General features: G+C 65.6%; 84 protein-coding genes (1 of these 84 only partly in view). 21 read left to right on the top strand and 63 right to left on the bottom strand.

The features are described from left to right. The 3 genes from ACUTR7_RS24815 to ACUTR7_RS24805 all read right to left on the bottom strand — a co-directional run. The coding region (locus ACUTR7_RS24815) for a hypothetical protein (protein ID WP_445610045.1) at nt 1–1,890 on the bottom strand (1,890 nt) is incomplete at its 3' end. A 104-nt stretch (nt 1,891–1,994) separates the two neighbouring features. Beyond that, nucleotides 1,995–2,678 (bottom strand): hypothetical protein, encoded by a 684-nt coding sequence (locus ACUTR7_RS24810; protein ID WP_445610044.1) that lies wholly within the window; start codon nt 2,676–2,678, stop codon nt 1,995–1,997. A 257-nt stretch (nt 2,679–2,935) separates the two neighbouring features. Then, entirely contained in the window at nt 2,936–7,408 is a 4,473-nt protein-coding gene (locus ACUTR7_RS24805) for an IPTL-CTERM sorting domain-containing protein (protein ID WP_445610043.1), read from the bottom strand. A 359-nt stretch (nt 7,409–7,767) separates the two neighbouring features. Between ACUTR7_RS24805 and ACUTR7_RS24800 the strand changes: the two genes are divergently transcribed. Next, complete coding sequence (locus ACUTR7_RS24800; protein ID WP_013800805.1) at nt 7,768–8,919, top strand: S1C family serine protease; 1,152 nt, start codon at nt 7,768–7,770, stop codon at nt 8,917–8,919. A gap of 70 nt (nt 8,920–8,989) precedes the next feature. Here the strand turns inward: ACUTR7_RS24800 and ACUTR7_RS24795 are convergent, their stop codons facing one another. Then, nucleotides 8,990–9,892, bottom strand: coding sequence for a D-hexose-6-phosphate mutarotase (locus tag ACUTR7_RS24795; protein WP_445610042.1), 903 nt, complete (start codon nt 9,890–9,892; stop codon nt 8,990–8,992). A gap of 85 nt (nt 9,893–9,977) precedes the next feature. Between ACUTR7_RS24795 and ACUTR7_RS24790 the strand changes: the two genes are divergently transcribed. Then, nucleotides 9,978–11,168, top strand: a complete 1,191-nt coding sequence (locus tag ACUTR7_RS24790; RefSeq protein ID WP_445610041.1) for a spherulation-specific family 4 protein — start codon at nt 9,978–9,980, stop codon at nt 11,166–11,168. Between the two features lie 85 nt (nt 11,169–11,253). Here ACUTR7_RS24790 and hisA read toward each other — a convergent pair whose 3' ends face one another. The 29 genes from hisA to ACUTR7_RS24645 form a co-directional block, all read right to left on the bottom strand. Beyond that, the gene (gene hisA / locus ACUTR7_RS24785) at nt 11,254–11,994 is read right to left on the bottom strand and encodes a 1-(5-phosphoribosyl)-5-[(5-phosphoribosylamino)methylideneamino]imidazole-4-carboxamide isomerase (RefSeq protein WP_088163843.1); all 741 of its coding nucleotides are present in this window, start codon (nt 11,992–11,994) and stop codon (nt 11,254–11,256) included. A gap of 61 nt (nt 11,995–12,055) precedes the next feature. Then, on the bottom strand, nt 12,056–12,724 hold the full coding sequence (gene hisH, locus ACUTR7_RS24780) for an imidazole glycerol phosphate synthase subunit HisH (RefSeq protein WP_013800802.1): 669 nt from the start codon (nt 12,722–12,724) through the stop codon (nt 12,056–12,058). 81 nt (nt 12,725–12,805) lie between these two features. After that, nucleotides 12,806–13,411 (bottom strand): imidazoleglycerol-phosphate dehydratase HisB, encoded by a 606-nt coding sequence (gene hisB, locus ACUTR7_RS24775; RefSeq protein WP_012207318.1) that lies wholly within the window; start codon nt 13,409–13,411, stop codon nt 12,806–12,808. Continuing rightward, nucleotides 13,408–14,532, bottom strand: coding sequence for a histidinol-phosphate transaminase (gene hisC, locus ACUTR7_RS24770; RefSeq protein ID WP_445610040.1), 1,125 nt, complete (start codon nt 14,530–14,532; stop codon nt 13,408–13,410). Before hisC ends, hisB begins: the two co-directional genes overlap by 4 nt. 53 nt (nt 14,533–14,585) lie before the next feature. Then, entirely contained in the window at nt 14,586–15,023 is a 438-nt protein-coding gene (locus ACUTR7_RS24765; RefSeq protein WP_445610039.1) for a PIN domain-containing protein, read from the bottom strand. Then, entirely contained in the window at nt 15,020–15,268 is a 249-nt protein-coding gene (locus ACUTR7_RS24760; RefSeq protein WP_017405472.1) for a DUF6364 family protein, read from the bottom strand. Before ACUTR7_RS24760 ends, ACUTR7_RS24765 begins: the two co-directional genes overlap by 4 nt. A 134-nt stretch (nt 15,269–15,402) precedes the next feature. After that, the gene (gene hisD, locus ACUTR7_RS24755; protein ID WP_013800800.1) at nt 15,403–16,719 is read right to left on the bottom strand and encodes a histidinol dehydrogenase; all 1,317 of its coding nucleotides are present in this window, start codon (nt 16,717–16,719) and stop codon (nt 15,403–15,405) included. Between the two features lie 17 nt (nt 16,720–16,736). Beyond that, nucleotides 16,737–17,408 (bottom strand): DUF6348 family protein, encoded by a 672-nt coding sequence (locus tag ACUTR7_RS24750; RefSeq protein WP_239972280.1) that lies wholly within the window; start codon nt 17,406–17,408, stop codon nt 16,737–16,739. After that, nucleotides 17,392–18,042 carry an ATP phosphoribosyltransferase gene (gene hisG, locus ACUTR7_RS24745; RefSeq protein ID WP_012207324.1) on the bottom strand — a complete coding sequence of 217 codons (651 nt, stop codon included), beginning with the start codon at nt 18,040–18,042 and terminating at the stop codon, nt 17,392–17,394. The genes ACUTR7_RS24750 and hisG overlap by 17 nt, the downstream gene beginning before the upstream one ends. After that, complete coding sequence (murA, locus tag ACUTR7_RS24740; RefSeq protein WP_445610038.1) at nt 18,039–19,307, bottom strand: UDP-N-acetylglucosamine 1-carboxyvinyltransferase; 1,269 nt, start codon at nt 19,305–19,307, stop codon at nt 18,039–18,041. The genes hisG and murA overlap by 4 nt, the downstream gene beginning before the upstream one ends. Nucleotides 19,308–19,403: 96 nt before the next feature. Continuing rightward, nucleotides 19,404–19,652, bottom strand: a complete 249-nt coding sequence (locus tag ACUTR7_RS24735) for a BolA family protein (RefSeq protein ID WP_012207326.1) — start codon at nt 19,650–19,652, stop codon at nt 19,404–19,406. A 128-nt stretch (nt 19,653–19,780) separates the two neighbouring features. Then, the gene (locus ACUTR7_RS24730; RefSeq protein ID WP_012207327.1) at nt 19,781–20,536 is read right to left on the bottom strand and encodes an ABC transporter permease; all 756 of its coding nucleotides are present in this window, start codon (nt 20,534–20,536) and stop codon (nt 19,781–19,783) included. Continuing rightward, nucleotides 20,533–21,462, bottom strand: a complete 930-nt coding sequence (locus ACUTR7_RS24725; RefSeq protein ID WP_017405469.1) for an ABC transporter ATP-binding protein — start codon at nt 21,460–21,462, stop codon at nt 20,533–20,535. The genes ACUTR7_RS24730 and ACUTR7_RS24725 overlap by 4 nt, the downstream gene beginning before the upstream one ends. A gap of 73 nt (nt 21,463–21,535) precedes the next feature. Next, on the bottom strand, nt 21,536–21,817 hold the full coding sequence (locus tag ACUTR7_RS24720; RefSeq protein ID WP_012207329.1) for an STAS domain-containing protein: 282 nt from the start codon (nt 21,815–21,817) through the stop codon (nt 21,536–21,538). A gap of 18 nt (nt 21,818–21,835) precedes the next feature. Next, a complete protein-coding gene (locus ACUTR7_RS24715; RefSeq protein ID WP_012207330.1) occupies nt 21,836–22,477 on the bottom strand; it encodes an MlaC/ttg2D family ABC transporter substrate-binding protein in 642 nt (213 codons plus the stop codon). 116 nt (nt 22,478–22,593) lie between these two features. After that, a complete protein-coding gene (locus ACUTR7_RS24710) occupies nt 22,594–23,397 on the bottom strand; it encodes an MlaA family lipoprotein (protein WP_445610037.1) in 804 nt (267 codons plus the stop codon). Continuing rightward, nucleotides 23,394–23,879: an outer membrane lipid asymmetry maintenance protein MlaD gene (gene mlaD / locus ACUTR7_RS24705; protein ID WP_012207332.1), complete on the bottom strand. Its 486-nt coding sequence runs from the start codon at nt 23,877–23,879 to the stop codon at nt 23,394–23,396. Before mlaD ends, ACUTR7_RS24710 begins: the two co-directional genes overlap by 4 nt. Before the next feature lie 44 nt (nt 23,880–23,923). Next, the gene (gene mlaE / locus ACUTR7_RS24700) at nt 23,924–24,706 is read right to left on the bottom strand and encodes a lipid asymmetry maintenance ABC transporter permease subunit MlaE (protein WP_012207333.1); all 783 of its coding nucleotides are present in this window, start codon (nt 24,704–24,706) and stop codon (nt 23,924–23,926) included. Beyond that, complete coding sequence (locus tag ACUTR7_RS24695; RefSeq protein WP_013800794.1) at nt 24,703–25,542, bottom strand: ABC transporter ATP-binding protein; 840 nt, start codon at nt 25,540–25,542, stop codon at nt 24,703–24,705. The genes mlaE and ACUTR7_RS24695 overlap by 4 nt, the downstream gene beginning before the upstream one ends. A 218-nt stretch (nt 25,543–25,760) precedes the next feature. Next, nucleotides 25,761–26,528, bottom strand: coding sequence for an amino acid ABC transporter ATP-binding protein (locus tag ACUTR7_RS24690; RefSeq protein WP_445610036.1), 768 nt, complete (start codon nt 26,526–26,528; stop codon nt 25,761–25,763). A gap of 161 nt (nt 26,529–26,689) precedes the next feature. Further along, nucleotides 26,690–27,343, bottom strand: coding sequence for an amino acid ABC transporter permease (locus ACUTR7_RS24685; protein ID WP_012207336.1), 654 nt, complete (start codon nt 27,341–27,343; stop codon nt 26,690–26,692). A 131-nt stretch (nt 27,344–27,474) separates the two neighbouring features. Beyond that, nucleotides 27,475–28,281, bottom strand: coding sequence for an amino acid ABC transporter substrate-binding protein (locus ACUTR7_RS24680; protein ID WP_445610035.1), 807 nt, complete (start codon nt 28,279–28,281; stop codon nt 27,475–27,477). A gap of 208 nt (nt 28,282–28,489) precedes the next feature. Next, complete coding sequence (gene pelG / locus ACUTR7_RS24675) at nt 28,490–29,863, bottom strand: exopolysaccharide Pel transporter PelG (RefSeq protein ID WP_012207338.1); 1,374 nt, start codon at nt 29,861–29,863, stop codon at nt 28,490–28,492. Beyond that, nucleotides 29,863–31,419: a GT4 family glycosyltransferase PelF gene (gene pelF, locus ACUTR7_RS24670; protein ID WP_445610034.1), complete on the bottom strand. Its 1,557-nt coding sequence runs from the start codon at nt 31,417–31,419 to the stop codon at nt 29,863–29,865. Before pelF ends, pelG begins: the two co-directional genes overlap by 1 nt. Further along, nucleotides 31,416–32,438, bottom strand: coding sequence for a hypothetical protein (locus ACUTR7_RS24665; RefSeq protein WP_034396971.1), 1,023 nt, complete (start codon nt 32,436–32,438; stop codon nt 31,416–31,418). The genes pelF and ACUTR7_RS24665 overlap by 4 nt, the downstream gene beginning before the upstream one ends. Further along, on the bottom strand, nt 32,431–33,810 hold the full coding sequence (locus ACUTR7_RS24660; protein WP_445610033.1) for a PelD GGDEF domain-containing protein: 1,380 nt from the start codon (nt 33,808–33,810) through the stop codon (nt 32,431–32,433). Before ACUTR7_RS24660 ends, ACUTR7_RS24665 begins: the two co-directional genes overlap by 8 nt. Before the next feature lie 23 nt (nt 33,811–33,833). Continuing rightward, nucleotides 33,834–34,385 (bottom strand): transporter, encoded by a 552-nt coding sequence (locus ACUTR7_RS24655; protein ID WP_043822266.1) that lies wholly within the window; start codon nt 34,383–34,385, stop codon nt 33,834–33,836. Between the two features lie 25 nt (nt 34,386–34,410). Then, nucleotides 34,411–38,250, bottom strand: coding sequence for a tetratricopeptide repeat protein (locus tag ACUTR7_RS24650; RefSeq protein WP_445610032.1), 3,840 nt, complete (start codon nt 38,248–38,250; stop codon nt 34,411–34,413). Then, the gene (locus tag ACUTR7_RS24645) at nt 38,216–41,053 is read right to left on the bottom strand and encodes a bifunctional glycoside hydrolase 114/ polysaccharide deacetylase family protein (protein WP_445610031.1); all 2,838 of its coding nucleotides are present in this window, start codon (nt 41,051–41,053) and stop codon (nt 38,216–38,218) included. The genes ACUTR7_RS24650 and ACUTR7_RS24645 overlap by 35 nt, the downstream gene beginning before the upstream one ends. A gap of 235 nt (nt 41,054–41,288) precedes the next feature. Here ACUTR7_RS24645 and galE point away from each other — a divergent pair, with 235 nt between their 5' ends. The 10 genes from galE to tatC all read left to right on the top strand — a co-directional run bounded on the left by galE (nt 41,289) and on the right by tatC (nt 48,003). Continuing rightward, a complete protein-coding gene (gene galE / locus ACUTR7_RS24640) occupies nt 41,289–42,299 on the top strand; it encodes a UDP-glucose 4-epimerase GalE (protein ID WP_099732863.1) in 1,011 nt (336 codons plus the stop codon). 76 nt (nt 42,300–42,375) lie between these two features. Beyond that, on the top strand, nt 42,376–43,176 hold the full coding sequence (hisF, locus tag ACUTR7_RS24635) for an imidazole glycerol phosphate synthase subunit HisF (RefSeq protein WP_016450993.1): 801 nt from the start codon (nt 42,376–42,378) through the stop codon (nt 43,174–43,176). A gap of 244 nt (nt 43,177–43,420) precedes the next feature. Further along, nucleotides 43,421–43,819: a phosphoribosyl-AMP cyclohydrolase gene (gene hisI / locus ACUTR7_RS24630; RefSeq protein ID WP_013800785.1), complete on the top strand. Its 399-nt coding sequence runs from the start codon at nt 43,421–43,423 to the stop codon at nt 43,817–43,819. Next, nucleotides 43,816–44,229 (top strand): phosphoribosyl-ATP diphosphatase, encoded by a 414-nt coding sequence (locus tag ACUTR7_RS24625; protein ID WP_445610030.1) that lies wholly within the window; start codon nt 43,816–43,818, stop codon nt 44,227–44,229. The genes hisI and ACUTR7_RS24625 overlap by 4 nt, the downstream gene beginning before the upstream one ends. Further along, on the top strand, nt 44,226–44,618 hold the full coding sequence (locus tag ACUTR7_RS24620) for a DUF4870 family protein (protein WP_013800783.1): 393 nt from the start codon (nt 44,226–44,228) through the stop codon (nt 44,616–44,618). Before ACUTR7_RS24625 ends, ACUTR7_RS24620 begins: the two co-directional genes overlap by 4 nt. A 19-nt stretch (nt 44,619–44,637) precedes the next feature. Continuing rightward, nucleotides 44,638–45,669 carry a patatin-like phospholipase family protein gene (locus tag ACUTR7_RS24615; RefSeq protein WP_445610029.1) on the top strand — a complete coding sequence of 344 codons (1,032 nt, stop codon included), beginning with the start codon at nt 44,638–44,640 and terminating at the stop codon, nt 45,667–45,669. 41 nt (nt 45,670–45,710) lie between these two features. Then, nucleotides 45,711–46,073: a histidine triad nucleotide-binding protein gene (locus tag ACUTR7_RS24610; RefSeq protein WP_012207351.1), complete on the top strand. Its 363-nt coding sequence runs from the start codon at nt 45,711–45,713 to the stop codon at nt 46,071–46,073. Between the two features lie 193 nt (nt 46,074–46,266). Further along, entirely contained in the window at nt 46,267–46,506 is a 240-nt protein-coding gene (gene tatA / locus ACUTR7_RS24605; RefSeq protein ID WP_013800780.1) for a Sec-independent protein translocase subunit TatA, read from the top strand. A 21-nt stretch (nt 46,507–46,527) separates the two neighbouring features. After that, nucleotides 46,528–47,025 (top strand): Sec-independent protein translocase protein TatB, encoded by a 498-nt coding sequence (gene tatB, locus ACUTR7_RS24600; RefSeq protein WP_012207353.1) that lies wholly within the window; start codon nt 46,528–46,530, stop codon nt 47,023–47,025. A gap of 150 nt (nt 47,026–47,175) precedes the next feature. Continuing rightward, nucleotides 47,176–48,003 carry a twin-arginine translocase subunit TatC gene (gene tatC / locus ACUTR7_RS24595; RefSeq protein ID WP_445610028.1) on the top strand — a complete coding sequence of 276 codons (828 nt, stop codon included), beginning with the start codon at nt 47,176–47,178 and terminating at the stop codon, nt 48,001–48,003. A 232-nt stretch (nt 48,004–48,235) separates the two neighbouring features. Here tatC and ACUTR7_RS24590 read toward each other — a convergent pair whose 3' ends face one another. The 4 genes from ACUTR7_RS24590 to ACUTR7_RS24575 all read right to left on the bottom strand — a co-directional run bounded on the left by ACUTR7_RS24590 (nt 48,236) and on the right by ACUTR7_RS24575 (nt 56,305). Further along, a complete protein-coding gene (locus ACUTR7_RS24590) occupies nt 48,236–49,711 on the bottom strand; it encodes a glutamate synthase subunit beta (RefSeq protein WP_043822251.1) in 1,476 nt (491 codons plus the stop codon). A gap of 69 nt (nt 49,712–49,780) precedes the next feature. Beyond that, on the bottom strand, nt 49,781–54,511 hold the full coding sequence (locus tag ACUTR7_RS24585) for a glutamate synthase-related protein (protein ID WP_013800777.1): 4,731 nt from the start codon (nt 54,509–54,511) through the stop codon (nt 49,781–49,783). A 188-nt stretch (nt 54,512–54,699) separates the two neighbouring features. Then, nucleotides 54,700–55,410, bottom strand: coding sequence for a transposase (locus ACUTR7_RS24580; protein ID WP_013800776.1), 711 nt, complete (start codon nt 55,408–55,410; stop codon nt 54,700–54,702). A gap of 55 nt (nt 55,411–55,465) precedes the next feature. Then, complete coding sequence (locus tag ACUTR7_RS24575; RefSeq protein ID WP_043822246.1) at nt 55,466–56,305, bottom strand: IclR family transcriptional regulator domain-containing protein; 840 nt, start codon at nt 56,303–56,305, stop codon at nt 55,466–55,468. An 86-nt stretch (nt 56,306–56,391) separates the two neighbouring features. On the opposite strand from ACUTR7_RS24575, the gene ACUTR7_RS24570 reads away from it, so the two are divergent. The 5 genes from ACUTR7_RS24570 to ACUTR7_RS24550 all read left to right on the top strand — a co-directional run bounded on the left by ACUTR7_RS24570 (nt 56,392) and on the right by ACUTR7_RS24550 (nt 60,994). After that, a complete protein-coding gene (locus tag ACUTR7_RS24570; protein ID WP_012207359.1) occupies nt 56,392–57,093 on the top strand; it encodes a 3-oxoacid CoA-transferase subunit A in 702 nt (233 codons plus the stop codon). A gap of 26 nt (nt 57,094–57,119) precedes the next feature. Continuing rightward, complete coding sequence (locus tag ACUTR7_RS24565) at nt 57,120–57,779, top strand: 3-oxoacid CoA-transferase subunit B (RefSeq protein WP_026062883.1); 660 nt, start codon at nt 57,120–57,122, stop codon at nt 57,777–57,779. 72 nt (nt 57,780–57,851) lie between these two features. After that, nucleotides 57,852–59,063: a 3-oxoadipyl-CoA thiolase gene (gene pcaF, locus ACUTR7_RS24560; RefSeq protein WP_445610027.1), complete on the top strand. Its 1,212-nt coding sequence runs from the start codon at nt 57,852–57,854 to the stop codon at nt 59,061–59,063. A gap of 7 nt (nt 59,064–59,070) precedes the next feature. Continuing rightward, nucleotides 59,071–59,811 (top strand): SDR family NAD(P)-dependent oxidoreductase, encoded by a 741-nt coding sequence (locus tag ACUTR7_RS24555; protein WP_445610026.1) that lies wholly within the window; start codon nt 59,071–59,073, stop codon nt 59,809–59,811. A gap of 175 nt (nt 59,812–59,986) precedes the next feature. Next, the gene (locus ACUTR7_RS24550; protein ID WP_012207363.1) at nt 59,987–60,994 is read left to right on the top strand and encodes a Bug family tripartite tricarboxylate transporter substrate binding protein; all 1,008 of its coding nucleotides are present in this window, start codon (nt 59,987–59,989) and stop codon (nt 60,992–60,994) included. Nucleotides 60,995–61,183: 189 nt separating this feature from the next. Here ACUTR7_RS24550 and ACUTR7_RS24545 read toward each other — a convergent pair whose 3' ends face one another. The 3 genes from ACUTR7_RS24545 to ACUTR7_RS24535 all read right to left on the bottom strand — a co-directional run bounded on the left by ACUTR7_RS24545 (nt 61,184) and on the right by ACUTR7_RS24535 (nt 65,045). Further along, the gene (locus tag ACUTR7_RS24545) at nt 61,184–61,981 is read right to left on the bottom strand and encodes a hypothetical protein (RefSeq protein WP_445610025.1); all 798 of its coding nucleotides are present in this window, start codon (nt 61,979–61,981) and stop codon (nt 61,184–61,186) included. 95 nt (nt 61,982–62,076) lie between these two features. After that, nucleotides 62,077–63,594, bottom strand: a complete 1,518-nt coding sequence (locus ACUTR7_RS24540; RefSeq protein WP_034398945.1) for an alkaline phosphatase — start codon at nt 63,592–63,594, stop codon at nt 62,077–62,079. 38 nt (nt 63,595–63,632) lie between these two features. Further along, nucleotides 63,633–65,045 (bottom strand): alkaline phosphatase, encoded by a 1,413-nt coding sequence (locus ACUTR7_RS24535; RefSeq protein ID WP_445610024.1) that lies wholly within the window; start codon nt 65,043–65,045, stop codon nt 63,633–63,635. 192 nt (nt 65,046–65,237) lie between these two features. Here ACUTR7_RS24535 and ACUTR7_RS24530 point away from each other — a divergent pair, with 192 nt between their 5' ends. After that, on the top strand, nt 65,238–66,335 hold the full coding sequence (locus tag ACUTR7_RS24530) for an MBL fold metallo-hydrolase (RefSeq protein ID WP_192368465.1): 1,098 nt from the start codon (nt 65,238–65,240) through the stop codon (nt 66,333–66,335). 19 nt (nt 66,336–66,354) lie between these two features. Here ACUTR7_RS24530 and ACUTR7_RS24525 read toward each other — a convergent pair whose 3' ends face one another. The 11 genes from ACUTR7_RS24525 to ACUTR7_RS24475 all read right to left on the bottom strand — a co-directional run bounded on the left by ACUTR7_RS24525 (nt 66,355) and on the right by ACUTR7_RS24475 (nt 77,727). Beyond that, entirely contained in the window at nt 66,355–67,236 is an 882-nt protein-coding gene (locus ACUTR7_RS24525) for a class I SAM-dependent methyltransferase (RefSeq protein ID WP_445610023.1), read from the bottom strand. Continuing rightward, nucleotides 67,233–67,853 carry a DUF1415 domain-containing protein gene (locus ACUTR7_RS24520; RefSeq protein WP_096913955.1) on the bottom strand — a complete coding sequence of 207 codons (621 nt, stop codon included), beginning with the start codon at nt 67,851–67,853 and terminating at the stop codon, nt 67,233–67,235. The genes ACUTR7_RS24525 and ACUTR7_RS24520 overlap by 4 nt, the downstream gene beginning before the upstream one ends. 138 nt (nt 67,854–67,991) lie before the next feature. Continuing rightward, complete coding sequence (locus ACUTR7_RS24515; RefSeq protein ID WP_096913956.1) at nt 67,992–69,170, bottom strand: deoxyguanosinetriphosphate triphosphohydrolase; 1,179 nt, start codon at nt 69,168–69,170, stop codon at nt 67,992–67,994. A gap of 64 nt (nt 69,171–69,234) precedes the next feature. Then, nucleotides 69,235–70,353 carry a 3-dehydroquinate synthase gene (gene aroB, locus ACUTR7_RS24510; RefSeq protein ID WP_445610022.1) on the bottom strand — a complete coding sequence of 373 codons (1,119 nt, stop codon included), beginning with the start codon at nt 70,351–70,353 and terminating at the stop codon, nt 69,235–69,237. Between the two features lie 129 nt (nt 70,354–70,482). Continuing rightward, nucleotides 70,483–71,028 (bottom strand): shikimate kinase, encoded by a 546-nt coding sequence (locus tag ACUTR7_RS24505; protein WP_174549378.1) that lies wholly within the window; start codon nt 71,026–71,028, stop codon nt 70,483–70,485. Between the two features lie 8 nt (nt 71,029–71,036). Then, nucleotides 71,037–72,647 carry a hypothetical protein gene (locus ACUTR7_RS24500; RefSeq protein WP_445610021.1) on the bottom strand — a complete coding sequence of 537 codons (1,611 nt, stop codon included), beginning with the start codon at nt 72,645–72,647 and terminating at the stop codon, nt 71,037–71,039. 23 nt (nt 72,648–72,670) lie between these two features. Then, on the bottom strand, nt 72,671–74,818 hold the full coding sequence (gene pilQ / locus ACUTR7_RS24495; RefSeq protein ID WP_445610020.1) for a type IV pilus secretin PilQ: 2,148 nt from the start codon (nt 74,816–74,818) through the stop codon (nt 72,671–72,673). Beyond that, entirely contained in the window at nt 74,815–75,363 is a 549-nt protein-coding gene (locus ACUTR7_RS24490; protein ID WP_445610019.1) for a pilus assembly protein PilP, read from the bottom strand. The genes pilQ and ACUTR7_RS24490 overlap by 4 nt, the downstream gene beginning before the upstream one ends. Beyond that, nucleotides 75,363–76,040: a type IV pilus inner membrane component PilO gene (locus ACUTR7_RS24485; RefSeq protein WP_013800761.1), complete on the bottom strand. Its 678-nt coding sequence runs from the start codon at nt 76,038–76,040 to the stop codon at nt 75,363–75,365. The genes ACUTR7_RS24490 and ACUTR7_RS24485 overlap by 1 nt, the downstream gene beginning before the upstream one ends. After that, the gene (locus tag ACUTR7_RS24480) at nt 76,040–76,651 is read right to left on the bottom strand and encodes a PilN domain-containing protein (RefSeq protein WP_445610018.1); all 612 of its coding nucleotides are present in this window, start codon (nt 76,649–76,651) and stop codon (nt 76,040–76,042) included. The genes ACUTR7_RS24485 and ACUTR7_RS24480 overlap by 1 nt, the downstream gene beginning before the upstream one ends. Beyond that, nucleotides 76,648–77,727 carry a pilus assembly protein PilM gene (locus ACUTR7_RS24475; RefSeq protein WP_043795715.1) on the bottom strand — a complete coding sequence of 360 codons (1,080 nt, stop codon included), beginning with the start codon at nt 77,725–77,727 and terminating at the stop codon, nt 76,648–76,650. The genes ACUTR7_RS24480 and ACUTR7_RS24475 overlap by 4 nt, the downstream gene beginning before the upstream one ends. A 371-nt stretch (nt 77,728–78,098) precedes the next feature. Between ACUTR7_RS24475 and ACUTR7_RS24470 the strand changes: the two genes are divergently transcribed. Then, a complete protein-coding gene (locus ACUTR7_RS24470) occupies nt 78,099–80,423 on the top strand; it encodes a penicillin-binding protein 1A (protein WP_013800758.1) in 2,325 nt (774 codons plus the stop codon). Between the two features lie 79 nt (nt 80,424–80,502). On the opposite strand, the gene cyaY is transcribed toward ACUTR7_RS24470, so the two are convergent. Then, the gene (gene cyaY / locus ACUTR7_RS24465) at nt 80,503–80,841 is read right to left on the bottom strand and encodes an iron donor protein CyaY (RefSeq protein WP_012207381.1); all 339 of its coding nucleotides are present in this window, start codon (nt 80,839–80,841) and stop codon (nt 80,503–80,505) included. 12 nt (nt 80,842–80,853) lie between these two features. Between cyaY and lptM the strand changes: the two genes are divergently transcribed. Beyond that, nucleotides 80,854–81,135: an LPS translocon maturation chaperone LptM gene (lptM, locus tag ACUTR7_RS24460; protein ID WP_445610017.1), complete on the top strand. Its 282-nt coding sequence runs from the start codon at nt 80,854–80,856 to the stop codon at nt 81,133–81,135. A gap of 91 nt (nt 81,136–81,226) precedes the next feature. Then, complete coding sequence (locus ACUTR7_RS24455; protein WP_445610016.1) at nt 81,227–82,054, top strand: MBL fold metallo-hydrolase; 828 nt, start codon at nt 81,227–81,229, stop codon at nt 82,052–82,054. Here the strand turns inward: ACUTR7_RS24455 and ACUTR7_RS24450 are convergent. From ACUTR7_RS24450 to ACUTR7_RS24400, 11 genes are all read right to left on the bottom strand, one after another. Beyond that, complete coding sequence (locus ACUTR7_RS24450) at nt 82,051–82,671, bottom strand: sulfite oxidase heme-binding subunit YedZ (RefSeq protein ID WP_445610046.1); 621 nt, start codon at nt 82,669–82,671, stop codon at nt 82,051–82,053. The two genes, ACUTR7_RS24455 and ACUTR7_RS24450, sit on opposite strands and share 4 nt — an antisense overlap. Nucleotides 82,672–82,684: 13 nt before the next feature. Next, nucleotides 82,685–83,665, bottom strand: coding sequence for a protein-methionine-sulfoxide reductase catalytic subunit MsrP (gene msrP, locus ACUTR7_RS24445; protein WP_063328279.1), 981 nt, complete (start codon nt 83,663–83,665; stop codon nt 82,685–82,687). A 182-nt stretch (nt 83,666–83,847) separates the two neighbouring features. Continuing rightward, nucleotides 83,848–85,188: a c-type cytochrome biogenesis protein CcsB gene (ccsB, locus tag ACUTR7_RS24440; RefSeq protein WP_012207385.1), complete on the bottom strand. Its 1,341-nt coding sequence runs from the start codon at nt 85,186–85,188 to the stop codon at nt 83,848–83,850. Next, on the bottom strand, nt 85,185–87,368 hold the full coding sequence (locus tag ACUTR7_RS24435; protein ID WP_445610015.1) for a cytochrome c biogenesis protein ResB: 2,184 nt from the start codon (nt 87,366–87,368) through the stop codon (nt 85,185–85,187). Before ACUTR7_RS24435 ends, ccsB begins: the two co-directional genes overlap by 4 nt. Before the next feature lie 139 nt (nt 87,369–87,507). Then, complete coding sequence (locus tag ACUTR7_RS24430; protein ID WP_065345545.1) at nt 87,508–88,158, bottom strand: c-type cytochrome; 651 nt, start codon at nt 88,156–88,158, stop codon at nt 87,508–87,510. 276 nt (nt 88,159–88,434) lie between these two features. Next, nucleotides 88,435–89,367 carry an AraC family transcriptional regulator gene (locus ACUTR7_RS24425; protein ID WP_012207388.1) on the bottom strand — a complete coding sequence of 311 codons (933 nt, stop codon included), beginning with the start codon at nt 89,365–89,367 and terminating at the stop codon, nt 88,435–88,437. A gap of 54 nt (nt 89,368–89,421) precedes the next feature. After that, a complete protein-coding gene (locus ACUTR7_RS24420; RefSeq protein ID WP_202759588.1) occupies nt 89,422–90,366 on the bottom strand; it encodes a carbohydrate kinase family protein in 945 nt (314 codons plus the stop codon). Nucleotides 90,367–90,371: 5 nt separating this feature from the next. Continuing rightward, a complete protein-coding gene (gene dalD / locus ACUTR7_RS24415) occupies nt 90,372–91,796 on the bottom strand; it encodes a D-arabinitol 4-dehydrogenase (protein WP_445610014.1) in 1,425 nt (474 codons plus the stop codon). Between the two features lie 64 nt (nt 91,797–91,860). After that, on the bottom strand, nt 91,861–92,919 hold the full coding sequence (locus tag ACUTR7_RS24410; RefSeq protein WP_034397011.1) for an ABC transporter ATP-binding protein: 1,059 nt from the start codon (nt 92,917–92,919) through the stop codon (nt 91,861–91,863). A gap of 45 nt (nt 92,920–92,964) precedes the next feature. Then, nucleotides 92,965–93,783 (bottom strand): carbohydrate ABC transporter permease, encoded by an 819-nt coding sequence (locus tag ACUTR7_RS24405; RefSeq protein WP_012207392.1) that lies wholly within the window; start codon nt 93,781–93,783, stop codon nt 92,965–92,967. A gap of 7 nt (nt 93,784–93,790) precedes the next feature. Next, nucleotides 93,791–94,236 carry the final stretch of a carbohydrate ABC transporter permease gene (locus ACUTR7_RS24400; RefSeq protein ID WP_051940972.1) on the bottom strand. 448 nt of this gene lie beyond the right edge of the window, so only the last 446 of its 894 coding nucleotides appear in the window; its start codon lies beyond the right edge, outside the window; its stop codon occupies nt 93,791–93,793.

The following is a 94,236-nucleotide window of genomic DNA, read 5'->3' as shown; positions in this document are numbered from 1 at the left end:
GCCATTGATCAGGCGCTCCACATACAACTCGCTGCTGTAGCTGTACAGCCCCTTGCCTACGATCAGCTTGTCGCCGCCATACCTCGTCAGCCTCAGTGCAAATTTCGCTCTCACATTCACCTTCAACGCCTTGGCAATCAGCCCCGCAGACGTTATGTCCAGCGCTGTCTCTCCCACGGCCAGCGCTTTCACGGTGATCGGCGTCGTCCCATAGATCTGCCCCTGCGGAATGAAAACCTCGGCGGGCGTCACGCTGGCCACCGCAGGATCTCTGCTGGCCACCGACACCGTGACACCACCCTGCGGCGCCGCCTTGCTCAACTGCACACGCAAGACCCTGCTCAGCTCCTCATTCATCACCAGATCGGCGGAGGGATCGGTGTTGAGGCTGATGGCGTCCACGCGCAACGCGGCCTGCGCCGGCTGATAGCCGGCAGCAGTGGCTGTGATGCGGGTCGTGCCCAGGGTCTGGCCTGCCACCGTGAAGGCTGCCTTGCTCTGCCCCGCAGGGATCTGCACGGACGCAGGCACCTGCGCCAACCCTGACTGCTCCACTACGAGGCTGACGACCAGCCCTGCCGAGGGAGCCGGCTCCGTGGTTTCGATGGTCACGCTGGCCTGCGCACCAGGCGCCACGATGACGCTGGCCGGCAGCACCAGTGCCTTGCCACGCACGGAGACCGTGGCCAGCGCACTGGCATGGCCTTCGGCCTGGGCTGTCAGCCGGCTGCTGCCATCAGCAAGGCCCGTCACTTCGAAGCTGGCGCCTTGTTGCCCGGCCGGGACCAGCACGGACGATGGGACAGAGAGCACGTCGGCATCGGAGTTGCCCAACTGCACGCTTACACCACCGATGGGTGCCGGCGCAGGCAACGACACGGTCATGGGATACGGCCGGTTGACACCGACCGTGGGGCTGCCGGGGACAAGGCCCAGCGAAGGCAGATTGACGACTTCGATCTGCGTTTCGGCAAAGCCCAGCGTGGCGTGGCTTGCGGTGATGCGGGTCACGCCCAGGGTACTGGCCTGCACCCCCACATCGGCACTGGTCTGTCCCGGTGCCACGGTGACTCGCGACACGGCCGAAGCCACCGAGGGCACGCTGCTGGTGATGTCCACGACCACGCCTTGCGCAGGTGCAGGTGCGTTGAGCGAGACCCTCAGCATGGCGACCACGCCGGGACTGAGCCGGAGCCTGGCGGGCTCGATGGACAAAGGCGCCTGGCCTATCTGGATGAGGCCCTGCTGCACCAGGTAGGGAATGCCGACCATGCCCCAGATGACCTGAGAGCGGATGGTGCCCGAAGGGACTGCAATGGCGTTCAGCGAGTTGCCCTTTGCCGAGTTGCCCTTGCCGGCCGGCGAGGACGCAAGATCAACGCCGATGGCCGGGCCGCTGTGGTGATTGAAGGCCGTGTTGTTGATGGAAGGGGCAGCGTTCTCGATGACCACGCCGCTGCCGTATTCGATGGTGACGTGGTCCAGCAGCGTCTGGGCGCTGCGCGTGCCGGCCGTCATGCGCCATTGGCGCCAGTCCCCGGGCGCCGGGGTTGCGGCCGCCGAGGTGATGAGGATGGGCTTGTCCGGCGTGCCCACGGCTTGCAGCGCACCTTTCCTGAGCAGGAAACTGGCGCCAGGGGCCATGCGCAGGGTCACACCCGGCTCGATGGTGAGCGTTGCATCGCCATCGAGCACCACGTCGCCCTGCATCAGGTAAGGCGACTGGCTGGCACGCAATATCGTTGGGCTGGAGATGGTGCCGCTCAACGTGGTCTGGGCCCAGGCGGGAGAGACCAGCAGCAATGCCAGCGCAAGACAGGCAGCCAGCCATGCCTTCACCACGCCTGCCATGCGGGCCAGCGCGGTCACGGCCAGGACCTGCCAACGCACAGGATTCGCGCTTCTACACACACCCACAGACCCATCCGTTCGCTCGCTGTACTGCATCACCACTTCCCCCCTCAATCCTTGGCTCGTTCAATCGTTGTGCTTGCTCAAAACCGCCCGCAGGCCGCCTGCAGCCGGTGGCCTGCCGTTGTTCCGATGGCCTGCATGCTCGCCACCTGGGCCTGATAGGCCTGCCACCCGCCCAGCAGCCAGTACACGGGCACTGCGTCAGGCCGCTCACCCAAAGAGGCCCGTTGCGCGGTCAATCGGGCACGCAGCTCAGGCTCCGTCGAAGCGTCGGCTATGACCACCAAAGCCCGGGATGCGGGGCCTCCTGGCTGGTCGCTTCGTGCCTTGCCGCCGGCCATGGCGTTCAGTTGGATGGCCAGATCGTGCGTGGCGACCAGCCGGTGCGTTTGTTGTTCGTCAACGGGTGACTGCACCGCCGGCGCCGCATCCAGGGCCTTGCTGAGGGAAAGCACCGTCCATTCAATGCCTTGTCCCAGGCTGGCGATCCAGTCGCTGGCAGACAGGTCCTGCAGCCTGGCCGATGCCGTGGGATGCAGGGCCACCGCCGCGCCGCCCAGCAAAGCCTTCACACGGCCAAAGCCCTGGCTGCGCAATTGCCGGCATGCCGCGTCAAGGTCCGCATGGTCCAGCCCGGTGCCCAGCAGGATGACTTCCTCCTGCATCAGAAAGCGCTTGCCTTGCAGCTGCGGCAAATCCATCTGCAGGGCCTGCGCGACGGGGGTAGCGCGCCTGTGCTGCGCCGGCCGAACGTCAACGAGCATGGCCGCCTGTGCGCCAGGGGAAACAAGGCGCTGCCGCCACTCGGCCGGACTCATCCAGCAGGAAGGGGTCAACGCCAGAGGCGGCACCTGACGGGGCCACGTCACAGGGGACTCGGCGGCCCTTGCGTCCCGTACGGCATGCGCGTCTGCCCGACAGGACTGCGGCTCGGCATCGGTCTGCGCCCGCAATGGTGCAGCCACCAGGACGGCTGCGCACACCGCCACTGCATGCGCCAGGCCACAAAAACGACGCAGGCTCATGCATCCATCCCCGCGCCTGCACGTGCGGCGCGTCGGCGCCTGTGCTGCAGGCCGGCGCCCAAGGCAATGAGGGCGGACAACAGGGCCAGGCCCGCCGCCTCCAGGCCAGGCACCGCCGTCAACTGATCCTCAGGCAGCGGCCCGGACTGTATGACGGGGCCGCCCGGGTCCTTGATGACGCCATTGGCCTGCAGGTCATCGTCGCCCAACTGGCCATCGGTGATGGTGTAGCTGATGCGGTTGCCGCTGATCGACAGGTTCCTGGGCGCGTACCAGATGCTGCGGCCCTTCGAATAGGGCGTGGGTCCGAACTTCAGGTAGCTGCTGATGCCGAACAGGTTGGGCCACTCGGTGGTGACGGTGACCGTGCTTCCGACGTCGCAGCCGGTGAGTTCGTAGTCGAACACGCCATGCGGGAAGAGCAGCACGTTGAACAGCGGCAGCCAGCCCTCGGGCTTGCGTACGGCCGTCTTGTCCGGGTTGAAGCGGCAGTTGGCGCCGCCGCCCGCCACCGAGGCTTTCAGCGTGCCGGAGCCGCTGGGTGTGGGCAGGGCCACGTCCTTGCCGCCCACAGGCGCGGCCTGGTTTTGCAGGGACACGCGCAAGGCTTCGCTCACACCGGCTGCCGTCACGCGCATCTCGAATGCGCCCGCCAGTCCATTGGCACGAAGCCCGGGCGAAGCGGCAACGCCGGCCGCATCGGTGACGGCCTGCGCTGCGAGCGTGCCGCCGTCAAACACGGCGCTCGCTCCGCTGTCCGGCAGCGCAAAGACCACGGCGTGGCCGGACACGGCAGCGCCCTTCGCATCGGTGACCTTGACACGTACGGGTGCCGCATAGGCGGCTCCCACGGTGGCCGTCTGCCCATCCCCTGTCAACTTGACAATGCGCAGCACGGGCGCCGTGCCATCCAGGTTGCCCAGCGTGAAGCGCACGCCGCCGGGCAAGGCCTCGACGCCGGCGGATACGGTGAAGCTGCCCGCAGCGCCCGTGGCTGTCATGACCGGGCTGCGTGCCAGGCCCTGTGCGTCGGTGAGCACGCGCGCCTGGCGGCTGCCGCCGGCAAAGCGCGCGGAGGCCCCGCTGGCAGGCGCGTCGAACGTGACCTCCTGCCCTGCCACCGGGTTGCCACCAGCCGTCTGCAGGCGCACCTGCAGCGGCAGCGCAAACGGCTGCTCCAGCCTGGCGGACTGCAGGTCGCCGGACACGATGGAAAGCGTCCAATCCCGCGCGGGCTCCTCCTGCCACTGGGCGGCGACGAGGCCTATCCACTGAGCCAGAGATTGCAGGGCCACATTCCGGGTGCCGTGGGCTGGTAGCGCCCTCAACAGGGGCTGGGCCTGCACCAGGGCCGAGAGGGCCTGGGCCGGCTTTTGCTGCTCCATGGCGACCCGAGCCTGGCCCAGCAATGCCTCGACGGCCTGCCGCTGGTCTACCGTGGCCTGCGCCAGCGCAGCCACTGCTGCCCGGGTGTTAGCGGCGGCTTGAGGTTCTGCGATGACGGTGACCGGCTGCGACCAGCTGTCCACCAGCGACTTGTCGCCGGCCTTGCGCAACTGCGTCTCGACCGTGGTGGCCAGCGAGGTGCCGGGCAGGTCCAGCCAGGCCTGCACCTGCAATTCGGCCTGGGAGGCGGGCTCCAGGGTCCACCTGACCCGATCACCGTCGACAACGGCCTGCGGCGAGGAGGAGCGCAGCTTCATGCCACTGGCCAGGGTCATGGCCTGCTCCAGCGCAATGGCTTGTGTGCTTCGGTTGGCGATGCTGGTTCTGACGCGCAAGGCAGATTGCGCCAGCATGGGCTCGGACACAGGCGGAACCAGGGCAGTGAAGCGCGTCTTGGTCCAGTCTTTCCACGAAGCCGCAACCGCGCCTTGCGCCAGGGCATCGAAGCCGATCACCAGCACCTGGCCCTTGCCGTGGGCCACGCCCAACGCAGCAGTCTGCCCTGTGCCATAGCGGGCCAGTTCCGAGCCTGCACCCTCGTTCTGCAACGCCCACGCCTGGCCTTGCAGCGCCAGCGCCGCATCGCCCAAGCCTGCATCGCCCAGGTGCACAGAGACGCCCGCAGGCAGCGGCTGGCCTGAACGGCTGCCGCCCCAGACGTCGGCCAAGGTGTCCGGCAACGCGCCCGGTGCGCCATCGATGACCAGCGAGGCACCGCGGTAGACGGCGGCCCGCACTTCCTCCATCTGGGAAGCGGCCAGGTCGTCCACCGATCCATGGAGCCAGAGCGCGCTGAAGTCGCCGGCACGCAAGGCCTTGCGGAGCTCACCTGGCGTGACCGCCAACTGCACCGAGCCATCGGCCTGCGCCAGCAGATCCTGCAAGGCCTGGCGCTTGCCGTCCGTGCAAGCGGTATCGGCGCCGCATGCGGCATAGGCCAGCACACGCAGGCCCTGGTCCAGGGTCTGCGAAGCGGCCACGGAGGCCTCCTGCTCGCGCCTGAGCAGGGTACTGGCCGCGTTGTTGCCGGTGACGGGGTCGCGGGTGGCCGCGCCGATGCGCGCGGCCAGCAGGAATTCCCTGGCCGTGGAGCCTGCTGCAGGACGCACCTGCAGCACCAGGGTGGGGGCGGAGTCCTTGGCCATGTCGCCCAGGGTCCAGCGGCCCTGCGAATAGCTGCCCGCCGATGCCGACTGGCTGGCGATCTCCAGCCCCTGGGGCAGGTCCACATGGACGACGGTGGCCGCTGCAATGGCCGGCCCGGCATTGCGTGCCGTGATGGTGACCGTGGAGCCACCGTCGCGCGCCATGGTGGCCGGTGCCGCCGTCACGCTGATGCCAGTGTCCGCTTCCGGTTCGGGATCTGGCCCGGTCGCCTTGGCGGAGCGCTTTGCAAACAGATAGCCCGCAGCCGCCGTACCGGTGGCCAGATCAATGCCCGATATGCGCCCCGGCGCGGACTGGCCGCCCGCCGTGCCCGCAAGCGCAGCGCCATCGACCAGCCCCTCGCTGACGGCAGCCGACAGCGCATAGCTGCCCTGCAGCAGTCCATCGAATCGGAATTGGCCCTGGGCATCGGTGTGGGCAGTGGCCAGCACCGACTCCCCGGTGCCTGCCCGCGTACCGGTGAGCTTGATTTCGAGCACGGGGATGGCGGGCTCGCCTGCATCGCGCAATCCGTTGGCATTGCGGTCCTCGAAGGCCGCGCCGGCAATGCTGGCCTGTGCCTCGCCAGCGACCAGCCCGATGGTGTAGCGGCCCGTGGTGTTCACGTCGAACAGGTTCAGGTAATAGCTCCAGCTCAGGTCCTCGTTGCGCTGCCTGGACAGCCAGACGTTTTCGCCAGGGACGACGTAGCCGTCGGAGCGGACCACCTGCCGGGGAAGACGGGTGCCCCTGGAGGGATCGGGCACGCGCGCATAGGCCATGCCATTGGCCACGGGATTGAACTGCAGGCTGGCGGTAGCACCGGAGGGCACGAATTGCGCGGATCGGCTTTGATCGCTGACCTCGGTATCCACGCCATCGGATTCATAGACGCGGTAGACATCGCCATCCAGGGCCAGAAAATCGCGGACCTTGTCGCGTCCTGGAAGATCGACACGCACATCCTGGACCAATTGATGGGTATTGACGGTCTTGATCAGGGACGTCAGGGCACCGCCCAGCGAATCCGCATGGGTGAATCCGGCCGTGAATTCGACAAATTTGCCGGCCAGGCTGGACACCATGTTCCAGCGCCCATGCAGGGACGATCCCGGCGTGATGTCGCCAAAGTCGAGCAGCAGGCTTTTGCCTGCTGGCGCATCGTTGACATAGCCGCTCAGAATCTGGAAATTGACAAGCAGCCCTTGCCGGTTTTCGACAATGCGGGGCTGGGCGGTATCGATCTTGGTCTTGTACGAAGTGCCGCCACCACTGTTCTTGATGCGCACGCCCAGCGTGAAGGGGTCGGAAGGCTCGACCTCGGGGGTGAAGGCATCGTCACCCGGAACGTCACGGGGCAGGAAGTAGTCAAGCACCAGTTCAGGCTGGGGCCGCACGACGATGGACTCTGGTGCCACCTCCACGGTGTCGGTCTTGCCATCCAGCGTGTAGGTGACCTTGGCGCCTATGTAGTAGACCGCACCCTGGGGATCGCGGCCGCCCGTGCCGGCTGCGGGAATGATCAGCCATCGGACATTGGCGACGGCCTTGGGAGCAATCGTGCCGCCCTGCAGGGAAGTGATGCCCTCGACCCCATCCGTACGGTAGAAAAAGCGGGCTCCGGAGGCTGCGGAATCCGTGGTGGCGATCACCGTCTGGTTGTTCGCATCCAGGAACTGCAGCGTGATGCTGACGTTCTCCAGCTTTTGGTCCGCCAGGCCATTGGTGATCACCATCCTGGCGTCAAATGCCTGGCGCTCAAGCGAGAGTTTTTGCTCTATGACAATCTTGACTTCGGCACATACCGCATCGGCGGCCTGTGCAAAGGCAATGCCGATGGTTCCTGCAATGGCAAACACCGCGCCAACCAATAGCATCAGCCATCTGGGCGCAATCCTCCCCGAGTCTTTCCACTCCATAGCCCCTCCGTCCCCGCTCTATTCATTGGGCCGCGATTGTATTGAAATTCCTCATCCGTATCAAATCGTGACTTGAAAAAATAATTAGCAAGCCAATTTAAATAAGACTTGTCCCATTTCAAATGGCGCAACAAAAAAATTGACACGCCCTTTAGCGCTTCAGAAAAAAGCAAAATCGGCACATCCCGATATAGCAATGTCGGTTGTCCGGTGATTCATCGATCACCCAGCGCCCCAGCGAACGCGCCCACCACCGCCCTGTGTACGACATGCCTCACAATGAGGCCCTTGTACTCCCGCACAGAACACCACACTTCATGAAACGCACTTGGCTGCTGTTTTCGCAGGTGGTCACCATCCTGGTGGCTGCCTACTTTGTCGTCGCCACCCTGCAGCCGGACTGGCTGCGCCGTGGAGCCGTGCGCAGCAATGCCGGCATTGCGTTGCTGGAGGCGCCGGCCACGCCCGTCGGAGAAGTCAGCCCCGGCAGCTTTGCACCGGCCGCCAAGAAGGCAGCGCCGGCCGTGGTGAGCATCAACACCAGCAAGGCGGTGCGCCATCCGCGCAGCAACGATCCGTGGTTCCAGTTCTTCTTCGGCGACCAGGGCACGCAGGAGCAGGCAGGCCTGGGCAGCGGCGTGATCATCAGCACCGACGGCTACATCCTGACCAACAACCACGTGGTCGAGGGTGCGGACGACATCGAGGTCACGCTGACCGACAGCCGCCAGGCCAAGGCCCAGGTGATCGGCACCGATCCCGAGACCGACCTGGCCGTGCTCAAGATCGCCCTGGACAAGCTGCCAGTCATCGTTCTGGGCAATTCCGACCAGATCGACGTGGGCGACCGCGTGCTGGCCATCGGCAACCCCTTCGGCGTGGGCCAGACGGTGACCAGCGGCATCGTCAGTGCCCTGGGCCGCAGCCAGCTGGGCATCAATACCTTCGAGAACTTCATCCAGACCGATGCGGCCATCAACCCCGGCAATTCGGGCGGCGCGCTGGTGGATGCCAGCGGCAATCTGCTGGGCATCAATACCGCCATCTATTCGCGCTCGGGCGGCAGCATGGGCATCGGCTTTGCGATTCCCGTGTCCACGGCCAAGCTGGTGCTGGACGGCATCGTCAAGGACGGCCGCGTGGTGCGCGGCTGGATCGGCGTGGAGCCCAATGAGCTGTCGCCGGAGCTGGCAGAGACCTTTGGCGTGAAGGCCGACTCCGGCGTGATCATCACCGGCGTGCTGCAGGCAGGCCCCGCTGCCCAGGCCGGCATGCGCCCGGGCGATGTGATCGTGCAGGTGGGCGACAAGCCCATCCGCAATGTGTCCGAGCTGCTGACCGCCGTGGCCGCGCTCAAGCCCGGCGAGGCCGCGAAATTCGATGTGCGCCGGGGCGAAGGCCCCGTGGAGCTGCAGATCACCCCGGGCCTGCGCCCTGCGCAGTCGGCACAACGCATGCAGCGCCGCTGACCCGGCTCTCGAACCCATGGAAAAGGCGCCTGTTCACAGGCGCTTTTTTCGTTCAAGAGCGGGTGCCGGACTACCGCTTGTGCAAACGCTGCGCCGCGCGCCAATGCGCGCCGGGCGCCACATGCACGGGCGCATCGATGGCGGCGGCCTCCACGCACAGCATCTGCCGCCACCCTTGTGGCGGCATGTCGGCCAGGCGGGCACACAGCGCGGGGCCGGGGTTCCAGACCACGGTCTCGCTCCAGGCAGCATCCTGCGAGATGCGCAAGCCTCCGGCAGGAGCGGCCAGTTCCATGGTCTTCCCGGGCCGGGGGTAGACGCGATCGAGCTCTTCGCCAAAGCGCACGTCGCCTTGCTGCGTGGGATGGGTGTCGGCCACGGCATCCCAGTAGGGCAGGCCGTCAAGGCCTTGCAGCCGGCATTGCTCCACGTCCGCCACGCGCAGGTAGCTGTGCAAGGCGGCAGTGAAGGCCAAAGGCGTGTCTCCCCGGTTGTGCACCACCAGCTCCACGTCGAGTCGGCCGGGCAACAGCGTGACCTCCAGCCAGGTCTCGAAGGAGTGCGGCCAGACGGCGCGCGTCTGCGGCGTGTCGGCGAGCTTGAGCCGCAGGAACAAGCCATCGCCGGCAAGAACCTCGGCCTGTGCTGCATCAGCCTGCCACGGCAGGGTGCGCGCAAAGCCGTGCTTGACCAGTGGGCCGCGTTGGTTGAATTGGGGAAAGCAGACCGGAATGCCGCCGCGTATGGGTGTGTGGCCGTCATGGGCGGCATGAGGGCTCAGGAACAGTTGCTCCTCGCCACCTGCCTGCCAGGACAGCAGCTGCGCCCCCTGCAAGGCCACCAGGGCGGTATCGCCGCAGGCCAGGCGCAGGCGGATGGCGGGCAGGCCCTGCCATGCATCAGCGCAGGCGCCGGGACTTTGCGCGGCCGCAGGTAAAGCTGTTACTGCGGGAAAGGAAGATGTAACTTTCATGCTTGAATATAGCCTTTCCCCCGCTCAGCCCTCCTCTGTCATGCAACGCTCCCACGCTCCCTCTCCTCTTGTCCTGCGACTCGGCATGCTCGCCCTGGCCGCCTCGGTGGCCTCCTGCGGCGGAGGCGGCGGTGGTGACAGCAACGCTGGCGGTGGCAATGGCGGTAATGGGGGTGACGGCGGCACCGGCCAGCCCGGAGTGACCTCGGTCACCGTGCAATGGACGGCCCCTGCCGCCAGGGATGTGGTGACTGCAGGCTCGGCACTGACCCTGCGCGCAGGTGTTCTGGCCGATGGCGTGAATGCCGCCGATGGAACCGTGGTGAGCTTCAGCGCAGCCACAGGCGTCAGCACCTCGGCGCTGACCAGCTCCGGCGTGGCGACGGCTTCGCTGACCGGCGCCACGCCGGGCCGCCAGCAGGTACAGGCCAGCGCCACCGTGGCAGGCCGCACGGGCAGCGCTTCCCAGACCTTCTATCTGCGTCCTGCACCTGCACCGCTGCGGGTGCTGGTGCCCACGTATTTCTATCCCACGGGCTCTGGAGCCACGGCCTGGAATGCGCTGACGGCCAGCGCACAGGCGAATCCGACCGTGCAGATGACGGCCATCCTGAATCCGGCCAATGGCATTTTCAGTGGCCCGGACGCGAACATCACGCGCGCCGCCACCGCTTTTGCCAACGCGGGCGGGCAGCTGGTGGGCTATGTGAGCTCCAGCTATGGCACGGGCACGCGATCGCTGGCCAGCATCCAGGCCAATATCGACAACTATTTCACGCACTACGGCGCGGGCCTGGTCAAGGGTTTCTTCATTGACGAGATGGCGGCCACCACCAACCGGCTGGACTTCTACCGCAGCATCTACCAGTACATCAAGGCCAAGAATCCCAACCTGATCGTGATCGGCAACCCGGGCCTCGTGCCCGTGGCCGGTTATGCCGATGTGGCCGATGTGCTGACCACGTTCGAGGGCAAGGGCTCCACCTACGCCACCTACGATCCGCGCACGACGAGTTTTGACTGGCTGTACGGGCTGCCCAACAGCCACCAGGCCTCGCTGGTGCACAACGTGTCGGGCTGCGCGGCCATGCAGACGGCCGTGCAGTCGGCCGCCTCGGCCCGCTACCAGGCGGGATGGATCTATGTGACCCAGCTGGAGTTCGAGCCCAGCACCGGCGTGGGCAACCCCTGGGCCGGGCTGCCGAATTACTGGGATGCCTTTGTGCAGACCGTGCGCGCCGCCAATGCCGGGCAGGCCATGCCCGCCTGCTCGTAAAGAAAGCCTGAAGCCCTGGCGCTGAATGCAGCGCGGGCGCCTGTGAAGCACAGGCGCCCGCGGATACAGGGAAGGCGCAGGCCGTTCAGGCCCTGAGCTCGTCGGCGCGGGCCTGCGCCGCGGCGAAGTCAAGGTCGCCCGAGTAGATGGCGCGGCCGCAGATCACGCCTTCGATGCCTTCGTCCTCGACCTTGCACAGCGCTTCGATGTCGGCCATGCCCGCCAGGCCGCCCGAGGCGATGACGGGAATCTTCAGCGATTGCGCGAGATTGACGGTGGCGTCGATGTTGATGCCCGTGAGCATGCCGTCGCGGCCGATGTCGGTGTAGATGATGGACTCCACGCCCCAGTCCTCGAAGCGCTTGGCCACCGAGTGCACGTCCTGCCCCGTGAGCTTGCTCCAGCCGTCGATGGCCACCTTGCCGTCCTTGGCATCGAGCCCGACGATCACATGGCCGCCAAAGGCGCTGCAGGCGTCCTGCAGAAAGCCCGGGTTCTTCACGGCGGCGGTGCCGATGATCACGTAGCTGATGCCGGCATCTATGTATTTCTCGATGGTGTCCAGGTCACGGATGCCGCCGCCGAGCTGCACCGGAATCCGGCCATCCACCTCTTTGAGGATGGCCTTGATGGCCAACAGGTTCTTGGGCTGGCCCGCAAACGCGCCATTGAGGTCCACCAGGTGCAGGCGGCGTGCGCCGGCGTCGAGCCAGCGGCGGGCGATGATGGCCGGGTCTTCGCCGAACGTGGTCGACTGGTCCATATCACCCTGGATGAGGCGTACGCAGTGGCCGTCCTTGAGGTCGATGGCAGGAATGAGCAGCATGATGGTTTGCGAGCAATGAAGGCCTGGGATGCAGCGGCCGGTGCGGGGAGGGAAAGAGGGTTCAGGGCTTCCAGCCCAGAAAGTTGCGGAACAGGGCCAGGCCCTGGTCCGCGCTCTTTTCGGGGTGAAACTGGGTGGCGAAAATATTATCGCGTGCGATGGCGCAGGCAAAGCGCCCGCCGTAGTCGGCCTCTGCAGCGCAATGCTGGGGCTGCTGCACCACGGCGTAGAAACTGTGCACGAAGTAGTAGAAGCTGTCTTCGGGAATTCCACGCCACAGCGGGTGGGACTGCCCGGCATTGTGCTTGCGGTGCACGCGGTTCCAGCCCATTTGCGGCACCTTGAAGCGGCTGCCGTCGGCCTGGACGCGGCCCGCCAGATCGAACTTGCGCACATTGCCGGGGATCAGGCCCAGGCCAGGCACATCGCCTTCGTCGCTGTGGTCCAGCAGCATCTGCATGCCCACGCAGACGCCGAACAGGGGCTTGTTGGCAGCGGCGTGCAGCACGGCGTCCTGCAGGCCGGATTCGCGCAGTTCGCGCATGCAGTCGGGCATGGCACCCTGGCCCGGCAGCACGACCCGGTTGGCGGCCAGCACCACCTCGGGATCGGCGGTGACCACGACCTGCCAGCCGGAGTCGGCGGCGGCCGTGCGCACGGCCTGGGAAACCGAGCGCAGATTGCCCATGCCGTAATCGACGACGGCGACGGTGTTGTCAGTCAAACTCATAGCGTGTGGCGCGTGTTCGGTCGGATTTTCGGCTGGATTGCCCGGTCAGAGCAAGCTCTGACCGGAGTCAATCGCTTCTCTTTACAGAGCGCCCTTGGTCGAGGGGATGACGCCGGCCATGCGCTCGTCATGCTCCAGCGCAAAGCGCAGGGCGCGTGCAAAGGCCTTGAAGATGGTCTCGCACTGGTGGTGGGCGTTGAAGCCCTTGAGATTGTCGATGTGCATGGTCACGCCCGCATGGTTGACGAAGCCCTGGAAGAATTCGTAGACCAGTTGGGTGTCAAGCTGGCCGATGCTGCCGGCCGTGAATTTCACATCCATGTGCAGGCCCGGGCGGCCCGAGAAATCGATGACCACGCGGCTCAGTGCTTCGTCCAGCGGCACATAGGCATGGCCGTAGCGGCGGATGCCCTTCTTGTCGCCCACGGCCTTGGCAAAGGCCTGGCCCAGGGTGATGCCGATGTCCTCCACCGTGTGGTGGCCGTCGATGTGCAGGTCGCCCTCGCAGTCGATATCGAGGTCGATCAGGCCATGGCGCGCGATCTGGTCGAGCATGTGGTCCAGAAAACCGATGCCCGAGCGCAGGCTGGCCTTGCCCGTGCCGTCCAGGTTGATGGCGACCTTGATCCGGGTCTCGGCGGTATTGCGCTGCACTTCGGCGGTGCGTGCGGGAGCTGCATTGCTCATAGGGATTCCTTCAGGGCCGCCAGCATCTGGGCGTTTTCTTCGTGGGTGCCCACGGTCAGTCGCAGGCAGTTGGCCAGCAGCGGGTGCATGGCAGAGACATTCTTCACCAGCACGCCCCGGGCCTTCATCTCGGCCTGGGCGCGCGCGGCATCGCGCACGCGCAGCAAGACCATGTTGGCCTCGGATGGCCAGATCTTTTCCACACCCGGCAGCGTGGCCAGCGCATCGATCAGCGGCTGGCGCTCGGCGCGGATGGCCACGGCCTGCTGCGCATACAGCGCCTCGTGCTCCAGCGCGAAGATGGCCGTCTCGCAGTTGAGCACGCTGATGTTGTAGGGCGGGCGCACCTTATCGATCTCGCCGACGATGGCGGCCGGGCCGATCAGGTAGCCCAGGCGCGCACCGGCCAGGCCGAACTTGCTGAGCGTGCGCATCAGCAGCACATGGGCGTTGCGGGCCGGGTCGGCGCGCATGTTCTCTGCCCAGCTGCGGCGGGCGAAGGGCTGGTAGGCCTCGTCCATGACGACCAAGCCGCCAATGGCGCCGACCGCGTCGATCACGGCCTGCACATCGGCCTCGGCCCAGAGCGTGGCCGTGGGATTGTTGGGATAGGCGATATAGGTGATGGCGGGGCGGTGCTCGGCAATGGCGGCGCGCATGGCGGGCACGTCCAGCTCGAAGTCGGCCGTCAGGTTGACGCCCACAAAGTCCAGGCCCTGCAGCCTGGCGCTCATGGGGTACATGACGAAGCCCGGCATGGGCGCCAGCATGGTGGCGCGGCCCTCGGCGTGGGGCTGGGCACAGGCCAGTGCCAGCAGCGTGATGATCTCGTCCGAGCCATTGCCCAGCAGCACGGCGCTGCCGGCCGGCGCCTGCGCGTAGCGGGCCAGCATGTCCTTGAGCACTTCCTGGCGCTCGCCAGGGTAGCGGTTGATCTCCAGCCGGCCCAGGCGCTCGCCCAGCGCGGCCTGCAGCTCGGGCGGCAGGCGGAAGGGGTTCTCCATCGTGTCCATCTTGAGCAGGCCTTGCGAGGGCTGCACATGGTAGGCATGCATGGAGCGGACATCGGCGCGGATGCGCTCCAGGGCCAGGGCCTGAACCGGCGGAATGGAAGCTGTCATGGCATGCACACTTTCACGAGTCAGTGGGGGAAGAAATCCATCAGCGAAGCCGCTCAGGCCTGCTGCTGCGGCGGCGCCTGGTGCAGCGGGTGCACCATGGCGACGCCGCCAAACTGGGTGCCGTGCGGCAGGTGCAGGGTCAGCATCTGCTCGCAGCCGCTGTGCTGGGCGCAGGCCACGGCCAGGCAGTCGCCAAAGGCCAGTTGGTGGCGCGATTGCACGGCCCAGGCGGTTTCCAGCGTGGCGGCATCGGTCTTCCAGGGCGTCCAGGTCTGGTAGCGGCGGATGGCGGCGCGCGCATCGCCCTGCGGCAAAGGCTGGGCGGACGTGGTGACCTGTTCATAGAACTCGCACAGCGACTGGCTGCCGGTGCGCCCGCTGCGCGTGCGCCACAGCAGGTCCAGCCACTGCAGCACGGCGGCATGCAAGGCGCCCTGCCCCGTGTCTTCGGCAGCGACCAGCACGGAGGTATCGACGAAGACGGTGTTCATGCCTGGCCCTCGCGGCGCAGCGCGGCACTGCGCTGGGCGGGCTGCGTGGATGACGGCTGGCCGCCGTCCCAGCCGCGTTCGTCGGTGCGCCAGGCCAGGTAGGCGCGCTCGTAGGCGTCCTCGCGGCGCTGCATCTCGGCCATGAAGTCGCCCACCATGCGCGAGACGCTGGTGCCGCGGCGCGCGGCCTCGATGCGTGCCCATTCGAGCACGCTGTCTTCGACGGTGATGGTGAGGTTCTTCACAGGGCGCAAGTCTACACGAAATTCGTGCTCCACTGATTTCGTGTCAATTCTTGACACGCTTGCTCCAGCGTTCAGGCAGCAAAAAGCGCCGCCCCTTTCGGTGACGGCGCCTTCGTCCAACAGGAAGCGAGCGTCTACTTCAAACGCATTTCGGCCGCACGCGCATGGCCTTGCAGGCCTTCGCCATGCGCCAGCACCGAGGCGATGCGGCCCAGGGTCTGGGCACCCTGCTCGCTGACCTCGATGAGGCTGGATCGCTTCTGGAAGTCATAGACCCCCAGCGGCGAGGAAAAGCGCGCCGTGCCGCTGGTGGGCAGCACATGGTTGGGGCCGGCGCAGTAGTCGCCCAGGCTCTCGCTGGTGTAGGCCCCCAGGAAGATGGCGCCTGCATGGCGCAGCAGCGGCTCCCACTGGTGGGGATCGTTGCTGGAGACTTCCAGGTGCTCGGGCGCGATGCGGTTGCTGATGGCGCAGGCCTCCTGCATGTCGCGCGTGAGGATGAGGGCACCCCGGTCGCTCAGGCTCTTGGCGATGATGGCGCGCCGCGGCATCTCGGGCAGCAGGCGGTCGATCTCGCGCTGGACAGCGGCGATGTAGTCGGCATCAGGGCACAGCAGGATGCTTTGCGCCAGCTCGTCATGCTCGGCCTGGCTGAACAGGTCCATGGCCACCCAGTCGGGCGGCGTGCTGCCGTCGGCCAGCACCAGGATTTCACTGGGGCCGGCAATCATGTCGATGCCCACGGTGCCGAACACCCGCTTCTTAGCGCTGGCCACATAGGCGTTGCCGGGGCCGGTGATCTTGTCCACCTTCGGGATGGTGGCCGTGCCGTAAGCCAGGGCCGCCACGGCCTGGGCACCGCCGATGGTGAAGCCGCGCGTGACGCCCGCCACATAGGCGGCAGCCAGCACCAGGGCGTTCTTCTCGCCGCGTGGCGTGGGCACGACCATGATGATTTCCTGCACGCCAGCCACGTGGGCGGGAATGGCATTCATCAGCACGCTGGACGGATAGGCGGCCTTGCCACCGGGCACATAAATGCCCACGCGATCCAGCGGCGTGACCTTCTGGCCCAGCAGGGTGCCATCGGCGTCGCGGTAGCTCCAGCTCTCGCCGCTGGCGCGCTTTTGTGCCTCGTGGTAGGTGCGCACGCGCTGGGCGGCGGCCGTCAGCGCATCGCGCTGCTCGTCGCCCAGGCTGTCGAAGGCGGCCTTGAGCTCGGCCTGCGTCAGCTCCAGCGCTGCCATGCCGTCCACCTGCAATCCGTCGAAGCGCGCCGTGTACTCCAGCACGGCCGCATCGCCGCGCTTTTGCACATCGGCCAGGATGTCGGCCACGCGCTGCTCGATGGCCGCGTCCGTGTCTGCCGACCAATGCAGGCGCTGCGCAAAATCGTGTTCGAAGTTGGCATCCGCAGTCGACAGGCGGGCAGGGGCAGCTACATATTCCATTGTGGTTTCCTTGGGGTCTAGCAGGCCGTCTCGCAGCCGTGCTTCAGTATCAAGAACAGGCGCGCGCCGTAGTAGCCGTCGCGCAGGGGCCAGTCCTGGTCGCGCAGCAGGGCTTCAGCGCTGGGCCACTTCTGATTGTCCTTGAGCGCTTCAATGGTGAAATCACCATTGTTCTGCCCGACAAAGAAGCGGAACCAGTGCAGGTCCTCGTCCTTGTCCAGCGCCTCGGCCTCGATCAAGGCCCGCAGGCGCTCAGTGATGCCTTCGGGCAGCGGGGCATCGTTGCGAAGATGCCAGGGGCCCGGATAGGCCTGCCAGTGCCTGCCCTGGACCTGCCAGGCCTCGGCTGGCACGGCATCCTCATCGCGCGCCGTCCACAGGGCGGAGAGCATCACATGCAGGTCGCTGACAGCGAAGTAGCCGAATGCGTCGTGCATTCCCTGCAGTCCTTCGCCCAGGCCCGTGAAATTCTCGATGATCTCGCGCCGGTCCGGCAGGCGAACCACCACGGCCAGGGAGCCGACCAGGGGATGGCCGAGGTAGGCACCGCGCCAATCAGCCAGCACGCCTGGCGCCTGGCCGCCAGGCAGCAGCCAGCCGTTGTATTCCTCGCAGGGCAGGCCATGCGCGGCGAAACACAGCGCAAGCGCCTCCTTCGCCGGATCGCCGGGCTCAGCCCCTGGGGCCATTTACCGCCTCGGCGAAGGCATCGATGATGTGGCGCAGCGGCTCGCGCTTGAGTTTGAGCGCCGCCTGGTTGACCACCAGGCGCGAGCTGATCTCCATGATGGGCTCGACCTCGACCAAGTCATTGGCCTTGAGCGTGTTGCCGGTGGACACCAAGTCGACGATGGCGTCGGCCATGCCGGTCAGCGGGGCCAGCTCCATGGAGCCGTAGAGCTTGACCATGTCCACGTGCACGCCCTTGGTGGCGAAGAAGTTGCGCGCGATTTCGGGGTACTTGGTGGCGATGCGCAGGCGGGCACCTTGCTTGACGGCCAGCGCATAGTCGAAGCCGTTACGCACAGCCACGCTGACGCGGCAGCGCGCGATCTTCAGGTCCAGGGGCTGGTACAGGCCCTGGGCGCCATGCTCGATCAGCGAGTCCAGGCCGGCCACGCCGAGATCGGCGCCGCCGTACTGCACATAGACCGGCACGTCGGAGGCGCGCACCAGCACCACGCGCACGTCGCTCTTGTTGGTCTCGAAGATCAGCTTGCGCGACTTTTCAATGTCTTCGCTGACCGAGATGCCGGCAGCGGCCAGCAGCGGCACGGTTTCGTCGTAGATACGGCCCTTGGACAGGGCAATCGTGATGGTCATTGGGAAACTCTTTCGATGTCGGCACCCAGGCCGCGCAGCTTGTCTTCCATGCGATCGTAGCCGCGGTCCAGATGATAGATGCGATCGACCAGGGTCTCGCCCTTGGCCACGAGGCCGGCGATGACCAGGCTGGCCGAAGCGCGCAGGTCGGTGGCCATGACGGCCGCGCCCGACAGCGACTGGCTGCCGGTGATGGTGGCAACGCGCCCGTCGGTGGTGATCTGCGCGCCCAGGCGCAGCATTTCGTCCACGTGCATGAAGCGGTTCTCGAAGATGGTCTCGGTGACCATGCTGCAGCCTTCGGCCACCAGGTTCAGCGCCATGAACTGCGCCTGCATGTCGGTGGGAAAGCCCGGGTATTCGGTGGTGCGAAAACTCTGGGCCTTGAGCTTGCCGGCCGCGCGCACGCGGATGCCGCCGTCCTCTGCGGACACCTCGGCGCCCGCATCCTTGAGCTTGTCGATGACGGCGCCCAGATGGTCGGCGCGGCCATTGCGCAGCAGCGCATTGCCGCCCGTTGCGGCCACGGCGCACAGAAAGGTGCCGGCCTCGATGCGGTCGGCCACCACCTGGTGCTCGCAGCCGCTCAGGCGCTCCACGCCCTGGATGACGATGCGGCCGGTGCCATGGCCTTCGATCTTTGCGCCCATCTTGATGAGCATTTCGGCCAGGTCGCCGATCTCTGGCTCCATGGCGGCGTTTTCCAGCACGGTCTCGCCTTCGGCCAGCACGGCGGCCATCAGGAAGTTCTCGGTGCCCGTGACGGTCACCATGTCGGTGGTGATGCGGGCGCCCTGCAGGCGCTTGAGATGCCCGGGCAGGCACGCGTTCATGTAGCCGTTCTCGACAACGATCTCGGCGCCCATGGCCTGCAGACCCTTGATGTGCTGGTCCACGGGGCGCGAACCGATGGCGCAGCCGCCGGGCAGCGACACGCGGGCCTGGCCGAATCGTGCCAGCAGCGGGCCCAGGGCCAGGACCGAGGCGCGCATGGTCTTGACCAGTTCGTAGGGTGCCTCGGGGTTGGACAGAGAGCCGGCGTTGATGCGCACGGTGCCGGTGTCATCGTGCTCGGCGCTGACACCCATGTTGCGGATGAGCTTGAGCATGGTGGCCACGTCCTGCAGGCGCGGCACATTGCGCAGGGTGACGGGCTCGGACGACAGCAGCGCGGCGCACAGCTCGGGCAAGGCGGCATTCTTGGCGCCGGAGACCGTCACCTCGCCATGCAGCGCTCGGCCACCGCGAATCAGGAGTTTGTCCATGGCTGACAGCCTTGAATCTGGAAATCGGGGAAAAGAAGATGCTGCACGGCCCGTGGCGACCGGTGCAGCAGGAGTCTGAAGTGCCTGACCGCCGGCTCAGGCCTGGCCGGCCTGGGCAGCCCACTCGGCGGGCGTATAGGTCTTCATGGACAGGGCATGGACCTCGTCGGTGTGCATGCGCTGGCCCAGCGTGGCGTAGACCAGGCGCTGGCGCTGCAGCAGTCGCTGGCCCTCGAATTGGGCCGAGACGATGGTGGCAAACCAGTGCCGTCCATCACCTTCCAGCGCAATGTGTTCGCAAGGCAGGCCGGTGGCGATCAGTTCCTTGAGTTGGTCTGCAGTCATGGGGGGAAGCTTTCCTGCCATGCATCGTGGCATGGCCTTGGTTGGCGGTGGCGCCGGGCGCCGGCCGCCTGTTCATGGGTGGATTCAACAATGCGGGCACAGCGCACGCCGCAGCCTGTGGAAAAACCTCAGCCGCGGATCTTGTAGCCGATGCGCAGCAGGTGCACGGCCAGGGCGCTCACCGCCAGCCAAGCCGAGCCGACGATGGCCAGGCTGACCCAGGGCGACACGTCGCTCTGGCCGAAGAAGCCGTAGCGAAAGCCGTCAATCATGTAGAAAAACGGGTTCAGATGGCTGACTTTTTGCCAAAAAGGCGGCAGCGACTGGATGGAATAGAACACGCCCGACAGGAACGTCATGGGCATGATCAGGAAGTTCTGGAAGGCCGCCATCTGGTCGAACTTGTCCGCCCACAGGCCGGCGATCACGCCCAGCGTGCCCAGCAGCGCCGCGCCCAGCAGGCCGAAGACCAGAATCCACAGCGGCGCAGTGAATTCGGGAATGGCGAAGTACAGCGTGACGATGAAAACGCCCACGCCCACCAGCAGCCCGCGCAGCACCGAAGCGCCCACGTAGGCGCCAAACCACGCCCAGTGCGACAGCGGCGTGAGCAGCACGAAGACCATGGAGCCCATGATCTTGCTCTGCACCAGGCTGGAAGAGCTGTTGGCGAAGGCGTTCTGCAGCACGCTCATCATCACCAGGCCGGGAATCAGGAAAGCCGTATAGCTGATGCGGTCGTAGACCAGCACCCGGCCTTCAAGCACATGGCCGAAGATCAGCAGATAGAGCACGGCCGTAAGCACGGGTGCGGCCACGGTCTGGAAGCTGACCTTCCAGAAACGCAGCACTTCTTTCTTGAGCAGGGTCTGCCAGCCGTTCATGCCGAGGCTCCCTGCGAGGTCTGGCCTTGCTCGTTCATCACGTGGATGAAGACATCCTCCAGATCGGCACGGCGGATTTCCACGTCCTCGGGGACGACGGAGCCCTCGCGCAGCGCGGCGAGCAGGCGCTCCACATCGCTGGCGTCGTTGGCGGGTATCTGCACGATGCGGCCGGTCACCCGTGCCCGCGCGGCCAGGGCCGGCGGCAAGGCGGTATCGGTCTTGAACTGCAGCACGTTGGAGGAGGCGGACTTGAGCAGATCCGACATGGTCGAGAGCTTGACGATGTTGCCCTGCTTGAGCATGGCCACGCGGCTGCACAGCGCCTCGGCCTCTTCCAGGTAATGGGTGGTGAGCAGCACGGTATGGCCTTCGCGGTTCAGGCGCGCGATGAAATGCCACAGCGTCTGGCGCAACTCCACGTCCACGCCGGCCGTGGGCTCGTCCAGCACGATGATGGGCGGCTTGTGCACCAGGGCCTGGGCCACCAGCACGCGGCGCTTCATGCCGCCGGACAGCTGGCGCATGTTGGAGTTGGCCTTGTCGGTCAGCCCCAGGCTGTGCAGCAGCTCGTCGATCCAGTCGTCATTGTTCTTGACGCCGAAATAGCCGGACTGAAAGCGCAGCGCCTCGCGCACGTTGAAGAAGGGATCGAAGACCAGCTCCTGCGGCACGATGCCCAGCTTGCGCCGGGCAGCCGAGTAGTCGGCATGCACGTCGCTGCCCTGGACCAGCACGCGGCCGCTGGTGGCGCGCGACAGGCCGGCCAGGATGCTGATCATCGTGGTCTTGCCAGCGCCATTGGGACCGAGCAGGCCGAAGAACTCGCCCTCCTCGATGTCCAGACTCACGTGGTTGAGCGCCTGGAAGGCCCCCTTGGGGGTCTGGTAGGTCTTGGAGATGGATTGGAATGAGACGGCAGACATGCGAGGCGCGATTCTAGGCCCTTGCAGCCAAACCTGCCTTGCAGGGCTCTTTGCAGCGGCGCGCTGCGCCGGCTCAGGAGGGGGAGGATGCGTCGGTCAGCAGCCCATCAACGCCGTACAGCGCCGCCATGGACTGCAGGCCCTGCGGCAGGCCCACGACCACCAATTGCTTGTCGGCCGCCTTCGCGGTGCGGCGGCAGGCCAGCAGCACGGCCAGGGCGGCCGAGTCGAAGACCTCGACGCCGCTGGCATCAACGCGCACCTGGGCGCCATCGAAGGCCTGCACCTGGGGCCGCAGCTGCACAAGGCAGCTGCGCGCCTGGCGGTAGGTCAGTTCACGGGGGAGCTGCAGCATGGCGCGCGTCAATGGCCGTCAGCCCTTGGAGGCCGGCGTGGCAGGCATCTTGCCGCGCGTGGCAAGGGTCTCGATCAGGCCGTCAATGCCGCGGGCATTGATTTCCTGGCTGAACTGGTTGCGGTAGGTTTCCACCAGCCACACGCCCAGCACGTTCAGGTTGTAGATCTTCCAGCCGTCGCCGGACTTTTCAAGGCGGTAGTCCAGCTGCACGGGCTCGCCGCGGCCCAGCACTTCGGTGCGTACCAGCACATCGATGTCGCCGGGCGCAGCGCGCACCGGCTTGACATTGATGGTCTGGTTGCTGACCTGGGTCAGCGCGCCGGAGTAGGTGCGGATCAGCAGGGCCTTGAACTCGGTCTCCAGCTTCTCGCGCTGTGCAGGCGTGGCCTGGCGCCAGGCCGGGCCCACCGAAGCCGAGGTCATGCGGCGGAAATTCACATAGGGCATGACCTTGTCATTGACCAGCGCATTGACCTTGGAGACATCGCCCTCGCGCAGCGAGGGGTCCTTCTTGATGGTTTCCAGCACGTCGGTGGAGACACGCTTGATCAGCGCATCAGGGGTTTCATCGGCCGCGTGGACGGGCAGCGCAGCGCCCCAGGTTCCCATGGCCAGCACGGCTGCCGCGGCAGCGCTCCAGGCACGTCGATTGATCATCACTCTTCCTTTCCCAGCAGGGCCTCAATGCCCCGGACCGGGTTGATATTGCACATTTTTCCGGCCGCGCCGTGTCAGGCGCGGACCGTTTTTCATCTCGGGATGTTACGAACTGCTTACTTTGCGCCGTCTTCGGGAGGCAGTTTGCCGGCATCTTCGTCGTAGTCCTCGATGCGGCCGTCATCGCCGGACTTGCCACGCCGCAGGTTCAGGTAGACGTCACGCGTCAGGCTATAGCGGTCAAGGGCGACGGAGTCCAGCGTGTCCGAGGCATTGAGCAGGCGTGCACGCGTATCCACCAGTCGCAGCACATACAGGCTGTTGCGCACCGGGATGTCGCTGATCGCCGTCAGGGGGTTGCCCCAGGCATCCACAGGCAGAGCCGCCGTGTCACGCACCGTGGACGGGCCGAGCAGCGGCAGCACCAGGTACGGTCCCGTGGGCACGCCCCAGCGGCCCAGCGTCTGGCCGAAGTCCTGCTTTTGGCGCTCGATGCCGGCCTCGCTGGCGATGTCGAGCAGGCCTCCCAGGCCGAAGACCGTGTTCACCGAGAAGCGCACCATGGAGTTGTAGGCACCCTCGGCCTGGCCCTGCAGCGCGTTGTTCACGAACGACCAGGCATCGCTCAGGTTGGAGAAGAAGTTGCTCACCCCATCGCGCGCCAGGCGCGGCGTGACATCGCGGTAGGCCGTGGCCACCGGCTTCAGGACGGCGCGGTCCAGCCCGTCATTGAACGAGTACATGCTGCGGTTGAACGGCTCGAACGGATCCTGGGGGTTGCGTGCCTCGCCCGGGGCGGTGGCGCAGCCGGCGAGCAGCGAAGCGGCGGCCAGCGTGCCGAGCATGGCGGCGCGCTGCCAGGAGGCTGCCTGGGCGGCAGGGCGACCCGCGGTCGCCTGTTCATGGTGGTTGGTTGTCATTCTTTGCCTCCTGCACCGGAGCTGCCACCCTGCTCGGCCTTGCCGTAGAGGAACTGTCCGATCAGATTTTCCAGCACAACGGCCGACTGGGTTGCGACGACGCGGTCGCCATCCTTGAGATTGTGGTCATCTGCACCGGCTTCGATGCCGATGTATTGGTCGCCGAGCAGGCCGCTGGTCAGGATCTTCAGGGAGCTGTCCTTGGGAAAGGCGTAGCGGTTTTCCAGGGCCATGGTCACGCTGGCCTGAAAGACCTTGTCGTCGAAGGTGATGGATTCCACGCGGCCCACGACAACGCCCGCGCTGCGCACGGCTGCCTTGGGCTTGAGTCCGCCGATGTTGTCGAAGCGCGCGGTCAGCGTATAGGTCTTCTGGAAGTTCAGGCTCAGCAGGTTGGCCGACTGCAGCGCCAGGAACACCAGCGCCGCAGCGCCGATCAGCACGAACAGTCCGACCCAGACATCACTCTTGGATTGCTGCATGGTTTGTTTTTCCTTGATTTGCGAGAGGTGGCACCGGTGCCGGGTCAAAGGCTGAACATCGTGGCCGTGAGCAGGAAGTCCAGCCCCAGCACGGCCAGCGAGGCCATCACCACCGTGCGCGTGGTCGCGCGGGACACGCCTTCGGGCGTGGGCTTGGCTGCATAGCCCTGCAGCAGCGCGATGAAGGTCACCGCCACGCCGAACACCAGGCTCTTGAGAACGCCGTTGCCCAGGTCATACCACCAGTCCACGCCGTTTTGCATCTGGCCCCAGAAGGCGCCGCCATCGACGCCGATCATGACCACGCCCACCAGCCAGCCGCCGATCACGCCGACGGCACTGAAAACGGCCGCCAGCAGCGGCATGGCGATCAGGCCCGCCACGAAGCGCGGCGCCAGGATGCGGCGCACCGGGTCCACGGCCATCATCTCCATGGCCGACAACTGCTCGCCGGCCTTCATCAGGCCGATCTCGGCCGTCAGCGCCGTGCCGGCACGGCCGGCAAACAGCAGCGCCGTGACGACGGGGCCGAGTTCGCGCACCAGCGACAGCGCCACCAGAAGGCCCAGCGCCTCGGCCGAGCCATAGCGCTGCAGCGTGTAGTAGCCCTGCAGGCCCAGCACGAAACCGACGAACAGGCCGGACACGCCAATGATGGCCAGCGAATAGTTGCCCAGGAAATGGATCTGGTCGCCGATCAGCCGCGGGCGGCCCAGCGCAGGCCCCATGAGGGCGAGCAGGCGGCCGAACAGGCGCGTGCCCATGCCCAGCTGCGTCAGCTGTTGGCGTACCGCCGCGCCAATGCGTGCGGGATGCAGCCGGTTCATGCGTGCCTCCTGCCGTTGCTCTTGCCGGAGCTTGCGGGGTTGCCGAAATCTTCCTCGGCGCTCACGCCGGGGTAGTGGAAAGGCACGGGGCCGGTGGCCCGTGCGTGGATGAACTGCTGCACCAGCGGGTCGGGATTGGCCCGCACCTCATCTGGCGAGCCCTGGGCGGCGACGCCGCCGTTGCCCAGGATGACCACATGGTCGGCCACGTGGAAGGTTTCCTCCACGTCATGGGACACCAGGATGGAGGTCAGTCCCATGGCGTCGTTGAGCTCGCGGATCAGCTGGGCGGCCGTGCCCAGGGAGATGGGGTCCAGCCCGGCGAAGGGCTCGTCGTACATGATCAGTTCGGGGTCCAGCGCAATGGCCCGCGCCAGCGCCACGCGGCGGGCCATGCCGCCAGAGATCTCGCTGGGCATGAGGTCGCGCGCACCGCGCAGGCCCACGGCATGCAGCTTCATGAGCACGATGTCGCGAACCAGTTCGTCGGGGAGATCGGTGTGCTCGCGCAGCGGGAAGGCAACGTTATCGAACACGCTCATGTCGGTGAACAGCGCGCCGAACTGGAACAGCATGCCCATGCGCCGGCGCGCGGCGTACAGGCCTGCGGCGTCCATGGTGGTGACGTCCTTGCCATCGAACAGCACCTGCCCCTGCTGGGCATGCTGCTGGCCGCCGATCAGGCGAAGCACGGTGGTCTTGCCGCCGCCCGACGCCCCCATCAGGGCCGTGACCTTGCCGCGCGGCACCTGCAGCGACAGGTCGCGCAGGATCACACGTTCGCCATAGCCGAAGGTGACGTTGCGCAACTCCACGAAAGAGGCGGTTGGGATCATGCTGTGGTGCGGTCGATAAATGTTCGCAGGCAAGCCCGCTATTGTGCAGACAGGTGCCGATGCCTGCTCATCACCCCCTGAGATAAACATACATCCGTGTATGTTTCTCAAAAAGTCATGGCAGAAAACGCCATAAAAAAAAGAGCATGCTTCGCTTGCTACACAAGCGTTGCACGCTCTCTGGACCTGGGGAAAGTCCGGACTGGATAGATGTTTTTTTACAACATGTTCTGCAGAAATGCCTGGGTCCGGGCGTGCTGCGGCGCTGCAAAAAAGGCTTCCGCCGGGCCTTGCTCGACGATCTCGCCCTTGTCCATGAAGATCACGCGATTGGCCACTTCGCGGGCAAAGCCCATCTCGTGGGTCACGACCAGCATGGTCATGCGCTCCTGGGCCAGCTCGCGCATGGTGCGCAGCACTTCGCCGGTCAGCTCCGGGTCCAGCGCGGAGGTGGGCTCGTCGAACAGCAGGATGTCCGGCTCCATGGCCAGAGCCCGGGCGATGGCCACGCGCTGCTTTTGCCCGCCCGACAGCCGGTTGGGATAGGCATCGCGCTTTTCCAGCAGGCCCACCTTGTGGAGCAGCGCCTCGGCCTTGGGCACGATCTGCTCGCGCTTGAGGCCCTTGACGACGATCGGCGCCTCGATGATGTTCTCCAGCACCGTGAGGTGCGGGAACAGGTTGAAGGACTGGAACACCATGCCCATCTTGCGGCCGATCTGGCGGATCTGCGCCTCCGGCACGTAGTGGGCACGGCCGTCCGCGCCGCTGTCCACCAGCACCTCGCCCTCGACGGCGACACGGCCGCTGTCAATGGTTTCCAGGTGGTTGAGGCAGCGCAGGAACGTGCTCTTGCCCGATCCCGAAGGACCGATGACGGCCACCACCTCGCCACGCGCCAGCTCCAGCGAAACGCCGCGCAGCACCGGCACGCCGCCAAAGCCCTTGCAGATGTTCTGCGCACTGATCATTGTTTCGGTATTCATTTCAATCATCCAGAGCGCGGCGCACTACACGCTGTCCTTGAAAACGGGCGTGACCCCATACAGAAACACCGAGCAAGGGCCGCCCCGCCGCGAGGGTGTTGTCCCCCTCCCGCGTAGCGAGAGAGGGGGAAGGCGCGAAGCGACTCAGGGGGTGCCGCGTGTCACGCGTCATACTTTGCATGGCGTTTTTCTAGGTATTGAAAGATCCAGGTCAGCACCAGCGTCATGACCAGATAGAAGCCTGCGGCCACCACGAAGGGCGTGATGGTGAAGTCGCGCTGCACGATGCCGCGCGCGGCGCGCAGCAGGTCATTCAGGGCCAGCACGTAGATGAGCGAGGTGTCCTTGACCAGGGTGATGGTCTCGTTGCTCACAGGCGGGATGATGCGCGCCCACATCTGCGGCAGGATGATGCGGCGCATGGTCTGGCCGTAGCTCATGCCCAGCACCTTGGCACCCTCGTACTGGCCGCGGTCCACGGACTGGATGCCCGCGCGGAAGATTTCGGCGAAGTAGGCGGCGTAGTTCAGCGCGAAGGCGACGACGGCGGCGGGGAAATCGGGCAGGCGCACGCCGATCACGGGCACGAAGGGCAGCGCGAAGTAGATGAACAGCATCTGCAGCATCAGCGGCGTGCCGCGCATCAGCCAGATGTAGCCGCCTACCAGCCGGCTCAGGGCGGGAAAGCGGGAGATGCGCATCAGCGCCAGCGACAGTCCCAGGGGGATGGACAGCGCCAGGGTGATGACGAAGAGCTTGAGGGTGACCAGGGCGCCGGCGGACAGCGGCCCCATGAGCGAGATTACATATTCCATCGAATGGCCTCAGTGCGGTGCGCGGCCCCGCCGGCATCGGCAGGATCCGGGCAGCCACGGGCGCGTGCGTCCCAGAACGCAAAAGACCGGCAATGCCAGGCTGGCCTTGCCGGTCGCATGGTGTGCCGGATTTACTTGATGATGTCCTTGCCGAACCACTTGGAGGCGATTTCGGCGGCCTTGCCGTCCTTCTTCATCTCGGCCAGCGCGGCTTCGAGCTTGCCCAGAACTTCGGTGTCTTCCTTGCGCAGGCCCACGCCATAGTCCTCGGTGCCGAAGTTGTCCTCGAGCACCAGGTACTCGCCAGCCTTCTTGGCCACGTGGAAACGCCCCACGACCTCGTCGACCACGACGGCGTCCAGGCGGCCGGCCGACAGGTCCATCAGCGCGGTGATGTTGTCGCCGAAGGTCTTCAGGTCCTTGAAGCTGTCAGCCACGGCGGCGTCCTTCTTGATGGCGTCCACGGCCGAGCTGCCATCCTGCGCGCCCACGACCTTGCCTGCCAGGCCGGCCTTGTCCTTGATGTCGGAGTTGGCGCGCACGATGATGATCTGGTGGTTCTCCATGTAGGGCGCGGTGAAGGCGATGTTCTTCTTGCGCTCTTCGGTGATGGTCAGGCCGTTCCACAGCGCGTCGACGCGCTTGCCGACCAGCTCGGCCTCCTTGGCGCTCCAGTCGATGGGCTTGAAGTCCACTTCCACGTTCATGCGCTTGGCGGCTTCACGCGCCATGTCGATGTCGAAGCCGACGATCTCGTTCTTGTCGTCACGAAAGCCCATGGGCGGGAAGTTGTCGTCCAGGCCGATCACCAACTTGGTCATGGCTGCCGGCACGGGGGCGGCAACCGGCGCGGCGGCGGTCGATGCGGACTCGTTCTTGCCGCAGGCTGCCAGCAGTGCAGACAGGGCCACCATGGCCAAGAGGGTGCGTTTTTTCATGGCTTAAAGCTTTGGAGTGGAAAAAGCGAAAGGCGGCGGCCGCAGCACGCAAGGTGCGCAATCGTTGTAATGAATGGTTCCTTGGCGGAACCTTTGTCTCGGTTGGGTGCCGGCGCCGAATCCCGTATTGTCGCGCAGACCGGCGCCCCCCGCCAACACGCTGGATCAAGACCGTGCAAATCGGCAAATGGCGAGAGATGCCTGCCGGTCACTGCAGCATGAAGGTCTTGTATTCGAGCCGGTTGAGCTCGCGCGAGAGCAGGTACAGCCCCACGCACAGCGTCACCAGCATGGCCAGGCAAAAGCCGTAGCCATAGAACGCGGCGCCCAGCGCCAGCGAGATGCCCGTGAAGGCAATGTTCAGCGCCACCAGCAGCAGGCAGAGCATGAACACGATGCGCCGCTCGTCCAGGTAGAAGAACACGTTGAGCACGGCCATCACACCCACCTGCAAACCGGCACCCACCACCTGCACGTGCAGCAGCGGCAGGTACAGCTGGGAGATGCCCAGCAACTGCAGGATGGCCGGCCCGGCCACCAGGGTGACGAGGACGGCCAGCGTCTGCACCTTGGCGATCTCGCCCAAGCCCGCCTGGATGGCGTAGACCATCTCGTTGCGCATGGACTCGATGTATTCCAGCGATCCGCCGCCGCGCACGGCGTCGAAGAACTTGTCGTAGTACTCGACGAAGTCGGTCTCGATGCGCACCAGGAAGACCGCCATGCCCGGAATGATGGACAGGTAAGACAGGAACACCGGCAGGTCGTAGATCAGCGAGGCCCTGAGTCCGCCGATGATCTGCTGCGAGGTCGGCGGGTAGTACCAGAACATGAACTTGTCGATCCAGATGCCCAGGTTGTAGAGCACGCCGATGCCGATCAGCGCCGGAAAGATCAGCGAGCGCTGCGTGAAGTCAAAGGCGATCCAGCGCTGCTGCAGCGGAAAGCTGCGCAGCACGATCATCCACATGCCGGCCAGCAGCAGCACGTGGCCGATCACGAAGCTGGCCAGCAGCCCTTCCAGCCCCCAGTAGCGCAGCGGCAGCGCCAGCAGCACGATGAGCAGGTAGGTGGCGCCGAACAGCCCGGCAATGGCCCGGTAGTGCTTGAGGCCCGACAGCAGCACGGTCATGACCCAGACCACGCACATCAGCGTGAAGCCGGCCAGCATCAGCACGCGGTACAGCAGGCCCTGGCCCGGCAGCACCACGAACAGCGCCAGCGTGCCCAGCGCGCTGGCCGTGGCCACGACCACCAGCAGCAGGCCATGCAGGTTGGGCAGGATGCTCTCGTCCTTCTTGAGGAACAGCTGGTCCGACACAAAGCGCGTAAAGGCCAGCTGCGCCGCCCCGGTCAGGATCAGGCTGCTGGCCACCAGATAGGTCACCGAGGTCTGGAACTGCGTGACCAGCAGCGGCGGCGCCACCACGCTGACGCTGAACACCCCCACCAGCAGGATGCCGATGATGGAAAACACCCACGGCCCCGAGCCGATGACGCCCGCATAGGCGTAGGCCTGGAGCACGCTGGTCAGCGTGTTCTTGCGCAGCAGGTGGCGCAGTTCGAATCCAATGCCGGCCATCAGTGTTTTTCCTCGGACTGTTGCAGCGCCCTGTCGTAGACCTGCCTGTAGCGCTCGAACAGCAGCCGGTCGGAGTAGTAGCGCTCCACGCGCGCAATCCCGGCCGCGCTGGCGGCCTGCCATTGCGCGGGCGAGCTCAGCAGCTCCAGGCAGGCGTCGGCCAGCGCCTCGGGGTTGGCAATGCCGACCACGCGCCCGCACGAGCCCAGGGCCTGGTCTTGCGGCTCCAGCCCGTCGATGAGCTGGCGGCAGGAGCCCACGTCGGTGCTGACCACGGGCACGCCTGCGGCCTGGGCTTCGAGAATCACCAGGGGCAGCGCCTCGCTGATGGAAGACAGCACGACCACGCCCACCTTGGGCAGCAGCTCCTCCACCTTCTGCATGCCCAGAAATCGGACGTTGGCCTGCAGGCCCAGGCTGTCCACGAGGTTCTGGCATTCCTCGGCATAGGCCGGGTCCTCGGCCGTGGGGCCGGCCACCCAGGCCTGGGCCTGGGGCATCCGGTTGACCACGCGGCGCATGGCGCGGATGAAGGTCTTGATGTCCTTGATGGGCACCACGCGGCCGATCAGGCACAGCACGGGCGGCACCTCGGCGGGCCGCTGGGTGCGCAGCGGCGCAAAGCGCTCTATGCGGATGCCGTTGGGGATGCTGACCGTGCGCTCGGCGGCCGCGCCATCGGCCACCTGGCGCAGGCGGTTGTTCTCGTACAGCGCAATGATGGGATCGGCCGCGCCATAGCAAAAGCGCCCCATCCAGTCGAAAAACCGTATCCACATCTGCCGGAAGAACGACACCTCCATGGGGTCGCGCTGGAAGATGTTGCGGTTGTCGCGGATCCAGGAGCTTTGCAGCAGGTCGATCTGGCGCTCTTTCGTGTAGATGCCATGCTCGGACAGCACCAGCGGCAGGCCGCGCGCATGGTGCAGCAGGCCGCCCAGAAATCCCGCGTAGCCCGTGGAGACTGTATGCAGCACGCGCACCGGGATCAGCCCGTGGGCGATGCGCGCCATCAGCCACAGCGGCTGCAGCATGATGCGCACGGTCCAGAAGAAGTCCACGAACGATGGATCGGTGCAGTGGCGCCGGTAGCTGTCGCGGATCAGGTCCCAGGCGAATTCGCTGTGCAGGAAATCCTCCAGCGGCAGGCTGCCGCCGGGCTGCAGCTCCAGCGCAATGGAGCGCATGGCCGCCAGCACCTTGGCCCGGCTTTCGGCACTGCCGTCATGCGCCTCCAGCGCACCCAGGAATTCCTGGGCCTTGGCCAGGGCTTCGGGATGGCCGCGCGAAGGGGCGGGCTGGATATTGGAGTGCAGCGCGTCAAACAGGTAGTGCTGCTCGAAGTGCACCACGTTGGGCGGCAGTGCGTAGCGGAAATCGCCATAGTCCTCGCGCCGGCTGCCCAGGAAGACGATGGCAAAGCGGTGCTCGGGATAGGCCTGCAGGATCTGGTTGACCCAGCTGGACACACCACCGCTGACATAGGGGAAAGTGCCTTCCAGCAGCAGTGCGATGTCCGCATCGGCCGCCGTGGGGAACTGGCTCGCACGGCTCATGAGGCACTCCAGTAGCGGATGCTGGGCTTCAGGCGCGGCAGGGCTTGCTCGATGTCCAGCGAACGCATCAGGGCCTGCGCCTTGGCGAATTCGCGCCGATCGAACAGCAGCTCGGCCTGGTAGGGCACGACGCGTGCCGGCTCCATGCCCAGCGCCAGCGAGCGCTCATAGCAGGCCAGCGACTCCACCGCCCTGCCCTGCATGTGCAGCAGCCGGCCACGGCGCAGCAGCAGCAAGGCGTTGTCGGGCCGCTGAGCGAGCACCAGGTCGCAGTAGTGCAGGGATTGCTTGATGGCGTGGTCGCGCACATCGCCCTGCGCCACGCCCTGGTAGACCAGCTCCGCGTAGAGGTCGGTCAGCGCCCGCGCCGCCTGCAGGCCACGCGGCCCGTAGGGCGCATCGCCCTCAGACTGGCGGGCATGCTCGAACAGCTGCAGCTCCTGGTGGATGGTCTTGCTGATCTCGCGCTCCTTGGCGTCCAGCATGCTGTAGGCCAGCAGGCGCAGGTCTTCGCTGGAATCGCCCAGCGCCGTGCGCAGCATGGGCGAGGCAATGCGCCCCGGCACGCTGCCCAGCGCCACCATCGCCCGCATGCGCGAGGCGACCGGCACATTGGGATTGGCCAGGAAGGACTGCAGGCCCGCCTGGCGGCGGCTGGTGCTGGCCTGCTGGTGCGGGTCGAAATCGGGCAGGGGCATCACCGGAAAACGCGGGCCGCCACGCGGGCCGCGCTGGGTGTGCAGCGCAATGGTGGCGACCACGGCGCCCAAAATGCCGGCCACCGGCACGGCATAGGCAAACAGCCCCATCAGCGCCACCAGGGCCAGGCGCTGGCGCACCGACTTGGCCGAGGTGGCCAGGAAGGGCGCCAGGCACAGCGCCAGCAGGCCGCTGGCCAGCCCGTGGGCCGTGAGATAGCCCAGCAGGGCCGCGTCCGACTGGCTGCGCAGCAGCCACAGGCTGCTCCAGGAAGCGATTTCCGCGGCCAGCGCGCCCAAGGCCAGCTTGAGGTTAAGCATGGCCCTGCCCCATCTGATGGAGCCGCTCCAGCACGCTGCTGGCCGAGCAGCGGTCCAGCAAGATGGTGCGCGGGAAGATGCCCGCATCGGCCAGCGAGGCCACGCCGCGCTGGGCCAGCCAGCCCTCGATGCGGTTCAGGTAGCCCTCGGCCGTGGCGTTGGTGCCCAGCGGCATGAAGATGGCCAGCAGTTGCCGGCCATCGCTTTCCTGCAGCCAGGAGCGGTCCAGCATGCGCTCCAGCCGCATGATCTGCTGGGCCATCTGGGCCTGCACAGCCGAGGGCGACAGCTCCAGCGCCACCACCACGCTGCTCAGGCGCGCGCTGCGGTTCACATGCTCCATGCGCTGCAGTTCGAACGCGAAATGCGGCGGGCAATCGGGATAGGCCTGCAGCAGCGGCGCAGCCAGGCTGTTGGCGGCCACGCTGTCCGTGTAGTAGCCCAGCAGCAGGTTGATGGTCTGCAACGCCTCTTCCTGCAATGCGAAGAAAGGCATTTCCTCGACCAGCAGCAGGCCGTAGATCTCGCCCTCCAGGTCCAGCATGGGCGCCACGACGATGTACTGCGTCTGCTGGCCCTCCGCCATGCTTTGCGAGACATGGCACAGCACATGGCTGTCCAGCGCCTGGCGCACCAGCGGATCGTGGACATGGATGGGCCGCTCGTCCCCCAGCTGGGCAATGGGCGTGGGGTCCAGCACCTCATTGCGCACGGGCACCAGGCTGGCCACGCTGATCTGGCTGAAGCGCGACAGCAGGTTGAGCAGGCTTTGCGCATCGCCCTCGGCGCCACTGAGGCCGCTGAGCACGTTGATGGCATCGCGCATGGACACGGGGCGGCCTATGAGCTCCTGCTCCAGCCGGTCATGCGACAGGCGCAGCAGGTAATGCTGGCGGATCAGCTGCTCGGTGCGCTGGTCCATGTAGTTCTGCGCCGTGCGCGCGCGGCGTATGCGTGCGCGCCAGAGGCTGGAGATCTCGCCCACGACCATGACCAGGATCAGGCCGCCCAGAAAGTACTGTTCCGGGAACAGCGACAGATCGCGCTGGTTGACGCCCAGCCAGGCCAGCAGCAGCACGCCGGCCGCCGACAGGCCGGCCACCGGCCCGTAGCGCAGGGCCACCACCACGGGCGCCAGCCAGGCCCAGGGGAACTCGGACTCCACCCACAGGGGATTGTCCGGGTTGGCCCACATGCCGATCAAAAGGGCCAGCACCGGCAGCAGCAGCGTCTCGCCCACCACCACCCAGGGCTTGGCGCTCGTCTGCACGAGCAGGCCCAGCGGCGAGCCTCTGAATTCCGCGGCAATGCCGGCGCGGCGCGGTGCGGCGGAATGCGGTGCCGCCTTGGGCGTGCTGGCTTGGTCTGGCATGAAGAGTCGTTCCCTGGATTCGCTTATCGGGCGTTGGCCAGGCCTGTGCCCAGCAGGTTGCGGATCAGCTTCTGGCCCACGGCGGCCAGGGCCTCGCGGCTCCAGCCGCTTTGCGCGCCCGCGCCGCTCCACACGGTGGCGCCGGTGCCCACGTCCACGATCTCCAAGGTCACGCCCACGGCCGGCTCGCCATCCACGCCCACCTTGTAGCGCCATTCGTCCACCGCGCCCGTCAGCGCATAGCGCACGCCTTCGCCGCGCGCCCAGGCCAGGGCGTCATCGCGGCGCTTGGCTTCGCGGCCGTCGAACAGGGTTTCCTGCAGTGCATCGCCCGTGTAGCGCTTGACCTGGCCCACGCCACGCGCATTGATCAGCGCCGTGGCAATGGCGGCGGCGCGGTTGCCGGCCATGGGCGTTTCGGTGTGGTTCTCGAAGGGCAGCACCGCCCAGCTGGCATTCGTCTCCAGCGCGGGCGCCGTGCCCCGGTCGATGGTCGAGCAGGCAGACAGCAGGCCGACAAGGGCAATACCCGTGAGCACGCGAAGGCGGGAGGCGAAAGTGGTGCGGTGTGTCATGGAGAGGCTCCTTGAAGTCTTCGGATCAGTAGTGGAGGCGGTAGGTCAGCAACAGCTCGCGGGTATTGCCCACGGTGTTGATGCCCGACTTGGACAGATTCAGGCCCAGCGCGAGGTGGTCCGCGCCGAACAGGCTGGTGGCCAGGCCCATGCCCAGCTCGTAGCCCGCGCCGTTGACGCTGTGGTGCGTCAGGGCCAGGCTGGCGTAGGGCCGCAGCGCGCGCGTGTACTGCTGCTCGTAGCCCGTGTTGAACATCATCTGCAGGCCCGAGAAGCGGAAACTGCGCGGCAGCAGATAGTCGATGGTGGGATCGTTGAACGGCGGCAGGTAACCCAGGATGGCCGCATCCCGGCCCTGCAGCAGCGCCGGGTCGTTGCGGCTGTAGCGGTGCCAGGAGGTGAAGGCGCCGAACTGCAGGGTGGGCGCCTCGCTGCGGTAGGTGTGCAGGTATTGCAGCGTCGCATGGTTGCCGGAGCCCACGCGTGCGCCGCTTTGCACGCGGTAGCGCTCCGATGCCAGCTCCAGCGTGATCTGGTCCAGGCGCGAGAGCTGGTAGCTGCTGCCCAGCGACACGCGGTCCTTCATGCCGCCCATACGCATGGCCAGCGTTTCCTGCGTGGCCAGGTGCCGGCCCAGTGATGCCTGCAGGCTCCAGCGGCTGTCCACGTTGTAGGTCTGCGTGAACTGCATGGGCGTGTAGCTCTCCAGGCTTTCGCGCCGGCCCAGCATGAATTCGCTGGACGCCGACTGCGTCTTGCGCGTCAGGCGCAGGCCGATGCCCCGCTCCTGCGAGGGGCCGCGCACCAGGGTGTTTTTGTTGACCGTGCGGCGCACGTCCTCGGCATCCAGGTCCAGCGCCCAGCGGGGGTTCAGGCCCACATGCCAGCGCAGCCGGGAGACCTGCTCGTCGATGGCGTCCATGCGGCGGTTGCGCAGTTGCAGGCCGCCGTAGTCGCTGAAGGCCAGCAGCTGCTCGGTCAGCGCCAGGTGCAGGGGATCGTCGTCGGGCTGGTCGGCCATGTTCTCGAAAGCCGCCGTCTGCGCCAGCCGCACATCGCCGACCATGGCTGCCGCGTTGATGCGGTCATAGCGCGGCAGCGCCTCGTCATGGCGCTGCAGCAGCTGCCCGGCCTGGGCCACATCCTTTTCCGCCAGGGCCACCGTGATCTCGGCCCACAGCGGCGAGCTGGTGCTCTTGCTGCGGCTGCGCGCGTACTGCTGCCACAGGTAGCCACGCTCGGCCTGGTACTCGCCGCGCTCCTGCAGCCAGGCAATGGCCAGCTCGGCCGCAGCGGCGGAATGCTCGCGGCGCCCGCCTTCCAGGTCCATGCGCAGCAGCTCGCGCATCAGGGCGAATTCGGCATCGCCCTGCGTGTGAAAGAGCATGAGCCGGCTGCGGGCCTGGCGCTGAACCTCGTCCAGCCCCTCGGCCGTCAGCCATTTGCGGGCGGCCAGGGCCGCTGCGCCGTCCTTGGCGCGTGCCCGCACCTTCTCGCGCGTCCACAGCTGCTGCCTCAGGCTCCAGGCCCGATCGGCCTGCTGGTTCTGCTCCAGCGCGTCGGCGTACTGCATCATCCACAGGAAGTCGTCGGCATGCTCGGCGCGGTGCGGCTTCAGATAGCGTTCCAGCGCAACGGCCGGGCGCGACAGCGTCATGTAGGCCGCCGCCAGGGCGCCGTGCATGTCGGCATCGCGCGCCCAGACAGGCTCGGCCGCCGCCAGCAGCAGCTTGAGGGCCGCCGCGTTCTGCGTGTCGATCAGCAGCCACATCAGGCCCTGGCGCAGCGGCGTGGAGCCGGGGTCCAGCGCCAGGCCCTTCTCGAAGGCCTCCATGGCTTTTTTCGATTGCGCCGTGCGCTGGTAGTAGGCGCCCAGTATCTGGAAGAAGGTGGGCTGGCCCTGCAGGCGCTTGACCAGGGCCGGGTCGGCCAAGATGCGTTCGACCTGGCTGCCGATCTGCGTCCAGTCCTCCAGGTCCTCCAGCAGGTAGAAGGCCTGCGTCAGATGGCGCACGTCATGGAACTGCTCCCAGGCGTGCAGGGACATCCGGGCCGCCTCGCGCCGGTCGGCGCGCTGCAGCAGGCGTATCACCTCGTCGTAGTCGCTGATGCCGGCGTGCGGCGTCTGCAGCAGGCGGCGGTAGGCCTTCAGCGTCAGTGCTTCCTGGCGCTGGTCCTGGGCCAGGTCGCCCAGCAGGCGCCAGTACTCGCCCTCGTCCTGCATGCCGGCGGGAATGCGCGTCTGCGCATCCTCCAGCCAGCGCAGGCCCAGCGCCGGCTCGCCCTGCAGCAGCGCGAGCACGGCGGCGGGCATGGCATGGGCCGGCGTGCGCTGCTCGGGATCGGCAAGCACACGCTTCCAGGCCTGCAGCGCCAGTTGCGACCGGCCTGCGCGTTCGGCCAGCTGGGCCAGCAGGATCTGCGACTGCGGCGTGCTGCCGTGCTTTTGCAGATAGTCGATGGCCTCGCCGGGCTCGGCCTGGCGCTCGTAGGCCTGGACCAGCGCCTGCTGCAGCGCGGCATCCTGGGGACGGCGGCTCAACTGGTGGCGCAGGCCGGCAATCAGGGCACGGTCGTCGAACAGGCCCGGCGCCAGGCGCATCACAGTCTTCCAGGCATCCTCGCGCCCCGTGTTCTGCGCAATGACCAGCCAGCTGTCCAGGGCCTGCTGCTGCTGTCCCATCCATTCGGACACCTGGGCCAGGCGTTCGCGCCAGGCCATGTCCTGCGGCGCCTGGCGCACGGCGGCCGTGGCCACGCGCCAGGCATCTTCCAGGTTGCGGTTTTCGAGGAATACCTCGTAGCCCAGCAGGTAGGTCTTGTCGTCAAAGGGCAGGCCCGGCGGCGGCTTGCGCACGGGATCGGCCGTGCGCAGCATGCGCCAGCCCGGCGCGGTCCAGGCCACGGGCTGCAGCGCCCAGGCGCCGTCGTCGGCAACCGGGTCCGGACCGGCGCCCGAAGCCCCGGCCACCTGCGTCTGCCACTGCTGCAGCAGGGACAGCTGCAGCAGCCGCTTGGCATAGCGCTCGGCCTCGGCCCGGTTGCCTGCCGCGCGCGCCAGGCCGATGAGCTTTCGCAGCGTCTCGGGGTCGCTGCCCAGCAGTTCTTCCTGCTGGCGCGCCAGCGCCAGCGCTTCGTTGGCACGGTTGCCGGACTGCAGCACCTGCAGGGCCTGCCAGAGGTAGGCGCGCGACTGCTGGACGTCTTCGGTCGTGGCGCTTGCCTGGCGCAGCAGCCGGGCCGATTCCTCGTACAGGGACATGCCCAGCGCCTGCCGCGCTGCGGATTCATAGACCTGCGCCTTGCGCGCGGGATCGGCCTGGCGGCCTGCCACGTCGTCGTAGATGCCCAGGGCCAGCGGTGCGTCCTTGAGCACCAGCGCCGACGAGGCCAGGTACAGCGCCTGCTCCTGGGTCAGCCCCTGCAGCGGCACGTCCTTCAACGCCTGCATCACCTGCGGCGCCAGCGCCTCGGCCTGGCCGCCCGCGCGGTGGTCCTGCTTTTGCGCCTCCAGATAGCCCTGGTAGGCGGCCTGCCAGTGGTCCCAGGCCTGGACGGCTGCGCTGGGCAGCGCCTGCTTGGCCGCCTCTTCCCGCGCCAGCTTGATGGCCTGCAGGCGCTCTTCCTTGGCCTTGAGCAGGGCGCGCAGGTTCTCGTTGCCGGGATCGCTCTTGAGCAGGTTGCTCAGGTAGTTGTAGGACAGCTCGGAGTCATCTCCGGTGACAGAGAGCCGGCGCTCCAGATCCTGCTTGGGAAACAGCATCCACAGGGCGCCACCGATCAGTACCGCCAGCAGCGCGATCAGCCAGAAGGGAACCGTGATGGGGCGCTCAGAGCCCCCGGCATTGCGCTTGGAGTTCGACACTGTTTTGGGTACTTCTGAAGGAACGGAGGTTGGCGTTGCCGGTATCGGCACCCGCCACGGCAAGGAGGGGCGTGGCGGCGTTCGAGGAACTCAGCGAACAGCCGGCAGGCAGGTACATGCGCAGCTCCAGCGGCACATGGCCCTGCAGGGCGAAGCGCACGCCGCCGTCGGCCTGGGGCTGCCATTGCGTGAGCCGGGCATTGGCATCCACCAGATAGGGGCGCGCCGCGTGGGCGGCCGCGCCTGCGGCGTCCTGTTGCGTCTGTTGCGCCTGTTGCACCAGGTATCCGGCGCTGCCGGCCAGGTGCAGGTAGCTGCCGTCTGCCCCCTTGGCATAGCCGGCAATGCCGCTGCTGGCAGCCATGGAAGGCAGGGCCATGCCGGGCGGCATGCGCAGCGTGCGCAGCTGGCCCGGACCCCGCAAGCGCCAGCCCTGCGCGTCGCGGCCGATGGCGAATTCGTAGAAATCCTGCACCTTGCGGATGTACTCGGAGCTGTAGACCGGGTTCAGCCGCTGCGCCAGCGCCCACTGGTAGATCCTGTGCAACGCCTTGATGCTGGCCTGCTTGCTGGCGGAGTAGGAGTGGTAGTAGATGTCCACGGCCTTCAGGCGCCGGGGAGCCTCGGTCATCTCGAAGGTCTCGATGACGCGCTCGAAGCCGTAGAACGGCCCGTGCCAGAGGTTGGTGTAGATGTTCTCGTTGGTGACGGGCGCATAGATCTGCAGGTGGCCGCCCTTGCGCAGACCCCAGCTGCGCACCTCGGTCAGCGAAGGATTGCTGCGCGTGATGGCCGTGTCGCCACCATTCATGTTGAGCAGTCCCGCCGCGTCGGAGATGGCCAGGGCCTCGGCGCTGGGCGCCGTGTTGCCGGTCCACAGGAACACGTCCACCGGCTTGCCGGGCGGCGCCAGGCGCTTGCGGATATAGTCGACCGAACCATTGATCTCCCGGTTCATGTCCATCTGGTAGCCGGGGATGTGGAGGTTGAGGTTCACCTCCTTGCTGTCATCCCCGTCGGGCGCTGCCCCGGGCTCCCAGAAGAAGGGATGGGAATAGGAATGGCTGGCGATCTCGACATGGGGCATGGCGAAGATGCGCTTGGCAATGCCCTCCAGCTGGTCGGCCCACTGCGGATACAGGCCCTGCGGCGAGACTTCGGCCTCGATGACCGAGATGGTGTGCGGAATCCTGTAGCGCTCCAGAATCTCGCGGCGCAGCACTTCGCCCGCAAAGGGCGTGCCCGGCAGCTCGGCCCTGGAGGGAAAGCCGTCGCCATCCACATGGGCCAGCAACAGGCGGCGGCCGTTCTCGGTGGAGACATCGGGCGCGGGGAAATCCTTCAGGCGCAGCGCCTCGCGCAGCAGCGCGAAGGGATCGATCACCCAGCGCGACTGGTCGGTGCCCGGCATGCTCACCACCACATAGGGCATGAGCGCAAAGCCGCCCCAGGGCGTGATGGCGGCCGACACGAATCGGCGCCCCCGCTTGTCGTCGAAGGACAGCAGCTCGCGGCTGCCCCTGGCCATCTGCGGCGTGAACTCCCAGCCTTCGTAATCGTGCGCTGGCTCGGCCGGCTGTATCTCGAAACCCATGACCGACGCCTTTTCGGCGCGCCGCAGCGGGAACACGGGTGCCGCTTCCGTGCTGCGCGTGCCCAGGGCGGCCGACATGGTGCGGTCCTGTGATAGGCCCAGCGTATTGAGCACCAGCAGCGGCATGCCCTGCTGCACCTGGTTGGCCAGCCACTGCCGCACGCTTTTGGCCCGCATCTCGGGCACCGCGCCGCCGAACCAGCTCACCACGCCGGCATAGCGGTCGCGCGCCACGCCTTCGGGCAGGGGCTCGCGCACATCGGCGTAGTCGGCAACGTAGCCCATGTAGTTGATGGGCATTTCCAGGAAGCGGTGCGCCGATGCGCCGTTGATGGACGGATAGTCGGCACCGTTGTAGAGAATCAACACCCTGCGCGCCACCGCCTCCACCTGGCCTATGCCCAGGGTCTGCAGCCCGGCATCGGAAACCCACGGAATGATGCCCAACTGCGCAATGCGGCGGGCCGTCTCGCGCGTGGCGTCGCGGTCATGCGGGGCCACGTAGTCGATGGACAGCACCGGCAGGCGGTCGCGCTCACGGATGGTCTGCAGTTGCTGCAGCAGCCATTCGCGGTCTTTCTCGGGCACGTTCACATAGCGCTTGAGGCTGGCATCCCAGCCCCGCAACAGCGACTCCGCCGCCACCATCTGTACCTTGTCCCTCACACGCGGCACGATCTCGAAACCCCGGTTCAGGATCAGGCGGATGCCGGGATAGCGCTGGTGCAGCGTCTCGATGACGCGCACCAGGCCGTCCTGCTGGGCCTTTTCGTCGAAATTCGCGGCCAGGCGGTAGGAGTCCAGCGTGTCCAGGAAGAAGCCCCGAAAACCCTGCTTCCACAGCGGTGCGATCACCTCGTCGGCAAAGAAGGCGGGCCACTGCGCAGGCGTCTGGTCCAGGACGATGGACTGCCAGGCGCCGTTGCGCGCCATCTTCCAGGCCTCGGGAATCTTGCTGAAGTAGGCGCGCTCGGGCAGCACCTCGGCCACGGAGGCATATGCGTAGAGCTCGCTGCCCGGAGCCTGCTTGCGGAATTGAACGGGGTCGTAGCCGTGGCCCGGCTCCACGACGGCAATGTCGTAGAGGCTCAGTTCACTGAGCGAGGCCTTGTTCCCGTAATAGACGGCAACCGCTGGCTCGGCGGCCTGCACCGCCCAGCCGCACAACAGCCCCCAGCAAAACAGGCAGGTTCGCAGGAAAGCGTTCACGGCCTTCTCCTCGGGGTGCGGCCACGCACGGTCAATTCATAGTTTTTGTACATCAAATTTCTAGTCGATTTGATAAAAGCTATCGTCAGTCCGACGAAATGCGGGCGCGAGCATACCGGTTTTTGTCTGCAAACGTGTCTTCTCCCTACTTTTGTGCTCGGCGCCCTTGAAGCACGGGGGAAGCTGGGTTATGGCGATACTAGGCAGGCAGAAAAATCACCAATGAAAGGTATTCATGATTCTGGTCACAGGCGGCGCCGGCTTCATCGGCTCGCATACCTGCGTGGAACTCGCCGCTGCGGGCGAGCCCTACCTGATCTACGACAACTTCAGCAACAGCAGCCCCGATGTGCTCGACCGCATGGAACGCATCACGGGCCGGCGCCCGCTGTGCGTCGAGGGCGACGTGCGCGACCGCGCCGCGCTGGAGCGGCTGTTTGCCGAGCACTCCATCCGCGAGGTGATCCACTTCGCCGCGCTCAAGGCCGTGGGCGAGTCCGTGGCCCAGCCGCTGCGCTACTACGAACACAACGTGGGCGGAACGGTGGCCCTGCTGCAGGCCATGCGGACGGCGGGCGTGCGCAGCCTGGTGTTCTCCTCCTCGGCCACGGTCTACGGCGATCCGGCCAGCCTGCCGATCCGCGAAGACTTTCCGCTGTCCGCCACCAACCCCTACGGCCGCAGCAAGCTGTGGATCGAGGAAATGCTGGCCGACCTGGACCGCGCCGAGCCCGGCCAGTGGAGCCTGGCACGGCTGCGCTACTTCAACCCCGTGGGCGCCCATGAAAGCGGCCTGATCGGCGAGGACCCGCGCGACATCCCCAACAACCTCATGCCCTATGTGTCGCAGGTCGCCATCGGCCAGCGCCAGCAGCTCAGTGTCTATGGCGATGACTATGCGACGCCGGACGGCACGGGCGTGCGCGACTACATCCACGTCACCGACCTGGCGCGCGGCCACCTGGCAGCGCTGCGCTATCTGCGCGAGCAGCAGGGCCTGCTGACCGTGAACCTGGGCACGGGGCGCCCGGTCTCGGTGCTGGAGATGGTCAAGGCCTTCGAGCGCGCCAGCGGCCGCCCCGTGCCCTACCAGATCGTGGCGCGCCGTCCCGGCGACGTGGCCCAGTGCTGGGCCGACCCCGCCGAGGCCGAGCGCCTGCTGGGCTGGAAGGCTGCGCTGGATATCGATCGCATGTGCGAAGACGCATGGCGCTGGCAAAGCCAGGCCGCAGGCCTCAAGCGCTGAACCCCGCAGCGCCTGCGGGCGCCGAGGGCGTGGTATCTTTTCGCCCTTGTTTCACGCCCTAGCCACGAGTCTGCCCATGCTTGCCAAACGCATCATCCCCTGTCTTGACGTCACGGGAGGGCGCGTCGTCAAAGGCGTGAACTTCGTGGAACTGCGCGATGCGGGCGACCCGGTGGAGATCGCCGCGCGCTACAACGCCCAGGGCGCGGACGAGCTGACCTTCCTGGACATCACGGCCACCAGCGACGGGCGCGACCTGATCCTGCCCATCATCGAATCCGTGGCCAGCCAGGTCTTCATTCCCCTGACCGTCGGCGGCGGTGTGCGCACCGTCGAGGACGTGCGCCGCCTGCTCAACGCGGGCGCCGACAAGACCAGCTTCAACTCGGCCGCCATCGCCAACCCCGATGTGATCAATGCCGCCTCCGACAAGTACGGCGCGCAATGCATCGTCGTGGCCATCGATGCCAAGCGGCGCACCGCCGAGGACGAGCAGCGCATGGGCGCCGATGGCCGCGCTGCCGGCCCCGGCTGGGACGTGTACAGCCACGGCGGACGCAAGAACACCGGCCTGGATGCCGTGCAGTGGGCCGCCGAAATGGCGCGCCGCGGCGCGGGCGAGATCCTGCTGACCAGCATGGACCGCGACGGCACCAAGTCCGGGTTCGACCTGAAGCTCACGCGCGCCGTCAGCGACGCCGTGCCCGTGCCCGTGATCGCCTCGGGCGGCGTGGGCTCACTGGACGACCTGGCCGATGGCGTGACCCTGGGCGGCGCCGACGCCGTGCTGGCCGCCAGCATCTTCCACTACGGCGAATTCACCGTGGGCCAGGCCAAGCAGCGCATGGCCGAGCGCGGCGTGCCCGTGCGCCTCTGATACGGCGCGTCGGCGGACTCCTTCATTTCAGTTTTCCATGGCGCTCGCGCCGCCCACAACCCATGAAACCGGCGCGGCCCAAGGGACCAGGGACAGCGAGCAAGGGCCGCCCCGCAGCAAGGCTGTCGTCTCCCTCCCGCGCAGCGAGAGAGGGGGAAGGCGCGAAGCGACTCAGGGGGTGTATTTTCAATCCAGGCAATTCCTGACAATCCTGTCACAGGGATGCCCACCCAGGATATTCACAATGCAGGCAATGAACTGGCTAGATCAAGTCAAATGGGATGCGCAGGGCCTGGTGCCCGTGATCGCGCAGGAAAAGGACACGGGCGACGTGATGATGTTCGCCTGGATGAACCGCGAGGCCCTGGCCAAGACGGCCGAGCTGGGTCGCGCAGTCTACTTCAGCCGCTCGCGCAACAAGCTGTGGTTCAAGGGCGAGGAATCGGGCCACGTGCAGACCGTGCACGAGGTGCGCATCGACTGCGACAACGACGTGGTTCTGCTCAAGATCACCCAGACCGGCCACGAGCCCGGCATTGCCTGCCACACGGGGCGCCACAGCTGCTTTTACAGCGTGCTGCAGAACGGCCAGTGGCAGGCCGTCGATCCGGTCTTGAAAGACCCCGAATCGATCTACAAATGAATTCCACGAACATGAACGACACCGCAAGCACTTCCTCGCTGGACGCCCTGGCGCGCCTGGCCGCCGTCATCGAAAGCCGCAAGCCCGCCAACGGCGGCGACCCCGACAAGAGCTACGTCGCCCGCCTGCTGCACAAGGGCCCGGATGCCTTTCTGAAGAAGATCGGCGAAGAGGCCACCGAAGTGGTCATGGCCGCCAAGGACGCAGACCATGGCGCAGACACCGGCAAAATCCTCTACGAAGTGGCCGATCTGTGGTTCCATAGCATGATCGCCCTGGCCCACTATGGCCTGACGCCCGCCCAGGTCGTTGCCGAACTGGAACGCCGCGAAGGCACCAGCGGCATCGAGGAAAAGGCGCTGCGCAAGGCCCAGGAACGTGATGTGAACGAGAAAGGACCGCTGCCATGAATGACGATTACATCGAAGTCCGTGCCCTGGACCAGTCCCGCATCGAAGGCCTCAAGGCCTGGGGCTGGGTCAGCTACCTGCTGCACCTGGTGGTGGCCGTGGCCGCCGTCGTGCCGGGCGCACAGCCCAGCATTGCGCTGCTGGTGATCGCCCTGATCATCGATCTGGTCAAGCGCGGCGACGCCGAAGGCAGCTGGATGGCCAACCACTTCTCGTGGCGCATCCGCAGCGTGATCTGGGCCGGCATCCTGTACCTGGTCACGGCGCCGCTGTGGCTGCTGTTCTTCGTGCCCGGCTGGATCGCCTGGACCGTCATCTCCATCTGGTTCCTCTACCGCATCGTGCGCGGCATGGTCGCCATGAACCGCAACCAGGCCGTGGACCGCTGAAGGTCCCGGGCAAACCGCCATGACTCCGACCCCGACCTGCAAGATCAACCTCGCCCTGCAGGGCGGGGGCTCGCACGGCGCCTTGACCTGGGGCGTGCTCGATGCGCTGCTGGAAGACGGCAGCTTTGTCTTCGACGGCATCAGCGGCACCAGCGCCGGTGCCATGAATGCAGTGGCCCTGGCCCAGGGCTTTGCCAAGGCTGCACGCCAGGAAAGCGATCCGGTGGCCGCCCAGGAGCTGGGGGCCGAGCTGGCCCGCGCCACGCTGACCGAACTGTGGGAAGGCGTGGGCACCATGGGCAGCCTGATGTGGGGCGCGCCCCTGCCGGGCAGCCCCTTCATGGGCGTGCTCAACCAGTTCTTCTCGCCCTACCAGACCAACCCGTTGGACATCAACCCGCTGCGCAAGCTGCTCGAACGGGTCGTGGATTTCGAGGCGCTGACGCATCCGCCCGTGGAAGGCGTGGTGCCCAAGGTCTTTGTCTGCGCCACCAATGTGCGCACAGGCCGGGGAAGCATCTTTTCGGGCAGAAAACTCAGTGCCGACGCGGTCATGGCCTCGGCCTGCCTGCCTCAGCTGTTCAAGGCTGTGGAAATCGATGGCGAGCCCTACTGGGATGGCGGCTTTTCGGGCAACCCGGCGCTGTACCCGCTGATCTACGGCACGGCGTCCAGCGACATCCTGCTGGTGCAGATCAACCCCATCGAGCACACCGATCTGCCCAACACGGCGGCCGACATCATGGACCGCATGAACGAGGTCACCTTCAACGCCGGCCTGCTGGCCGAGTTGCGCGCCATCGAGTTCGTCAAGCGCCTGCTCGAGCAGGGCAAGCTGGACCCGACACGCTACAAAAAGGTGCTGCTGCACCGCGTGGACGGCGGCTCCGTGCTCAAGGGCTATGGCGCCTCGACCAAGACGCGCTCCGACATGCGCTTCGTGCGCGAGCTGTTCGAGCTCGGACGCGAGCAGGGCCAGCAGTGGCTCCAGCAGCACCGCAGCGACATCGGCGTGCGCCAGACGCTGCGCATCAACGACAATCCGGCCTGATTTCCAACCTACCGCCAGCTTCCCAGGATTCCTGTAGCGCCATGCACGACCACGACCCGAACTGCCTGTTTTGCCGCATCACCAAAGGCGAGATCCCTTCCCGCAAGGTCTATGAGGACGAAGACGTCTTCGCCTTCCACGACATCCATCCCGGCGCGCCCATCCACTTCCTGATGGTGCCCAAGAAGCACATCCCCTCCATGGCCCAGGTCCAGGCCGAGGACGCCCCGCTGCTGGGCCGCCTGATGGCGCTGGCACCCCGCCTGGCCGCCGAGCAAGGCTGCAACCCGTATCCCGACGGGGGCTTTCGCCTGGTGGTCAACACCGGCACCGAAGGCGGCCAGGAAGTCCACCACCTGCATATCCACGTCATGGGCGGCCCCCGCCCCTGGCTCAAGGGCTGAAACTCAAGGGCTGAAAACGCCGCAGCGGCCACGCTGCCTGCGGCAGACGGCTGCCGCCCGGCACAAGGTGGCCCGTCTCTTGCTTGAGGCACCCCCTGTTTCTTGCGTCGGCCAAACGGCTTTTGTGGGGCCTTGCGAACTGCCGCCATGGCCCGGCGTCTAAAATGACCTGCAATTCTTAGGAGAGATTCTCATGGGCTCGTTTTCCATCTGGCATTGGCTGATCGTCCTGGCCATCGTGGTTCTGGTGTTTGGCACCAAGAAGCTGAAGAACATCGGTTCCGACCTCGGCGGCGCCGTCAAGGGCTTCAAGGACGGCGTGAAGGACGGTTCGACCTCCACCGACACTCCCGCAGCCGCTCCCGGCCAGGTCGCCGGCCAGACGGCTGCCGACAAGACCACCATCGACGTCGAAGCCAAGCAAAAGAGCTGATGGCCCGCACGCCAAGCTTCCATGTTTGATATTGGCCTTTCCAAGATGGCGCTCATCGGTGCCGTGGCCCTCGTGGTCATCGGTCCCGAGAAGCTGCCGCGCGTGGCGCGTACCGTAGGCACCCTGCTGGGCAAGGCCCAGCGCTATGTCTCCGATGTGAAGGCCGAGGTCAACCGTTCGATGGAACTCGACGAGTTGCGCAAGATGAAGGACACCGTGGAGGGCGCGGCGCGAGACGTCGAGCAATCCATCCACACTTCGGCCGCCAACTTCGAGAAGGACTGGAACGAGTCCACGGCATCGCTCAACGGCACGTCTTCCTCGTACGACTCCTCTTCCTACGGCTCCGACAGCGATACGTACAGCGCCGTGGCGCCGGCCTACCGCCACCCGGGCAAGAACTGGCGCCTCAAGCGTGCCGCCGTGCCCCAGTGGTACAAGGCCCGTGCCGGTGTGCGCACCAAGGCGCAGTCGGGCGCGGCGCGCGTGGCGCGCTTTCGCCCCCAGAAGTCCCGCTGAAGATGCCGGCGCGCCGCGGGCCACGAGGCAACCAGCCCAGCCTCTGCCACCCGGGCACCCGCCATTGCCGAATCCTGCCCGATCCGTCGGGCTTTCTGCTTTTCACCCCAGGTCCGTGGATGCCCTTGCGGCCCGCCGCGGTTTCGCACCATGTCCGACATTCCACCTAAAGACGACGAGCTGGCAGGCACCGAGCAGCCTTTCGTCCAGCACCTGATGGAGCTGCGCGACCGCCTGCTCTATTGCATCTACGGCATCGGTCTGGCGATCGCCGTGCTGGCCGTGTGGCCCGGCCCCAACGGGCTGATCGACTTCATCGCCCATCCGATCAAGGCCCACATGCCGCCCGATGCCAAGCTCATCGCGGTGGGCGTGTTCACGCCCTTCTTCGTACCGCTCAAGGTGCTGATGATGGTGGGCGTGCTGGCCGTGCTGCCCTGGATCATGTACCAGATGTGGGCCTTCGTGGCTCCCGGCCTGTACAGCCATGAAAAGCGCTTTGCGCTGCCGCTGATCATCTTCGGCAGCCTGCTGGCCTATATCGGCATCGCCTTCGTGCAGTTCTTCGTGCTCGACAAGATGTTCGCCTTCATCCAGGGCTTCACCCCGGACAGCGTGGCGGCCACGCCGGACATCGCCTCGTATGTGGAGGCCATCCTGTCGCTGTACCTGGCCTTTGGCCTGGCCTTCCAGGTGCCCATCGTGGTCATGCTGCTGGTGCGCTTCGGCCTGGTGGACATCGCCAAGCTCAAGTCCTTCCGCGGCTACTTCATCGTGGTGGCCTTCATCATTGCCGCCGTGGTCACGCCGCCCGACGTGATCTCCCAACTGGCCCTGGCCATTCCGATGTGCATTCTTTACGAAATAGGCATCCTGGGCGCCGGCTGGTTCAGCCGCGTCTCCAAGGCACCGGAAGAAGAAGAAGCCGAGTCCGGCACTGCAGTGGACAAGCCGGCAGACGACAAGCCGGCGCAATAGTCCCCGCAGCACGAAAAGCAAAAAGCCCTTGGTTCATCACCAAGGGCTTTTTTTTTAGCCACCGTACTCTCTCATATCAGTCCGGAGCATTCGAAACTGGCGCACTTCAAACCCAGGGACAGCGAGCAAGGGCCGCCCCGCAGCAAGGCTGTCGTCCCCCTCCCTCGCGCAGCGAGTAGAGAGGCGTCGTGCCACGGGGGGAAGGCGCGAAGCGACTCAGGGGGTGCCTACCTCACCGAGGCAGGTCGGACGCGCCCATCAAGAATTCATCGATGGAGCGAGCGGCCTGGCGGCCTTCGCGGATGGCCCAGACCACCAGGGACTGGCCGCGGCGCACGTCGCCGGCGGCGAAGAGCTTGGGCACGCTGGTGGCGTAGCCACCCGTGAAGTCGGTGGTTGCCTTGGCGTTGCCGCGGGTGTCCTTGTCCACGCCAAAGGCGTCGAGCACGGCCTGCACAGGGCTGACGAAGCCCATGGCCAGCAGCACCAGGTCGGCCTTGAGCACCTGCTCGCTGCCGGGCACCTCGACCATCTTGCCGTCCTTCATTTCGATGCGCACGGTCTTGACGGCCGTGACCTGGCCCTTCTCGCCGATGAATTCCTTGGTGGCGATGGCGAACTCGCGCTCGCAGCCTTCCTCGTGGCTGGAGCTGGTGCGCAGCTTGATCGGCCAGTAGGGCCAGACCAGGGGCTTGTTCTCCTGCTCGGGCGGCATGGGCATCAGCTCGAACTGGGTCACGCTGACGGCGCCGTGGCGGTTGCTGGTGCCCACGCAGTCGGAGCCGGTGTCGCCGCCACCGATGACGATGACGTGCTTGCCATCGGCCCGCAGCTGGCCCTTGAGCTTGTCGCCGGCGTTGACCTTGTTTTGCTGCGGCAGGAACTCCATGGCGAAATGGATGCCCTTGAGTTCGCGCCCCGGCACGGGCAGGTCGCGCGACTGCTCGGCACCGCCGGTCAGCAGCACGGCGTCGAACTCGGCCATGAGCTGCTCGGGGCTGACGGTTTCCTTGGCCCAGTTGGTGACCTTGGAGTCTTCGCCCAGGCCGTCCTTGCCCGCCACCAGCACGCCGGTACGGATCTTGACGCCTTCGGCCACGAGCTGCTCGACGCGGCGGTCGATGTGCGACTTCTCCATCTTGAAGTCGGGAATGCCGTAGCGCAGCAGGCCGCCCACGCGGTCGTTCTTCTCGAACAGCGTGACATCGTGGCCGGCGCGGGCCAGCTGCTGCGATGCGGCCAGGCCTGCGGGGCCTGCGCCGACCACGGCGACCTTCTTGCCGGTCTTGCGGCTGCTGGGCAGGGGCTTGACCCAGCCTTCGGCCCAGGCACGGTCGATGATGGCGTGCTCGATGGACTTGATGCCCACGGCGTCGTCGTTGATGTTCAGGGTGCAGGCGGCCTCGCAGGGTGCGGGACAGATGCGGCCCGTGAACTCGGGGAAGTTGTTGGTGCTGTGCAGCACGGCGCTGGCGCTCTTCCAGCCGCCGTGGAAGACCAGGTCGTTGAAATCCGGAATGATGTTGTTGACCGGGCAGCCGCTGTTGCAGAACGGCGTGCCGCAGTCCATGCAGCGCGCGCCCTGGATCTTGGCCTGGCTGTCATCGAGGCCGATGACGAATTCCTTGTAGTGCTTCACGCGCTCGACGACGGGCGCGTAGCCCTCCTCGAGGCGTTCATATTCCATGAAGCCGGTGGTCTTTCCCATGATTCGTTGTCCTGATGTGTGGGGTGCAGGGATGGATGCGGGCTGCTGCCCGCATCCTTCGCTTCCTTGTTATTTGGCGGCCACGGCTTCCTTGGCGTGTTCCTCGACCTCGGGCGTGGCGGGCTCTTCCATCACCTGGCGCTCGTACATCTCGGACAGGGCACGCTTGTACTCGCTGGGGAAGACCTTGACGAACTTGGAGCGGGCCGCCGCCCAGTTGTCCAGCAGGTCGCGGGCGCGCTTGGAGCCGGTCCAGCGGCTGTGCGCCTCGATCAGTGCACGCAGCTGGCGTTCGTCGGTTTCGCGGCGGTGCCAGACGGCGGGCGAGACCTGGGCCAGGTGCTCGTCATGGGGCAGCACCTGGTCCAGCGAGACGGACGCCTTGTTGCAGCGCTCGGCGAAGCGGCCATCCTCGTCATACACATAGGCCACGCCGCCGCTCATGCCGGCCGCGAAGTTGCGGCCCGTCTTGCCCAGCACCACCACGGTGCCGCCGGTCATGTATTCGCAGCCGTGGTCGCCCACGCCTTCGACCACGGCCGTGGCGCCCGACAGGCGGACCGCGAAACGCTCGCCGGCCACGCCGCCGAAGAAGGCCTCGCCGCTGGTGGCACCGAACATCACGGTGTTGCCGACGATGGTGTTGGTCGTCGTGTCGCCGCGGAATTCATGGCTGGCATGCACCACCACGCGGCCGCCGGACAGGCCCTTGCCCGTGTAGTCGTTGGCATCGCCGCGCAGGTTCAGCGTGATGCCGTTGCACAGGAAGGCGCCGAAGGACTGGCCGCCGGTTCCCTCGAAGTGGATGCGGATGGTGTCATCCGGCAGGCCTTCGGGATGCACGCGCGTCACGGCACCGGAGAGCATGGCGCCCACGGAGCGGTTCACGTTGCGCGCCACTTCCATGATGCGCACGCGCTCGCCGTTCTCGATGGCGGGCTTGCAGCGCTCGATGAGCTTCACGTCCAGCGCCTTGTCCAGCAGGTGGTCCTGCTTTTCGACATGGAAGCGCGCCACGTCGGCGGGCACTTCGGGCTGGGCGAACAGGCGCGAGAAGTCCAGGCCCTGGGCCTTCCAGTGCTGCAGGCCCTTGCGGGTGTCCAGCAGGTCGGCACGGCCGATCAGGTCGTCGAACTTGGCCACGCCCAGCTGGGCCATGATCTGGCGCACTTCCTCGGCGATGAAGAAGAAGTAGTTCACCACATGCTCGGGCTTGCCCGAGAACTTGGCGCGCAGCACCGGGTCCTGCGTGGCCACGCCCACGGGGCAGGTGTTCAGGTGGCACTTGCGCATCATGATGCAGCCCTCGACGACCAGGGGCGCGGTGGCGAAGCCGAACTCGTCGGCGCCCAGCAGCGCGCCGATGACGACGTCGCGGCCGGTCTTCATCTGGCCGTCGGCCTGAACGCGGATACGGCCGCGCAGGCGGTTGAGCACCAGGGTCTGCTGGGTCTCGGCCAGGCCGATTTCCCAGGGCGAGCCCGCATGCTTGATGGACGACCAGGGCGATGCGCCCGTGCCGCCGTCATGGCCTGCGATGACCACGTGGTCGCTCTTGCACTTGGCCACGCCGGCCGCGATGGTGCCCACACCCACTTCGGACACGAGCTTGACCGAGATGTCGGCGTGCGGTGCCACGTTCTTCAGGTCGTGGATCAGCTGGGCCAGATCCTCGATGGAGTAGATGTCGTGGTGGGGCGGGGGCGAGATCAGGCCGACGCCGGGCACGGAGTGGCGCAGCTTGCCGATGTAGTCGGACACCTTGCCGCCGGGCAGCTGGCCGCCTTCGCCGGGCTTGGCGCCCTGGGCCATCTTGATCTGCACCTGGTCCGAGGACGACAGGTACTCGGCCGTGACGCCGAAGCGGCCCGATGCCACCTGCTTGATCCTGGAGCGCAGCGAGTCGCCGTCCTGCAGCTCGATGTCGGCTTCGACCTTGTCGGCGCCGATGATGGAGCCCAGGGTCTCGCCCTTCTTGATCGGGATGCCCTTGAGCTCGTTGCGGTAGCGCTGGGGATCTTCCCCGCCTTCGCCGGTGTTGCTCTTGCCGCCGATGCGGTTCATGGCCACGGCCAGCGTGGCATGGGCCTCGGTGCTGATCGAGCCCAGCGACATGGCGCCCGTGGCAAAGCGCTTGACGATGTCCTTGGCCGATTCGACCTGGTCCAGCGCAATGGCCTTGGCCGGGTCGAACTTGAACTCGAACAGGCCGCGCAGCGTCATGTGGCGCTTGCTCTGGTCGTTGATCAGCTGGGCGTATTCCTTGTACGTGCTCCAGTTGTTGGAGCGCGTGGAATGCTGCAGCTTGGCGATGGCGTCGGGCGACCACATGTGCTCTTCGCCACGGGCGCGCCAGGCGTATTCGCCGCCGGCGTCCAGCATGGTCTCCAGCACGGGATCGTCACCGAAGGCCGCGCGGTGGTTGCGGATGGTTTCCTCGGCGATCTCGAAGACGCCGATGCCCTCGACGCGGCTGGCCGTGCCGGTGAAGTACTTGTCCACGGTGTCGCTGTTCAGGCCGATCACCTCGAACAGTTGGGCGCCGCAATAGGACATGTAGGTGGACACGCCCATCTTGGACATGATCTTGGACAGGCCCTTGCCGATGGCCTTGACGTAGTTGTAGATGGCCTTGTCGGCCGAAAGGTCGCCGCCCAGCTCCTTGTGCATGTCGGCCAAGGTTTCCATGGCCAGGTAGGGATGCACGGCCTCGGCACCGTAGCCCGCCAGCACGGCGAAGTGATGCACTTCGCGCGCCGTGCCCGTTTCCACGACCAGGCCGGCCGTGGTGCGCAGGCCCTCGCGCACCAGGTGCTGGTGGATGGCCGACAGCGCCAGCAGCGCGGGGATGGCCACCTGGGTGGCGCTCACATGGCGGTCACTGATGATCAGGATGTTGGCGCCACCCTTGATGGCGTCCACGGCCTGCGCGCACAGCGATGCCAGCTTGGCTTCCACGCCCTGCTTGCCCCAGGACAGCGGGTAGGTGATGTCGATCGTTGCGCTCTTGAACTTGCCCTGGGTGTGGCGTTCGATGTCGCGCAGCTTGGCCATGTCGGCGAAGTCCAGCACCGGCTGGTGCACTTCGAGGCGCATGGGCGGGTTGACCTGGTTGATGTCCAGCAGGTTGGGCTTGGGTCCGATGAAGGACACCAGCGACATCACGATGGCTTCGCGGATGGGGTCGATCGGCGGGTTGGTCACCTGCGCGAACATCTGGCGGAAGTAGTTGTACAGCGGCTTGTTCTTGTCCGACAGCACGGCCAGCGGGCTGTCGTTGCCCATGGAGCCGATGCCTTCCTCGCCGTTCTTGGCCATGGGGGCCAGCAGGAACTTGATGTCTTCCTGCGTGAAGCCGAAGGCCTGCTGGCGCTCGAGCAGCGGCAGGCTGGCGGCCTCGGGGCCGGCATGGGTGTCACCGCCCACGCTGCCCAGCTTGATGCGCAGGTTCTCGATCCACTGCTTGTAGGGCTTGGTGTTGACGATGTTGGCCTTGAGCTCGTCGTCCTCAATCAGGCGGCCCTGCTCCAGGTCGATCAGCAGCATCTTGCCGGGCTGCAGGCGCCACTTGCGCACGATGGAGCTGTCGGGCACGGGCAGCACGCCGGCTTCGGACGCCAGGATGACCAAGTCGTCATCGGTGATCACGTAGCGCGAGGGGCGCAGGCCGTTGCGGTCCAGCGTGGCGCCGATCTGGCGACCGTCGGTGAACACGATGGAGGCCGGGCCGTCCCAGGGCTCCATCATGGCGGCGTGGTATTCATAGAAGGCGCGGCGGCGCTCGTCCATGGACTCGTGCTGCTCCCAGGGCTCGGGAATCATCATCATCACGGCCTGGCTGATGGGGTAGCCGGCCATGGTCAGCAGTTCCAGGCAGTTGTCGAAAGTTGCCGTGTCGGACTGGCCTGCGAAGCTGATGGGATAGAGCTTCTTGAGGTCTTCGGCCAGCACGGGCGAGGCCATCACGCCCTCACGCGCCAGCATCCAGTTGTAGTTGCCGCGCACGGTGTTGATTTCACCGTTGTGGGCCACGTAGCGGTAGGGGTGGGCCAGCGGCCACTCGGGGAAGGTGTTGGTCGAAAAGCGCTGGTGCACCAGGCCGATGGCCGAGACGCAGCGCTCGTCGGACAGGTCGTTGTAGTACACGCCCACCTGGTCGGCCAGCAGCAGGCCCTTGTAGACCACGGTGCGGCTGCTCATGCTGGGAACGTAGTATTCCTTGCTGTGCTTGAGCTTGAGGTTCTGGATGGCGGCGCTGGCCGTCTTGCGGATCACGTACAGCTTGCGCTCCAGCGCGTCCTGCACGATCACGTCGGCGCCGCGGCCGATGAAGACCTGGCGCAGGATGGGTTCCTTTTCCTGGACCGTGGGCGACATGGGCATGTCGCGGTTCACGGGCACATCGCGCCAGCCCAGCAGGACCTGGCCTTCGGCCTTGATGGCGCGTTCCATCTCCTGCTCGCAAGCCAGGCGCGAGGCGTGTTCCTTGGGCAGGAAGATCATGCCCACGCCGTACTCGCCCGCGGGCGGCAGGGCCACGCCCTGCTTTGCCATCTCTTCGCGGTAGAGCTGGTCGGGAATCTGGATCAGAATGCCCGCGCCATCGCCCATGAGCTTGTCGGCGCCCACGGCGCCGCGATGGTCGATGTTTTCGAGGATCTTGAGCGCGCCGGTGACGATGTCATGGCGCTTGACGCCCTTGATATGTGCAACAAAGCCGAGGCCGCAGGCGTCGTGCTCGTTGCTCTTGGAGTACAGACCGTGGTCTTGGAGATGCTTGATCTCGGCAGCCGTCGTCATGGCGGAATCCTCAAATTTTTCGCAGGGAACGCAAGATTAAGGCAAGGCATCACCTCATGCAATAAATTTATATAAGGGTCAGATCCCAATTAATTCCAGAACAAAAAAATCGGAAATTAATAAGGGACACATTTATTTCACAAAGGCCTGTAGTGAGGAATCAAGCACTTGCAGGCTATCAGTGGGTACTAACGCACTGTTGTGGTGCGCTCATTGGTCCGTCCGGGCGGACGACCGGCACGTTGGCGGGTCACACGGCGCTCGGTGCGCTGTTGTAAATCGGCAATGAATTGCTCATCGCCCAGCGCCCAGCCCCGCAGCGCCGACTGGCTGATGCGCTCGGCGTCGTCGGCGCCAACCCCCTCTTCCACGGCTTCCACATAGGCCGCATCCCGCGCAAACGGGGTGTTGCCCAGCTCCCAGAACACGGCATGCGGCTGGATCAGCGCGTCGCTGCGCAGGCCGGCGTTGTGCGCGTAGCTGGACCAGGGCCAGTCGGCCGGCCGCTGGACCAGGCCGGCGCGCACAGGGCTGTCGTCCATGAAGACCATGGTGGGCAGCAGCCAGCTGGGCTGCAGCACCGTGCCGCGATAGCGGCCTTCCCACAGCGTGCCGCTGCGGCCGTGGCGGTCGTTGAAGTAGCGCACATAGCGCCGGCCCACGGCCTGCATGAACTTGGGCAGGCCATCGCCGGTGCGGGGCGTGGCCAGCAGGTGGAACTGGCTGGGCAGCAGCACGTAGGCATGCACGGCCAGCTCGCAGCTGCGCGCCATCTCGCGCAGCAGCCCCAGCATGGTCTCCCGGTCCTGGGCATCGATGAAGATGTCCCCGCCGTTGTTGCCGAGCTGGATGATGTGGTGCGGCAGATCCGCAAGAGTGAGTCGGGGCAGGCGGGCCATGGTGCGAGTGCGGGGCGTGGATCGGCAATTATGGAGCGCTGCGCCGCCCGCCGCCCTACAGGGAAAGCCGCGATGAGGCCCGCAGCAGCTGGCTCACCAGTTGCGTGGCGGCCAGCAGCCGGGGCAGCAGTTGCCCGCGCATCATCTCAGCGCTGTTGCGGTTGGCCTGGCCACTGATGTTGAGCGCGGCCACGGTGCGCCCGGCCGCGTTCTTCACGGGCGCCGCGATGGAGATCAGGCCTTCGGCCAGTTCCTGGTCCACCAGGGCCCAGCCCTGGGCGCGCACCTCCAGAATGCGCTGGCGCAGGCGGTCATCATCCTGCTCGGTCAGGGCCGTGAACTGCCGGCGCTCGCGCGCATCCAGCAGGGCCTGCAGGGATTCATCGCTCTCGCCGGCCAGCAGCACGCGACCCATCGAGGTCCAGCAGGCCGGCAGGCGCGAGCCAACGCCGAGGTTGGTGCTCATGATCTTGTGGGTGTGCACGCGCAGCACATAGACGATGTCGCCCCCATCGAGCACGGCGGCCGAGCAGGACTCCTTGACCTCGTCGACCAGGTTTTCCATCACGGGCTCGGCCAGGTTCCAGACCGGGGTGGAGCTGAGGTAGGCAAAGCCCAGTTCCATGATGCGCGGCGTGAGTTGGAACAGCTTGCCGTCGCTCTTCACATAGCCCAGCGTCTGCAGCGTCAGCAGGATGCGCCGGGCCCCGGCACGCGTGAGCCCCGTGCGCGCCGCCACCTCGCTGAGCGTCTGCGCAGGCGCCTCGGCGCTGAACGAGCGGATCACGCCCAGGCCGCGCGCAAAGGACTGCACATAGCTGTCGCCGGGGCGCGGCGTGCCGCCCTCTTCTTCAACCCCACCTGTGGAAATTACGGAAGCGGCATTTTTTTCCATGGCTCTATAATTCTTTCTGCGAACTTTTGTTCTACATACGAACATTTTAGCGCAGCGCCAGCGGCCTGCATACCGGAGACAAGCAAGTGATCAACAAAATCACCGACACCATCGCCGAGGCGTTGTCGGGCGTCCAGGACGGCTCCACCGTGCTGATCGGGGGCTTCGGCACCTCGGGCAATCCCACCGAACTCATCGACGGCCTGATCGCCCAGGGCGCACGCGAGCTGACCGTGGTCAACAACAACGCGGGCAACGGAGACCAGGGCCTGGCCGCCCTGCTCAAGAGCGGCCAGGTGCGCAAGATCATCTGCAGCTTCCCCCGCCAGGTGGACAGCTGGGTGTTCGACGACCTGTACCGCAGCGGCAAGATCGAGCTGGAACTCGTGCCCCAGGGCAACTTGGCCGAGCGCCTGCGCGCCGCCGGCGCCGGCATCGGCGGCTTCTTCTGCCCCACGGCCTATGGCACGGAGCTGGCCAACGGCAAGGAAACGCGCGAGATCAACGGCAAGCACTATGTGCTGGAGCATCCCATCCACGGCGACGTGGCACTGGTCAAGGCCGAGAAGGGCGACCGCTGGGGCAACCTGACCTACCGCATGTCGGCCCGCAACTTCGGGCCGGTGATGGCCACGGCGGCCAAGCACACGATCGCCACCGTGCACGAGATCGTGGAGCTGGGCGCGCTGGACCCCGAGGCCGTGGTCACGCCCGGCATCTACGTGAGCCAGATCGTGAAGATCGACCGCGTGGCCACCCAGGCCGGCGGCTTCAAGAAAACCGCATGAGCGCCCCAACCGCCGAAAGCAAGAGCATGAGCAGCTACCAGAAACGCAGCAAGCAAGAGCTGGCCCGGCGCGTGGCCGAAGACATCTTCGACGGCGCCTATGTCAACCTGGGCATCGGCATGCCCACCCAGGTGGCCAACCACATCCCGGCCGGCCGAGAGGTCATCCTGCAAAGCGAGAACGGCATCCTGGGCATGGGCCCGGCGCCCGCCGAAGGCCAGGAGGACTATGACCTGACCAATGCCGGCAAGCAGCCCGTCACCCTGCTGCCGGGCGGCTGCTACTTCCACCATGCCGACAGCTTCGCCATGATGCGCGGCGGCCACCTGGACATCTGCGTGCTGGGCGCCTTCCAGGTTTCGGCCACGGGCGACCTGGCCAACTGGAGCACGGGCGAGGCCGGTGCCATTCCCGCCGTGGGCGGCGCCATGGACCTGGCCGTGGGTGCACGCCAGACCTGGGTGATGATGGACCTGCTGACCAAGACCGGCGAATGCAAGGTCGTCGAGGCCTGCAGCTATCCGCTCACGGGCCTGTCCTGCGTCAAGCGCATCTACACCGACCTGTGCACGCTGGAATGCACGCCCGAGGGCCTGCGCCTGATCGACACCGTGCCCGGCCTCTCGCACGCCGAGCTGCAGTCCATCGTGGGCCTGCCCATCAAGGACGCGACGGCCACGGCCTGATCCCTCCGCTCCCCCCAGTGGGTGCGCTGCGGCGCACCCAGGCACCTCTTCATTCTTTTCCCAGGAGACACCATGAGCCAGTCCAACCAGGCCTTCATCTGCGACGCCATCCGCACCCCCTTCGGCCGCTACGGTGGCGCCCTGTCCCCGGTGCGTGCCGATGACCTCGGCGCCGTGCCGATCAAGGCGCTGATGGAGCGCAACCCCGGCGTGGACTGGACAGCCGTGGCCGACGTGCTCTACGGCTGCGCCAACCAGGCCGGCGAAGACAACCGCAACGTGGCACGCATGTCCGCCCTGCTGGCCGGCCTGCCCATCGATGTGCCGGGCGCCACCATCAACCGCCTGTGCGGTTCGGGCCTGGACGCCGTGGGCACGGCCGCGCGCGCCATCAAGGCGGGCGAGGCCCGCCTGATGATCGCGGGCGGCGTGGAAAGCATGAGCCGTGCGCCCTTCGTCATGCCCAAGGCAGAAAGCGCCTTCAGCCGCAGCAACGCCGTGTACGACACCACCATCGGCTGGCGCTTCGTCAACAAGCTGATGAAGCAGCAGTACGGCGTGGACTCCATGCCCGAGACGGCCGAGAACGTGGCCGACGACTTCAAGATCGAGCGCGAAGCCCAGGACCGCATGGCCCTGGCCAGCCAGCAAAAGGCCGCCGCCGCCATCGCGGCCGGCTACCTGGCCAAGGAAATCGTGTCCGTGTCCATTGCCCAGAAAAAGGGCGACGCCATCGTGGTGGGCCAGGACGAACATCCGCGCGCCACCACCATCGAGGCGCTGGCCAAGCTCAAGGGCGTGGTGCGCCCGGATGGCACGGTGACGGCCGGCAATGCCAGCGGCGTGAACGACGGCGCCTGCGCCCTGCTGCTGGCCAACGAGGAAGCCGCCAGGCAATACAACCTGGTGCCCCGCGCCCGCGTGGTCGGCATGGCCGTGGCCGGCGTAGCCCCGCGCATCATGGGCTTCGGCCCCGCGCCCGCCGTGCGCAAGGTGCTGGCCCTGACCGGCCTGACGCTGGAGCAGATGGACGTGATCGAGTTGAACGAAGCCTTCGCCGCACAGGGCCTGGCCGTGCTGCGCGATCTGGGCATTGCCGACGACGACCGCCGCGTCAACCAATGGGGCGGCGCCATTGCGCTGGGCCATCCGCTGGGTGCCTCCGGTGCCCGCCTGGCCACCACGGCCGTGAACCAGCTGCACACGCTGGGCGGCCGCTACGCGCTGTGCACCATGTGCATCGGCGTGGGCCAGGGCATTGCCGTGATCCTGGAAAAGGTCTGAGACTGCGATGAGCACCGTGGATAACAAGACACCCGTCACCGTGGTCAGCGGCGCCAGCAACGGCATCGGCCGCGCCATCGCCGAGGCCCTGCTGGCCCACGGCCGCGCCGTGGTCAACCTCGACTACGTGCTGCCCGATTGGAGCCATCCGCTGCTGGTGAGCTACCAGGCCGACCTGACCAGCGAGCAGGCCACCGCCGAGGCGGCGGCCCGCATTGCCGCCGCGCACAACGTGGTGGCCCTGGTCAACAACGCGGGCGCCACACGCCCCGGCACCATCGACAACGCCAGCACCCGGCATCTCGACGACGTGGTGGGACTGCACCTGCGCGCGCCCATGCTGCTGGTGCAGGCCTTCCTGCCCACGCTGCGTGCCTGCGGCGAGGGGCGCATCGTGAACATGTCCTCGCGCGCCGCGCTGGGCAAGCCTGACCGCATCGTCTACTCGGCGACCAAGGCCGGCCTGATCGGCCTGACACGCACCCTGGCCATGGAACTGGGCCGCGACCGCATCACGGTCAACGCCCTGGGCCCCGGCCCCATCGCCACCGAGCTGTTCACCAAGAGCAACCCCGAAGGCGCGCCGCAGACCCAGCGCATCCTCAACAGCATTGCCGTGGGCCGCATGGGCACACCGGAAGACGTGGCCCGTGCTGCGCTGTTCTTCCTGTCGCCCGACAACGGCTTCGTCACCGGCCAGGTGCTCTACATCTGCGGCGGCACCACGCTGGGCGTGGCGCCCGTCTGATCGAACGTCGGACCGACCGTCTGACCGAACGCCTTTCCAGGCACAACACCCTTCAAGAAGAACCACTGGAAGCGCCCGCCTGCACAGGCGGGCGCCACACAGGGCCCTGCCCTGGCCCAGCCCGACCTTGCCGGGCCCGGCCATCCACCTTATTGCCGAATCAGGAGACCTCTCGATGTCCGATCAAACCACCCACTTCACCCGCCGCCGTGGCCTGCAGGCACTGGCCGCCGCATCCCTGACCGCCCTCGGCGCCCTGTCCGGCACCGCCGCCCTGGCCCAGGACGGCTTCCCCAGCAAGCCCATCACCATCCTCGTGCCCTTCGCCGCTGGCGGCACCACCGACATCCTGGCGCGCATCGTCGCCCAGGCGCTGCAGCAGGAACTGGGCCAGACCGTGATCGTGGACAACAAGCCCGGCGCGGGCGGCAACATCGGCGCCGTGGCCGCCGCGCGTGCGCCGGCCGACGGCTACACGCTGTTCATGGGCACCGTGGGCACGCATGCCATCAATGCAGCGCTCTACGCCAAGCCCGGCTTCGACCCCATCAAGGACTTCTCGCCCCTGACGCGCGTGGCCAACGTGCCCAACCTGCTGGTGGCCCACCCCAGCCAGCCGTTCAAGACCGTCAAGGAAATGATCGCCTACGCGCGCGCCAATCCCGGCAAGCTGAACTACGGCTCCTCGGGCAGCGGCAGCTCCATCCACCTGTCGGGCGAGCTGTTCCGCTCCATGACCGGCCTGGACATGGTGCACGTGCCCTACAAGGGCAGCGCCCCGGCCATCACCGACCTGCTGGGCAACCAGATCGCCATCATGTTCGACAACATGCCCTCGGCCATCCAGCACGTGCGCTCGGGCAAGCTGCGTCCCATCGCCGTGACCACGGCCAAGCGCTCGCCCGAACTGCCCGATGTGCCCACCGTGGCCGAAGCCGGCGTGCCCGGCTACGAGGCCACTTCGTGGTTCGGCCTCTGGACCCAGGCCAAGACACCCGCCGCCGTGCAGCAGCGCCTGTACACGGCCATTGCCAAGGTGCTCAAGGACCCGGCCGTGGTCAAGAAGATCAACGACCAGGGCGGTGATGTCGTGATCGACACGCCGGCCGAATTCCTCGCCTACATCAAGGCCGAATCGACGAAGTGGAGCAAGGTCGTAAAAGACTCTGGAGCGCAGGTGTAACTGGCCTCCCCCTGAGCCGCTGCGCGGCTTCCCCCTGAAGGGGGACGGCGCCATCGCCGCGAGGCGGCTCTTGCTCGGCGCCCCTGGTGTCAGGCTGCGCCGGTTTCCAGCGCCATGCGTTTGAGCATTGAAATGGGGAATAAAAAAGAGCTGCCTCCGGGCAGCTCTTTGCATTGGGGTGTCAGGTGCTCAATCCAGCAGATCGGAGTAGTCGCCCTTGTCGTAGCCTTCGATGGCCTTCCAGGGCTGGGCCAGCGGTGCGGGCAGCTTGGTGGCGGTGACGACGATGCGCTCGGTGCCATGGGAGTCGCTGCGCTCCACGCGGCGGGCGAACTGGTTGGCCACGTCCCAGTCGATGACGGTGGTTTGTTCGCCTGCCGTGCCGCGGTAGCGCTGCACGCCGTTGTGCGGCTTGCCCACGCGTTCCATGCCTTGCAGCGCGGTGGGCGGCACGATCCAGTAGACGTTGTCGAAGGAGCCGCCGTAGCCGACGTTGCCGTGGTGAGCCAGGTCCACGCTGATGACGCGGCGCAGCTTGGCCAGGATGACTTCCACGCCCACCTTGCCGTCATCGGCGCGGCGGATGGACAGGGGTGCGGCGCGGGCCTCGTCATGGGCGTGGCCGGCGTGCGGGCCGTGGGCATGGTCGTGGCCGTGGTCCTGGCTCTGGCGCAGGGCGGCGGGCATTTCGCGCTCTATCCACAGCTGGGCCTTGCGGCGGTAGACACGGTTGGTATAGACGCTGCTGCGCTGCACGCCATCGCTGCCCACGCTCATGGCTTCGTAGGTGATGCGCAGGTCGGCCTCGGGCGTGGCCTGCACGGCGGCCGTGGTGCGCGCCACGGAATCAGCAGGGACTGCGGCCGTGGGTACGGGTGCCGCCGCCTTGGCCGGCTCGGCGGCCCATGCTGCGGAGACGGAACAGGCCAGCAGCGCGGCCGCGTAGATGTGACGCGCCGCGCGCGGCGCCGGAAGGGAAAGCGTCATGGAATCCAGCCAATGCGAAAAAACCGGGGCCGGGCACACGCATGTACCACGGCTCCGGCCAGGGGTTGGCAAGCAGCCAACGAAGGAAGAAACAATTACAGGCCAGCGGCTTCGCGGACCTTGGAGAACACCTTGGTGTTGTCCATCGTGCCCTTGAAGATCTTGGCGCCCGCGCCGCCGGCGAACAGCATCACGTCGCCGCCGCCATGGGTCTCGGAGCCCGGCGTGCCCAGGTTCAGGCCGACTTCCTGCAGGTAGTTGTCGTCCGTGGTGTCCACGGCCGTCACGTCGTCGCGCGAGGCGCCGCGCGTGGGAGCGATCCAGGGCTTGTTGCCATCTTCGGCATTGACCTGGCTGGAGGCCGTGGCGTTGGGACGGCCACCGTTGCCGAAGGCCAGCGTGGTGTAGGGCTTGCCGTCCTGGGCCTTGGCCATCTGGCCGGTCTGGTAGTCCTGCACCTTGCCCAGGATCGGGTTGCCGATCTTGGAGTAGCCGTTGAACACCATGTTGTGGTCGTGATCGGCCGTGACGACGATCAGCGTGTTCTTCAGGCCCGGGTCCTTCTTTTCCATGTAGGCCATGGCGGTTTCGATGGCGCGGTCGAAGGCCAGCGTGTCTTCCAGCGCGCGCTTGGCATTGGTGCCATGCAGTGCGTGGTCGATGCGGCCGCCTTCCACCATCAGGAAGAAGCCCTTGTCATTGCGGCTGAGCACGTCCAGCGCCTTGCCGGTCATGTCGGCCAGGCTGGGCTCATCCAGCTTTTGCTTGACGCGGTCCAGCTCGTAGGCCATTTCGCTTTGCGTGAACAGGCCCAGCAGCTTGGGGGCCTTGGTCGCGTCCAGGGCCGACAGCTCGCTGCCCTTGGCGACATAGGCGTAGCCCTTGGCCTTCATCATGTCCACGAGGTTGGCCGTGTCCGTGCGCTTGCTGCTGGGGTTGACCGACTTGGGCAGGTAGTTGCGCTGGCCGCCGCCCATGAGCACGTCGATGCCGTCGCCCAGCCTGGCGTTGTAGTTGGCATGGCCGGGCACGGACTGCTCGGCAATGCTGTTGTAGCCATTGCGGTTGCAGATGTGGGCGTAGGTGGCCGCAGGCGTCGCATGGCCCACGCGCGTGGTGGAGATGGCGCCCACGGCACGGCCCTTGGCCTTGGACAACTCCAGCAGGGTCTGCGCGGGCTGGCCGTTGCCGGCCGGGCAGGTGGTGTCCTCGCCGTTGATGTATTGCTGGCCGTTGGCCGCGTAGGCCATGGTCTCGGCCGACATGGAGATGACTTCGTTGTTCATCTTCACGCCGGTCATGTAGGCCGCCATCGAAGGCGCGCTGTCCGTGGTCTGGCCATCGCGCGAGAAGGTCTTGACGCGGCTGGCGTAAGGCAGGGACTGCATGGTCAGCGTGGCGCGCTCGCTGCTGGTCAGTGCCGTGGGATTGGCAGCCAGCTGCTTCTCACCCTTGTAGATGCGCGCGGCGGTCACGGTGACCGGACCCATGCCGTCGCCGAGGAAGAAGATGACGTTCTTGGCCTCGCCAGCCGCATGGGCGGCAGGTGCCAGCAGCGCCAGCGCGCCGGCCGCAGCCAGGGCGAGGGAGGTCTTTTGGAGGATCGGATGCATGTGGAATTCCTTGAGTGCCTTGATTGCAGCGTGCGGCATCACAAGCCGATGCTCTTCTTGATCAGCGCGAAGACGGTGGTGTTGTCGATCACGCCCGAGAACGTATCGGCACCCATGCCTTGCGCGCCCAGGAACACGTCGCCGCCGCCGTGGGTTTCGGAGGCCAGGGGCACCACGGCCTCCTGCAGGTAGTCGGGGCTTTCCAGCGAGGCCGCGTCGATGGGACCCCGCGTGGCCAGGCGCTTGGGACCGTTGCCGAAGCCCAGGATGGTGTAGGGATTGCCATCCACATCGGTGGAGGCCTTGCCGTCCACGTAGTTCTTGACCAGGCCCAGCACGCCGGGCTTGCCGGCCTCGGTCTTGCCGGTGCGCGCGGCATAGCCGTTCAGGTGCAGCGTGTGGTCATGGTCGGCGGTGACGACGATCAGCGTGTTCTTCAGGCCCGGGTCGAGCTTGGCCATCTTGTCCAGCGCGGTCTGGATGGCGTTGTCGAAGGCCACGGTGTCCTGCAGCGCGCGGCGCGCGTTGGTGGCGTGCAGCGCATGGTCGATGCGGCCGCCTTCCACCATCAGGAAGAAGCCCTTCTTCTTGGCCGACAGTGCGTCGATGGCCTTGCCCGTCATCTCGGCCAGGCTCGGTTCCTTGGTCGCATCGCGGTCCAGGTCATAGGCCATGTGGTCCTTGGTGAACAGGCCGGCGATCTTGCTGCCGTCCACGGGCAGCTTGTCGAACTCGCTCTTGTTGGCGGCGTAGCTGTACTTTTGCGTCTTGAACTCGGCGATCAGGTTGCGGCTGTCGTTGCGGCGGCCGCCGTCGGCCTTGGGCGTGAAGTAGTAGGAGCCGCCACCCAGGATCACGTCCACGCCGTCACCGAGCTTGCTGTTGTAGCCGGAGCCGCCGGGCACCAGGGCCGCGGCGATGGTGTTTTCCGCATCGCGGTGGCAGACGTGCGAGTAGGTGGTTGCCGGCGTGGCATGCGTGATGCGCGCGGTGGAGACCACGCCCGTGCCGTAGCCGGCGGACTTCATCTGCTCGAGCAGCGTGGGAACGGCCTGGCCGTTGCCGCTGGGGCAGGTGCTGTCGTAGTTGGTGTGATAGGCCTTGCCCGCAGCGTCCGTGGCCTTGGTGTCGGGCGTCATGGAGATGACTTCGTTGTTCATCTTCACGCCGGTCATGTAGGCGGCCATCGAGGGCGCGCTGTCCGTCACCTGGGCGTCGTTCGAGAAGGTGTGGACAAAGGCCGTCTCGGGCAGCTTGTCCATGGTCAGCTCACCGTCTTCGCCCACGCTGTAGATGCGTGCGGCCGTCATGGTGGTGATGCCCATGCCATCGCCCAGGAAGAACAGCACGTTCTTGGTCGGAGCGGCTGCGGACGAACCGTCGCTACCGCCACAGGCGCTCAACAGCAGCGAGGCACCAGCCAGCGCGCTGCACAACATCTTCAATTTCATGCGGATATCCCTCTGTAGGCAGGGGACCCCGCAGCACGGCCGCGCCCTCCCCCTGTTGATTGACCCGTGCACTGTAGGAGCGACCTGTGACGAGCCCGTGACAGCAAGGCAGCAGCGGCAGGCGTATCGTTGCGGGGATGCGCTGCCAGCCGGGGAGCCCCCGGCCACCCCCGCGACTGAACAAGGAACCCCATGGACCAGAAAGCCCAAGCCCCGAACGCCTCGCACGCCACGGATGCGCCGCCCAAGCCGGTGCTCGACTACCCGTTCGAGGCGCCACCGCAGCGCGGGCAGACGCTGGAGGTCGCACCCGGCGTGCTCTGGATACGCATGCCCCTGCCCTATGCGCTGGATCACATCAATCTCTGGGCCATCGATGACGGCGAGGGCTGGGCCATCGTCGATACCGGTGCGCGCACCGACGAAGGCGTGGCCACCTGGCGCGCGCTGTTCTCCCAATCCACCGATGGCCGCTCGCTGACGCGCGTGCTGGTCACCCACATGCACCCCGACCATGTGGGCCTGGCCGGCTGGCTGACGCGCAAGTTCCATGTGCCGCTGTACATGACGCGCCTGGAATATCTGAACTGCCGCGTCGTGGTCTCGGACTGCAGCCGCGAGGCGCCGCCCGACGCCATCGCCTTCTACCGCCGCGCAGGCTGGAGCGACAGCGCGCTGGAGTCCTACCGCGCCCGCTTCGGCAACTTCGGCAAGCACATCCACGCCCTGCCCGACAGCTACCGCCGCCTGCACGACGGCGAGGAACTGCGCATAGGAAAGCACCTGTGGCGCGTGGTGGTCGGCAGCGGCCACTCGCCCGAGCACGCCAGCCTCTACTGCCCCGATCTCAAGCTGTTGATCTCGGGCGACCAGGTGCTGCCGCGCATCTCGTCCAACGTCTCGGTCCATGCCATGGAGCCAGACGCCAACCCCATGGCCGACTGGATGGATTCTCTGGAAAAGGTCAGGCGCGAAGTGCCCGACGATGTGCTCGTCCTGCCCGCGCATGGCGATTGCTTTCGCGGCCTGCATGCACGCATCGATTCACTGGCGGCAGGCCAGGAGCGCGCCAACGCCCGCTTGCTGGCCGCACTGGCCGAACCGCGTCGCGCCGTCGATGTCTTCGGCGCCCTGTTCTCACGCCCCATCAGTGAATCCAGCCCCGCCCTGCTGGGTATGGCCACGGGCGAGAGCCTGGCCTGCCTCAACCACCTGATGCATGCAGGGCAGGTGGAGCGCAGCATCGATGCCGATGGCATCGCCTGGTACCACGCCGTGGCGGGGGTCTGAGACTGAAGCGGCAGCCGGCTCAGGCTGCCTGCAGCAGCGGATAGCGCTGTGCCATCGCATCCTGCAGGCCGAACTCCGCCAGGATGGCGCGCATGCGCTCGACCGCACTGCGCTTTTTCTGCCCCGTGTAACGTGCAATGATCAGCTCGTTCTTCATGCTGTGCTCCCAGCCCACCAGCTCGGTCACGGTGACCTGGTAGCCACAGGCCTCCAGGTACAGGCAGCGCAGCACGTTGGTGAGCTGGCTGCCCATTTCGCGGGTGTGTATGGGATGGCGCCACAGTTCTGCCAGCGGCGTGCGCGTCAGGCTCAGCGCCTTGGTCTGGCGCAGGCAGGCAGCGACCTCGGCCTGGCAGCAGGGCACCAGCACCATGGCCTTGGCTTTCTTTTCCAGGCCGAAGGCGATGGCATCGTCGGTGGCGGTGTCGCAGGCATGCAGGGCCGTGACCACGTCGAATTGCGCAGGCATGAAGTCGGCATGCGTGGATTCGGCCACCGACATGTTCAGGAAGCCCATGCGGTCGAAGCCCAGCTCGGTGGCCAGCTTCTGCGACGCCTCCACCAGCGGCGCGCGCGTCTCTATGCCGTAGATGTGGCCGCGCCCCAGCGGTTTGAAATACAGGTCGTAGAGGATGAAGCCCAGGTAGGACTTGCCGGCACCGTGGTCGGCCAGGGTGACCGCATGGTCGTCGGCCGACAGTTCTTCGAGGATGGGGGCGATGAACTGGTACAGGTGGTAGACCTGCTTGAGCTTGCGCCGCGAGTCCTGGTTGATCTTGCCTTCGCGCGTGAGGATGTGCAGCGCCTTGAGCAGTTCGATGGACTGGCCGGGCTTGAGGCCCAGTTGCTCGGTCACATCCTGCTCGGGTTTCGCGGCAGGCTTGCCTTGGCGCGCCTTCATTCGGCTGCGCCCGGCTTGGCTGCATGCACCACGGGGCAGCGCGCGCCCACGCCCATGTCCAGCCAGCCTTCGATGCCGATCTTCTCCAGCGTCTCCATGTTGCGCTCGTAGATGGACTCCGCCTCGGGGAATGCTTCGACCGCCTTGTCTATGCTGTCCTCGCGCAGCAGGTGCAGCGTGGGATAGGGCGAGCGGTTGGTGCAGTTGGTGACGTCGTCCGCTTCGGTGCCCTCGAACTGGAACTGCGGATGGAACGAGGCCACCTGCAGGATGCCTCCCAGGTCCAGTTCCTCGACCATGGCGTCGGCCACTTCGAGGAAGTCGTTGAAGTCCAGGAACTCCTGCAGCGCATGGGGCAGGATCAGCAGCGTGGTGTCGCGCTTCTCGGGCGAGGCCTCGGCCAGCGCTTCCAGCTCGCGGTGCAGATCCGCCGCCACGCCCTCGGCGTCGGTGGCCTGGCTGACCGTGTAGTGGATCTGGCCCTTGATGTGCACGCCCTTGGCGAAGGGGCACAGGTTCAGGCCGATCACGGCCTTTTCGAGCCAGTGCACCGTATCCTCGATCACGGTGACAGGCGGAAACTCGGCCGCGCGAATCTCGTGGTTGGTATCGGTCATGGCTGTGCCCTTCAAAAATGCGAACGGGGGCACTGCGCCCCCAGACATTGCGAAACCGTCCAGGAACTCTTCCCTGCCCTGTCACGCAGGGTCCGCATTCTAGCCGCGCCGCCCGGGCGATGCCGGTGCTCGGATTTCTCAGCCCAGCAGACGCAGGCCTGTCAGCAGCTCATGCTCCCGGGCCGCGTAGCGATCCGTCATCCCGGCGATGAAGTCGGCCACCACCCGCGCACGCGCCGATACGTCCTCGGCCAGCATGGCCCGCTGCACGAAACGCGGCTTCATGCGATCGGGCTCCACCATGTAGGCCGCAAACAGCTCGGCCACGACCTGCTGCGCGCCGTCCATGGTCTTCATCACCTGCTCATGGCGATAGAGATTGCGGAACAGGAACTGCTTGAGCTGCAGCGACTGCTGCCTCATGGTATCGCTGAAGCCCACCAGGGGGCCAGCCTGTGCGCGCACCTCATCGACCGAACAGGGCCGCGCCTGAGCAATGCGTTGCTGCGTGGCGGCGATCACGTCATAGACCTGGTCGCTGAGCATGCGGCGGATGCTTTCGTACAGCAGGCGCCGCTCGGCCAGGGGCATGCCCAACTGAGGATGCTCGGCCAGCGTTGCGTCGTGATAGCGCGCGAACAGGGGAACGGCCTCGCACAGCTGGGCCATGGTGATCAGGCCGGAGCGCACGCCATCGTCGACGTCATGGGCGTTGTAGGCAATGGCATCGGCCAGATTGCACAGCTGGGCCTCCAGCGAAGGCTGCCGGCCCAGCAAAAAGCGCTGGGCCACACCGCCGGGCTCCCGCGCTTCCAGGTGCTCGGCATTGGTGCGCGAGCAGTGCTTGAGAATGCCCTCACGCGTCTCGAAGCTCAGGTTGAGCCCGTCAAAGGCCGGATAGCGCTCCTCCAGCCGGTCCACCACGCGCAGGCTTTGCAGGTTGTGCTCGAAGCCGCCATGCGGCTGCATGCAGGCATTGAGTGCGTCCTGGCCCGCATGGCCGAAGGGGGTGTGGCCCAGGTCGTGGGCCAGGCAGATGGCTTCGACCAGATCCTCGTCGAGCTGCAGGGACCGGGCGACCGAGCGGCCCAGTTGGGCAACCTCCAGCGAGTGCGTCAGCCGTGTGCGGAACAGGTCGCCTTCATGGTTGACGAAGACCTGGGTCTTGTAGACCAGGCGCCGAAAGGCCGATGAATGAACAATGCGGTCCCGGTCGCGCTGGAAGTCGCTGCGCGTGGGCGCAGGCGCCTCCGGGAAACGCCGCCCCCGGCTGAACGCCGGGTTGCAGGCATAGGGGGCCAGGGCCTGTTTCTGCATTCGATCGCCTCATCATGCTGACAAGGGCACTCTAGCAGTTCCGGCTTGCCCCCAGAGCCGCGCGTCAGGCGCAGCAGGCGTCTATGACTTCGCGCACCAAGGTATCGGGCGCCGAGCGCATGACGGCCTTTCCCGGCCCGTCGATGAGAACGAAGCGGATCTCGCCCGCCTCGGACTTCTTGTCCACGCGCATCAGCTCCAGATAGCGGCCAGCGTTGTCACGCGCATCCAGCACGGCGCCGCGCACCGGCAGGCCCGCACGTTCGATCAGCACACGCAGCCTTTGCACAAAGGCGGCATCCACCAGGCCAAGGCGCTGCGACAGCTCGGCCGCCATGACCATGCCGGCGCCCACGCCTTCGCCGTGCAGCCAGTTGCCGTAGCCCATGCCGGCTTCAATCGCATGCCCGAAGGTGTGGCCGAAATTGAGAATGGCGCGCAGCCCAGCCTCTTTCTCGTCCTGCCCCACGACCCATGCCTTGATCTCCACGCTGCGCTTGATCGCGTGCGCCAGTGCAGTGCGGTCGCGGGCGAGCAAGGCATCCATGTTCTCCTCCAGCCAGGCCAGGAAGTCCATGTCGGCGATCGGCCCGTACTTGATGACCTCGGCCAGGCCAGCGCTCAGCTCGCGCACGGGCAGCGTGTCCAGCGAGGCCAGGTCGCAAACCACCAGCTGCGGCTGGTAGAAGGCGCCGATCATGTTCTTGCCCAGCGGATGGTTGATGGCGGTCTTGCCACCCACCGACGAATCCACCTGCGACAGCAGCGTGGTGGGCACCTGCACGAAAGGCACGCCACGCATGTAGCTGGCAGCGGCAAAGCCGGTCATGTCGCCGATGACGCCGCCACCCAGGGCGAACAGCACGGTCTTGCGGTCGCAGCCGCCGGACAGCAGGTCGTCAAAGATCAGGTTCAGCGTCTGCCAGTCCTTGTGGGCCTCGCCATCGGGCAGCACCACGGTACGCACGCTGCGGTAGCGTTGTTCCAGCACGCGGCGCAGTGCAGGCTCATAGAGCGGTGCGACCACATCATTGCTGACGATCACGGCCTGGGCCGCAGAAGGCAGGGCGGCATAGGTCGCGGCCTGGTCCAGCAGGCCGGTGCCGATGGTGATCGGGTAGGAACGGTCACCCAGGTCAATGGTCACGACCTGGGCGGCAGGCAAGGAGGAAGCGGTGGGCAAGATGGTGTCGCTCCAAGGCAGAAAGAGTGAAAGGAATTGCGCGACACGGCAGCGCGCCCGGCAACCGCCGATCTTAAAGAAAAAGGCCCCGGCAAGTGCCGAGGCCTTTCGTGTTCCACCTGACTGTGCTCAGGCCAGTTCCGCCTGCATGCGTATGCGCTGGGCGGCCTGCGCCACAGACAGACCCGATGTCTGGATCACGAAGTGAGCCGTCTCCAGATAAAGCGGCTCGCGTTGCAGCAGCAGTTCCCGCAGGCGCAGCGCCGGGTCTTCCACCTGCAGCAAGGGCCGCGTCACATCGTTGCGCAGCCGCGCGGCGATGGCCTCTGGCGTGCAATCCAGATAGAAGACCTGGGTGCGCGCATGCAGATGGCGGCGGTTTTGCTCGCGCAGCACCACCCCGCCGCCCGTGGACAGCAGCAGGCTGGATGTGGAGGCCGACAGCTCATCAATGACCTGCGACTCCATGTCTCGAAAAGCCTGTTCGCCCTCGCGCTCGAAAAACTCCCGGATGCTGCAGCCTATGCGCTGCTCGATCACATGGTCCGAATCCACAAAACGCATCGACCACAGGCGCGCCAGCTGGCGCCCTATGGTCGATTTGCCGGAGCCGGGCAGGCCGATCAGGGCCACCACCGGCGCACGGAGCGAGGCAGGACCTTGATCGGAATTCACCAGCGTGTTCACTCGGGCAGGCAGACGGATGTCACTCCGTAAGGCGAGGTCAGGAAGGAGCCGTTCTTCTGGTCACCTTCGACGAACGAGGTAAGGAAGATGCGCTCGGCACGACCTTCGGAGCCGGCAGCATTGGAGCTGACGGTCAGCTTGTACAGCAGCCAGGTGGCTACGTTCTGCGGATATTCAGTCTGAACGATCAGACGGCCATTGGCTCCTGTTTTTCGTCCGTTGAAATAGGACACCACAATATCGGCCTTGGGGGGTGTCAAGCGGCCATCTCCATTGGCGTCTTCACCGCTGTCCAGATTTCCATTGCGATTGATGTCCTCATTCAAGCAAAAACCGGATCCAGCGACGTGTGCATTCTTGACGTTGTCATAGCTTCCAAATCCGTATCGCAGAATATCCACGCTTACTGAAACATCCGCATCCGCAACTGCCTCACCAGCAGCATTGGCAACGGCCACATCAAACTTCTTGATATAGGTAAGGTTATTGGCGCCTTTTTCCAGCTCATTGTTGTCGCCAATAGTGATGGAGACAGGTTCGCTGGCAACAGTCAGCGTACTGACACGCGAATTGGGGCACTTCCCATTGGACACAGCTGCGTCAGAATTTCCATAGCACATGCGGATGCTGACCCCATCTGTCGGGCTGATACGCGTGCCAGGAATATATTGCGCCAAGGCAACGCCGCTGGCATTGGATATCACGGATTGGCTGCCTGTCGAGATAGCCTCTCCAGAACCCAGTCCAGGCGGAACGATCTCAAAGCGGACCCGCATATTGGGAATGGCGCGGTTGTCCTTGTCCAGGAACAGGGCTCGCAATTGCGCCATATTGGTACGACCGCCATCCAGATTAGGCTTGACGGTATTCGGCACAATGGACAAGCTCGCCGCACTGACCACACCCACCGCGTCTGGGACTTGGGCAGCGCCGCCTGCCACAGTGATCTGCTCGTTTGAGACCACTCCTGAAGCCTTGGCCTGCAAGGAGTAGACCTGGGCGGCGCCTGGTGCATTGAATGCCGCAAACTTGGCTACGCCAGACGTGTCCGTCTGGGCCGTCACCGCAGCACTGAGAACCGATCCGGAAAGCACAACAGGAATGCCAGAAATTCCTGTGCCATTCGCATCCGAGATTTTTGCCGTGACCTCCACTGGTTGCCCCGGAGAAGGAGCAGAGGGAACCACAGTCAATGCGATCTGGCTGCCGGTGACAGCCACAACACCTGTACCCGACTGATTACCAGCCTTCAGATTGAAGCGGATATCCCGGTTGGAACGATCACCACCGATCTCTATCTTTCCGGTAACACGGCCAGAGGCATCCGTCACGTTGGCGTTGGGTGTAAAAACACCCGAATCCAGCACAACGGAGACAGGTGCATTGGCGACAGGATTCCTGCTTGCGGACAGTGCTGTGACCGTCAAGGTGGCGGAGTCGCTTCCCGAATTGGCGACAACAGTCTTGTCAAGAAGGAACTCGACACTGGCCACATCCGGTGTCGTACCACCCCCCGTACCTCCTCCAGGTGTCCCCGGATTCCCGCCTCCCCCCCCGCACCCAACCAGAGCAAAGGCCGTCAAAGTAGCCAACCACATTTTCTTCATCAAATATCTCCCTAAATTTTCACTCAGCGTTTTGCAGCGCTATCAGAAATCATTTTTGGCGTAATGAATACCAGCATTTCTCTCTTGGAAGAGGCCCTGGAGCGGCTCTTGAAAAGATTTCCCAGCACAGGCACATCGCCCAACAAAGGAATCTTGTTTTCCTGATTGGTTTCTTCCAGTTCAAAGATGCCACCAATCACCACGGTGCCACCGTTTTGTACGAGGATCTGCGTCTTGATATGCTTGGTGTCAATAGCCACCCCCTGGGTCGTGGTTTCACCGCGAGAATCCTTGTTGATATCCAGATCCAGAATGATATCGCCTTCCGGAGTTATTTGCGGCGTTACTTCCAGCTTCAACACCGCCTTCTTGAAGGCTATGGTGGTCGCTCCGTTGGGCGCAGTGACTGAATATGGATACTCCGTACCCTGCTCGATCAGTGCCTTGGTCTGGTCGGCTGTCATGAGACGAGGGCTTGAAATGATCTTGCCTTGCCCATCGGCTTCCATCGCCGAGAGCTCCAACGTAAGGAAGCGATTGGCTGCTGCATTGAAGATGGACATGGCAAACGTGCCAGATCCTGAAACTCCTGACACGGATGCAGGAAGATTCACAAAGCTGCCCGAAGTATTGACCGTACCTCCTGCACCTGCAGAGGCATTTGCGTTATCGAATCCCGTACCGAAGACAACACGATTGTCACCGCCGATACCGTAGCCGCCATCACCACCGCGCTGGGCACGCAAGTCCCCGCCGCCGAGGCGCACACCCAGCGCACGTCCGAACGTGTCACGCGCTTCCACAATACGCGCTTCAATGAGCACTTGACGCACTGGCACATCCAGCGTGGCCAGCAATGCCTTCATGGCCTCAAGCTTGGCGGGAGTGTCCGTCACAAAGAGTTGGTTGGTCCGGGGCTCAGAGATTGCAGATCCACGCTCGGACAGAAATCTCGTCGCATTTCCGCCAACCCCGGCAGAGCTGGTGTTCGTCGTGATTTGCAATAGAATATCGGCCGCCTTCGCATAGTTCAGCTGAAAGCCCTGGGTGCGCAGCGGCTCCAGTTTCTGGATTTCAATCGCGGCTTCATAGTCACGCTTGGTGCGCGCATCGATCTCATCCTTGGGTGCTATCCAGAGCACCGAACCCGACTTGCGCATGCCAAGGCCCTTGGCATCCATGATGATCTGCAGCGCCTGATCCCAGGGAACATCCTTGAGACGCAGGGTCAACGCCCCGGAAACCGTGTCCGAGGTCACGATATTGAAGTTCGTGAAGTCGGCGATCACCTGCAGCAGCGACCGCACTTCGATGTTCTGGAAATTGAGGGAGAGCTTTTCACCGCTGTAGCCGGGACCCTGCGTGAGCTTGCTCACATCCACCTTTTTCTGGCGGACCTCGATCACAAACTGGCTGTCGCTTTGGTAGGCGCTGTGCTCCCAGTCGCCGACGGGAGCGATGCGCATGCGCACCGACTCACCCTGCTGCACCGAAGAGATTGTCTGCACCGGCGTTCCGAAATCCCCAACATCCAGCTTGCGTCGCAGCCCTTCAGGCAAAGAGGAGCGCAGGAAATCGACCACCAATTCCTTGCCTTCGCGGCGCAGATCCACGCCGACCTGGCTATTGCTCAGCCCCACGACGATGCGGCCAGAACCATCACTGCCACGACGGAAATCAACATCCCGAATGGGTTGGACATCACTGCCAACAGCTGTCTTGGCTTCAAACACGCCCTGCTGCGTAGAAGGCTTTACTGTGGCAGACGTTGCCACCGGATCCAACAGGATCAGCAGCGCCTTGCCTTGGCGTTCAGTGCGGTAGGACGTAGCAGACTTCAGATTCAGCACCAGACGGGAGCGGCCGGATGCCTCCACGATATTGATGGAGCGCAGGTTGCCCTGGTTGAGCTCGACCATCGATTTACCCGTGGCATTGGTTGCGCCAGGGAAATCCAGTGCGATTCGTGCAGGCGACTGGATTGCAAATCCGGTCGGGTCCGCAGCCAGCGCTTCGGAAAGCTCGATGCGCACCACCTCAGTGCCTCCTTGAATCGAGCCGGAGACCGACTCTATCGCGGACTGCGCCCATGCCAAGGAGCCAAGCAGCCAACCGCCTACGGCGATTCCCCAGCGAGCCTTGTGCAACATGCTTCGATGTGTGCCCATCATTTTCTTCCCTCCTGCAACTCCAGTGTGCTATTTCTCTCTATCCAGTCGCCGCTGCCGTCCTGGACGATTTCCCGCAACTGGATGGTCGTCTCGGTGATCCGGGTAACCTTGCCGTAGTTCTGCCCCAGGTAATTTCCTGCCCGAACCTGGTACAGCAAAGCCCCCACCCTGACAAGCGCCGTAGGCACGCCTTTTTTGTCCAGACTGCCGACCATCGTCATTGCATCCAAAGGCTCGGCCTCCAGCGGTTCCTTGCGGCGATTGAGTTCGGAAGCAATCAGGGTGGTATTGGCGCTAGTCTGTGCAGACTCCCTGCGCAGCACCTGCATCAGCTTCATGGGATTGAAAGGATCCATGCCATCAGAACCAAGATAGGCCTGGGGCGTGAAGGTCTTGGGCTCCTCCAAAGGCTTGACACGGGGCTTGGCATTGGCTCTTTCCTGGGCCATCCAGCTCTGCAGTTCCTCCTGATCAGAAGAAGAGCAGCCTGAGACGGTCAGGCAGGCAGTCAACATGAGCCAGCCGCTGAAACGCATATGTCTCATTATTTCTTGCCCTTCCCTGCAGCCGCGCGTTGCGCCTGCACCTCGTCGGCATCCAGGTAGCGGAAGGTCCGAGCCGTCGCCTCCATGCTCAAGACTTCGCTGCCTTCCTTGCCCACGGGGACGATCGAGAGATTGTTCAAGGTCACGATGCGCGACAGGTAGGCCACATCGGACGCAAAGGATCCAATGTCATGGAAGCGGCCCGTGACCTTCAACGCAATGGGCAACTCGGCGTAGTACTCCTTGACAACCATCGCACCAGGCCGGAAGGTTTCAAACTGCAGGCTGCGACCCAGCCCTGCCTGATTGATATCCGAGAGCAGCGCCGCCATTTCCGCCTTGCTGGGCAATTGCTTTTCCAGTTGCGTCACATACTGCTGGACCTGTTCACGCTGCTTCTTCAGGCCATCCAGGCTGACGGCCTTGGACAGCTTCTGGCTGAAGTCCTGGCGCAGCGTGACTTCGGTATTGCGCTCCTGCTCCAAGGTGTCTTCGTAGTCCTTGATCAGCACATACCAGAGCACGGCGGCCACAGCCAGCGCGATGGCCACACACAAAAGCGCCCGCGGCAACACAGGCCACCGCGACGGGTCATTGGGATCAAGACCACGGAACTGGCGCTGGATGTTCTCCTGCAGTGCGGAGAAGTCGATGTCGTTCTTTTTCTTCTTGGCCATCACTGGGGCTTTCCTGGGTTGGCCGGCGTCGAAAGGCTCTTTTCCGCCACACTGGCACGCGTCAGTTGAAAGCGCAGATTGAACGCAGCAGCGCGGCGCTGGTCCTTGGGCGTGACATTGACCGTCCTGGCCACGATTTCCACCAGATCAGGCTTGGAGATCCAGGGTGTTCCTTCGGACAGATTGCGCAGCATTCCGGAAACCCGCTCATTGGACTGCGCCGTACCCTGCATGGTCACAGACAGGCCTTCCTGCCTGATGCTGGTGATGTAGACGCCATCGGGCAACTGCGCCACCAGCTCGTTGAGCATGTGCACCGGAAGATTGCGGTCGGACTGCAGATCTTCCACGGCCTTCTGGCGTGCACGCAGGGCCGTGATCTCGTTTTCCAGCCCGGCGATTTCCTTGATCTGGGACTCAAGGACGGTGATCTCGGCGCGCAGCATGGTGTTCTTTGCCTGCTGGGCCTCGATCATCATCTGGTACCACCAGTAGACCGCGCCAATGATCAAAAGCCCCACCAGGGCAGACAGGACCATAGTGGCCTGGAATGCTTCCTTGCGGCGCTTGCGTGTTGCTTCTCTGTGAGGAAGCAGATTGATCAGGATCACGAGACAAACCTCCGCATGGCCAGTCCGCAGGCGGTCAGGTAGGCGGGGGCCTCGCGCGACATGCGCTTGAGGCGTACGCCGCTGCCGACTTCCATTCCATCAAAGGGATTGGCAAGGCTGCAGGCAAAACCCGTTTGCTGCGTGATGGCCTCGGACAGGCCGGAAAGTGGGGCCGAGCCGCCTGCCAGCAGGATGTGGTCTATGCGGTTGTGGGGCGTACTGGTGAAAAAGAACTGCAGTGCGCGCGACACTTCCTGCGTCATGCTTTGCACAAAGGGCTTGAGCACGGCGGACGCGTAGTCCTCCGGAAGTTCACCGCTGCGCTTCTTGGACTCGGCCTCTTCGAGCGAGAAACCATATTGGCGCGCGATCAGTTGCGTCAACTGTGCGCCGCCAAAGGCCTGGTCCCGGTCATACAGCACCTCGTCATCGCGCAGGATCTGCATGCTGGTCGTCATGGCGCCCAACTCGAACAAGGCCACAAGGGCGTTGTTGCCCTGATTGGGCAGACGCTCGATCAGCCGTGCAGCCGCCATGCGGGAGGCGTGGGGCTCAATGTCGATGACCGTCGGCTTGAGGCCGGCCGCCTCGGCCAGGCCCTGGCGGTCCTGGACCTTCTCGCGGCGCGATGCGGCAATGAGCACGTCCACATCGCCGGGTGAATTCGATGACGGGCCTATGACGCAGAAGTCCAGACTCACTTCATCGAGCGAGAAAGGAATGTACTGATTGGCCTCGGATTCGACCTGGACCTCCAATTCCTGCTCGCTCATGCCGTCCGGCAGCGAAATCTTCTTGGTGATCACGGCCGAGGCCGGCAAGGCCATGGCCACGTTCTTGGTCCGCGTACCGCTTTTTTTGACCAGTCGCCGTACAGCCTCTGCCACTTCGTCGAACTTTTCGATGTTGCCGTCCGTGATCCATCCCCGCTCCAGCGGTTCGATGGCACAGCGCTCCAGCAACAGTTCGCCCGACTTGGCACGAGACAGCTCAACGAGCTTGGCGCTCGAAGAACTGATGTCGATGCCTAGCAAAGGTGCGGGCTGGCGACTGAATAAGGATCCCATAGCAATCAACTTGCCCTCCCTCTTCTTGTGTATGTAAAGAACGCAACAAACCTTCACATATAGGTTGAATGCTATCAGCAAGACTGCGCACAACTCACCATGCCAGCCGGAGCACGCTAGGCGCTAGTGGCCAAAAACAGACATTATTGCGGGCCATCAAATGCGACATGAATGCACCCCTGCTTGCATGTCGGCCTGCACGCCTGGCTTAGGATGCGTGGCTTGCGGCCATGCTGGCAACCGTGTGCAGCCGTCTCCTACCGACCTTCTGGGGCACGCATTTTTATAATGCGGCACTCCTCAGCACTCCCTGCGACATGCCGTCTTCAGACTCCCGAGAACCCCAGGCTGCAAAGCCTCGCTCCGCCCCATCCAAGCCCATGCACTGGTTTCCCAAGGCCTTGCTATGGCTGGCGGGCATCGCCGTCGCCGGCGCGCTGGCCTTGATGCTGACCGTGGCCGTGGCCCTGGCCATGGCCTACCCCAACCTGCCCGACGTGTCCGAGCTGGCCGATTACCGGCCCAAGCTGCCGCTGCGCGTGTACTCCAGCGAAGGCGCCCTGCTGGGTGAATTCGGCGAGGAGCGGCGCACGCTGACTCCCATCCAGGACATCCCCAAGGTGATGACCGACGCCGTGCTGGCCATTGAAGACACGCGCTTTTTCGAGCATGGCGGCGTGGACTACAAGGGAATGGCCCGCGCCGCGCTGGCCAATCTGGGCCGCGTGAAAAGCCAGGGCGCATCGACTATCACCATGCAGGTGGCGCGCAACGTCTATCTGTCTTCCGAGAAAACCTTTACACGCAAAATTTACGAAGTCTTACTGACTTTTAAGCTAGAGCATCTGTTGAGCAAAAACCAGATTCTCGAGATCTACATGAACCAGATTTATCTGGGAAATCGGGCCTATGGCTTTGCTGCTGCCTGTGAAGCCTATTTCGGCAAGCCACTGAAGGACATCACTGTGGCCGAGGCGGCCATGCTGGCAGGCCTGCCCAAGGCACCATCGGCCTACAACCCGATCAGCAACCCCAAGCGCGCCCGCTCGCGCCAGCTCTACATCATCGAGCGCATGGAGGAAAACGGCTTCATCACCTCCGCCCAGGCCACTGAAGCCAAGGCCGAGCCGCTGAAGATCCGCACGGGCTCCTTCAACACCCGCGTGCATGCCGAATACGTGGCCGAGATGGCACGCCAGCTGATCTTTGCCCAGTACGGCAACGAAGCCTATACGCGCGGCCTGAACGTCTACACCACCATCAATGCCGGCGAACAGGAAGCCGCCTACGCCTCGCTGCGCCGCGGCATCATGGACTACGAGCGCCGCCAGAAGTACCGCGGCCCCGAGAAGTTCGTGGCCCTGCCGGCCGACGCCGAGGACCGTGAAGACGCCATCGACGACACCCTGGCCAACCACCCCGACAACGGTGATGTGCTCGCCGCCGTGGTGCTGGATGCCAATCCGCGCAAGATCCTGGCGGCACGCGCCGACGGCGAACAGATCGAGATCACGGGTGAAGGCCTCAAGCCCGCCGAATCGGGCCTGAACCCCAAGGCACCGCCCAACATCAAGATCCGTCCCGGCGCCGTGATCCGCGTGGTCAAGACGCCCAAGAACACCTGGGAAATCACGCAGCTGCCCGAGGTGGAAGGTGCCTTCGTGGCCCTGGTCCCCCAGACAGGCGCCTTGCGCGCCCTGATCGGCGGCTTCGACTTCCAGAAGAACAAGTTCAACCACGTGACCCAGGCCTGGCGCCAGCCCGGCTCGGCCTTCAAGCCCTTCATCTACTCTGCGGCATTGGAAAAAGGCTTCTCGCCTTCCACCATGATCAATGACGCGCCGCTGTTCTTCAGCGCCGGCGTGACGGGTGGCCAGCCATGGGAGCCCAAGAACTACGACAGCCGCTACGACGGGCCGATGACCATGCGCACGGGCTTGAACAAGTCCAAGAACATGATCTCTATCCGCCTGCTCCAGGCCGTGGGGCCCAAGCAGGGCCAGGAGTGGGTCACGCGCTTCGGCTTTGACGCCGCCAAGCATCCGGCTTACCTGACCATGGCGCTGGGTGCCGGAGCGGTCACGCCGCTGCAGTTGGCTGCCGGCTACTCCGTGTTCGCCAATGGCGGCCACCGCGTCAACCCCTGGCTGATTGCCCGTGTCACCGATCACAAGGGCCGCATCCTGTCCGAATTCACACCGCCCCCGGTGCAGGAACTGCCCCAGGCCATCGACGCGCGCAACGCCTTCATCATGGACAGCCTGCTGCAGGACGTGGCGCGCGTGGGCACGGCAGCGCGCGCGCAGTCCACGCTCAAGCGCCCCGACCTGTATGGCAAGACGGGCACGACCAACGACTCGGTGGATGCCTGGTTCGCAGGCTTCCAGCCCACGCTGGCCGCCGTGTCCTGGATCGGCTACGACACGCCGCGCAACCTGGGCAGCCGCGAGACGGGTGGCGGCCTGAGCCTGCCCATCTGGATCGGCTTCATGCAGCATGCCCTCAAGGGCGTGCCGGTGGCAGAGATGCCTGTGCCCCCTGGCGTCGTGAACATGGGCGGCGAGTGGTACTACGAGGAAAACGCGCGCAACGGCGGCGTCAGCAGCCTGGGCATGGACAGCGCTTCCACGGGCGGCGCTGCAGGCGCCACGCCCCCGCCCGCCACCGAGGAGCGCAACCGCATCCTCGACCTCTTCCGCAACTGACCGCCACACAAGCGGTTGACCACGCAAGAAAGCCCGGCCATGCCGGGCTTTCTTCATGGAGCCTGCCGATAACGGCGGATCAGCGTGCCGAGAACTGCAGCGCCAGGCCCGACTGCTCGGTGGCGTAGCGGCTCAGGTTGGCGAAGAACTCGCCCGCGCCCTTGGTATCGAGCCAGGCGCCCTGCGCCGCGTCGTAGCGGTAGTGGAAGCCGCCGGCCTTGGCCGCCAGCCAGATCTCGTGCAGCGGTTTTTGCTGGTTGATCACGATCTGGCTGCGGTTGGCAAAGACCAGGGTCACCATGCCACCCACGCGCTGGGCATCGAGGTCGGCATCGGTTTCATCGTTGATGCGATCGCAGTCTTGCTCCACCGCCAGCAGCAGTCGTTCGGCAAGGTCCAGAAATTCTTGGTCGGTCATTACAATTCGCTTATGTTGAAAGCCTCGCAAATTCTAGTCAGGTGCATTGCCCTTGGCGCCTGTGCGGCGTCCCTGGCCGCCTGCGGCCAGAAAGGCCCGCTGTTTCTGCCCAGCTCGCCTGCGGCCAGCCACCGCGCCACACTGCCGCAGACCCTGGGCATTTCCAGCCCGGCCGAGCGTGCAACGCCCGCACCTGCACCCACCACCTTGCCCGCTGGCCTGTCAAGTGCCGCCGTCGAAGAAAGCTCGACACCCACCGGCACCACGGACTCCCGCAAGCAGCAGGCCGACTGAGTCGGCAGCCGCGCTGCGGCTTGATGCACATCAACACCGCTGCCAGGCATGGCGCTTAGAGTGACTTTCTCTTGTCCCTCGACAACCCGCCATGCCCGTAGAGCTCTACCGAGACAAAAACCACGCCTGCCTGATGTTCACCGACCTCATCGAGGAAGATGGACAGGCCATACAGGCCAATCAGTTCCTCATCGTCGATGACGACACGGGCGCCATCATCGACCCGGGCGGCAATCTCGCATTCAACGAGCTGTTCATGGGCATGTCGCGGCATTTCGCGCCGCACAAGCTGTCCTATCTGATCGCTTCCCACGCCGATCCTGACATCATTGCCTCGCTGGACCGCTGGATGACCAGCACCAAGGCACAACTGGTGATCTCGCGCATCTGGGAGCGCTTCGCGCCCCACTTCACCAAGGTCGGCAAGACCGAAAACCGCGTGATCGGCGTGCCGGACGCCGGTGGCCGGCTGCCGCTGGGCCGCCATGAACTGCACCTGCTGCCCGCCCACTTCCTGCATGCCGAAGGCAACTTCCACTTCTACGACCCGGTCAGCCGCATCCTCTTCACGGGCGATCTGGGCGTGTCCCTGATGAACGGCATCGAGGCGCAGGTGCCCGTGACCGACCTCGTGCCGCACATCGCCCGCATGGAAGGTTTTCACTGCCGATACATGGTCTCCAACAAGATCCTGCGGCTGTGGGTGCAGATGGCGCGCCAGCTGCCCATCGACATGATCGTGCCCCAGCACGGCGCGCCCATCATGGGCGCCAAGGCGATTGCCGACCTGTTCAACTGGCTCGAAGGACTGCAGTGCGGCATCGACCTGTTCGACCAGCGCAACTACCAGTTGCCCATGGCGGACATCGACCCCGTGACCCGCCAGCTGCGCCCTGCCCTGCGCGCCGTGGCCGGCTAGCTGCTGGCGCGCCGGCGGCGCAGTGCATGGACCGCGCGCCAGGCCAGCAGCAGCGCAAGAATGGCGGCGTACACGCCGACCTCGGCAAAGTTGTTCTTGCCTGCGCGCATCCAGAAGAAATGCAACAGGGCCAGCGGCGCGACCGCATAGATACAGCGGTGCAGCCACTGCCAGCGCCTGCCGCCCATGGCGCGCATGACAGGGTGCGGTGAAGTCACCGCCAGAGCGGCCAGCAAGAGCAGCGCCGCAAAGCCCACCAGGATGAATGGGCGCTTCGGGATGTCGAGCACGATCTCGCCCCAGTCCAGCCCCATGTCGAACCATGCATAGCACAGCAGGTGCAGCAGCGCGTAGAAGAACACATACAGGCCCAGCATGCGCCTGAAGCGCGCCAGTGCCGTCAGTCCCAGCGCCTGGCGCAGCGGTGTCACGGCCAGCACCACGCACAGAAAGCGCAAGGTCCAGTCGCCGGTGGAGCGCAGCAAGGCCTCGGCCGGATTGGCGCCAAGCGTGTTCAAAATGGCTCCAGCCAGCAGCCACGCAAACGGCAGCAGGCACACAAGAAACACCAGCGGCTTGGCCGTCCGGTGCAGCAAAAGACGCTGCACCGCCGTCATTGCATGGGCCACATCAATAGAACTTCTTGAGGTCCATGCCGGCGTAGAGCTGGCCCACCTGGGCTTCGTAGCCGTTGAACAGCTGCGTCTTGCGCTTCTTGGCGAACAGGCCGTCTTCGCCAATGCGCCGCTCCGTGGCCTGGCTCCAGCGCGGGTGCGGCACGTCGGGGTTCACATTGGAATAAAAGCCGTACTCGTTGCGCGCCGCCTTGTTCCAGGCCGTGCCCGGCTCCTTGTCGGTCAGGCGGATGGCGACGATGCTCTTGGCGCTCTTGAAGCCGTACTTCCACGGCACGACCAGCCGCACGGGCGCGCCATTCTGGTTGGGCAGCACCTCGCCATACATGCCAAAGGCCAGCAGCGTCAGCGGGTGCATGGCTTCATCAAGGCGCAGCCCCTCGGTGTAAGGCCAGTCCAGCACGCCGCTGCGCAGGCCCGGCATCTGCGCCTTGTCGGCCAGGGTCACGAATTCCACGTACTTGGCACTGCCCAGCGGCTGCACCTTGCGCAGCAGCTCGGCCAGGGAATAGCCCACCCAGGGAATCACCATGGACCAGCCCTCCACGCAGCGCAGCCGATAGATGCGCTCTTCCTGTGGCGCGAGCTTGAGCAGCGCATCCAGGTCCAGCGTCTGCGGCTGCTGGACCAGGCCCTCGATCTTCACCGTCCAGGGGCGGGTCTTGAGCGTGTGGGCGTTCTTGGCGGGATCGTCCTTGTCCAGCCCGAATTCATAGAAGTTGTTGTACTGGGATACATCGGCATAGGCCGTGACACGGTCCATGGTGTTTGCGCCCACTACCTGGGAAGGCACGGAGGCCAGTGCCGCCAGCTTGCCGGGGCGCTGCACGCCCGCCGCCCAGCCGGGCAATGCCGCGCCGGCCGAGCCTGCGGCCAGGTACTGCAGCCAGGCACGGCGCTTGAGGTAGCCTGCCCGGGACGTGATCTCGCTGCCTTGCGGGTGTTGGAAGCCGTTGTCGTGGGAGCGGATCAGCATGGGAATCTCCTGGTGTGCCGGCGGGCACGGGGCGCTATTGCTGGCGATATGGCGATTGGGAGCCTCGCAGGCGCGCGCAAGTTCCCTGCGGCACCGATGCGATGGTGCACGAAAAAGCGGCATGCGCCTGAACGCATGCCGCTGCCCTTATCTTGCCACTGTCACTCTGCCACTGCCGTGGCTCAAAGCTCGCCGTAGCTGTGCAGCCCCGACAGGAACATGTTCACCCCCAGGAAGGCGAAGGTGGTGATGGCCAGTCCACCCAGCGCCCACCAGGCGGATACCGTGCCGCGCAGGCCCTTGACCAGGCGCATGTGCAGCCAGGCCGCGTAGTTGAGCCAGACGATCAGCGCCCAGGTTTCCTTGGGGTCCCAACTCCAGTAGCCGCCCCAGGCCTCGGCCGCCCACAGCGCGCCCAGCACGGTGGCGATGGTGAAGAAGGCAAAGCCCACGGCGATGGATTTGTACATCACATCGTCCAGCAGCTCGAAGCTGGGCAGGCGCTCGGCGATGCGCTTGCGCGCCAGCAGGATGCCGGCCACGATCAGCGCCGAGATGCCGAAGTAGACCATCCAGTAGCTGCCGCCGTTCTGGGTCGCGCCCTGGCGGAAGACGATGGGCTCGAAGCACAGCACCACACCCAGCATCCACAGCGGCGCGAGCTTGTACCAGCGGGTCTCCGTGGCCTGCTGCTTGATCAGGTAGGCAAAGGAGACCATGGCTGCCAGCGCAAAGGTGCCGTAGCCGATGAAGTTGGCCGGCACGTGCAGCTTCATCCACCAGCTCTTGAGTGCCGGCACCAGCGGCTGGATCTCGTGCGCCTCGCGCACCAGCGTGTACCACAGCAAAAAGCCCACGGCCGCGCTGACCACCAGCATCACGAAGCCGCCCAGGGCGCGCGTGTCGTAGTGCTGTTCGTAATAGAGATAGAAAAGCGCCGTCATCCAGCAGAACATGACGAACACTTCATAGAGATTGCTGACCGGAATGTGGCCTACATCCGGGCCGATCAGATAGCTCTCGTACCAGCGCACCATGGTGCCCACCAGCGCCAGCGTCACGGCCAGCCAGGCCAGGCGCGAGCCCAGCAGCGACAGCGCCGTGCCCTCGCCCCGCGCAAACATGCCGATCCAGTAGAAGACGGTGCTCATGAAGAACACCATGCTCATCCAGAGGATGGCCGACTGGCTGGACAGGAAGTACTTGAGGCCGAACACCGTGTCCGATCGCGCCAGTTGCGCCCCTTCAGGCCCCTGGTAGAGCCCGATGGCCAGCAGCGACAGCCCGGCCACCACCAGCATCAGCCCGCGCAGCGGGCGCCAGAACCAGCCCAGCCAGATGGCCGAGGGAATGGTGCCGACCAGGATGCACTTTTCGTAGACATCCATGTACTCGCCATAGCGCTGCAGCGCATACAACAGTCCCGCCGCCACCAGGGCCGCGAACACCCAGTCGAACCAGTTGCGGCGGGCGAAGAAGCCCTCGTTGAGCGTCAAAGTCGTCGTGGTAGTGGCGGTGTTCATACGGAACCTCCGGGAGATTTCTTGTGGATGGGCTCGGCGCCTATCAGCTTGCCGGCCAGCATGGCGAATTCTCTATCACCATCGAGTGTCTTGCGATTGGTGGACAAGGCCATTTCGGCATGGCTTTCCCCATCGCGGGGCGTGAGCCAGATCCAGAGGCGGCGGTCGCGCACGTACAGCATGCAGAACACGCCGATGATCAGGAACAGGCAGCCCAGATACACCACGTTCTTGCCCGGGGCGCGCGCCACCTGGAAGACGCTGGCCTGCACCTGCTTGAAGTCCTGCAGCATGAAGACCATGGGCATGGGGTAGAACTGCGCATCGCTGAGCGAGAACACGGCCTGGGTCATGAAGGACTGCGTCTGCTCGCTGGGCTCCAGGGGCGCCTGGCCCGCCTGCGTGCGCACGATCTGGGCCAGCTCGAACAGCACGCCGTTGAGAATGCGCACCAGCACCTCGCCCGCGCGTTCGCGCTCGGCCGCAGGCACATTGCTTTCCATGAAGTCCGAGATGGCCTGCAACCCGCCCAGCGGCTTGCCGTCCGGCCCCTTCTTGTCGGTCTGGCCCGCGAACAATTCCAGCGCCTTGGTGGCCGACTGCGCCAGCGCGCCGCTCAGTTCGGAACGCGAGGCGTCGATGGCCTTGGCCACATAGGCCTTGGCAGCCTGCTCGCGCAGCCGGGGGTCCTGCAGCGCGCTGCGCAGGCGCAGGAAGGTGTCCATCTCGCTTTCGGGATCGGCGGGAATGCGCAGGTAGCGCATGGCATCGGCCTGGTTGTCGCGCACGCCCAGCAGGAACACGCGCTGGCCGTCGCCCGTGTCCACGGGCAGCATGTAGTTCTGGAACTCGCGCGCCTGGCCCGAGGCATCGCGCAGCTTGTAGCGGATGCTGGGGCCGATGTTGCGCAGCTCCTTCTTGGTCACGGTCTTGTGGGCCGCGCCCAGGCGCTCGTCGATGGCCTGCTTCAGGTCCACCTTGCGCACATCGGTGCCGCTGCCATTAGCCCCGCCGCCACCGCCGAAGTTCTCCACGTTGATGGTGCGCAGTTCGGCAAACTCCAGCGTCACTGTCTCGTCCTTGCCGTCCGGGAGCTTGCGCACGAACTGGTCCGATCCGCCGATCACGCCCTCGACATCAAAGGGCTTGGCTCCCGCCTCCAGCGGCACGGCGCGCAGCTTCACCGACGAGCCGCCGTCGTCAAAGCTGGACTGGTAGATCTCGATGCCACGGTAGCTGGCCGGGTGGTTGACCTCGATGCGCTTTTCCAGTTTCTCGCCCGTGGCCTTGTCGTGGATGACGACCTCGCTGGCGAACAGCTTGGGCATGCCCGTGGAGTAGTACTCCACGATGAATTTCTTGAGTTCCACCGCAAAGGGCAGCTCCTGCAGCAGCACGCCGTCGGACTGCGACAGGATGGCCGTGCCTGCCGTGCCGCCCTCGGTCACCAGCAGGTTGCCTCGGAAGGTGGGGTTGCGCTCGCTCAGCCGGTGCTGCTCGGACACCTCGGAGATCAGGCCACCGCCGGTATAAGGTGTTTTGCCTCCCAGCCACATCTGCGCACGCACGACGAGGTCGCCATCGAACAGCCCGCCCAGGCAGATCAGCACGATGGCGCTGTGGGCCGCGATATAGCCCAGCTTGTGGGCCGCGCCCGCCTTGGCAGCCAGCATCCACCCCGTGCCGGGACCGGCCGCCGTGTCGCGCTGCTGCAGCCGCACCTTCCAGCCGCCCGACACCAGCTGCTGGCCCAGGCGCCTGGCGGCCTCTTCGGTGCTGCCGGGCACCACGTTCTGCGCACGGTGGCCGAATGCCTTGAGGCTTTGTTCGCGAACGTTTTCCTTGTAGCTGCGCAGATCGGCCAGGTACTTGGGCGCATGGCGTGCCACGCACAGCGAGGTACTGATCACCAGGAAGGCCAGGATCAGCAGGAACCACCAGGCGCTGTAGACCGCATTGAGCTTGAGCGCGAGGAACAGCTGGGCCCAGAAAGGCCCGAACTGGTTGACGTAGTTGCCCACCGGCTCATGCTGCTTGAGCACGGTGCCGATCACCGAGGCAATGCAGATGACCGTCAGCAGCGAGATCGCGAAGCGCATCGATGCCAGCAGCTCCAGGGTCGCGCGCGCGGCCTGCGGGCGGGAGGGAGCAAGAGCGGCACCGGAAGAGTTGTCTGACATGAAGAACGAAAAGCCAAAACCCGAATGAAAAAAGCGGGACCATCTGCATTCATGCGATGGACCCGCCTGGCTTGGGGTGTCTATAAAGCAATAGGTTCCCGGTGATTACCCTGGGAACCGCGTCGGCCCCGGGATCGCATCAACGCAGGCCAGCGATGTAGTCTGCCACGGCCTTGATTTCGCGATCGTTAAGCTTGGCAGCAACCTGCGTCATCTGAATGCTATTGCCGCGCTTGCCGTCACGGAAGGCCGTGAGCTGGGTCGTGGTGTAGTCGGCATGCTGGCCCGCCAGGCGCGGGTACTGGGCTGGAATGCCGGCGCCGTTGGGGCTGTGGCAGCCCGCACAGGCAGCAATGTTGCGCTCCTGGATGCCGCCGCGGTAGATGCGCTCGCCCATGGCCACCAGGTCCTTGTCCTTGGCAAAGCCGTCCTTGGGCTTTTGCGTGTGCAGCCAGGCGGCGATGTTCTTCATGTCAGGCTCGCTGAGCATGCTGGCAAAGCCCTTCATCACGGGGTCCTTGCGCTTGTCGTCCTTGAACTCCAGCAACTGCTTGACCAGGTACTCGGGATGCTGGCCGGCCAGCTTGGGCTGCAGCGGGATGGTGGAATTGCCGTCGGCCGCATGGCATGCCGCGCAGACGGCGGTGTAGCTGGCCTCGCCCTTCGCCAGGTCGGCCTTGGCCGCCTTCGGCTGTGCCGAGGCAGCAGGTGCCTCGCCAGCGGAGAAAGCGGGAAAGGCGGGGGCTGCAGCAAGAATGGCAGCCGTCAGCAAAGAGGCAAGCAACTTCATATCGAGGGCGTGGTTCTGTTGTTGAAAGCGCAAAATTCGGCGGATTCTACAATGGGGTCCCCTGTGATTGATATCGTCAGGAACCCTGGTTTCGCCCCTGCGCACAGAGGAAAACATATTCCTTGATCGTGGTCACAAACTGGCCACGGATTCGGTGCTGAACATATGTTTTTCGCAGCCCAGCATATCGATCTGTGCCAGCGCGGCAATAAGGGCTCTACCCATGTGGCGCGCAATACCACACCCGTGCGCGCCAGATTCCGCTTCCCCGTCGCTTCAACCCGCGCCGAAGCGGCTGTCCGCCTGGCGGCGGAACTCCGAGGGCGTCATGCCCTTGATCTCCAGGAAGCGCCTGTTGAAGTTGGCCACGTTGTTGAAGCCCACCTGGTAGCAGATGTCGGCGATGAAGCTGTCGGTCTGCATGAGCAGGTGGCATGCGCTGTTGATGCGTACCCGGCTGACGAAGTCGGTGAAGCTGTTGCCCGTGGCCCGGCGGAAAAAGCGGCTGAAGCGGCTCTCGCTCATGCCCAGCTCGGCCGCCACGTCGGCCAGGCTCAGCGGCTCGCTCACGCGCGCCATGATGCGGTTGACCACCTCGTTGATCTGGTCCACCTGAGCCTCGCCCTGGGCGCCCTGCATCTGCACGGCTGACAGCAGCCGGTAATCGGTGCACTCGGCCAGATCGGACAGCAGCGCGCAAAAGGCCGTGAAGCGGCGCATTCCGCGCGCACTCCTGACCGCATCCCAGTGCGCGCGCGCCGTCTGCGCCAAGCCGAAGAACTCGATGCCATGGCGCGCACGGTCCAGCAGTTGAAGCACCTCGCGCATCTCCGGGATCTGCTCGGCTGCACGGGCGATGGGGTCGTGGTTGAAAAGAATCACGTAATCGCGTGCAGGCGAGCCCCCATCGGGCGCATCGAACGAGATCCAGTTGTGCGGCAGGCGCGGGCCGCACAGCACGAGGTGGCCGGGCTCGAAGGGTCCTATCCAGTCTCCCACGAAGGCGCGGCCCGAGGTGTGGGTGATGAGGTGCAGCTCGTACTCCTCATGGAAATGCCAGCGCACCAGGGGGCTTGGGAAACCATGTGCCAGGCAGCGCACCAGGCCGCTGCCCTCCATATCCTCATAGCCCAGCGCGGGCGTCCGCACGAAATCGCGCTCCAGTTCAGGGTGACGCTGGCGGGGTGTGCGGCGGCGTGGGCTGGTCATGGCGGCGTGAAGGTTTCTGAAGAAGCCATGGGCAAACAGTATCACCAGCGGCGGCTAACCACCGCAATGGGCTGCCAGCGCGGCATCGAGTTCCGCACGCCGGGGCGGCTGGGCACCGGCGCGCGTGCAGTTGAGCGCTGCGGCCGTTGCGGCAAAGCGCAGCACCTGGCGCCACGCGCTCTCGGGCAGTTCCTGCAACTGGCCCGGCTGCTCGACACCCTGCTCCAGCAGCGCAACCGACAGCGCCGCGCCAAAGGTGTCGCCCGCGCCGATGGTATCCACCAGTTGCACGGCCGGCGGCTGCACCGACACAGGCGCCTGTCCTGCACGCAGCAAGGTCGCGCCGGCCGCTCCGCGCGTGAGCACCACGGCCCGGGGACCCAGCGCCAGCCAGCGCCCGGCGGCCTCCAGCGCCGGAACGCCGGGCGCGATAAAGGCCAGGTCCTCATCGCTGAGCTTGACCAGGTCTGCCTGGGCCAGCCAGCCCAGGCAGTCGCGCCGGAAGGCCTGGGCATCGCGGATCAGCGTGGGCCGCACGTTCGGGTCGAAGACGATGATGCGCCGTCCGCGCTCAGCCGCCACCAGGTCCAGGATGCGCGGCCCGACAGGGGTGTGCAGCAATGCGATGGAGCCGAACTGCAGATAGCGGCATTCGGGCGGCAACTCTGGCAGCTCGGCAGGTGCCCACAGCGTGTCCGCCGTTGCCTGCGTATAGAAGGCATAGCGGTTGGTGCCTTGCGCATGCTCGACAAAGGCCAGCGTGCTGGGCGCATCGCAGCGCTGCACCAGGCGCATGTCCACGCCGTTGCCCTGCAGATGCGCGAAAAGGCGCTCGCCGAAGAGATCGCGCGACAGTTGCGAGACAAAGCCCGTGGCCTGCCCGAGCCGCGCGGCGGCCACGGCGCAGTTGGCGGGCGCGCCTCCTTCATGGCCCTGGAAGGCCAGGCCGCCCGTGGCGGTGAAATCGATCAGGGCTTCGCCCGCGATGGCTATGCGCATGCGTTCTACCTCGCTGCCTGTTGGACAAAAGCATGGACACGGTCTGTGGCACGGCGGACCGCCTCCACCAGATGCGGATGGCCCGCGGCCTCACCCCACAAAGGCACTTCGGCACACAGCGCGGCCACGGGGTCGGCGGCGGCGCAGATGGCGTGTGCCACTGCGGGGTCCATGGCCTGATCCTGGTAGGCATAGGGCAATGTGTCATGGTGCCAGCGCTGCAGAAAAACCAGGAACAGCGCCGGCAGCATGGCCACGGCATCCATGGACGCGCCCTGCGCGATGCGCTCGCGCACCGTGGGCGCGATGAAGCCCGGGATCTTGGCAAAGCCGTCGGCCGCCACGCGCTGGTTGGTGTCGCGTATCGCAGGGTTGCCGAAGCGTTCCAGCACGGTGTCGCGGTAGGCCGGCAGGTCCAGGGCCGATGCCTTGCCGGGTGTTGCAAGGCAGGGGATCACATCCTGCGTCACATAGTCCCATGCCATCTGGCGTATCACCGGCACGGCACTGCCTTCGTGGATGAAGCGCAGGCCCGCCAGCGTGCCGGCCCAGGCAATGCAGCTGTGGCTGGCGTTGAGGATGCGGATCTTGGCCTCCTCGTAGGGGGCCACGGAAGACACCATCTCCACGCCCACGCGCTCCCAGGATGGGCGGCCTGCGACGAAGCGGTCCTCTATCACCCACTGTGAAAAGCTTTCGGCCGTCACGGCGGCCGCATCGTCCCAGCCCGTCGCGGCCTGCACGCGCTCGCGCAGCTCCGGCGGCGGGCGCGGGGTGATGCGGTCGACCATGGCATTCGGGCAGCTGATGTTGTGCCCTGCCCACTCGGCCAGTTCCTGCAGTTGCGCCAGTTGCATGAAGGCCAGCAGGCCGGCCAGCAGGCGATCGCCGTTGTGGCGCAGGTTGTCGCAGCTCAGCAGTGTGACCGGGCCCGCATGTGCACAGCGGCGCAACTGCAGGATGGCGCACAGCACGCCATAGATCGTCTCTCCGACCTGCCCCTGGCGCATGCGGCCGATGTCGGCCGCAAGCTCCGGGCTGCCGGTGTCCAGCACGCCGCTGCTATCGAGGTAGTAGCCAGCCTCGGTCACGGTGAGGGAGATGACACGTGTGCAGGGGCTGGCTCCGCGCGCGATCACGGCGGCCAGCCCGGGCGCATGGGGGATCACTTCGCGCAGGGCCTCGATGCGTTGGTAGCGCACCGATCCGCCAGGCGCAATCGTCTCCAGTGTGTAAGCCCCTCCCTGGCGCGCCAGCGCCTCCAGCGTCTGCGCCATGTCGGAGCGCAGGTTGGCCCCCACCAGCTCCCATTGCGTGTCCCCTGCATCGATCAGCCGCTGTTGATAAGCGGCCTGGTGCGCACGGTGAAAGGAGCCCAGGCCCAGGTGCAGCACCGTGGGTCTGGAAAGATGCGGAACAATCGCGTTCATGGTGACCAGAGGGAGATGAGGAAGAAAGGATGACTGCTCCGGGCAGCCTCTCGGAGCGAAGCGCTCAGGCGCCTGCCAGCGTGCGTCCCTGGCGGTCGAACAGGTGCAGTGCGCAGCCGGTGTCCAGCGCGACGGACACCGCGTCGCCCACGGCCAGTGGCGTGCGCTCGGCCTGGCGCGCAATGAGCTGCGCCCCGCCCACGCTGACATGGATCAGCGTGTCGGCGCCCAAGGCCTCGATCAGGTCCACGCGGCCCATGACCTGTCTCTGTGCAGCGGCATCGGTTGCGACCTGCGCTCTGGCCACGCGCAAGGCCTCGGGGCGTATGCCCAGCGTGCCGTCGGCGGGCAGGCGGCCCTGCGTGGCCCCGGAGAACACGGGCAGTGCCCCGGCGGCGATCAGGTTCATCGACGGCATGCCGATGAACTGCGCAACGAACTGGTTGGCCGGATGGTCGTAGAGCGCCAGGGGCGCGCCCACCTGTTCGATGCAGCCATCGCGCAACACCACCACGCGGTCGGCCAGGGTCATGGCCTCGACCTGGTCATGGGTGACATAGATGGTGGTGGCGCCCAGCGCCTTGTGCAGCTTGTGGATTTCCACCCGCGTGTTGCCGCGCAGAGCCGCATCGAGGTTGGACAGCGGCTCGTCGAACAGGAACACCTTGGGCGCACGCACGATGGCCCGGCCTATGGCCACGCGCTGGCGCTGCCCCCCGGACAGATCGCGCGGCTTGCGTTCCAGATAGGGCGTGAGGTTGAGCGTCTCGGCCGCCTGCCCGACCTTTCGGCGTATCTCCTCTTTCGGCACGCCGGCCAGGCGCAGCGCGAAGGACATGTTGTCGTACACGCTCATGTGCGGATACAGCGCATAGCTCTGGAACACCATTGCCAGGTCGCGCTCGCCCGAGGGCGCATGCGTGATGTCGCGCCCGTCGAGCAGCAGTTGCCCCGAAGTGATGCTCTCCAGCCCGGCGATCAGGCGCAGCAGCGTGGACTTGCCGCAGCCCGAAGGCCCGACGAAAACGATGAATTCGCCGCGCTCGATGGCGAGGTCCACGCCGCGGATGATCTGCGCCTCTCCGAAGCGCTTGCGTATGTCCTGCAGTTGCAGATAGGCCATGGTTTTCCTTGTGCAGCACAAAGCCGCGAAATGGATGCCGGACGGCTACTTGACGGCGCCAAAGGTCATGCCCTGCACCAGTTGCTTCTGGCTGAACCAGCCAAACACCACGATGGGAGCGATGGCGATCAGCGAAGCGGCCGAGAGCTTGGCCCAGAACAGCCCTTCGGGGCTGGCATACGAGGCGATCAGCGTGGCCAGCGTGCCGGCCCGGGCGCTGCTCAGGTTCAGCGACCAGAAGGCCTCGTTCCAGCTCAACACCAGGCACAGCAGCCCGGTGGAGGCAATGCCGCCCACAGCCAGCGGCAGCACCACATGGCGGAACTCGGCCCACAGGCCTGCGCCATCCATGCGCGCCGCTTCCAGGATCTCGTTGGGGATGTCCTTGAGCGCGCTGTAGAGCATCCAGACCATGATGGGCAGGTTGGACAGCGTGAAGACGATGACCAGCACGGTGAGCGAATCCAGCAAGCCCGCCCCTTGCGCCAGCACATAGATGGGCAGCAGGGCCCCCACGGCCGGCATCATCTTGGTCGAGAGCATCCACATGAGCACGTCGCGCGTGTGGCGGCTGCGGAAGAACGCCATGGAGTAGGCAGCAGGCACGGCGATGGCCAGGCCGATCAGGGTCGAGGCCAGGCTGGTGATCAGCGAATTGCGCGCATACAGCAGGTAGTCGCTGCGCTGCTGCACTTCGCCGAAGTTGGCCAGCGTGGGCTCGAACACGAACAGCGGCGGCACGGCAATGGCCTGCAGTTCCGTCTTGAAGGCCGTCAGGAACAGCCAGGCCAGCGGAAAGAACAGCAGCAGTGCCACGGCCCATGCCGCAGCGGCGCGCACCAGGGTGGAGGAACTTGTTTTCATCATGCCCTCAGTCCAGGCTCTTGCCGACGATGCGGATCAGGAAGAGGGAGACGATGTTGGCCAGCACCACGGCAAACAGTGCACCGGCCGAGGCCACGCCCACGTCGAAGTTCATCAGCGACTGCTTGTAGATCAGGTAGGTCAGGTTGGTGCTCTCGTTGCCGGGCCCGCCCGCCGTGGTGATGGCAATCTCGGCGAACACACTGAGCAGGAAGATCATCTCGATCATCACCACCACCGCCATGGGCCGCGCCAGATGGGGCAGCGTGAGGTAGTAAAAGCGCTGCAGGGCGTTGGCGCCATCCATGCGTGCCGCCTCCATCTGCTCGCGGTCCAGCGACTGCAGCGAGGTGATGAAGATCAGGCAGGCGAAGGGCAGCCATTGCCAGGACACCATGACGATGACGGACAGCAGCGGCATCTCGGTGAGCCAGTCCACGGGCTGCAGTCCGA

It is taken from the genome of Delftia sp. NA_296.1 (assembly GCF_052692095.1).
The sequence above is the reverse complement of the archived record's forward strand: the minus strand, read 5'-3'. Positions and strand labels throughout refer to the sequence as shown.

What these genes read in the sequence shown, in the direction of transcription:
- ACUTR7_RS24810 (WP_445610044.1), bottom strand. Translation starts at nt 2,678, where the DNA reads ATGCTCGTTGACGTTCGGCCGGCGCAGCACAGGCGCGCTACCCCCGTC.
- ACUTR7_RS24680 (WP_445610035.1), bottom strand. Translation starts at nt 28,281, where the DNA reads ATGAAAAAACGCACCCTCTTGGCCATGGTGGCCCTGTCTGCACTGCTG.
- ACUTR7_RS24565 (WP_026062883.1), top strand. Translation starts at nt 57,120, where the DNA reads ATGAGCAGCTACCAGAAACGCAGCAAGCAAGAGCTGGCCCGGCGCGTG.
- pilQ (WP_445610020.1), bottom strand. Translation starts at nt 74,818, where the DNA reads ATGATGGGCACACATCGAAGCATGTTGCACAAGGCTCGCTGGGGAATC.
- cyaY (WP_012207381.1), bottom strand. Translation starts at nt 80,841, where the DNA reads ATGACCGACCAAGAATTTCTGGACCTTGCCGAACGACTGCTGCTGGCG.
- ACUTR7_RS24540 (WP_034398945.1), bottom strand. Translation starts at nt 63,594, where the DNA reads ATGCATCCGATCCTCCAAAAGACCTCCCTCGCCCTGGCTGCGGCCGGC.
- ACUTR7_RS24620 (WP_013800783.1), top strand. Translation starts at nt 44,226, where the DNA reads ATGAATGACGATTACATCGAAGTCCGTGCCCTGGACCAGTCCCGCATC.
- msrP (WP_063328279.1), bottom strand. Translation starts at nt 83,665, where the DNA reads ATGCTGATCCGCTCCCACGACAACGGCTTCCAACACCCGCAAGGCAGC.
- ACUTR7_RS24665 (WP_034396971.1), bottom strand. Translation starts at nt 32,438, where the DNA reads ATGCTTAACCTCAAGCTGGCCTTGGGCGCGCTGGCCGCGGAAATCGCT.
- ACUTR7_RS24550 (WP_012207363.1), top strand. Translation starts at nt 59,987, where the DNA reads ATGTCCGATCAAACCACCCACTTCACCCGCCGCCGTGGCCTGCAGGCA.
- tatB (WP_012207353.1), top strand. Translation starts at nt 46,528, where the DNA reads ATGTTTGATATTGGCCTTTCCAAGATGGCGCTCATCGGTGCCGTGGCC.
- hisG (WP_012207324.1), bottom strand. Translation starts at nt 18,042, where the DNA reads ATGACCATCACGATTGCCCTGTCCAAGGGCCGTATCTACGACGAAACC.
- ACUTR7_RS24545 (WP_445610025.1), bottom strand. Translation starts at nt 61,981, where the DNA reads ATGACGCTTTCCCTTCCGGCGCCGCGCGCGGCGCGTCACATCTACGCG.
- ACUTR7_RS24520 (WP_096913955.1), bottom strand. Translation starts at nt 67,853, where the DNA reads ATGACCGATACCAACCACGAGATTCGCGCGGCCGAGTTTCCGCCTGTC.
- ACUTR7_RS24795 (WP_445610042.1), bottom strand. Translation starts at nt 9,892, where the DNA reads ATGAAAGTTACATCTTCCTTTCCCGCAGTAACAGCTTTACCTGCGGCC.
- lptM (WP_445610017.1), top strand. Translation starts at nt 80,854, where the DNA reads ATGTTGAAAGCCTCGCAAATTCTAGTCAGGTGCATTGCCCTTGGCGCC.
- hisH (WP_013800802.1), bottom strand. Translation starts at nt 12,724, where the DNA reads ATGAGTTTGACTGACAACACCGTCGCCGTCGTCGATTACGGCATGGGC.
- ACUTR7_RS24660 (WP_445610033.1), bottom strand. Translation starts at nt 33,810, where the DNA reads ATGCCAGACCAAGCCAGCACGCCCAAGGCGGCACCGCATTCCGCCGCA.
- ACUTR7_RS24430 (WP_065345545.1), bottom strand. Translation starts at nt 88,158, where the DNA reads ATGAAGTTGCTTGCCTCTTTGCTGACGGCTGCCATTCTTGCTGCAGCC.
- ACUTR7_RS24610 (WP_012207351.1), top strand. Translation starts at nt 45,711, where the DNA reads ATGCACGACCACGACCCGAACTGCCTGTTTTGCCGCATCACCAAAGGC.
- ACUTR7_RS24695 (WP_013800794.1), bottom strand. Translation starts at nt 25,542, where the DNA reads ATGATCCCAACCGCCTCTTTCGTGGAGTTGCGCAACGTCACCTTCGGC.
- hisB (WP_012207318.1), bottom strand. Translation starts at nt 13,411, where the DNA reads ATGAGCAATGCAGCTCCCGCACGCACCGCCGAAGTGCAGCGCAATACC.
- ACUTR7_RS24405 (WP_012207392.1), bottom strand. Translation starts at nt 93,783, where the DNA reads ATGAAAACAAGTTCCTCCACCCTGGTGCGCGCCGCTGCGGCATGGGCC.
- ACUTR7_RS24525 (WP_445610023.1), bottom strand. Translation starts at nt 67,236, where the DNA reads ATGAAGGCGCGCCAAGGCAAGCCTGCCGCGAAACCCGAGCAGGATGTG.
- pcaF (WP_445610027.1), top strand. Translation starts at nt 57,852, where the DNA reads ATGAGCCAGTCCAACCAGGCCTTCATCTGCGACGCCATCCGCACCCCC.
- ACUTR7_RS24625 (WP_445610030.1), top strand. Translation starts at nt 43,816, where the DNA reads ATGAATTCCACGAACATGAACGACACCGCAAGCACTTCCTCGCTGGAC.
- ACUTR7_RS24750 (WP_239972280.1), bottom strand. Translation starts at nt 17,408, where the DNA reads ATGGCCCCAGGGGCTGAGCCCGGCGATCCGGCGAAGGAGGCGCTTGCG.
- ACUTR7_RS24410 (WP_034397011.1), bottom strand. Translation starts at nt 92,919, where the DNA reads ATGGCCTATCTGCAACTGCAGGACATACGCAAGCGCTTCGGAGAGGCG.
- ACUTR7_RS24715 (WP_012207330.1), bottom strand. Translation starts at nt 22,477, where the DNA reads ATGATCAATCGACGTGCCTGGAGCGCTGCCGCGGCAGCCGTGCTGGCC.
- mlaE (WP_012207333.1), bottom strand. Translation starts at nt 24,706, where the DNA reads ATGAACCGGCTGCATCCCGCACGCATTGGCGCGGCGGTACGCCAACAG.
- ACUTR7_RS24590 (WP_043822251.1), bottom strand. Translation starts at nt 49,711, where the DNA reads ATGGGAAAGACCACCGGCTTCATGGAATATGAACGCCTCGAGGAGGGC.
- murA (WP_445610038.1), bottom strand. Translation starts at nt 19,307, where the DNA reads ATGGACAAACTCCTGATTCGCGGTGGCCGAGCGCTGCATGGCGAGGTG.
- ACUTR7_RS24455 (WP_445610016.1), top strand. Translation starts at nt 81,227, where the DNA reads ATGCCCGTAGAGCTCTACCGAGACAAAAACCACGCCTGCCTGATGTTC.
- ACUTR7_RS24470 (WP_013800758.1), top strand. Translation starts at nt 78,099, where the DNA reads ATGCACTGGTTTCCCAAGGCCTTGCTATGGCTGGCGGGCATCGCCGTC.
- ACUTR7_RS24425 (WP_012207388.1), bottom strand. Translation starts at nt 89,367, where the DNA reads ATGACCAGCCCACGCCGCCGCACACCCCGCCAGCGTCACCCTGAACTG.
- ACUTR7_RS24500 (WP_445610021.1), bottom strand. Translation starts at nt 72,647, where the DNA reads ATGAAGAAAATGTGGTTGGCTACTTTGACGGCCTTTGCTCTGGTTGGG.
- ACUTR7_RS24765 (WP_445610039.1), bottom strand. Translation starts at nt 15,023, where the DNA reads ATGAACACCGTCTTCGTCGATACCTCCGTGCTGGTCGCTGCCGAAGAC.
- dalD (WP_445610014.1), bottom strand. Translation starts at nt 91,796, where the DNA reads ATGAACGCGATTGTTCCGCATCTTTCCAGACCCACGGTGCTGCACCTG.
- hisF (WP_016450993.1), top strand. Translation starts at nt 42,376, where the DNA reads ATGCTTGCCAAACGCATCATCCCCTGTCTTGACGTCACGGGAGGGCGC.
- ACUTR7_RS24585 (WP_013800777.1), bottom strand. Translation starts at nt 54,511, where the DNA reads ATGACGACGGCTGCCGAGATCAAGCATCTCCAAGACCACGGTCTGTAC.
- ACUTR7_RS24720 (WP_012207329.1), bottom strand. Translation starts at nt 21,817, where the DNA reads ATGCTGCAGCTCCCCCGTGAACTGACCTACCGCCAGGCGCGCAGCTGC.
- ACUTR7_RS24555 (WP_445610026.1), top strand. Translation starts at nt 59,071, where the DNA reads ATGAGCACCGTGGATAACAAGACACCCGTCACCGTGGTCAGCGGCGCC.
- hisA (WP_088163843.1), bottom strand. Translation starts at nt 11,994, where the DNA reads ATGCTGCTCATTCCTGCCATCGACCTCAAGGACGGCCACTGCGTACGC.
- ACUTR7_RS24735 (WP_012207326.1), bottom strand. Translation starts at nt 19,652, where the DNA reads ATGACTGCAGACCAACTCAAGGAACTGATCGCCACCGGCCTGCCTTGC.
- ACUTR7_RS24805 (WP_445610043.1), bottom strand. Translation starts at nt 7,408, where the DNA reads ATGCTATTGGTTGGCGCGGTGTTTGCCATTGCAGGAACCATCGGCATT.
- ACUTR7_RS24580 (WP_013800776.1), bottom strand. Translation starts at nt 55,410, where the DNA reads ATGGCCCGCCTGCCCCGACTCACTCTTGCGGATCTGCCGCACCACATC.
- ACUTR7_RS24450 (WP_445610046.1), bottom strand. Translation starts at nt 82,671, where the DNA reads ATGACGGCGGTGCAGCGTCTTTTGCTGCACCGGACGGCCAAGCCGCTG.
- ACUTR7_RS24575 (WP_043822246.1), bottom strand. Translation starts at nt 56,305, where the DNA reads ATGGAAAAAAATGCCGCTTCCGTAATTTCCACAGGTGGGGTTGAAGAA.
- tatC (WP_445610028.1), top strand. Translation starts at nt 47,176, where the DNA reads ATGTCCGACATTCCACCTAAAGACGACGAGCTGGCAGGCACCGAGCAG.
- ACUTR7_RS24530 (WP_192368465.1), top strand. Translation starts at nt 65,238, where the DNA reads ATGGACCAGAAAGCCCAAGCCCCGAACGCCTCGCACGCCACGGATGCG.
- mlaD (WP_012207332.1), bottom strand. Translation starts at nt 23,879, where the DNA reads ATGCAGCAATCCAAGAGTGATGTCTGGGTCGGACTGTTCGTGCTGATC.
- ACUTR7_RS24535 (WP_445610024.1), bottom strand. Translation starts at nt 65,045, where the DNA reads ATGAAATTGAAGATGTTGTGCAGCGCGCTGGCTGGTGCCTCGCTGCTG.
- hisD (WP_013800800.1), bottom strand. Translation starts at nt 16,719, where the DNA reads ATGGAATATGTAGCTGCCCCTGCCCGCCTGTCGACTGCGGATGCCAAC.
- hisI (WP_013800785.1), top strand. Translation starts at nt 43,421, where the DNA reads ATGCAGGCAATGAACTGGCTAGATCAAGTCAAATGGGATGCGCAGGGC.
- ACUTR7_RS24685 (WP_012207336.1), bottom strand. Translation starts at nt 27,343, where the DNA reads ATGGAATATGTAATCTCGCTCATGGGGCCGCTGTCCGCCGGCGCCCTG.
- ACUTR7_RS24710 (WP_445610037.1), bottom strand. Translation starts at nt 23,397, where the DNA reads ATGACAACCAACCACCATGAACAGGCGACCGCGGGTCGCCCTGCCGCC.
- ACUTR7_RS24515 (WP_096913956.1), bottom strand. Translation starts at nt 69,170, where the DNA reads ATGCAGAAACAGGCCCTGGCCCCCTATGCCTGCAACCCGGCGTTCAGC.
- pelG (WP_012207338.1), bottom strand. Translation starts at nt 29,863, where the DNA reads ATGGCCGGCATTGGATTCGAACTGCGCCACCTGCTGCGCAAGAACACG.
- ACUTR7_RS24490 (WP_445610019.1), bottom strand. Translation starts at nt 75,363, where the DNA reads ATGAGACATATGCGTTTCAGCGGCTGGCTCATGTTGACTGCCTGCCTG.
- galE (WP_099732863.1), top strand. Translation starts at nt 41,289, where the DNA reads ATGATTCTGGTCACAGGCGGCGCCGGCTTCATCGGCTCGCATACCTGC.
- ACUTR7_RS24485 (WP_013800761.1), bottom strand. Translation starts at nt 76,040, where the DNA reads ATGGCCAAGAAGAAAAAGAACGACATCGACTTCTCCGCACTGCAGGAG.
- ACUTR7_RS24655 (WP_043822266.1), bottom strand. Translation starts at nt 34,385, where the DNA reads ATGACACACCGCACCACTTTCGCCTCCCGCCTTCGCGTGCTCACGGGT.
- ACUTR7_RS24690 (WP_445610036.1), bottom strand. Translation starts at nt 26,528, where the DNA reads ATGAATACCGAAACAATGATCAGTGCGCAGAACATCTGCAAGGGCTTT.
- ACUTR7_RS24730 (WP_012207327.1), bottom strand. Translation starts at nt 20,536, where the DNA reads ATGAACGGCTGGCAGACCCTGCTCAAGAAAGAAGTGCTGCGTTTCTGG.
- ACUTR7_RS24800 (WP_013800805.1), top strand. Translation starts at nt 7,768, where the DNA reads ATGAAACGCACTTGGCTGCTGTTTTCGCAGGTGGTCACCATCCTGGTG.
- ACUTR7_RS24435 (WP_445610015.1), bottom strand. Translation starts at nt 87,368, where the DNA reads ATGTCAGACAACTCTTCCGGTGCCGCTCTTGCTCCCTCCCGCCCGCAG.
- tatA (WP_013800780.1), top strand. Translation starts at nt 46,267, where the DNA reads ATGGGCTCGTTTTCCATCTGGCATTGGCTGATCGTCCTGGCCATCGTG.
- pelF (WP_445610034.1), bottom strand. Translation starts at nt 31,419, where the DNA reads ATGAGCCGTGCGAGCCAGTTCCCCACGGCGGCCGATGCGGACATCGCA.
- ACUTR7_RS24725 (WP_017405469.1), bottom strand. Translation starts at nt 21,462, where the DNA reads ATGTCTGCCGTCTCATTCCAATCCATCTCCAAGACCTACCAGACCCCC.
- ACUTR7_RS24420 (WP_202759588.1), bottom strand. Translation starts at nt 90,366, where the DNA reads ATGCGCATAGCCATCGCGGGCGAAGCCCTGATCGATTTCACCGCCACG.
- hisC (WP_445610040.1), bottom strand. Translation starts at nt 14,532, where the DNA reads ATGACAGCTTCCATTCCGCCGGTTCAGGCCCTGGCCCTGGAGCGCATC.
- ACUTR7_RS24615 (WP_445610029.1), top strand. Translation starts at nt 44,638, where the DNA reads ATGACTCCGACCCCGACCTGCAAGATCAACCTCGCCCTGCAGGGCGGG.
- ACUTR7_RS24790 (WP_445610041.1), top strand. Translation starts at nt 9,978, where the DNA reads ATGCTCGCCCTGGCCGCCTCGGTGGCCTCCTGCGGCGGAGGCGGCGGT.
- ccsB (WP_012207385.1), bottom strand. Translation starts at nt 85,188, where the DNA reads ATGAACACCGCCACTACCACGACGACTTTGACGCTCAACGAGGGCTTC.